Raw genomic sequence first — 113,828 nt, forward strand, 5'->3', positions numbered from 1 at the left:
TTCCAATGCCGACAAGGCATCACGCTGGCAATGCGGCGTGCGATTGGATTGAAATAAAGTCTAACTATCAGAAAACGGGAGAGATCATATGAGCGAGCAAGATGCGGTTGAACGGCGTGCGCTACTTCTTCATTTCGGGGATGTCGTCGAGTCAATCGGATGTGTAATGAAATGCGCGGCGCGATACAACACAATCGGCGAGGCGGCCGCGCAGGAAGAGGCGTTGGCGGGTTTCCCGCTTCTATCACTCGTGGACGGGGAGTTGACTCCATACGAATACGCAGCGCGGGCAGCGAGTGCGTTCTTTCTGTGGTCGAAGGAGCTGCTTGAGCCGGAACTGAACCGAAGGCTTCTGGCGTACACGATCCAGCACGACCTATTTGCCGGCCACCAGCCCGGCTGGGACAAGTACGTCGTTATGGTTCGCGCTCAGGTGCCGTGGTTCGGAGCGGACCTAGGGCCGGTTTCAGATCCGGACGCGGAGGAGGGCGGTATGTGGCCGCCGGCTGACGGGGCAGAGCCGGCGACCGTCCAGTGAGAACGTCGCCGACCCTGTGACGGGGCCCCTTAGACGGCGCTTCCGAGTTCGGCAGGACGAGGAAGCGCGAGGATCGAGGGCCGAGCACCTTGTTATTTCTGACGTTGGAAGTCCAGGCAGCACGTTCATTCGCCGCGAGGCACGTTTGCCTTGTTGCCTGCGAGCGGCGAGCCGTAGCCGCCGCTATTGGCATTGTTCGGCAGACCGTTGACGAGTTGTGCGCGCGGGTCGCTCGGATTGAGATTGAGCTCGCCAGCTTGCGCGTTGCCGTGCGTCGGATATTGACTGCCGAGAGGGGCGTTCGGCATGAGCGTCGTGCTGTTCTGCGGCGCGTACATGTCGGTTTCGACGCTCGGATGAAGCTGTGCAAAAGCCGATGTGGCGGCCAGGGCCGATGCGAGAACAAGTGCGGTGCGTGTGATGTTCATGGGGGACTCCCTGCAAGGCATGATTCAGTGTAGTCCGCGCGCGGGGGATCCGGTCATTTCCCCACCGCTGACCCGTCCAGCATTTGTCCCGGAGCGTGGCGCGCTCGCTCCCGCATTTTTCACCATTGAACCGATGGTTTGGAAAGAGCGTGAGTCGGCCCGGCGAGTCTCGACCGCGATTGCAGCCGGCTCAGTAGCTCAGTTCGGCCACACGCCGTCGTTCAAAGATATCGTCGAACGGGCATTCAGGCGTCGCCTCCTGCCCGTGACCGGACGGCGAACCGAACTCATGTTCATAGGGACAGCCACGACGCGTAATTGCCAGTTTCATAGTGCAGACATGGATTCTCTCCGAGACTGCATTTCATGTCCGAAACTGATTTGTCTATTTCAGATATTTCTGACCTTTGCTTCCCTGTCCACACGGACCGCTTGTTCGCAATACAAGCCCATACAACTCCATAGAGATTCGCGGGCGCTGAGCTAAAACACACCGTTGAAATTTTTCTTGAAATACAGGGGTCGCCGATACCGGATCCTCGGCTATTATCAGCGGGCCGATTTCGTCGCGGGTGCTTTCAGCACAAAAGCGAAGTAAATCAGGCTGTGTGTTGTCGAGATTTGATTCGACTAGCAGCTTAAGGCTAGTAGGAGAGTTACCCCAGCTTCTCATTGGGATGGTGTCTTGATCTCTATTTTCAAATTGCAGCTTGCTACAGCCCACGCTGGGTGCAGTGCCGAGATCAATTTCCAGACTCAGACAACGTTGACTTTCTAAAAAAATTACAAGAAATAGTAAAAATTTCATTTTTTCAGTACCTCATTTTCGCAGACACCAGGCTTAAGATTTTCAATTGCTTTGCTCTGAGACGCACGCTCGTCATTCAGGTCGGAGGTCGCATTTTTAAGATCAAAATTTAGTGCAGCGATTGCATCGACCGCTGATTTAGCCGCCTGCCCCGTTAGCTTTTTCTTCTTTTCAACGAGGTCGTCAATATCATGCTGAAGAGATAAAATATTTTTCTTTAGTGCTTCAGACTGAACTCGACTTTCGACGAGAGCAAGGCCGTTTTGTGCCTGACATTGGAGAACGCGTACCTCTTGCTTTGTGGCAAAATAGTCCCTAACGAAAAACACTGCACTTACTAGCGCCACTATCAATAAAATGAACTCCTTGTATTGATTAGCGACTTTAAGGAAGCCTTGGGTTGAATCTTCACTATTCTGACCTGTGTCCGCCATCTTTTTCACCCCATCAAAAGGGGAAGGTTGGTCGCTGCTATGGAAGTCAATCACAGCCCCTGATGCAAATTCCGCCAAAACACAGGTTATTGAAGTCTCCTAAGCTTGGTCTTCAACTAATTAGGTACTGACAGAAACCAAATTTTCGGCAAAAAGAAGCCGTTTCGCGAAGCGTGGCTGTGGCGTGGCACGTTTCCCTAGAGACCGTCGGCATGACGGCTATTCTCGACCAGTCTGTCGGCATTACAGTACGATCCGCTCCGCCCATTCGGCGGCTTCCTCGGCTGAGCCGCCATTCCAACGTCTGTACTCGAGCAACTTGCGTATATTCCAAGCAAATTCCGTGCGTTGCAGTCTAACTAACTGCACGCTCGTCCGGCGAAATCTGTGTTCGGAGAAAATCGGGGCCGGCGAGAGGGAAGCATGAAAAATAAGAATTTTTAGGAGTGGACAGTAATGTGAGGCGCCCGCATTGCACTTGTAAGGGACCGAACCGCCCACTAACTCTTTCGATTGGGACGTAAGTTCATTCGTGTCGGTAAGCGAGAGTACCAAAATATGACCATAGAAAAGCGCTTCTACGTCTACTTTCTTCCGAGCATTCTGTGGGCCGTCCAGATCCTTATCTCCGGGGCGTTCTTCGATTCGGTTGATTTTTCGGGTTTTATTGCCACCGCCGCGTCTTCGGCCGCTTTGACCCCGCTACTCCGGACGTCTCTCCACAAAATACAAAACTTCAACTTGCCGCGCGTCGAGAAGGAGAAAGCATCGAAAAAAATGCGAAGTTCGGCAATATTTTTGTTTGCGGTAACGGTAATTTGCTGGCTCGGTTCGCTCGTCGCAAGAATGGATCTCCACCGCAAGTACGACTACACTCAATTGTATTACTACGTTGCAGCCTTTCACGTCGACGTTGGGTCTCACAGATCTGCGGAGTTTCCTGTGTACACTATTTTGACGCTTTTCCTGTACGGCATGTCTGTCGTGGTGAGCGAGATGCGAGAGGACTGTGGATCATGATCTGGGAAACGAAGCTCATTTACTTTGCGTGTCTGATCGTGGTGCCTTTGATCAGCATGGCAATTGGCCGATGGCTGCGCCATCGCTGGCACATAACAGACGCGGGGTCCGCGGACACGGGCGGAAACGCCGAGAAGGAGCGAGTGCGCGGACATGGCCACTGACCACTGACGTCCGGTGTACGAGCGATTGGAATCGTTAATAAGTCGCGCTTCGCAACACTCGACCCCGTAGTCGATTTCCGTGCCCATTTTTTGATGTTCGCGTTCAGCAGTCCCGACCGATGCAGCCGCGACCTCTCTCTTCGGTGAATTTGGTTCCACGTTGCAAGTGCGTATGCCAACGCTGAGTAAATCGAGAAAGCCGCACCGGGGATTTCCAGATAATCCAGCAAAGTTCGCCGCAGAATTTCTGCGCTCCCGACTCTTGGGCTTTGAGAAGGATATGGTAATTTGCCTAACCGGCGTGCCATCGAAAACCAAAAAGGGTATCACCCACGCCTACTTCCCGACTCTCATGGCCTGCTTTGGCATGCTGGAATATCTCGCGGCCTTTTTGGACGGTCGTACTGATGGGGTTGGAAAACTTGAGGTCTCCGCGTACGCAGAACGTTACCTGCCACAGGAGGTCTACCATAAAGAAATGATGCGTGTTTTGTTCGACGGTTTCCGTAACCGGGTAAATCACCGTGGGATCGCTACGGGCATTTGGTGCGACCAACACCATGAGCATATCGGACGCAGGCTGGTTTGGAAGCTAACCGCAAGCACTAGGCATCCAGCTTTGGCAATCGTTCCCGATGTGGACGAAGTGAAGTTTGATTCTATGTGGCCTTGCCGCTACACCCATCGAATGGACATCCATTTAGGGCGTCTATGGCGGGACATTCGTGATTCTGTCGATGGCTATCTGTGTGACCTCGAAACGGATGCGGAATTGCAGAGAAAATTCGTTGCATGCCTGGATAAGCTCTACCGTAACCGTCCGGCCACGACCGTTCTTGACAGCGTGTTGATAGCGAATTGTTGGACGGCAGCGCGTTGAGTTCAGGCGACGTCGTGGTGAAGCCGATCGGCAACGACCCATGGCAACAGCTCGTCGACGCGATTGACGGGATGCTCGGCGATGCGAGCGATGACGTGGCGCAGGTAGGCCTCGGGATCAAGGCCATTCAGTTTGGCGGTACCGACCAGGGTGTAGATTGCGGCCCCGCGTTCGCCGCCGCTGTCGGAACCGAAGTGCAGAAAGTTTTTCCTGCCGAGAGCGACGGCACGTAAAGCGCGTTCGGCTGCGTTGTTGTCGATTTCCACGGCGCCATCCTCGACGTACAGCGTGAGCGCCGCCCATTGATTCAGCGCGTAGTTGATGGCTTTGGCGGTATCGCCTTTCTGCGACACCGAACCCAATGTCGAGCGCAGCCAGATCTCGAACGCATCGAGTAGCGGACGCGCCTGCTCCTGCCTGACACGTCTTCGTTCGTCTGGTGGCTTGCCGCGAATCGTGGCTTCGATTGCGTACAGTTCGCCGATCCGGCGCAACGCTTCAGTGTTGACCTCGTTCCTGCGCGCGACGAACAGATCGTGGAATTTACGGCGCGCGTGCGCCATGCATGCAGCCTCGCGCACATCACCACCTTCATAGACCGCGTTGTACCCCGCGAACGCGTCGGCCTGCAACGTTCCCCTGAAGTCCTTCAGATGGCCCTGTGGATATTCACCAGCCCTTGTGGGACTGTATGCGAACCAGACCGCCGGCGCCTCCTTCGAGCCGGCTGGCCGGTCATCCCGAACGTATGTCCAGAGACGTGCGGTACGGGTCTTGCCGTTCCCGGGCTCAAGCACAGGTACGGGCGTGTCATCCGCGTGGATCTTCGAGGCGGCCATTACGTACCGGCGAACGACCTCTACCAGTGGCCGGAGCAACGCACTGCACTGGCCGACCCAGTCCGCGAGTGTCGAACGGCTGAGCTGCACGCCGTCGCGCGCGTAAATCACTGACTGTCGATACAGGGGGAGATGGTCACAGAATTTGGCGACCAGAACATGCGCGAGCAACCCCGGACCCGGCATGCCGCGATCGATTGGCCGGCTGGGCGCAGCCCCCTGCACGATGCAGTCGCAACAGGTACAGGCCTTCTTGAGTCGGCGGTGACGAATCACTCGCCAATGCCCCGGCACGTAGTCGAGTTGCTCGGAGACGTCCTCGCCGAGCTCGCCAAGCGCACTGCCGCATTGCGGACAGCACGCGTCGTCGGGCTGATGAACAACGTCTTCGCGCGGCAGATGTTCCGGAAGTGGCTTGCGTCCCGTCGGCTTGCCGGTTTCTGGGCGAGGCCTTGTCGGTGCGTCGACCGTCGCCGCACCATCGTCGGCCTGCAGATCTTCGAGACGCAATTCCAGTTGTTCGATCTGGCGATCAATCTTCTCCGACTTGCGCCCGAACTGCATGCGCTGGAGTTTCGCGATCCACAGCTTCAGGTGCTCGATCTCGATCGCCCGGTCGGAGAGTGTCTTCCGGAGCGCCGTTACAGTGTCGCGCAGATCCGTGAGTTCGCCTTCGTGCTCACGTAACGCCGCCTCACGCGCGATCAAGAGAGCCTTCAAGGCCTCGATATCGTCCGGAAGCGTAGCGTCGCTGGATGCCATGCAGGCAGTTTACGCGCGTGCATGGCGCTATGGCCGCGTTGTAACATACGTTTACAAAGCGCTGCAGGGGCGCGCTGCATCAACTGGCTGTCGCCAGTCGAATCCTTCGAGCAGAAGGCCGAGTTGAGCGCTGGTCAGCGAAACAACACCGCCGTCAGCACGAGGCCACGCAAAGCGCCCACGCTCCAGGCGTTTGGCGAACAGACATAGGCCACCGTCGCGCCAGTACAGGCACTTGATGAGGTCGCCGCGTTTGCCCCTGAACACGAAGATGTGGCCAGAGAATGGATCCTTCGCCAGCACGGTCTGCACCTTCGCGGCCAAGCCGTCAAAGCCGCAGCGCATATCCGTAAATCCGCCGGCAACCCAGATTCGCGTGTTTGCGAGCGGACCAATCATCGGATCAGGCACTGGATCACCACGCGAAGCGTGTTGGGATCGACGCTCCCTTCAACATGTACCTCGCCTCGTGGCAACTGGATTCGGAGCGTGCCAGGCGCCTGGGCCGAACGCGTCGCTGCATCCGGTTTGGCCGCGCCGCTGTCGCTGGCCGCATTCACGGTGACCGGCAGCAAGGCGCATTCGCGACCGTTCACGCCAAGGCGTCCATCCAGATACTGCTTGCGCCAGTCGAACAGCTGATTCGCGTTCACTTCGTGACTGCGTGCAATCTCAGCCACCGAACGTCCACTGGATAACGTCTCTTCGACGATCTGCCGTTTCTCGTCCACGGTACGCCGGCGATACTTCCGGGCGACTTTGACTTCGGTGAATTTAGTCACTGTGTCCATGATTCCTTTGTGGACACAGTCACATTTGTGCCCCCGGAAAGCATGGCGTCGCCTTCATCAAGCGTCTACACGGTCAGGGTCGGACGGTTACGCTCTACCCACGATAGACTAATTAAAAAAGTGACGTTCAGCTAATCCGCACGGTGCCGGTGCGACCGATCTGTTCGGCAATACTTCGAAGCCGAAAGCTCTCTGGCGGTTCGGAAAGGGCTCTGTGCGGCCAGTTTCGGTCGTTCGCCGACGCAGTCACGAGGTCATTCAAGTGGCCGCCAGATCCCGGAAGCAGTCGTTGACCATGCGGAGATAAGAACACCTTTTAAAGGTGAACTCTCGCGCTCTGTATTAGTGCAGCAGAAATGCGAGAATACACCTCTACGCATCAACTGACTTCCTCGGTGAATCATGGAAAAAAGACGAACGATCAAATTATCCTTGAACAGATCATCAAGGAACGCAGCGAAGAAAGTCAAAATGGCCTGTCGATTTCGGAGTATTTTGAAATCTATGCTGCGACCGAGATACTGAAAAATCAAGATTTGTCATATGACGACATTGAGTATGGGATCGTAGGGAATGGCGGTGATGGCGGTATTGATTCAATATACATTTTTGTGAATGGTGAGCTTCTCAAAGAAGATACTCCGATCAATTCGACACAAAAGAAAAACAGCATTGATCTGGTAGTGATCCAGTCCAAGACATCGCCGTCTTTTAAAGAAGACGCGATTGTAAAATTTCGAGAATCAGCTGAAGATCTATTTAATCTCGCTAACGAAATAAATGATTTTTCAGATCGATATAATCAAGACATCAGGGATCAAGTCGGCTTGTTCCGCAAAGCTTATGGGCAGCTAGCAAAAACCTTTCCAAGGCTCCAAATCAGATATTTCTATGTGACTCAAGGCGTAGAAATTCATCCAAACGTGCAAGGTAAAGTCGATAAACTTCGTGACTCGATCGCATCGCTTTTTAGCAACGCGGAGTTTCAGTTTGAGTTTGTAGGCGCCAGTCGGTTGCTAGAGCTAACCCGTGATATTCCGACCACATCACGGCTGATTGAAGTCGCCGAATCACCGATCGGAACAGCCGACGGAAGCTATATATGTCTTGTGAAATTAAAGAGCTATTTTAAATTTATTTCAGACGCTGGTGCGTTGGCGCGGAGTTTGTTCGAATCTAATGTCCGTGATTATCAAGGCAGCGTTACTGTCAATACAGGCATTCGCCAGACTTTGCAAAATGCGAACTCTGAGGATTTTTGGTATTTGAATAACGGCGTTACGATAATTACACCGAATGCTGTGTTAGCCGGTAAGCAACTTACCATCGAAGACCCTCAAATTGTCAATGGCCTTCAGACCTCACATGAGATATACCAACATTTTTCTGACGTCCACGAATCGATAGAAGATAACAGAACAGTGCTTGTTCGCGTCATATGCGAGAAAGATGAGCCAGCGCGAGATCGAATTATCCGCGCGACGAACAGCCAAACAGCCATACCTCCTGCCTCCCTAAGGAGTTCGGACGAAATCCACCGAAATATCGAAGATTTCTTGAAAGCCAATGGCTTTTACTACGATCGGAAAAAGAATTTCTATAAAAATAAAGGTATGCCGATTTCGCAAATTATTAGCATATCTTACATGGCGCAAGCTATGATGGCGATCATTTTGCTGAAGCCGGATCAAGCGCGCGCGCGCCCGTCGACGCTGATCAATTCCGATATCGAATACAAGCGAATTTTCAGTTTGGATATGCCGATTGACATCTATTTGAAAATCATCCAAATTATAAGAGCAGTGGAGCGGCATTTGAAGGATTCAGGCTTTGATCGAAAAACCGCTACCAACATAAAGTATTACGTTGCGATGATGTATGCCATAGCAGTCACGGGGGCTAAGGTGGACGTCGCTAAACATCTTAGTTTAATGACACACATGTTAATCAATGATGAAGTGCTGAGCGCTGTTGTAGCAAAGGTGAATACTTCTTTCGAGAACGCAGGGGGAACAGATCAAGTTGCAAAGGGATCGGCATTTGCGGAAACGCTTCTCGGCGAATCGTAGTCGGTGGTAGAGCGTCATTAGGATGAATCTGGGATTTAAGCCGGCGCTGATTTCTTGGGTGCCTCCGCACTTCCAACGACGACATGCAGGCGAAGTTCGGGCGTCTCAGTGCTACAACAGCGGGTACATACAGGCCGCGTTCTCTCGCGACGAACGGCCGTTATACCGCCCAAGGCTGCCAGTGACGCGAGCAAGTATCAAATAGATGGGTCGACTACAGCCTACCGCATCGGGCAGTAGTCGGCCAGCTACGGACGTTGGCTCACGCTTTCCCACCGACGTTCGAACGTCGGCTCCGCCCAGACAACGGACCTTCGTACGCGGAAGATGTCAGTCGGGTCGTCGGCCATGGCGGTCATCCGCACCCCATCGGTTCCTGCGCTCAACGTATGGCCGCTTACGAGCAAAGCCTGGGATGAGAGTCGGCCCACTTGGGCCGTTCAGGCAGGCGCAACGAACTTCCCCTTCCGAGCCAATACGAGCCGGTCTTCGGTAAGCGCGCGATTTCCCACACCTAGCTTGCGTTGTTGAGAAGGCTCACGATTGCGTCCGCAACCTCACTTTGCGGACGCAATCCATGACAGAAGATGACCTCAGCTTTTTGCCCCTACGCGTGACGCGTGTTGGTGTCGGCGGCAAGCGAAGCTTCGATCCGACGGACAAACGACGACTCGTCGAAGCCTGTCTGCGGCCAGGCGCTTCGCTATCGGGCCTCGCCCTGAAGGCAGGCGTTAATGCCAACCAGTTGCATAAATGGGTTCAGGCGAGTAATCGCGCCCGGCCCCCGATCGGGCACAACGAGCCGGTCGCACCGTCAGCGTTTGTTCCGGTCGTAGCGATCGACGAGCCGACAGCGGTCATGGCGTCCGCGCCCGCGTCGCACCACGCCACCAGAGCAGAATCATCCCGCGTTTCGCCACGCTCAACACGACTGGCACGGCTGTCTGCCCATCTGCCCAATGGCGTGAAGCTTGAGCTCGAATGTTCAGCAGAGGACGTGGCAATCGTTAATGCGATGGTCGTCGCATTGGGAGCGCGCTGATGTTTCGGTTCGAAGCCGACCTGGCGGTCTTCCTGCATCGCGAACCGATCGACTTCAGGGCCGGCATCAATAGCCTCGTGACGCTCGTCGAGCAGTCCATGCAGCTCGATCCGTTTGCACGCGCCGTGTTCGCCTTCCACAACCGCAAACGCGACCGGGTCAAACTGCTGTTCTACGATCGCAACGGTTTCTGGATGATGTTGAGGCGCCTCGAAGAAGACCACTTCGTCTGGCCAAGCCGGCAGCAAACCGTAGTCAAGCTGACGAGCGAGCAGTTGCACTGGCTCCTGGAGGGCATCGACATTGATGCTGTGCGCCGCCACCCGGTACGGTCGTATCATCACGCCAGTTGAGCATTGCGCGTCACCTGTCAGCGTCAGCCGGCCTGTTACAAATTCCCGTAAACCCATCGCGCGCGACACTTCGTTATCGTGGAAGCATGAACGAGGACGACTTCTCCCGATTGCCGCCAGCCGCCCAGGCCTATATCCGTGAACTCGAGACACGCAATCGGCAGCTGGGCGAACGGATCACGCAGCTCGAAGAGCAGTTCCGCCTCGCGCAAAGCAAGCGATTCGCCCCAAGCAGCGAGAAGCTCAAGGATCGCGTCTTCGACGAGGCCGAACAGGTCGTCGGCTCCGAACCCGACGACATGGACGCCGGCGCCACTGACGACGCGTTTGTGCTCCCCGACACGGGCCTGCCGGATCCGCCGGCACCCACGAGAAGCAAACCGGGACGTAAGCCTTTACCGGCGCACCTGCCACGCCAACGCATCGAATACGATCTGCCCGAGAGCGCGAAGGTATGCCCGTGCTGCGCGCACGCGCTGCACCGCATGGGCGAAGAGCTCAGCGAACAGTTGCACATCGAAGTCAAGGCGTCGGTGCTTCAGCACGTGCGCTTCAAGTATGCATGCCGCCACTGCGAGCGCCACGCCGAGCGCACGCCGGTCATCACCGCACCGATGCCGGCCCAGCCGTTGCCGGGCAGCAATGCCAGTGCGGCGATGATCGCCACGGTCACCGCGGGCAAATACGTTGACGGAACACCGTTGTACCGGATGGCCCATGCGCTGGCGCGCGCGGACATCGAAGTCGGACGCGCTACGCTGGCGAACTGGATCATCCGGCCTGCTGAGTTGCATTACAGCCGTCTGTACGAGGCGCTGCGCAAGACACTGCTGTCGCAACAGCTGATTCACGGCGACGAGACCACGGTACAGGTGCTCAAGGAGCCGGGCAAAGCCGCTCAGAGCACCTCGTATATGTGGGTGTACCGTAGCGCTGAAGACTGCTCTGAACCCGTCGTGCTGTTCGACTACCAGCCAGGGCGCGCTCAGCAATATCCCCAGGCGTTCCTCGCGGGCTACAAGGGCCTGCTGATGACCGATGGATACGCCGCCTGGCGCACGCTCGAAGGTCCGATGCACTTTGGTTGCCTGGCCCACGCCCGGCGTGCCTTCGTGGATGCCCTCAAGGGCATGAAGAAACCAGGCGGGCGGGCCGCACATGCACTGGAATACTTCAAGGCGCTCTACCAGGTCGAAACACTCGCAAAGGGGGATCTGCCCGAAAGCGAGACGCGCGTCGATTACACCTTCCGGCTGCGCCAGCTACACAGCGTGCCGCTGCTCGAATCCTTCAAGAAATGGCTTGACGAACTGGCACCGCAGATCCTTCCTGAGAGCCTGCTGGGCAAGGCGATCTCCTATACACGCAATCAGTGGACGTACCTGAGCCGCTACGTGAACGATGGGCGCGCCCCAATCGATAACAACGTGATCGAGCGTGACATCAGGCCATTCTGCACCGGCAGATCCTCATGGATGTTCAGTGACACGGTTGCTGGCGCGAAGGCCAGCGCCATGATCTACAGCTTGATTCTCACGTGCCGAGCGTGCAACGTCGAACCTTATGCGTATCTCGTACGGGTACTCAGCGAATTGCCGCAACGAGCATTAGACGCCGATGTTACCGACCTGCTGCCGTTTAACTTCTCGAAGCATACGCCTTGACCGCTTAACAACGCTTGATCCAACCACCGTATTGACGCGACTGTTGCCACGCGGTCACGTTGGTCCCGTGTGCCAGATCGAGCGCTTACGGTCTTCGTCGGGCCGCTCTGCCGCTCATCGGTCGACAAGGTGTAAGCGTTATTGAAACCAGGCAGAGTTGCGATGCGTTGGCAGTGCAAAACTCAATGGCATCGATCCTGAGGCATGTCTACGCTTCGTGCTCGCACGCATCGCCGACCATGCAATTAACCGCATCGACGAACTCGCACCCTGATTCGTTGCAGCTCAGCTGCGCGTCGCAGTCTGAACATCACGATATCCAGTCAAGACGTTGCCGGTGCCACGCTTACCTTCAGGTGCCGGTTGTTGGGGTTAATTGGCGACGCCTCTTACTCGATCTATTTAGTGCAGTTCGTCTCGTTCGAAATAACGAGAGCGCTGCGGATGCTATTTGGAATTACATCGTCCGGCCCGGTGTACGCGGTTCTTTACGTGGCTTTATCTTTTGCGGGCTGTATGGTCACAGGAATGCTGACGTATTGGTTCATAGAGCGTTCGATGACCGCGTATCTAGGTGGACTAGTTCGGAAAAACGTGGTAACTGGACGAGTATCCGCTACTGCTGCCCAACATTGATCGATGATCGGATCAGGTGGCGTGCGACTATCCCGTCCATACGGGCGCCAAGCAGGTTTTGACCGGCACAATGCGGCCGTTGTCACTTTAAAAAGTTAAGAACACGAACTCAACCAACGATGAAAACTCACTGGTAGGGTTTCACAAATCTCCTCCCATCAAAACGCATCCACCTGTCGCTGGCGTCGTATCCGGGGCCAAACGATTTGCTTCATCACGGAGTTTCGTCGCTTGACTAGCGTCTCCGCTTCGACTGTATGCCTCTGCGGCGTTCAGGTACATCCCTGCGATGAGATCTCTGCACTCAGGGCACGCAGAAAGGAACTCGGTAGTTTGCTTTGAGTTTTCAATCGTGCCGCGGTAGATATGAAGCGCGCCCGTCATATCGCCCGATTCGATTTTCATGACTCCAAGTTTTTCCGCGGCGCAGTAACGGCTTATCCCGGTTAGGGAATCAATATTAACGTGTTTTTCGACCATTTCAATGGCCGCAGCTTTCCGTCCGCTCGCGTAAATAACATCAGAAAGACCGAGCCATATCGAGGCTAAATTACTGGGAGTAGTCATTTGACCACCGGATTTACTATCGTAGTCTTCAATGATTGACTGTATGTACGATGCTTCCGCATTTGTAGCTCCGTCGCTCCAGATGGGCACAGTGCTACCTAGGAAGATGAAGACGCTGGTAAACGAACGCATTGACGGAGCTAGTTTGATGAGATCGCTGGCGTTCTGAAGACTTCGACGCCAGAGGTGCAACGATTTTGGCTTCTTGCCCCAATCATAATAGACAAGAGCGCATTGACCTCCGTAGGTCATTGAATCGCCTGAGGCTCCGACATCTTTCGTGGTAGCCGCTGTATCAAACACGTTTACGACTGCGGCGCAGAGGTCAGCGGCGGTCTTGTAGTCTCCCCGCCTACTACTAACCGACACTTGCATCATTGTTATGGTCAATAACGCGTCGATCGCGTGGGGCATCTTTTGGCGGGTCGAAATGAAGTCATAGGACGCCCCTAACAGAGTCTGTGCGTCTGATAATCTACCGTCTTGAACGTACAAGATAGCGATGTTCTTTGTAATCCACGAGATGCGCTCCATGCATTTTTCAGTCGCGGAATCACATGTCCGTTTATCGATCTCAAGCGCCTCCAAACGGGGTTGGATGGAAAGCATCCGCGTTTTCCCGCCCTGGTTGTGCATGCTGAGGCCGAGGTAAGTAAGGGCCACCGCGAGATTGTCTTGGTTCTTTAGAGTTTTGCCGTCAGCGGCCAATCGCCATGTTGCTATTGTCTCGGAGAGTAATGTTTCTGCCTCTCGATTAGCATCTTTGCTGTTGGTATTTTCCGTTAAAATTTTTGCTAGCCCCAGAACAATATCGGGTTGTGCAGGAAATCGTTTGTTTGCTGCCCGAAATAGATTTATAGCGTCGTTTACCTGCCATTGCAGCATATATATTCCGGCTCGTTCCGAAATTCGACGGGCGATTCTATTTTCGTTCTCTGTGAGTTCGTGTTCGTCGTCGGCTATCGCCTGATCATAAAGCGCACCCGCCTCGTCCAACTTCCCTGCGTCAAGTAATGCCAACCCGCGCTTCGCGATTTGGTCAGACGGGGGCGCAAGCGTCAGCTGTTTTTTGAGCTCTTCGTATCGCGCTAGCTGAAGGCGCAGCGCTTCTTGCAGATCCTTAATTGAAGTCTTTTGACGTGAGATTCGCTTCGAAAGTTCTGCGACAGCCGCGACGGGGATTCCCTTATTAACTATCAGGTTACCCCGAACCACTCCAACCTGCAGAGAACTTGGCCCACCTTCCTTCTCGTAAAATGTTACATCCCCGGAGACGACCCCGATCACGACACCGAAATTTGTCTCGACATTGATTCCGGGATCGGGCGCGGCGGCCCAGCATATTGAAAGGTTAAAGATTAGAACAAGGACCGCGAAGTCGCCGCGGACGAACGTCCACGCATTCATTCTGGCTTTTCAGGGGACGAGCCGAAGGACGCATTGCCTTTAACTGTTCCGATCACCTGCCCCAAGTTTTTTTCGATCTTAATAGCGGGAGCGTCTCCCGGCGCGCTGCTGCTCGCGGCAGCCGGCGGGCTGTGACCGGCGCCAGCAGCAACGTCTTGGCTCCCAGTATCTGGTTTCAGATATGCGATCGCAAAGCCACCTATAACAACGATAAGTATGAGAGCGGAGAACAGCGGTCGGAGCCAGGTAGCATCTCCACGCTTTGACTTTGCAAAAAGGCCGACAACAACCACGAGCGCGAATGCCACGAGGCCGAGCGGACTTGTTACCAAATCCGGAATCGACATGAGGCCTCCTTCATTCGTTGAGCATGCTTACTCGTATTCAGACTAGTGCTAGTCACTGCCTATTACAAGCTGAGTCGTATGGGGCGCCAGCGTGCATCTGACGCGGTTTCGAAGCGGCGCCCCTTCCTCTACCCGCCACGTCCGCAGCATGTTTTCGCGCGCAAGCGCACCATCAACAGCAGCCTTGCGCAAGCCCAATAGCCGCGACCCATTGGCAGTGCAGACGTGCGCACCAACTCGCCGCCGCTTCGGGTGGCGTCTCAGTGGCGAGCCACTCACGGGCGACGTCAAGTGTGTACGACCGGGCGACGATCACGCACGTCAACGACATCTATGCCAGCGGCTGGCGAAAGCATCATCAGCTGGCTTGACTAGAATAGGGTGGGCCCTCTTTTTGGGTGCCGCTCGCTCGCGATTTCGCTTGGCTTCCAGCAAGTGAAAGTCAGTAAGCTATTGGACCGCGCCAAAAGCAACGGTTTTCATATCCGCGATCCAAGAGATGAAAGCGAAGTCTGACGATGCCGGACTGAAAAAGGAAAGTCAGGAAACGGACGAATTGATCAAGGCGGCCCGGAAGGAGCTTCATTTGCGTGAAGACTCCTCCCGCCGCTCTAAGAAGCCGAAGTAAGGTGAGCCCCTCGCCAGGGCTGAAATCACTTCGTCTTCTAGCTTCGTAACGAACGACCCGCCAGTGCAGAAATTGGTATGACGCCGGCGAGCGGGCGACAATCCGAGCGCGTCAGCAAGCATCGGTCGCAAACAGGCGTCGATCCAAAGAAAAGGCCGGTTGGCGTTACTGCGCAATCGAGCCCGTTATGGCCAAATCGCTCTTGCGGAAGCCCGGAGGCCAAAAACCCTCTTCGCAAAACGAAACGCGCTCTGTAAAAGAGTTCGGATCTTCAGCGTATAGTTCCTTTCGAGCCTGTGCGACGCGTGAAATAATCGGAGCCTTCAGTTCGGCGACTGAGGGTCTCGGTAATGGCTGTATAGACGACAATCTTTGCGGTCGCTTCGTTATTGCAGAAACTTGGCTGTTCACGTTCAAACAAAGAAATAACATCGTCTCCATGCTTACTTCAACAGCGGCCAGTAAATCGCTAAATTCGTCCAGTTGAGACCGACCGGAGTTTAGCGTTACCTCGATCTTTTTCAACGCGCTGCGCATTTCAAAAAGTATGGTAACCACACCAATTCCAGATAAACGTCCAGCGCTTTCAATTATCGTTAGCGACAGCCCAATTAACTGCTGGAGACTGTTCGCATCGAGTGCTGCTGCGGTTGTCTCTATATATCCAAGCGCCAACGACATAAGTGCGTCTTTAAACCTTGGCTCGAACGCACTCTCGGCATACCAACGAATTAGATCCGTTTGTGCATCTACTATAGTTTGCCACGTCACCGTGTAATGGATCGCCCACTCGGAGTAGAACGCGTTTGCCATTAAGCTTTTGTCATTTTTTTCAGGTTTCCAAATCGGACCTTTTCGGGCAATTTTCAAAAGCTTACTGTTGAGTCTTTCGAGTTTTTCACGCCCGTCCATGTTAACTCCATCTCAAGTAGAGTAAGGGCCGCCAAATGCAAAGCAGAAGCCCGCTCAATCGCTGTGCGGGGTCGCTTACGCGAGTTCAAAGTAAGTGACGGATTTGGGGCCGCAGTCAACTGTAGGTTGCCTTCTTCAATGATGCAAAAGCTTAGCGAGCGGTTTGCGCTACTTTCCGATGTAGACAAATGTGACGCAATGGCCGCCGAGTAAAAGGCAGCCGACATCAGTACGGATGGCTGGTGTGCGTTTAAAGTAGCCGTTGTGTCGGACCGGCGCGGATGACCGGAAAGGGTCGATAAGGAGCGTTCAAGTAAGCGGACCGTCATTCGGGAGCGCAGATTCGCTCAGGTCGGTCCCGTGAAAGTAGGGCTATACGCAACTAACGATCGTGTTCTCGAAAATCCTCCAGGTTGGTGTGGACGAGCGGTGGGAAACGAATCAAAATCGTCAGCAGAAGCCAGTCCGTCCAATGGGGGCAGATCTTAACGACTTACGATCAGCTCGCCTTAAACGCATCACGAAACTGGCGCGCGCGTTCGACTTCATCGCTATGCAAATAGACAGAAGTGGTCGAAATCGACGCGTGACGCAGGTTGTCTCGAACGGATGTGAGCTGCGCGCCGCGCTCCAACGCGTGTGTTGCGTGGGTGTGCCGCATCCAATGCGGCCCTGCTTGGCGTAACTTGGCGGCGAACGCCGGGTTGTCAGACTCGATGAGGTCGGCAGTGGTCTTAAAAAAGCGTTTCAGTATGGCCCATAGGCGCACGGTGCTGAGTGCATGGGCGTCATCCGCGCTCAGGCTGGGCACGAGAGGTATCGCCGGCTGCCAGCGCTCCGGCGAGACCGGCAGTTCGCGTTCGATTAAGTATCGGTCCAGCGCGGACCGTGCAAGCGGTGGCAGCACCACCTTGCCCGCCTTTTTTCCTTTGCCGACAAGGTGCACCCAGTGGTCGCCTTGCGTATCGGTGCGGACGGCGCCTAGCGTAACGCCAACTAGTTCGCTCGCGCGCAAACCCGTCGCATACCCAAAATCCAGCAGAAACCGCAGTCGCTGAGCGGCTTCGACCCTCCACCCATACGACCACTCCAGTCCATTTGCGATGGTACGAAGGAGTTGCCATTCTCCTTCCGTGAACGCGTGGGAGTTGTCGAGCGCCGCCATGCGTTCGGTCCCGCGCATTTTCACACCCGAGAAGGGATTTCCCAATACGTAGCGTTGCTCGATCAGCCATCGATAGAGGGCTCCGAGGACCATCAACGAGTAAGCGACCGAGCGAGGCGCGAGGTTGCCAGAAAACGGCCGCCACTGCGCCGACGAGCGCGGCCGCGTCGGGCCGACCCATCGCTCTCGCGGCGTTGGACGTTTTAAGAATGCGCGATAGGCAATCGCATCCTCGGTCGTCAGCGATGAGAGGGCACGTCCCCGCTCGACGATGGCCCACAGAATCAAGCGCTCGGCCTCCTTTCGGTAGGCGCGAAGGGTGGAGGGCGACTCGTACAGCGACAACCAGGTCTGCACGGCGTCGTAGTCGTTGTTCGCATCGAGAGCGCAGGTTTCGCGTGGTGCACGAAATACGCCACACGAGCCGTCGATCTCATGCGGCAGACGGACGTTTTCCCAAGGGACAACGATGGGCGTGGCGCTTGACTTGATCAGCGCACGGGCACGCTCGGTCAGCGTCGGGTACATCGCAAAAAAAGCTTCAATCTGTCGGGCGCTCTCTTGGCCGAGTTTGGGCACCGCTTTCCACCATTGCCGGCGACGCGGAATGCGCAGCGTCAGTTCGGCAAGCGTCGTGATGCCATGTGCCAACAGCGCGCAGGTGGCGCGCGGCGGTAACCAGCGCTGAATGTCGTCGGTGATCGAGGGTGTCGCGACCGTGGCGATGCGGAGCGTTTCGATGGCTTGGGTGACCGCTCGCGCGTGTTTCAACCGTCCGGCCGCAGGGTGGCTGAAGAGCGCGGCGAGTTCATCGCGGTGACGGGCGAGCGCACAGCGGGTGAGTTGGCGGCGTATCTCGCCGATCACACGCCGCGCGGAGACCTCTCGCGCGGTGGCGTCCGGGAGATAGCGCACCACGGCCTCGCGCGTCGGCACGCCCGCGTACCAGGCGCGCAGCGCCGCGAGCGCGGCATGATCGGGCAGGTCGACGGGCAGGTCAGCGGGCAGGTCTGCAACCGCGGACTGATCCATTCGATCGGTGTCGGCAGTCGAAGAGTGGGGGAGGGCGATCTCACGCGTTTTCATCAACGTGAGTTGAGCGCAAAGAAACGGCTATTAAGATAAGGATAGTTATCTTAATAGCAGAACGATTGAATGGTTCGGCGAGCCATTGAAGCTCGAGTTCGTGCGCTTGCATAAGGGCGCCAAAGAACGCGACCAACGCGATTAAATATGGCTCGCTCTCGGTCGACAGAGGCAAAGTCGTTGTGCGGTGAACTGTAGAAGAAGGTCTCGTCCGTCTGACTTGGCGGGAAGTCGGTGGTCCTCCCGCGGAGTACCCGTCGCGAAAGGGCGGCGCGACAAAACCACGCCCGCTTCGGCGCCGGTTCGCTTGCCTATGGCGTCGCCGCCTCTTCGCGACTTGGCGATCAGCCGACGAAGGTCGCGTCGTGCGACGACAAGTCGTTTGCGCCACACGCTTCCGTCGACCACGATGACCGATCTGACGGGTCTGGATGGAATTTCCCCGATCGCAGAGGCGTTGCTCAAGACCCTGGCTGGAAAAGCGCGGATGGAACGGCAGAACGAGTCGCAAGCACTGCTGCTTCTGCAGCAAGTGCTTCTGCTGTAGTCCTTGAGAGCATGGGTTACGGACCACTGAACGGGAGCGGGCGTTGCCGTTATCGCAATTCGGCTTTCCTACTTCGATTCGTTGTTGGCGGCAATCGATCCAGGGCCGAACGTCTCCGCGTTTGTGGTCGAGCAGGACGGCACGCTTTTGCCTCGAAAACTGTTCCCCTACCCCATCCGAGGAGCGCCGCGCGCTCGAGGTTGCCGAGAAAATACGCAAGGCGGTGCTTGCAGCGGGGTGCCCCATGCCGCAAACGAACTCGGCGTTGTGAGCGTCAGCATCGGACAGTACTGCAGGGCGCGCGGCGGATAGCGATGGACTCGCCTGCTGAACGGAGCGGACAGCGCGCCCTATGCTGTAAAACGCAGCGGACGGAACATCGTCTCTAACGGCTCGAGTTGCGAACATCGAGCACATAACGGGTTCGACGCCCGGCCGGCATTCCTGCTGTCGGCGTCGGCGTGTGAAGTTGAGACCGCGCCGCGCCGCGCTGCGCCGTTCCGGCCATCGCTGCACGGCGAGCGTCCCACTTCTGCTCTCGCAGGCCGGTGTTAACGCCTAGTGGCGCTGATTCACAAAACAATGGCATCCAATCCGTAAACGCCTCTTCCGAGTTGCCGTATCTTCGCGGGACTGATTCCTCTCCGGTCGCGTCTCTCTACTTGTCAGACGTGAGAGCAAATCCGCCTCTAGTCGCGGAGAGAGTGAAACAACGCGCCTCGCGAGGCGCAGCCCAGTTTTCTATTCCGCAACCGACCCGGTGACCCTGCCATGAACTTTCTCGACGGTTCCCTTTACACGGAAAACCAGCAACCTCTGATCATCACGGCCGCGCCCTATGCGCCGTCGTGGATTCCTTCGGACTTCCCGGAAGACATCCCCGTCACGATGGAGCAGCAGATTCAAAAGGCAGTGGATTGCTACAACGCTGGCGCAACCGTGCTGCATCTGCACGTGCGCGAACTCGACGGCAAGGGCAGCAAGCGCCTGTCGAAGTTCAACGAGCTGATCGCGGGCGTGCGCAACGCGGTGCCGGCGATGATCATCCAGGTGGGCGGCTCGATCAGCTTCGCGCCCGAGTCCGATGGCGCCGCAGCCAAGTGGCTGAGCGACGACACGCGTCACATGCTGGCAGAACTCGACCCGAAGCCCGATCAGGTGACGGTGACGATCAACACGTCGCAGATGAATGTCGTCGAGCACTGGGAAGATGCCGACGTCAAAGGCACCTCCATGGCCGACCCCGAGGTCTACAACGCGTACAAGGAGATGACGGTCCCGGCGCAGCCGGGCTGGGCCGAGGAGCATATTCGCCGCCTGAACGCAGCGGGCATCCAGAGCGCGTTCCAGTGCTACAACATCAATAGCTTCGAGTCGGTCGAGCGTCTGATCCGGCGTGGTGTCTACAAGGGGCCGCTCGTCATGAACTGGGTGGCTATCGGTGGCGGCATGGACGCGCCGAACATCTACAACCTGTCGAACTTCGTGCGCGCCACGCCGGACGGTGCGGTGCTGACGGTGGAAAGCTCGATGCGCAACGTGTTGCCCGTCAACATGATGGGTATCGCTATGGGCCTGCACGTGCGCTGCGGTATCGAGGACAACCTGTGGAACCAGTCGCGCACAAAACGGATGAGCACGGTCGAGCAGATCGAGCAACTAGTGCGAATTTCACGTGAGTTCGGCCGGAAGGTCGCGACGGCTCAAGAGGCGCGCGAGATCAGCAAGATCGGCGTGTTCTACAATACGGTCGAAGAGACCCTGCTCGCTAATGGCTTCGCGCCGAACCGCAACGGCGCCACTCAGGGCTTTCTGCGCAAGGCTGTCTGACGACGCGATGCGAAGGGCGCGCGCTGCGCCCAGCAAAGCTCGCCGACTAAAGGCGACGCCGCAAGCCGCCACCAACGTGCTGCGGTTTGCCTGGCCCGTTACGCAAAGCAAAACAAGCCACGTCTCAATGACGCCTTTGCGCCCCAGCGAACGCCGCTCGGCCCATTTGAGAAGGAAGCGTTCGCTTACTTAGCCTGGCGATTGCGCCAGTCGCGCGGTGTCATGCCGAACCGCAAGTTGAACCAGTTAGTGAACGAACCCTGCTGGTTATAGCCGAGCAATGCGGCGACGCGTCCGATCGGATAGCGCGGGTTGCTCATGTAGCGCACGGCCAGTTCGCGCCGGACTTCATCGACCAAAGCCGAGAAGCTGGTATCCGCCGATTCAAGCTGCCGCTGCATGGTACGCACGCTCAGACGCAAATGCCGGGCAACCATCTCCACCGACGCATGCTCGACGGGCAGCAGCAAATAGATCGCCTTGCGCACTTCCAGCGCGATCGAATGCGCGCCGGTTACGTTGAGCGGCGTGGCGAGGCTTTCGGCGTATCGGACCAGTTCCGGATCGGCGGCCGGATTCGGATAGTCGAGTTCGGCGGCGGCGCACACGAAGCCGTTGAAATCGCTGTCGAACTCTAGCGGACAGGCGAAGAAGCGCCGGTGAAACGTCAGATCGTCGGGGCCGCTGTGCGTGAAATGCACGGAGCGCGGTTTCCAGTGAGTGCCGAGCAGCGCGCTCGAGTGGCGCGCGAGGATACCCACCGCAAGCTCGATGGCCTGTTTGGTCGGCGTACCGGGATCGACGACGAGTTCTTCTCGAATCGTGACCGTTTCCCCCACATCCTCGATGTAGACGGCCAGTGCCTCGTTGAGCAAATGCCGGAACTCGGCGGCGGCCAGCAAGACGTCGCGCAGCGTGCGTTTGTGCGCGAGAAGGACATTGACCACGCCCGTTCCGAACTTTTGCCGCGTTTCGGCCATCCGCAGCGCTAGAGTCGGGCAGGACGCCTTGTCGGCGGTGAGTTCCAGCAAGCGGCAACATGCGGCGGCGGGGACGCGATCTTCCGGATTCGCCAGCGCGGCAGGGTCGATCCCGACTCGCTGCACGAGTTCGACCGGATTCAGGCCGAGCCGCCGCGCCACGTCGAAATATCCGCTCATCGCCACCGAGCGCAGCATCGTTTCCATCGCATATCCTCCGCGGTTTTCGTGTGGGCTGGCGTAGCGCGCTGGTCCACGGTTATGAAGTGTCTGCTGTCACGCGCACCGGTGTTTACACGCACTGGCATCCACCACTAAAAGGATGGCGCGCAATCATAAAAGTGTAATGCTCAATGGCCGTATTGTGCGAGCACGATACGTGTTTCGATCCAAAAGTTTTCATGTGGTATGCGATGTCCGAGCCTCGATAGCGCCATCGGCAAGAATGCTTGAGCAAAGGCGGCCCACGCCGCCGCGCCTTAGAAAACAACGAGTATCGATAACAGGCCGTCATTTGCTCCAGGCAAAAAGGCGGCCGCCGACGAGACAAAAAGCGAAGGAGACGAATCATGCTCATGCAACACGCGGACCCCGCCACGGATGTTTCAGCAACACAAGCCGATGTACGCGGCTACGCCTGGGTGGTCTTCGCCTTGACGGTCGGCCTGCTGCTCTCCGACTACATGTCGCGGCAAGTGCTAAACGCCGTGTTTCCGTTGCTCAAGGCCGCGTGGGGTCTGTCCGACACCCGGCTCGGTTCGCTTAGCAGCGTGGTCGCATTGATGGTCGGCTTGCTGACGTTCCCGCTCTCGGTGCTCGCCGACCGCTGGGGCCGCGTGAAAAGCATCGTTCTGATGGCGGCAATGTGGAGTCTCGCGACGCTCGGATGCGCGATCTCCACGACCTACGGCGAAATGCTGATCGCGCGCGCCTTCGTCGGGATTGGCGAGGCGGCGTATGGCAGCGTCGGCATCGCGGTGGTGCTCAGCATCTTTCCGGCGCGGCTGCGTTCCACGCTGACCGGCACGTTCATGGCGGGCGGTGCGTTCGGCTCGGTACTCGGGATGGCGCTCGGCGGCGCGGTCGCGGCTCACGCCGGCTGGCGTCCGGCGTTCGGCGCGATGGCGGCGATGGGACTCGTACTGGTCGTCGTGTACCGGTTTGTCGTTACCGAGAAGCGTCTCGCGCCGTTCCAGCCGGCCAGCTTGAACAATCACGGACTCGGCGTGCGCTTGAGTTTCCGCGCGTTGATGAAGGGCCTCTTTTCGACGAAGTCGGTCGTGTGCGCTTATTTCGGAAGCGGTATCCACCTGCTGGTTCCCGCCGCCGTCTGGGCCTGGATGCCGAGCTTCCTGTCCCGCTACTACGGCATGGCGACCGGCCGGGCCGCGTTGTGCGCGGCGGTGTTCGTACTCGTAACCGGCGTCGGCATGGTGGTGTGCGGAATGCTCGCCGACCGGCTCGGCAGGCATGCACGCGAAAGGAAGTGGAGCGCCGCGATCGCCTGTTGCCTGACGTGCTTCGTGCTGCTCGCCATGGGCTTGCACATGCCGGCCGGTCCGTTGCAACTCGTGTTGATCGGCGTCGGCATGTTGTTCAGCGCGGGCGCGAGCGGCCCGTCCGGCGCGATGGTGGCGAATCTCACGCCATCGTCAATTCACTCGTCCGCGTTCGCCACGCTGACGCTGTCGAACAACCTGCTCGGCCTGGCGCCCGCTGCGATCTTGACGGGTATCGTCGCCGATCGGATCGGGTTGCTCGGCGCGTTGCAACTCGTTCCGTTTGCGTCTCTCGTCGCGGCGATCGCGTTCTTTATCGGCAGGCGCAATTACTCCGGCGATCTGAATCGCCTCGACGCTCTGCGCCAACAAGCCGCGCACTGAGCGGCCCGTCCACGTTCCGGCGACGCAACCGCGTGGGATTGCCGGCGCTTGCGCGCGCAACACAACAGCGACCTGGAATTTACGCCAGCGCGAACAAACAGTTTCGCCACAGGCGAAATCGAATTTGCAGTTTGAATTAAGGAGATTGAAATGGCAAAAGCCGTGCGCTTCCATGAAACCGGCGGTCCCGAAGTCCTGCGCTACGAGTACGTCGAAGTGGGCGAACCCGGCCCCGGACAAGTGCGCCTGCGCCACGAGGCGGTGGGCCTGAACTTCGCCGATACCTACTTCCGCAGCGGTCTATATCCGGTGCCGCTGCCCGCCGGAATGGGCGTCGAGGCCGCCGGTGTGGTCGAGGCCGTGGGCGAGGGCGTCACGAACGTCGCGCCAGGCGATCGCGTTACCTACACCGGTTTCCTCAACACGCTCGGCGCGTACAGCACCGAACGTCTGATCCCGGCCGCGCCGCTCATCAAGCTGCCAGATGCGATTTCCTGCGAAACCGCTGCGGGCATGACCATGCGCGGCCTCACCTCGTCCTATCTGATGCGCCGCATTTACGATTTCAAAGCGGGCGACACCATCCTGCTTCATGCGGCGGCCGGCGGTGTCGGCCTGATCGTGTCGCAATGGGCGAAACTGCTCGGGCTCACGGTGATCGGCACGGTTTCATCGGAAGCGAAGGGCGAGGTGGCGCGCGCCCACGGCTGCGATCACGTCATCTACTACGGCCACGAAGACGTCGCGAAACGCGTGCGCGAACTGACTGATGGAGTCGGCGTTCAAGTGGTGTTCGACAGCGTCGGCAAAACGACTTTCGAGGGCTCGCTCGATTCGCTGAAACGCCGTGGTCTGATGGTCTGCGTGGGCACGGCGTCCGGTCCGATCCCGCCGTTCAATCCGCAGCTTCTCGCGATGAAAGGCTCGCTCTACATGACGCGCCCGGCGCTCGCGGACTACATCTCCGATCCCGCCGAGAAGAACGAACTCGCGAGCGAGATCTTCGGACACATCGCGGCAGGCCGCATCAAGATCGAACTCAATCAGCGCTATGCGCTCGAAGACGCGGCGCAGGCGCACCGCGATCTCGAATCCCGCAAGACGACGGGCTCGTCGGTCTTCGTCATCTGAGGAGCAGGGCATGCAAGTCGAACAACTCACCTGCGCGATCGGCGCGGAACTCACAGGCGTGAATCTCGCCGACGCAATCCACGACGACGGCTTGTTCGCCGAGATCCACGCGGCGCTGCTGAAATACCGCGTGCTGTTCCTGCGCGATCAGAACATCACGCGCTCCGAGCACGTCACCTTTGCGCGCCGCTTTGGCGAACTGGAAGGACATCCGGTCGCGGGCAGCGATCCCGAGCATCCGGGCCTCGTGCGCATCTACAAGTCGCCAGAGCAGCCTAACGACCGCTACGAGAACGCGTGGCACTCGGATGCCACCTGGCGTGAAGCGCCGCCTTTCGGCGCGGTTCTGCGCTGCGTGGAATGTCCGCCGGTCGGCGGCGACACGATGTGGGCAAACATGGTGCTGGCATACGAAAACCTGCCTGCGCATGTCAAGGAGCAGATCGCGGATCTGCGCGCACGTCACAGCATCGAGGCGAGCTTCGGTGCGGCCATGCCGATCGAGAAGCGTCTCGCGCTGAAGGCGCAGTTTCCCGACGCGGAGCATCCGGTCGTGCGAACGCATCCCGAGACCGGCGAGAAGGTGCTGTTCGTGAACGCGTTCGCAACGCATTTCAGCAACTATCACACGCCAGCGCGGGTGCGTTTCGGGCAGGACGCGAACCCCGGCGCGGGCGACCTGCTGCGCTATCTCGTCAGCCAGGCGTACATCCCGGAGCATCAGGTGCGCTGGCGCTGGAAGCCGAACAGCATCGCGATCTGGGATAACCGCAGCACGCAGCATTACGCGGTGATGGATTACACACCGTGCCATCGCAAGATGGAGCGCGCCGGGATTGTCGGCGACAAGCCGTACTGACCGAACTTCGGCGCGCCGTCGAAAAAATATTCAAGGAGAAGAAGGATGCAGGGTCTGATGATGCAGCAACCGCTACTCGTGGCTTCGCTGCTCATGCACGCCGAACGCCATCACGGCGAACAGGAAATCGTGTCGCGGCGCGTCGAAGGGGACATTCATCGGTATCGATACCGGGATCTCGCGCAACGCGCGCGCCGGATGGCGAACGGTCTGTCCGCGCTCGGCATCGAGCCGGGCGAGCGGGTTGGGACGCTGGCGTGGAACGGCTACCGGCACATGGAACTGTACTTCGCCGTGTCGGGCGCAGGTTCGGTATTGCATACGCTCAACCCGCGTCTGCACGTCGATCAACTCGCGTACATCATCGAGCATGCGGAAGACCGCGTGGTGTTCTTCGATCTGACGTTTCTGCCGTTGATCGAAAGCGTCGCGCCGCGCGTCAAAAGTCCCAAGGTTTTCGTGGCGATGACGGATCGCGCGCACATGCCGCAGGCGCTCGGGCAGTCGGTCGCGCTGATGTGCTACGAGGATTTAATCGATCTTCACAGCGACGCGTTCGAGTGGCCGCTGCTGGATGAGAACAGCGCGTCGTCGCTTTGCTATACCTCGGGCACGACCGGCAATCCGAAGGGCGTGCTATACAGCCATCGATCGACCGTTTTGCATACCTATGCAGCGGCGCTGCCCGATTCGCTGAACTGCTCCGCGCGCGACGTGATCCTTCCCGTGGTCCCGATGTTCCATGTGAACGCGTGGGGCTTGCCGTACGTCGCCAGCATGGTCGGCGCGAAGCTGGTGTTCCCGGGTCCGGCGCTCGACGGTAAATCGCTCTACGAACTCATCGAGACAGAGAAGGTCACGCTCTCGGCCGGCGTGCCGACTGTCTGGCAAGGGCTGCTGTCGCATGTCGCGGGGCGGGACGGCGCTTTTACGTCGATGCGGCGAACCGTGATCGGCGGCGCGGCGTGTCCGACCGCGATGACCGCGCAGTTTCAGGAACGATATCAAGTCGACGTGATGCACGCATGGGGCATGACGGAGTTGAGCCCGGTCGGAACGGTCTGCAGCTTCAAGGGACATCAAGGCGCGCTCTCCGGGCAAGACCGTTATGCGCTGCAGGCGAAGCAGGGCCGCTCGGTGTTCGGCATCGATATGAAGATCGTCGGTCCAGACGGCGACGAACTCCCGTGGGACGGCAATGCGGCGGGCGACCTGCTCGTGCGCGGCCAGTGGGTCGCGCGGCAGTACTTCGGCAGCGGCGATACATCGCCGCTTAGCGATGGCTGGTTCCCGACCGGCGACATCGCGAAGATCGATCCCGACGGCTTCATGCAAATTACAGATCGCAGCAAGGACGTCATCAAGTCCGGCGGCGAATGGATCAGCTCGGCCGACATCGAAAACGTCGCCTGCCTGCATCCGGAAGTGGCGATGGCGGTCTGTATTGCCGCGCGGCATCCGAAGTGGGACGAACGGCCGCTGCTTTTAATCGCGACCAAACCCGGCAGCACGCTCACCGGCGACGAACTGCTCGCATTCCTCGACGGCAAGATCGCCAAATGGTGGAAGCCGGACGCGGTGATTTTCGTCGAATCGGTCCCGCTCGGCGCGACCGGCAAGGTACTCAAGCATCAGTTGCGGGAGCAGTACGGCAACTACTACGTGTCGCTCTAACGGGCCGCTTTTATCAACACAACTCATAAACCGATAAACCCACACGGCAGGAGACAGAATGAAATTGAAGGTGAAGTTGAAATTGAGCAGCGCGGCGGCGCTGGCGATGTTCGCGAGCGCCGCCCATGCCGAATCGTCCGTCACGCTCTACGGTGTGCTCGACAGTGGATTTCTGTATCAAAGCACCTCGGCATCGACGTTCCAGCCGACAGCCCGCAACCTGGGACACGTCTATCAGCTCAAGGACGGCGGCATCTATTCGAGCTTCTGGGGTTTGAAGGGAAGCGAAGATATCGGCGGCGGCTACAAGATCAATTTCAAGCTGCAGGGCGCATTCAACACGACGAACGGCCGCTTCGGCCTTTCCGACACCCCGGGTACGGTCGCGATCTTCAACCAGTTCGCGACGATCGGCGCGTCCACCCCGTTCGGTACATTCGACGCCGGCCGTCAGATCATCCCGATGATCTACGCGATGTCGGAAACCGATGTCCGCGGCGCGCAGTATTTCGGCAGTATTTTGACCGCGTGGCTGGGCACGAATCAGGCGGCCGGGTGGCCGGGCACGAGCACGAACGCGCCGATCGGCGCGCTCTATGACAGCAACGCGCTCGTCTACAATTCGCCGAAATTCTATGGCACGTCGCTCGCGCTCGAGTTCGCGCCGGGCGGTGTCGCCGGACAGGCTCAGGGCGGCACGCGCGAATCGGCGGTGCTGAAGTATTCGAACTACGGTCTGAATCTCGCCGCCGTGTACTACAACGGGCACGATACCAATCCGTATCCGCTGACCTACCCGGCAGCGCCCGCCGTACCTGCGACAGGTCTCGCCAATAACCGCTTCTACTATTTCGGCGCGATGTACACAATCGCCGGATTCTCGATCTCGGGCTCGTATGGCGTAGGCAAGAACCCGGCGAACACCAATACGGCAGACTTCGAAATGGTGTCGGGCGGCCTTGGTTATCAGTTCAATCCGAGCTTCAAGATCACGTCCGGCTACTACTACCTGAAAGATAAGAACCATTCGGCGAATCATTCGAGCGAAGTGTCGCTGGGTGCCGAATACAACCTGTCGAAGCGGACGAAGGCGTACGCGCAGGTCGGGTATGTCGACAACAAGGGCACGATGAACCAGACGATTATCTACGGGGCTCCGGTTGCGCCGGGCGTGTCAACCACGGCGGCGATGGTAGGCATCCGCCATACCTTCTGATTCCGCGATCCAGGACTGGAGTATTCAATGAAGAACATTCACGCATTCAGGCTCGCTGCGGGAGCGGTTGTCGTCGCGACGTCGTTCGCCGCATGGTCGCAGACGAGCGAGCCGGCCAGCGCATCCGCATTTGCCGCGTCGAATCCGGCGGCGCCCGCCGCGGGACGAAAGGCAAATCGTGCGCTGCGCCGGCAGATTTACGCCGCCATCGCGAAGAGTAAGGAGATCGATGCCGGAAATATCAGCGTCCTCGCTAAAGACGGCGCGGTCAAACTGAGCGGCACGGTTTCGGACGCGTCGCAAGTTGACAAGGTTGGAGAAATTGCGAGAGGTGTTCCAGGCGTGATTTCAGTCACCAATGGCTTGACCGTGGAAAAACCGCTGGGCGGTATGTAAGCGCGAAGGGGCCGATTTTGGATCGGCCCCTTCGCGAGATTCAGTGCGTTCGAATGGGGTCATTGCCAGCGATCGGGATCGCTGCCGCCAGCAGTCCGGACCGGCTAGCTCGATCATTGAAGATTCTCGAAAATAGCCGCGATCCCCTGACCGCCGCCGATGCACATGGTCACCAGCGCGAAGCGGCCGCTGATGCGCTTCAGTTCGTGGAGCGCCTTGACGGTAATCAACGCGCCCGTTGCGCCGATCGGATGACCCAGTGAAATTCCGGAGCCGTTGGGATTCACCTTGTTCGCGTCGAATTCAAGTTCCTGGGCGACGGCGCAGGCTTGCGCCGCGAACGCTTCGTTCGCTTCGATCACGTCGATGTCGCGCATCGCGAGACCGGCGCGTTCGAGCGCAATGCGCGTAGCCGGCACGGGACCGATGCCCATGTACAACGGATCCACGCCCGCATGCGCGTAGGAGACGAGGCGGGCGAGCGGCTTGATCCCGCGTTGTTCCGCAGCGCCACGTTCCATCATCAGGACCGCAGCGGCAGCGTCGTTGATGCCCGATGCGTTCGCCGCCGTCACGGTGCCGCCGGTCGGCTGGAAAGCGGGCCGCAGGCCCGAGAGGTCGTCCAGAGAGATGCCGGGGCGCACGTGTTCATCGGTGTCGAACGAGACGTCTTTTCTTTTGACTCGACGCATCACCGGAACGATCTGCTCCTTGAAGCGCCCTTCGGCGATCGCGAGCGCCGCGCGGCGATGCGATTCCACGGCGAGTGCGTCTTGCTGCTCGCGTGTGATGCCATATTTCGCGGCGACATTCTCGGCCGTCACGCCCATCGGGATGGTGTGAAACGGATCGTTCAGCGCGCCGAGCATCATGTCGATCAGGCGCGTGTCGCCCATCCTCGCGCCGAAACGCGCGGCGGGCGTGATGTATGGCGCACGGCTCATGTTTTCCGCGCCGCCGCCAATTGCAATGTCGGCATCGCCGAGCAGGATGGTTTGTGCGGCGGAGATGACCGCCTGCAACCCGGATCCGCAGAGCCGGTTCACGGTAAAAGCCGGCGTGGCTTCGGAGACGCCGCCGTCGAGCGCCGCGACGCGCGCCAGATACAGGTCCTTCGGCTCCGTCGCAATCACATTGCCGAATACGACATGACCAACTTGATTCCCTTCGACACCCGCGCGCGCCAGTACCTCGCGCACGACGAGCGCCCCTAGCTCAGTCGGCGGCACGTCTTTCAGGCTTCCACCGAACTTACCGATGGCAGTCCGCACGCCGCTTACGATCACGACTTCTCTTTGCACGTTTCACTCCCTGGTTTTGGATGGCTTTGGCGGGGCGTCGCTTGTCGACGCCCCGCCTGTCGTTTCACATGTTCGGATAATTCGGACCGCCGCCGCCTTCGGGCGTGACCCACACGATGTTCTGCGTCGGGTCCTTGATGTCGCAAGTCTTGCAGTGCACGCAGTTCTGCGCGTTGATCACGAGCCGCTCACCGCCGTCGTCGTTCTTCACGAACTCGTACACGGCGGCGGGGCAATAGCGCGATTCTGGCCCGGCATAAGTGCGCAGATTCACGTCGACCGGCACGTTCGGATCTTTCAGCGTCAAATGGGCCGGCTGATTCTCCTCGTGATTCGTATTTGAAATGAATACCGACGAAAGCCGGTCGAAGGTCAGCTTGCCGTCCGGCTTCGGATACGCAATCGGCTTGCATAGCGAAGCCGGTTTCAGCATCTCGTGATCCGAATGCTGATGATGCAGCGTCCATGGCACGTTGCCGCCGAGCAGCTTCTGTTCGATGCCGACCATCAGCGTGCCGAAGTACAGGCCCTTGCTCATCCACTGCTTGAAATTGCGCGCGCGATTCAACTCGGTATGCAGCCACGATGTCTTGAAGTTCTGCGGATACGCGGTGAGTTCGTCGGCTTGACGGCCGACTTGCACTGCGTCGAACGCGGCTTCGGCGGCCAGCATGCCCGTCTTGATCGCCGCGTGTGAGCCCTTGATTCGCGATGCGTTCAGAAAGCCCGCGTCGTCGCCGACTAGCGCGCCGCCGGGGAACACCAGCTTCGGCAGCGACATCAAACCGCCTGCGGTAATCGCGCGCGCGCCATACGAAATTCGCTTGCCGCCTTCCAGAATCGCGCGAATCGCGGGATGGGTCTTGTAGCGCTGAAACTCTTCGAACGGCGACAGATACGGATTGGAATAACCAAGGCCCACCACGAAGCCCACCATCACCTGGTTGTTGTCCATGTGATAGAGGAAAGAGCCGCCGTAGGTGTCGTTTTCAAGCGGCCAGCCGGCGGTGTGCATCACCACCCCCGGCTTGTGCTTCGAAGGATCGATTTCCCATAGTTCCTTGATGCCGAGCCCGTGTACCTGCGGATCGACGCCTTCGCGCAGCTTGAACTTGCTGTTCAACTGACGGCCGAGATGCCCGCGCGCGCCTTCGCAGAACAGCGTGTACTTTCCGTGCAGCTCCATGCCGAGCTGAAAGTTTCCGGTCGGCGCGCCGTCCTTGCCGATACCGAGATTGCCCGTCGCAACGCCTTTGACCGAGCCATAGCCGTTATAGAGAATTTCCGCCGCCGCAAAGCCGGGGAATATTTCGACGCCCAGTGCTTCCGCCTGCTGGCCCAGCCAGCGCGTCACGTTCGCGAGGCTGACCACGTAGTTGCCGTGGTTCTTGAAGTTGTCCGGCAGCGCCCAGGCCGGCACACTTTTCGATCCGGTTTCGGTCAGGAAAAGGAATTTGTCTTCGGTCACGTCCACGGTGAGCGGCGCGCCTTTTTCCTTCCAGTCCGGAATCAATTCGGTGATCGCGCGCGGATCCATCACCGCGCCCGAGAGAATATGCGCGCCGATCTCCGAGCCTTTTTCCAGCACGCACACGCCGATCTCGACACCTTTTGCCGCGGCAAGCTGCTTCAGGCGAATCGCGGCGGACAATCCAGCCGGACCGCCGCCGACGATCACGACGTCGTACTCCATCGACTCGCGCGGGCCGTACTGCTCAATGAGACTTGCGTCTGTCACGATGCGATACCTTTTTAGAACTGGTCTTCCGTCAGCGCCAACATGCCTTCGTTGTTCCGTGCGCTGACGATGGATGCTTCGAGCGCGGCGGCCTGAGGCAGGATGTGATCGGCGAAGAAGTGCGCGGTTGCGATCTTCGTGTCGTAGAACGATTTGTCCTCGTCGTGCTTTTCGGCGGCGACCAGCACGGCGCACGCAAATTGCCAGCCGGCCAGCACGATGCCCGCGAGCTTCAGATAAGGCACGCCGCCGGCAAACACCGCGTTCGGATCGCTTTTAGCATTTGCGAGCATGAATTCGACGACGTTCGCCATGGCCTCGCGGCCCGCCGCGAGCCGTGCGTGCAGCGACTGGAATGCGCGGCTTGTCGCGAACTGCGCCGCGTCCTGCATTTCGGCGAGCGTTCGATCGATCTCGCCGAGAATGGCGTTCGCCACCGTGCCGCCGTCGCGCAAGGTTTTGCGCCCGATCAAATCGTTTGCCTGGATCGCCGTGGTGCCTTCGTAGATCGTCAGGATGCGGGCGTCGCGATAGTACTGCGCCGCGCCCGTCTCTTCGATGAAGCCCATGCCGCCGTGAACCTGCACGCCCATGGATGCCACGTCGATGGAGATTTCCGTGCTCCAGCCCTTCACGATCGGTACGAGATATTCGTAGATGGCCTGATGTTCGGCCTGCACGGCGGCGTCCGCGTGGCGATGCGCGATGTCGCTATGCGCGGCGGCGACATAGGCAAGTGCGCGCGCGCCTTCGGTCAGCGCGCGCATGGTCGTCAAGGTGCGACGCACGTCGGGATGCTGGATGATCGACACGGATTGCTTCGCCGAGCCGTCGACCGGCCGGCTTTGCACGCGGTCCTTCGCATATGCGACCGCCTTCTGATACGCGCGCTCGGCAACGCCGATACCCTGCACGCCCACGCCAAAGCGCGCCGCATTCATCATGATGAACATGTATTCGAGGCCGCGATTTTCATCGCCAATCAGTTGACCTATCGCGCCGCCGTGATCGCCGAACTGCAGCACGGCGGTCGGGCTCGCCTTGATGCCGAGCTTGTGTTCGATCGAAATGCATTGCACGTCGTTGCGCGCGCCGAGCGACCCATCTTCCCCGATCAGGAACTTCGGCACCGCGAAGAGCGAAATGCCCTTGACGCCTTCGGGCGCATTCGGTGTGCGCGCCAGCACGAGATGGACGATGTTGTCCGCCATGTCGTGTTCGCCCCACGTGATGAAGATCTTCGTGCCGAATACGCGATACGTGCCATCGCTTTGCGGCTCGGCGCGCGTGCGCACCAATGCCAGATCCGACCCGGCTTGCGGCTCGGTCAGGTTCATGGTGCCGGTCCATTCGCCCGAGATCAGCTTCGGCACGTAGGCCTGTTTCTGCGCTTCGGTGCCGGCGGTCAGGAGCGCCTCGATCGCGCCATCGGTCAGCAACGGGCACAGCGCGAGCGACAGGTTGGCCGCGTTCAGCATTTCGATGCAGGGTGTGGCGAGCAGCTTGGGCAAGCCCTGGCCGCCGTATTCGACCGGATGCACGACACCTTGCCAGCCGCCTTCGGCGAACTGGCGAAAGGCTTCCTTGAAACCCGGCGTGGCGAAAACCTCGCCGTCGCGCCAGGCGCTCGGGTTCTTGTCGCCTTCGAAATTCAATGGCGCAATCACGTCCGCGCTGAACTTCGCGGCTTCGTCGAGGACCGCTTGCGCCGTCTCGGCGGTCGCATCCTCGAAGCCTGCAAGCGCCGACACGCGGTCGAGATGGCCAAGTTCATTGATGACAAACAGCATGTCCTTGACGGGCGCCGTATAGCTCATGGTGGATTTCCGAAAAAATGCAATCGATGGGAGACACGCTCGGGTGGACAGGGGGACCCGGCGCGTTATCAGTGAGCCGATCGTAGTCCGGTCTGGACGAAAATCGGCTACCTAATCCTGCCCATCTATTGACAAAATCGGCCACGACTTGCGTGTCGCGCGGACTCGCCGGTGCGCGAGTTCCCCGTTCAGCGCTGGCGGCGATATTCGCCGGGCGTGCTGCCGGTCCAGTGCCGGAAGGCCCGGTGAAACGCGGTTGGATCGTCGAAGCCGACATCGCTCGCAATGGCGGCGATCGCGTCGCGCGTACCGGTAAGCCGCTGGATCGCGATATCGCGGCGTAATTCGTCTTTCAGCGTCTGGAAGGCGGTGTCCTCCGCGGCGAGCCGCCGGCACAGCGTGCGGACCGAGCAGTGAAGACTGCGCGCGGCCTCGTCGACAGTCGGCACGTCCGGCAATCGGGACGCAAGGTATTGTCTGACGCGGTGGCTCGTGAGCTGCTCGCTAAAGGAAACGAAGATCCAGTCCTCGGGCGCTCGCGCGAGAAACTTGCGCAAATTGGTCTTGCGCTGGCGGATGGGCATGTCGAGATACGCGGCGCTGAAACGCATCAGCGTTTGCTGGCAGTCGAAACGGACAGGGCCGGGGAAGAGATAGAGATGATCGACTGTGTGGGGCGGACAGGAAAACGCGAATTCGACTTGCAGCAGAGGAATCTTTTGTCCGATCAGCCACGACGCCACGCCATGTGCGAGCTTCAGCATGAGTTGCTGACCAAGCATGCTGACATTCGACGATGGGTCGGTGTGAAGCGACGCGCACGCGACCAGACCATCCCTGCGCGACTCGAACTGGAAGTCGTCGAGGACGATGTGGAAGAACTGCCCGAACCGATGCATCGCGATTTCCAGATTGGGCGCGTCCAGCAGGCTCAAGCAGAGAAACTTCAAGGTGCCGCTGCGCATCGGGCGGGCGAAGACGCCCGGCATCTCGTCGTCGAATTCAATCGCGAGCGCCCGGTACAAGGTCGAGAACTGCTCCTCCGTGACGCGCGCGCTTGCTTCGCTGAGAAGCGCGGGCGAGATGCTCGCCTCGTCCAGATATTTACGGACCAGACCCGGCCGCGCGCCCGCAGCAGCAAGAAAGCCGTTGAGTAGCGAGATCGGGACGGTGGCGCTGGGCGATTGCATGTACGTTGACGAGGCTCACGGGTGTCGATTCACCACGCTCGCCATTGTACGGCACCGTTTTGGCCCGATATCGCGCCCGCATCGATCTACAGCCCGGAATCCGTGACAGGCGAGAGGGCAGGATGGGTATGCCAATCCATCCAGTCAAAGTGTCCGGAACTTTCGGCCCAGGCCCAATTTGTTTCCGGTCCGCGTGCGCTTCGTTCCTGCTCGTGCTTTTCAACGGGATCGAGACAGGGCGTGCTCGAGTTGGCCTTCACTTCGTCCGACTCGACGCTGGATGCGGTTAAGTTGAGAGTCATCGTGGTTGGCTCGGTGGTTGAAGAATGAGGTTGATTGGACGCATGAGGGCGGGGCGCGACTAGGTCGTGCGCGTTTTCACGTAACGCCCGGGCGCGGGTTCGATCGGCGTATGAACGGCGCTGCCCGGTTTTGACCGCGCCTTGACCAGATCGCCGCTATGAGGCTTCAGCCACTCGATCCAGTGAGTCCACCAGCTTCCCGGCCGCGCTTCGGCCGATGCCAGCCACGCATCCGCATCGGCGGCAGAATTTGCACCGACTCGAAAACTCCGCTTGTTCTTCGACGCAGGATTGACGACGCCCGCGATATGGCCGCTCGCGCCAAGAACGAACTGGATCTGGCCGCCGAGCAGTCGCGTGGACCGATACGCCGATCGCCACGGCACGATGTGATCTTCTTCCGTCGCCAACACATAGGCCGGCGCGTCGATGCGTCCGAGATCGACCGGCGTGCCGCACATGGTCAACCGGCCCGGCTTGCACAGTTTGTTTTCCAGATACATGTTGCGCAAATACCAGGTGAACATCGGCCCCGGCAGGTTCGTGCTGTCGGCGTTCCAGTAAAGCAGATCGAATTGTATCGGCGACTTGCCCTTGAGATAATTGTCGATGACGTAAGGCCAGATCAGATCGTTTGCGCGCAGGGTCTGAAATGTGAATCCCAATTCCTTGCCCGAGAAAATACCGCCTTGGCCGATTGCGTTCTCGCGCTGAACGGTGCCCGCTTCGTCGATGAGCACGCCCAGTTCGCCGGGTTCCTCGAAATCCAGCATCGTGGTGAGAAGCGTGACGCTCGCGACCGGGTCGTCGCCTCGTGCGCGGGAGACCGCCATCGCCGACGACAAAAGGGTCCCGCCGACGCACCAGCCCACCGCGTTGACCTGATCGGCGCGAGTGATCGCCCGCGCGACGTCGATGGCCGCAAGCGCGCCATGTTCGACATAGTCGTCCCAGGTCATGTGCGCCATGGCGGCATCCGGGTTGCGCCACGACACCATGAACACGGTCATTCCCTGCTCGCAAGCAAAGCGCACGAAGGAGTTTTCAGGCTGCAGATCGAGGATGTAGTACTTGTTGATGCAGGGCGGCACGATCAGCAGCGGGCGTCTGGCTACCGTCTCGGTGAGCGGCGCGTACTGGATCAACTGGAACACGTCGTTCTCGAACACGACCGCGCCCCGCGACGCCGCCACGTTGCGGCCGACCTCGAAAGCGGTTTCATCGGTGATCGAAATGTGGCCGCGCTGAAGATCGCCGAGCAAGTTCAAAAACCCGCCGCGCAGGCTTTCGCCGCCGGATTCAAAAGCGAGCTTGAGCGCTTCGGGATTGGTCGCGATGAAGTTGGCCGGACTCAGCGAATCGACAAACTGCCGCGTATAGAATTCGAGCTTTCGCTTGTCCTTGTCGTCCAGGACCACCGCCTCGACTACGTTCTCGACCCACTGCGCGTTGAGCAGATAGTGCTGCGAGAGGAGGCTGTACCAGACGTTCTCGCGCCAGTCTTCACGGAGAAACCGGCGGTCGTTGCGCTTCGGAACGATCACGGGCTCGGACTGCGCACCCATCGCGGTGGCGAGCGAGCGAGTCCATACCGAAGCAAGTTGCGGCCAGTAGGCCGAGTGCACCGCGAGCAGCGCCATCGGCGCGACGGTTGCCTGGCGGGAGGCCGCGCTAGCGTGCGTGTCCGAGCCGGGATCGTTGCTCGTCGCCGCACCTGCCATGGTGCGCCAGACCTGCTGCCCGGAGTCGAGAAAGCCCTGTAGGTATTGCGTGCGCGCGTTCATCGACATGGTTACGACGCCTCGCTCGATTGAATCGCGTCGGCGGCGCGTTCGGTCAACCGCCGCGCCCGGGATGTCGCCATGACGGTGGCTTCCCCGGTGATCACGACCTTTCCGCCAACGGTACAAATGGTCGAGAGCACGACCTGACTTCTCTCGGGCTGGACTTCCTTCACCGAGACCGTTGCGCGCACCGTTTCGCCAGGCCGGACTGGAGCCTTGAACCGCAGGTTTTGTCCGAGGTACACGGTGCCCGGACCCGGCAATTGCCCGGCAAGCGCTGCGGAGATCACGCTCGCGGTCAGCATTCCGTGCGCAATTCGCCCTCGGAACGGCGTGGTTCGCGCGAATTCCTCATCTAGGTGAACCGCGTTGTTGTCGCCCGATGCGGCCGCGAAGAACAGGATATCCGCTTCCGTGATGGTCTTCGCGCAGGTCGCGCTCATACCGGCTTCCAGATCTTCAATGTCGTAACCGCCGATATCGTTCATCTACTTCTCAACTGGTTAGTGCTGGATGAGTGGGCTGATTCTGTGTGGCGTGGAAACGAGGGGCTAATCCGGAAAGCAGCAGTGAGCAAGAGAGGCTTGAGGATGCTGTCTCGATAACCGTTGTGCCGATCGTAGTCGAGATGTCACGAAATTCGGCTACCCAAATCAGTCCATCTATTGACAAAGTCGGCCACGATTTTCGTTTAAACCGCCGATAAAACGCCCTGTCGTCAAAAGATAAAACAATGTCGCCAAAGCCAAAATCCGAGATCCCGATTTGCCGTATCGTCGCCCGTTGGATCCATCTCGATCCCGGAATGCAACGGCAGGATGAACGACGACCCGCTCGCACTTAACTGAAGGAATCAGCGCCGTGACGCTTGAAACAGCACCTACTGTCCTTATCGTGCCTGGACTGCGAGGCCACGTGGACGATCACTGGCAGACCCTGTTGCAGGCTCGTCTGCCCAAAGTCGCATCAATGCCACCGTTGAAGCAGGACACGCTCAATTGCGCGGCGCGCGTCGCGGCGCTAGACGAGGCCATAGAGAAAATAGAGGGTCCGGTCGTGCTCGTCGCACACAGTGCGGGCGCGATGATTACGGTTTTTTGGGCGCAGCATCACGATCGCGCCATTCAGGGCGCGCTCCTTGCCACGCCAGCGGACCTGGAAACGCCCATGCCGGCCGGATACCCTACGCTGCCGCTGCTCGAAGAACATGGCTGGCTACCGCTTCCGCGTACGACGTTGCCGTTCCCGAGCATCGTCGGAGCGAGCCGCAACGATCCGCTCGCGGCGTTCGATCGACTCGCCGGAATGGCGCAGGATTGGGGAAGCCGCCTGGTCGATCTCGGCCAAGTCGGACATCTGAACCCCGCGTCGGGCTATGGCGAGTGGCTGCAGGCGGAGGCGCTCATCCGTGAGTTTTGTTGACGTGAACAGCTCGTCGATGCAAAACGCGGCGGACAGCAAGAAAGTCGCGGTGACGGTGGATGTCCGCTTCGACTTTGTTAGTCCGTGGTGCCTGATCGGCAAGCGAAATCTCGCTTTCGCGCGCGCGTACTCGTTCGCCGCCTCCAGCAGCGAAGCGCGCGCGAGCCCGCTCACGCGTTCGATTTCACTCCAATCGGTCGAGCGCGCGTAGGCGGCGAAGTCATCGAAGCCCGTCGTGTGTTCTTCTATGAACGCGGCGCCGAGCACGCGGGGCAGACCTTGTGCACGTGCATCGTCGTCGGCCTCGATGATGGCCTTACAGATGCCAAGCAGTGCAGCGCTATCGCCGCCAATCTTTACCAGATGGTATTGCGTGCTGATCTGCGTTTCAGCGGGCGTGAGCATCTGCTCCAGCGACTGCGGATTCGCGAACGACACTAGCCCAGGTTCACGTAAGAGATTGAACGTGATGATCGGCAGCCCCGTTTGCGCGCGTTCTATAACTGATGGAGCATGCGCGGACTGTTAGTGCCGACGTTCTGCCCTAAGAAAAACATCGATCGGTTTTTTCGAAGTCTTCGAGTGATCGTCCCGACGCTGACGCCAATTGCTTCCTTCAGGCCGACACTGGTGCTCTCATGGCACATATTTGAGCTGTCGGGCAGGTTGTTGCAGCCGTACATGCGTGCAAATAGCTGATACATAGATGACGTTTCGAGCGAAGCGCGACCTGACGTATAAACCACGACGCTTTTTGGGTCAAGCCGCTTCAATTCCGTGGCGATCTCATTGAATGCTCCTTCCCAACTGACTTCCACATACCGGTCCGTGGCGGCATCGTACCGCAGCGGCGCAGAGAGACGTCCGGCCTCCCCTAGGTCGTGATCGTGCCGGTTTAGCAGCGACGGAACAGTGTTCATCTCGAAAAACGCCGGCATCATGCGTTTGGCGTATCCCAGGCCGTAGCTTTCGGGCCGCTTTCACAGAACTCGAACGTATGCGGATCTGCGGGCTTTGTCCACGAGCAACTAACACACATGAAGCCATCAAGCTTATTTTTGCTTGAGGAGAATGGCACTGTCCGTCAGCGGCACCTTTTCCTGCAGCAGGATCGTGGCGACCGACTTAAGTGAGCCCCAACCGCCGGAGGCGAAGGGGTAAGACGGGCTTTTCGTATCACGAGCCATGGGAAACCTAAATGGACGATTTTCATGTCGTCAAGTTAGCAAGCGCTGTCCCGGCCACCGTTTCAACGCGGGCGAAATCGCCGGTCATCCCGTGACGGCCGGTCGCGTTGGTCCGAAATACGCACCGGATCCGGCTGCGGCCGAATCCCACACCGTCTCCAGACGTTTGACGATGCGTGCCTCGATGAGATCTTCCTGGTGGTTGGAACGAAGATGACCGCGGCGAGCGACGTCGAGGCTATCGACGACCGCCTAAAAACCTACCTGGCTTTTTGTTCGGCGGCTGCGTTTCTAACTCTGACCGGAAATTTGAATGGCTCCGCCAAACTCCACGCTTTTCCTGCGGCTTCGCTCGTTGGTTCGACTCCGGCTTTACCGGACCGTTGGTCACTCTCATGCGTCGGCATGCGATGCCGAAATGTTCTCTATCGCGTGCGCTTTTCGAGTGTAGCCACGCGCGCCGCGCGCAACGCCGATCCTGCCTTTCAGTCCGCTCGGTCACTTCGGTACGTCCACGGAAACGGGACAGGCCGGAATCGTGCCGGCACGGGCCGGCGGGTTCGTAGGTAATGCATACGCCGTTGAGGAGGCGTTTACTAGTGCAGCGTGCCATCCGCGAAGCGTGGTCATGGGTTGTAACCCGACGGGCATCGTTCCCCAAGAGGCCCGAACGTAAGTGAGCGCTAGTGCGATCTGCGTCGGTGAGCCGTCCTGCAAAGGACGGCATCGATTGGCGAAGCGCCCCGTAATCGGTCGCAGGGGTGTTGCCGCCTTCTACGACCAAACGGATACGGGAGGTCGTGTAAGGGGCGAGCTGATAGACCTACACAAAAGCAAGTTCCCAGAAGGCGCAAGCATCAAAGCAACAAGCGCCAGCCAAACCAAACCCGGCCATATAGGACCAAAGGCTAATTGCGACAGCCCGCCCCCCGTCCAATAATAAAACCCGGAGACCCCGGCAAATCGAACAAACCAAGCGTCACGGGCAAAACCGCCGAAGCGGCGCAACCCCGCCCTCGACGGCACGGCACACCACACAACATTGTCAGCTTCCGACGATGCAAACGATTGACGGTTTCCCGTCCCAGCGAGCAAGCAATCGACGCGCACTCGTGCATCGCATTCAAGTCGGGAGAAGGAACCATGAATCGGTGGAGTGAAGGACTGTTGCAGGCGGTCTGCATGGGATGCCTGATCGTGCTGATGATTGTCTCGCGCAATGCGATCGCCCAGAATCCTCCCGAACAGCCAACCTTTAAGCCTGAGGAAATCGAGGCCCTCGTCGCGCCGATCGCTCTCTATCCCGACTCCGTGCTGTCTCAAGTGCTGATGGCCTCGACGTATCCGCTGGAGATCGTCTATGCCGCGCGTTGGGTCAAGGCCAATCCGAACGTCAAGGGCGATGCCGCCGTGAAGGCAGTCGAGGGACAGTCGTGGGATGTCAGCGTGAAATCGTTGGTCGCGTTTCCCCAGATCCTCGCGCCGATGAACGATAAGCTTGACTGGACTCAGAAGCTCGGCGACGCCTTTCTCGCTCAGGAAAAGGGCGTGCTCGCCGCCGTGCAGCGCCTGCGTTCGCGTGCGCAGCAATCGGGCAATCTGAAGTCCAACGACCAGCAGAACGTGACCGTGGAACCCGCGCCCGCCGGCGCTCAGACCACGCAGACCATCGTGCGGATAGAGCCGGCAAACCCGGCAGTCATCTATGTCCCGGCCTACAATCCCGCCGTAGTGTACGGCGCGTGGAGTTATCCCGCTTATCCGCCCTACTACTGGCCGCCGTCGCCGGCTTACTATCCGGGCGCGGCGCTCGCCACGGGCCTTGCCTGGGGCGTCGGCCTCGCTGCTGCGGGCGCGATCTTCGGCAACTGCAACTGGGGCGGCGGGGATGTCAATATTAACGTCAACAAGGCCGCGAATATCGACCGCAATTTCGATCGCAGCAAGGCTCAAAACGGCAAGTGGCAGCACGACGCGGGCCATCGACAGGGCGTCGCGTACCGCGATAACGCGTCGCGCGAGAAGTTCGCGAATAACGTTTCCGGCGCCGATCGCCGCGGCGATTACCGTGGCCGCAACAACCAAGCGGGCGACCGCGGCGGCAGGGGCGACAACGGTAGAGGCAACAATGGCGGCATCGGCGACAACGGTAGGGGCAACAATGGCGGAATCAGCGACAACGGCAGAGGGAATAACAAAGACGTCGGCGGCCGCAACAACGGCGTCAACAACGGCGGAGTGGCGGACCGCAGCGGCAGGGGCAACTCCAGCGGCGTAGCAGACCGCAGCACGGGCGGGAACGCTGCCGGCGCCGGCGGCCGCGACAACGCCTTCCAGGGCGTCGGCAACGGAGCCCGCTCGCAGCAGGACTTCAACCGGGGACGATCCAGCGCGCAGTCGTCGAACTTCCACAGATCCGGCGGCGGCATGCGCTCGGGCGGTGCCGGCGGGGCACGCGGCCGGCGCTAAGGGGACACGAGCATGAAATCACCACTGCGATTTCCGCTGGCCCGGCTGTTGGCAATCGGCACATCGGTCGTGCTTGCGCTAGCGCTGTGTCTGGGCGTGCCGCTCGCCGCGTATGCACAGAAGACCTTCATATCGCCAAAAGAGGCCATGAACGCGTTCGGCGATGCGGTCGCCAATAGCGACGAAGCCAGCCTGCGGGCCTTGCTCGGCGCGAACTTTCGAACCCTCATCCCGCCCGCGAAGTCCGAAATCCGGAGCCGGTTCCTGCAAGCGTGGAACGAGTCTCACGCGATTCAGGCAAGCGACGAAGAACACGCCGACATCGCGGTCGGCAACGATGGCTGGACGCTCCCGGTCCCGCTCGTGAAATCGGCTAAAGGCTGGCATTTCGACACGCCCGCGGGCGTCGAAGAAATGCGCTTGCGCCGGATCGGACGCAACGAGCTTGCCGTCATCCAGACGATGCTGGCGATCTACGATGCGCAGCGCGAATATGCCGCAACCGATCACGATGGCAGCGGCATCCTCTCTTATGCGAGGAAGCTGTCGAGTTCGCCCGGCAAGCAGGACGGTCTCTACTGGCCGACCCGTCCCGACGATAAGCCAAGTCCTCTCGGGGCCGCGTTCGCCACCGCTGGCGGACAACGCACGAAGCAGGCGGGATACTACGGTTACCACTACAGGCTCCTCACCTCGCAAGGCCGCCACGCGCCCGGCGGGGCGTACGATTACGTTGCAGACGGCAAGCTCTTCGGCGGCTTTGCAGTCATCGCATGGCCCGTCCGATACGGCGACACCGGCATCAAGAGCTTCATGGTGAGTCACGAGGGACAGGTCTACGAGCGCGATCTCGGGCCTGACGGCGCGGCAGACGCAGAGACGATGCGCTCGTTCGATCCCGGCCGCGGCTGGACGAAGGTATCGCCTTGACGCGCCGCCTGCTCGCCGCTGCGTGCGGCATCCTCGTCGCGCTGTCGGGCTGCGCCTACTATCCCGTCCCGGCCACGGTGACGATGACGCCCGCCAGCTTCGACCGCTCGTTCTCCGCGGCGGTAGGCGCCATGCAAGACGAAGGACTGGCGATCACCGTCCGCGATCCCGCGAGCGGCACGGTCGTCGGAAATTTGAATGGCGGCGTCGTGACGGCCAGCGTCCGCCAGCAAGCCGATGGCAGCGTGCGCGTGCAGTTCGGCGCCCACGACGCACCCGATCCGGCGCTGCTATCACGCATCTCGCGCGGCTATGACCGCCGCATGGGTCGATGAGCGCAATCCCGTCTACGTGGCTCTGACTCATCGAATTGCGGATCCAGCCACGCCGCAAATGACCCATATCCTTGATCACCATGGCGGTAAGTGCTGCGATCGACTTAGCCATACGAAGTTGGTCCAATTGCGCCGGATCCCCGGCCGCGCGCCGACTCGAGATACTTGTCGGCCCTTTCTGCGCGGACTGCGGTAACCCCGTGGGGGACGTCGAGCACCGATCGTCTTGTACGAGCGTTTTGAGGTGTGAAGTCTAACTGGAGGGTAAATAATGAAACTCTTACTGCTTCTCGCGGCGACAACTGCAGCTTTGTCAGGCTGCGCAAGCCAACCCGTGCCGCCGAGTGCCAAATCGATCGGAGAAAGCCAACAGGCGGTCGCTACGGTCGCACCGTGTATCGCTCAGAAATGGGCGGACAAATCCCAACAGCAAGTCGTATCGCAGGTCGTCTTGGCAAATAACCAGGCTATGGATGTTTACGTTCCCGGTCAGCAGCCTCCGAATGGCGCAGCCGCGCTGGTGCGGCCGTCGTGGACGGGTAATAGTAAAACGTGGGTGGGCTTTCGCGGAGGCGAGGGCGCTAACACCGATATCGGCGGTTGTCTCTAGACGGCGCATCGGTCTACGCTATTTTGATGGTTGCTGAAGACGCGAGTGGCGATCTTCGATGCAAAGAGCCCAAATCCACCCGAATTTAAATTGAGGGGAATGTCATGGATCGTCGTAATTTCATTTCGCTGACCGCCGTCGCACTTGCGAGTTCGCTGGCTGCTTGCAGCACCACGTCAGATCCGACGGAAGCGTCCAATAAGCGCCACGAAATCGACGCGGGCGTCGATGGCGCGTTGAAAAAACTGTATGGTTCGACACCAGGCTCGCAGGCGCAAGGCAGCAAGGCCAAAGCAATTCTCGTCTTTCCGTCAGTGATCGCAGCGGGTCTGGTGGTCGGCGGCGAATACGGCGAGGGCGCACTGCGCGCAAGCGGCGCGACGATTGGTTATTACAAGACTAGCACCGCTTCATTCGGATTGCAGATCGGCGCGCAATCTAAAGCGGTCATCCTGATGTTTATGACTGACGATGCGCTCAGTAAATTCCGTACCAGCGACAACGGCTGGACCGCCGGAGTGGACGGCTCGGTCGCGGTGGCAAAGACGGGCGCGAACGGCACCCTCGACACGGCAACGACCGGCGCGCCGATCGTTGGTTTTGTTTTGACGAACTCTGGGTTGATGGCCAACCTTAGCTTCAAGGGGACCAAGGTCAGCAAGCTGGTCCTTTGATACTGGCCCGGCCGCGCGAGATCTGAGAGGCGGCGTTCCAGTCGGGCGCGGGCGCGAGAATGGCTTTCAAGGAAGGAAACTTCTATTAAAGCCATTACTTCGCCGCGAGCACCGGGGCAAACTCCTAGGCAAACTGAAGGCTGGAAAAGCGAATCCGCAGTGCGAGGTGCCTTTGCCCGGACGATGCAGTGTCGCACGCGCTTCGCCAACTGACGCGCACTGAGAGATGCGTTGACGATACCGCGTTTCGCGCGATGCCTTAGCCTGGAGTGCTTGTCTTTGCATGACTTGTTGCACCGCGTTCCCGACGGCGCTTTCTTAGTCTCGAGCATGCGGACGCTCACGATGGACGCGCAAGATAGGACGTCCGTCGTTCACGTAACGGCGTGGGTGTCGCTCAAAAAATGAGGACGTCATGACTCGACGGGAAAAATGCCTCGCTGCAATGACACTAGCCGTAATGAGTAGCTGCGCGTTCGCGGCTGACTCGTCTCCGGGCGATGCAGACACACCGTGGCAGTTCAGTGCCGGCCCCTATCTCTGGCTGCCATCGGTGAGTGGAACGCTTCGCTTTACCGTGCCCGGCGGCGGCGCCGATGCATCGAGCGGCCCGTACAATTATCTGCAAAACCTTAAATTTGCCTTGATGCTGCAAGGGGAAGCACATAAGGGCGAGTGGCGCATTTTTGCCGACGCCATCTATCTCAACTTCGGTCGTCACGGAAGCGCCGTCAATGCGACAGACGGCTTTTTTGGCGCGCGTGAATCGCAGCAAGATGCACAGACGACGTTTGCCGGAACGCTAGTCCAACTGGGTGGCAGTCGCACGCTGGTATCGCAGACATGGGGCAACGTCGATGCGGTCGCCGGAATGCGGTATCTCGGCGTGAGTGGGACACTCGACGCTGCGATCAGCGCGACGGTCGGATCAGGGCAAGGGGTAACCTCGGACTTCCATGTTGCGCAAAGGCAAAACATTTTTGATGGTTTTGCAGGATTGCGAGGACGTGCGGCGCTTACTCAAAATGGCGCCTGGTACATTCCGTTCTATCTCGACGTCGGCACGGGGACCTCTAAGTTCACGTGGCAGGCACTGACAGGGCTTGGGTATTCAACGAAGCACGTCGACTTCGGCCTCCTCTATCGCTATCTCGCATTTTTTGGATCCGGTGATCAACTCATACAAACGCTGCGCTTTAGCGGCCCAAGCGTGAATGTGAGTTTCAAGTTCTAGTCGCGACGGGCTGCAATTTCAACCACGCGAATCGGACCCCGGACCGTCCATTTTGATGCGAGCCCGTGCAACTAGCGCGTCGACGAGTGGATGCCCCATAGGTTCAGTGCGGTCTCGCGCCTCTTTTGCGGTCCAATATGGTGTCGGGTTCCCGACGAACTATGGTTCCATTTTTCGAAATCTCGACCGTTCCGCAGTACTGGTCTGACCCAGTCTCGGACACCGAGACGACTATTTCGAACCCGGCATAGCGTTGAGACATGTCGTCTTCTTCCCGCTTTGGCGCGTGCGGCACGGCGTCATATCAATGTCCCGTGGCCCGGAGAGAAACGTGCGCCACACCTGAACGGAGTATGGGAAGTTCTAACCTCGTGTGTCTGGACGGGGTAGAGCGCAATCGCCGTGCTTTCGCTGGATGGCGAACGAAAGCCGAACTCGCGAGGTCTCACGACTAGAATCCGCATGCGAGATCAAAGGTCGATGCTGCAAGGACGGAAAAAGACCCCCGGCGGAGCGCCCACCGGGGTAAGTCGCTTCGCATCTGCATGTCCCCAAAGACATGCAATAGCAATATAGGCTTTGATTCGAGGGTGTCAATATTTGTTCTAGCGCTCTGTGGCCTTCTTCCGCCTAATGCCCGGAAACAGACTTTCACTGCACACACAAATAAGCCCCCGTTGGAGGGACTTGAAAGAGGAGCTGCGCGCTCAATTTGGATTTGCCGACACCAACGAAAATGCACCTAACCTGGCGGTCTGCGCGTTAAATTCGACGGTGAGGCGGGGTGGGCGAGGGCGTCATCGCGCGGGCGTTCGTAAATGCGCAGCAGCCACGAATCGCTTTAAAAAAATTGAATGCAAAAGATTGAAAGATTGCGCGCGGCACCGCGCAGCATAGCCCGCAGCCCTTACCGCAGGGAAGCGCGTATGCGATGGTGCGCCGGCGTGCGCTCGCGGCCGGCATTGGCACGGCGATCAGCAACCACACGTTCCGCGCGACCGGCATTACTGCGTATCTAAAGAATGGAGGCACGCTCGAGAACTCCGCGGCGATGGCGGATCACGCTTCGACGCGCACGACTCAGCTTTACGACAGGCGTCATGACGACATCAGTCTGGATGAGGTCCACGGATCCGTATGTAACGAGGCACTACGCCCCGAAGAGATTTGCGGGTCCTTCAAATGGCCAGATATCCTCCTCTCATGGACTTTAGCACGCTCGCATTGCGTGCCGCAGCAGCAGCCAAATCAAATCACATCTCGTTCCTCATCCGCAAACTGTCTCATCGGGTCTGCATATTGAAACTGACACAGGTTCCATTTAACGTATTCGCGGCAGAAATCGGTTTTATGCAGCGCAGCGAGGTGAACGAGCAATAGCTGATGGAAGCCATAATCCGTGTGCGCAAAGATGAGGCCGCTCCTTTTATGATAAAGAAAGTTGCCGGCTAGTCCCAACCGCACGTCGTCTATTGCATCCACAAGTTGCTCCGCGTAACCGAAGCGCGCATGCCGCCAAAGGTAGCGGTTCAAACCCTCCTCTACGGCGGGCTGGGGTAATTCGGTGAAACCAGACAGGAGCAACTGCGTAAGCTTGAGGGCATCGCCAATCTGATATCGCATACGCCGCCTCACGATGGCTCGGTGAACACAGCTGTCTACCTTGACAATATGAATGCCTTTCGAAGGCCCATCGACGTCGGTCTCGAGCAGCCCGTACCGCACTATTGAGGGATGTCAGCCCTCCCCGGTCACCGCCGATGTTCACAAACTTCACGTCCTCGGTCGTTTCTGCTTTTCTACGCAAACTGCGATTGACGCGCGAACGGTAGCGAATCGGTTGTTGCGTACGTTGCCCATATGGGCCGATGTTAAAAAAAAGGCGAAGGCCCCGACTGATGGACTCAGGCCTGGGCTTGCGTGGGCACCGCGTAATGCTGACTACGATTCAACTACAGCGACTTCCATACAGCGACTTCGATATTGCAGACTCTCCGGTACGGCGAGGCTACTTCGAAACACACTGCAATCGGTGCAGATCTGTCCTTAAGCCGGTGGGTTCAGGGTGTTGCGTTTTGCTCCTTCCATCCGGTGCGATGCACTCACCATGAACCAGTGTAGCGGAGCGGGCTGAGAAGCAAATGCCCGATAAAGCCGAAAAATGATCGTTTTTCCGGAAATTTGCATGTGCAGTACTCCCCACAATGCTGGCTGTCTCCCGGTTTGCGTGGTCACCCGGCGCAAAAACTTGCTCAACCCGCTCATCGGGCCGGTTTTTTTCATCTATTCGACGGGTCTTGTCGTCTATCGAGTTAGTCGGTCGCGACATTGAATTGAAGCCTTCGTCGCCTCTCTCTTCTAATGGTTATCCCGGCGCTTAAGCACTTCCCCAGGCTCCAATCGGATCCTATCGTGGAAGTGCACACCTCTCGCGCAACCCATCCCCAACCCCATAGGGATGGGCTTCTAAGGCCCCGCCCCACGGGTCCGCCCTTCGGGGTTCTTTTTAGGTGCCCCGGTGCTATGACGGGCGCTTCGCGGAGCCCTGGAAAACGGGGATGCAGTCGCGGTCGTCCGCCGAAACGACGCCCGCGGTGAAGTGTTAGGTGACTGTAGAGGTTCTTGAAGTCTCAGGAGGCACAGGGCGTAACCATTCGCCCAACCCCTCGCGGCCCGTCTCATCGCCAGTTCTCGACGCGCCGGCGCGCGCGTGCAACGCGGCATCCCCATATGCGGGCGTTAGGCGACTTCACTGAACCTACTTTGTGACCGAGCAACCAAATAACTTGATATAACTAAAGGTGTCCATATTGTTTGTAAGTTTTGGTGTACCGTTGTTCGGCACCGCAGAGTAGGATTAAATCCTATCCAAAAGGAGGCCGGCGATGCGTACTACGCAGCAGATGAGCATTACGCTACCTAATGAAATGGCGGAGTTCGTCCGCGAGAAAGTGGCGCGCGGCGACTACGCATCCGACAGCGAAGTGCTTCGGGACGCACTGCGAGCGCTTCGTGAAGGAGCCGGGCCGTTAAAGCGTGGCTGCGCGAAAAAGTCGTTCCGGCCGCGCGGGCGCTCCGCGACGAGCCTGGGCGAGCGTTGTCTGCCGACCAACTACGCGCTGAACTCAAGAAGTCGCGGGCGCAGCGCAGATGAATTGGCAGGTTTGATTTGCGCCCGAGGCACTGACTCGGTTGCAGTCACTTGAAGAACGATTGCGGAAGCGGGTGCGCCCAGCACGGCCGCGCGCTTTATCCATCGATAAGTTACGGTGGAGACGGGAATGCCGGCGGTCACGTAAAGCGGGTAGGAGCCGACCTTGCGATAGGCCAGAAGCTTTTCCTCGTCGTCTAGCGTTGAGTTAATCTTTATGCGGCCGTCTCGATTGTTTGCTCGGGTCGCGTCGAGCAGGGGCAAGTTGGTCGTTGGGGCTCGACGGGCCATTGGAGATGGCGAGCGGGCCAGAACCGAGGCGTCTTCCCTGAATAACCCAAGCGTCAGCGTTCGGTCGTGCGATGTGAGTCTATGGTAAAACGACAGGAAAGTGTCGCGGCGCAAAGAGATATATAGGATGCCAAGGAAGCGCCCGTTTGAGTCATAGCGCGGTGTACTCGTGCTGAACACGTCGAGGCCTGTTTCAGGGTTGCGTCCGGCAGTGACACTGTAATGGCGTTTCCATCGCCCACTCGCGCAGAGCGAAACTCGGGATGGGCGCGTAAGGACAAAACCCCGGTGGGATAGGTACTGCTGCTGACCAGCAGATTACCCTTCTTACCGAATAGCGCGATGGCCGCAATCGTAGGCAGGCAATGTACCGTTTCGGGGAAAAAGGCGATGGAGTTCCTCTTGCCGCGCGCGAATCTGGTGATCCCCGTCGTTGCCGAGGACGGACATCAAATGCAGTGCCAATTCGTGATTAATGTCTAGGACTTTGACCGATTGCTCTTCCGCAACGCGCGCAAGTCGGTCGATTGTTTCAGAGGAGTCGGAAAGGCGATTTTGGTACCCGAAGTAGCCGTAGGCGATTAGAAAGAGCAGGGGGGTCACAATTGACGTAACCAACGCAACCCTAAGCATTTGACGTGTCGCGCCGAAATCTCGCGGAGGTAGCGGAACTTCGGCTGCCGAAATGTCAAGTGCGGACGGTTCCGGTCGTATTCTCATAGGAAGGCACACTGAGGAAATGCGAATCCGACGCACCAAACGAGGACACGTCTGCGGCATAGAGCGTAGCGTCGTTCCCGCGATGCACGTAGAGCCCATCGAGTGCTGACCCTGCGATCGCGCGATAGGTGGCAGTTGTCCAACGGCGGACCACAGAGCGGTGCGCGAGAAGCGCGTCAATCGAACGCGATGACAACAATCTTATTAGTCGACGACGATCTTTCCGCGCGCGCCTATCTACGCGCCGCGCCACGCCGGTGCGCTTATCGGGTCATCCTCGCTGGTAACGGAATCGTCGGCGCGGCGATCATTGGTCCAACGGAAATTGACCTGGTCGTCTGAGATTGAAAGTGCCACCGATGGATAAGATTGGCCTCTTCAACTACGTTCGCAAGAACCGATTTTCGTCGCGAGTATCATTGTCTTGATGGCGGACGAAAGCGGCCCGCCAGAGTCCCGTTTGCGCGGTCGTGTGCAAGCTAGACCGAGCGAAAAGAAATCCAACATCTGGCACGACGACTTGCATCTTGTTGCCCGAAATAGCAATTCCGCTGCCCAATCTAAGCGCCTGATCGACAAGACAGAAAAAGTGACGGACAGCGAAGCGCTTCACTTCGGCGGATGGAAAGATGGTAGATGAACGGAGACATGCGTTAATTGCTCATGCAAAAATTGACGCACGTCGAAAATACGTGATGCGGCCGTCATCTCCCCTGTAAGCTTGCCCTGTGGAACACGAGGCGTTCCAATGTCAGAATGCGCAACGGTCGCTTCGACGCGATCTGTGGTTATCCATTGTTATCGCTCTGCTATGGAGCAACCCATTTTGGGACTTGGTTCGAAAATTCCTCTGACGCCGCCCGCGTCGAAGCTCATACAGTTCCTCGGCGCGGGCGCACCCGGTCTCTCGTCGACTCAACGCTTAGCGCGCGTCAACCAGCGTCTTGTTTAAAGTTTGTCCGGCGATGATCGTATTCTTGAGCACGATGTCGTGGACGTTGTACGCGTAGGTCGGGCCCGGCGTTGTGGATGTTGCCGGTCCCACGGCGGCGGGCGCACCGAAGTCGCAGTCCGTGATGGTCACGCCGGTGATGGCCGGAATGGTCGGTGTGGGCGCGGGGCCGTTGTAGTCAAATGCGACCGGGCCCTGCGCGACGATCGCCTGAAAGCACGATGCGGTTATGCCGTTCAGGGTGACGTTGCTCGCCTTTACGTTGGAAATGTTGACGTTCTGGACCAGCGCGGGGCGCGTGCGGATGGCGTCCTTCGCGGGCTGATAGTCGCAGTCGAACGTGACGATACCGCCTTGCGAGGCGGACGGATTTGCGGCGGTCGCCGTCGCCACGCCCACCGGCACCGTACCGTTGATCGGGCTGCCTGCCAGAAAGCTGCTCCCGTATCCCGCGCCGGTGAGGCTCACGCCGTTGGGCAGCGTGACGTTGTCGATATAAAAATCCTTTACGAAGCCGCCCCGGTTCATGTTTGTCTTGATTCGAATCGCAATGTTCAGCGAATTGGTCGCCCAGAACGTGTTGAGCATCGACAGATTGCGCGCATAGATACCCTGCACGCCACCGCCCATTTCGCTGCCGAGCGTGATGCCGCCATGCCCGCTGTTCATCGTGCAGTCCTGGATCACGTGGTTTTGCGCCGGTCCGTATTGCGTGTCGAGATCCTTGCCCGATTTGATGGCGATGCAGTCGTCGCCGGTGTTGAACACCATCTTTTCGCACAGCACGATGTCGCAGGCGTCCGGGTCGAAGCCGTCGTTGTTCGGTCCGATGCTGTCTACCGTGACGCTACGGATAACGACGTTCTTGCAGTCGGTCGGATGATGCTGCCAGAACGGCGTGTTGTTGGTCCGGTAGCTTTCCATCAGGACATTCGTGCAGCCGATGAATTCCACCATGCACGGGCGCAGGTAGTGGCCGTTGCCGAAGATTCGCTTCTCGATCGCCACGCCTGCTTCCGAGAGCGCGGGCAGATAGTTCTGGTCCTGTTGCCAGGGCGTGGCGGGCGCGGTGAGCTGTGCGTAAAGCGCGTCCGAGATGCCGGGCGCGACGATGCGCAGATCGACGTTGCTCGGGTTGAGGTAGGCTTGCGACGGCGTCGACGACCCAGCGAATCCATAGGCGCCGCTGTTGCCCTTGAACGTCCACCAGCAGGTGCTCGTGTTGCCGCTGCCGGCGAACGGTGTCATCGCCTGGCCGTTCAGGACCGAGGTGTCGCCTTCGCCGGTGAGCGCGATGTTGGTCTGGTTGCGCGCATAGACGGGCGTGCCGTAGTTCAGGCAGTCGTTCGATTGCCAGCGGCTGTAGTAAAGCTTGCCGTTGGCGCCGCAGTCGATCGGGCCGTCTTTCGAGTAGTCCGCCGGGTTCGGGCTGAAATAGATCGTGCAGTTCGCCGCGAGATGAAAGTTCACCTGGCTCAACAGCACGATGGGTCCGGCGCAATACCAGTTGCCCGCCGGCACGACAACTCGGCCGCCGCCCGCCGCGTTGCACGCAGCGATGGCCGCGAGGAAGGCGGGGCGCGAGTCGAATGCGTTCGCCGCGTTGGTTTGATCGGCACCGGTGGACAGCGGCGATTTGGTGGCGTCGGTGTACGGGCTGGTGGCGGCGATCACGGCGCACTGCTGCGCGCCGAAATCCGTCACTGTGAAGTCTCGCGCCGGGAACATGGTCTGCGCGACGCCCTTGAGCGACGCGATGATCTGCGTCGCGATACCGGACGTGCCCCAGATCGGGTCCTGGACGGCGACGGGTGTTGACGAGGGGCTGTCGGAACTGCTGCCGCATCCAGCCAACAAGCCGATTCCGCCGAACGCGCTCGCTCCCGCCGCAGTGCCGGCGACCGCCATGAACGCACGACGTGCGGGAGAGACGATATCGGTACGAATATTTCCATGTTTCGTCATGCTGCCTGTCTCCATGCGCCCTTTCGGCGCTCTTGTAGTTTGATCAGACGATATACAGAGCGACCAGTATGTTCGCTCTACTTAAACGACGTCGTACAACATGATTCGTAAGGAATTCTGAGCACGTGTTCTGCCATTGTCAATCAGTATGGTACCTAGGGTGACCAGGGCCGATCACGGGACTGTTCGGTAATCGCGTATCGGGGAAAGCTTGCGATGTAAGATTTATCGTACGTCGTATGTCTTGTTCTTAGTTCGCGGTGTTTGGCGAGCTATAGCGCGCGGAGCGCATTTCCGCCGGAAGCCGGCACCCTGACTTCGAGTTAAACGGTCAGATCGGCGCGATCGACGTGTGACAAAAGCGCGGGAAGGGCGGACTTCCTCACGCCCACTGGCCAACGAGATCATGTCCGGACACGGGACCCATGCATCGCGTCCGATAACCCTAACCTAAGCGATGACCTCCATCTCTCGAACTGTCTGGACGATCCTCGTCTTCATACGGAAAAACATTTCGCTATCTCTGAGCGCAAGCGTGCGGGTAGCACCGAGATGAGACGTGACATCGATGTCCTCGATGATCCTCGCCGGGCGTCGTGAAAATATGATGATCCTGTCGGCAAGGAACACGGCCTCCTCGACATCGTGCGTGACGAAGATAACCGTGCGCGACTCTTCGCTCTGAATGCGCCGCAATTCGACCTGAAGCTGCTCGCGCCGCTGCGCGTCGAGTGCGCCAAAAGGTTCGTCCATCAGCAAAACTTCCGAGCCCGCAGCTAGCGTGCGCGCAATGGCGACGCGTTGGCGCATTCCACCCGACAAACGGTTCGGGTAAGTGCCCGAAAATTCCTGCAGACCGACGAGGCGAAGGTAATGATCCGTGCGGCGGCGCTTTTCCTCCTTCGCGAGATCAGGCCGGTAACGCATGCCGAATGCGACGTTTTCTCCGACTGTCAGCCACGGAAACGAAGAGTAGGACTGAAACACCATTGCGCGCCGCTGATCCGGTTCGCCGACCGGTTCGCCTTCAAGCCGGATCTCGCCCGTGCTAGGTGTGTCGAGACCGCCGGACATGCGCATCAGCGTGGTTTTTCCACAGCCGGAAGGGCCGAGAAATACGACAAACTGGTTGCGCGGGACAGTCAGATGAAACGGCGTGTCGACGACCGGCAATCCGCCGAAACGCTTCGTGACGCCGTCGAAGACAAGATAATGGGTAGTTCGGACGTTCATCAGTTAGCGCTCTTCAGGTAGGCAAACACACGCCGGTGTAGCGCGCGGATCAGTTGGTCGCTTGCGAGCCCGATCAGGCCAATGACGAAAACGCCGGCCATGACGCGGTCTGTCTGCATGTAACGGCGCGCATTCCAGATCACGAAACCGAGGCCGCTGTCGGACGCGACGATCTCCGCGATGATCAGATAAGTCCAGCACCATCCGAGCGTAATGCGAAGATTGTCGACGAGATTGGGAAGCATGGATCGCCACGCGATATCGACGAGAATCTGAAATGGACGCGCGCCGAGCGTGCGCGCAATCTCCACATACTCGTTTGGCACACGGTTAGCGTCTTCCACCACCAGCAAGACGAGTTGAAAGAAGGTGCCCAGCCACAGCAGAAAAATCTTCGTCTCCTCGCCGACCCCAAACCATATGATGCTGACCGGCACGAGGGCGGGCGTCGGCAGATAGCGGATAAAGTCAACGATGGGTTCGAGCGCTGCGTTCACTGGACGGTAACTGCTCATCATCAGCCCGATCGGAATCGCCATCGCAGCAGATAGGGCAAACGCCGCGAGAATCCGTCCGATCGAGACCAGCGCGTTACCGACAATCTGGCCTTCGAGCGTCATGATCCAAAGGCTTTGCCCGATCTCGACGGGGGATGGCAGGAACGCCGGATCGAGCCATCCGCTCCATGACGCCATTTGCCACGCCAGCAGAACAGCGAAGCTGGCGCCAAGGCCAATTGCGACATTGGCCCGGCGGCTGATGCTGCCGCGAAAGACGAAGGCTGCGAGAAGCGGACGGGTCACTTGAGATCGGCTGCCGAAATGGATTGGAGGGCCGAGCTATCGAACGAATTCGCCGCCGTCAGCGTGTGATCCGATGCGCCATTAGCCAGGTTCAACTGCATCAGCGTGTCGAAGGTCTTGTAGATGGAGCCAGGCTGTTGCGTCGCGCCGAGATAGTGCTTCGCGGTGTCGAGCGATGTGTAGCTGAGGCTGCCGTCAATGCTCGCTTGAAATTCCTTGTCGCTCAAGTTGAAATGAGGCGCGGCGAGATGAACGAAATCGGCCGGCTTTGCCTTGTAATAGTCGATCGCCTTGTACACACCGATCAGGAAGTTCTTGTACGCGGCGGGGTCCGCTTTCAGCTTCGACTGGTTGACGATGATCGCGTCCACGATCGTGCCGGGATAGTTCGCGGACGAAACCAGAATATGAGCGCCGCGCTTCGCGTCGAGCGTGACCGCCTTGTTCATGAACGGCTGGAACGTCCCGATCGCCGCTACGCTGGTATCTGAAAATACGGACAATGCATCGGAGCCGGCCGTCTGCTTGATCGTCATGTCCTTGTAGCTCATCCCCGATTTGCTCAGTTCGAGTTGCAGCAGCAGATAGGCAGGAATGTCCGTCTCCATCGCGACGACCTTGCCCTTGAGGTCGCTCACCGATTTGATCGAGCCATCCGCGACGACGCCGTCGCCGCCATTGGACTCGTCGATGGTTCCGATCATCACGCCGGGCGTCGACGGACTGCGCGGACGCCGTTGATAATCGTCGACCGTGCGCATGTCTACTTCGATATCGCCGTGAGCGATGCCCGCGAGCGCATCGGCCTGCTCATCGTCGAACTTGACGGAAACCTTGAGTCCCAACTTCTTGAAATAGCCCAATTCGTTTGCCACGAATACCGGCGCGAAACCGGACCAGTTGTTGCAAATCACTCGAATCGTTTTGTCGTCGGCGTGAGCGCTTTGAGCAGCGGCGAGGATAGCGAATGCGGAAAGGGCGACGCGAGCGGCGCGCTTTTGATTGAGTCGATTCGACATGCGGTGTACCCCTGGCAATAGAGCGTGGTGGAAACTGCGAAGCTGCGGAAACGAAGTGTTAGCGGCGCGTCGGATCGGCGTCGCCGACCCAGCGGTTCATGCGGACGTCGATAGCGAGCGACTTCTCGTACATGGCGCGATAGTGCGGCAGCCATTCGGCGGCATCGCGCATGAGGGTGTCTCGCTGACCGGCGGCGGCGTCCATGATGGCGCGCGCTTCCTGTCGCAGGGCGGGCTCGTCGATGGTCAGCAGTTTGCCGTCACGCATCACCACATGACCGGCGACCATCGTCATGACAATTGCGCGGCTTGCATCCGCGTACACGAGTTGGCGCGCGATATCGTTGAGCGGGGTAAATGGCAGGGTATCCAGATCGAGCATGATGAGATCAGCCTGGAACCCTGGAGCGATGCGCCCAAGCTGGTGCTCCTGACGCATCGCCGTCGCGCCGCCCTCGAACATGCAGCGAAGGATTTCATTCGCGACCGGCCAACGGTCGGGATCGGGATCGCCGATGGTATGGACCAGCGCAGCGGTCTTCATCACCGACCACAGGTTGACGGCGTCGTCCGCGATGATTTCGTCGGAGCCGAGCGCGATCGGAACGCCCGCCTGCGCGAGCCGCCTGAAAGGCATGATGCCGCTACCGAGCCGCAGATTGCTGATCGGGTTATGAATCACTTGTGCCCCGGCGCGAGCCAGTCGAGCGATGTCGTCGTCGTCGATCCACACGGCGTGAATCACGTTCATACGCTCGGACAGGAGAGCGAGGTCGTCCACGTAGCGGATCAACGAGCGGCCGTTCAGACACACTTCGCCGAACACGCGTTGAAGGCGGGTCTCCAGCATGTGGATGTAGAACGGCAGATCGTAGGCAAGGCTGATCGCGTTCAGCGCCTGCAAATAGTCGACGCTTACCCGCTGCGGCGCCGAACACGACACGGCGGCGCGCAAGCGCCCATGGCTCGACTTGTGCCACGTATCGATCAGATAGCGATAGTGACTCAGCAGATCGTCGGTCTGCATGGGCGCCGGTGCTGCGAGCCGCGCCCGGAGTTCGTCGGGGACGAGATCGCCCAGAAACGGCAGCTTCGCGATTTCGGGGAGGTTGGGCTGATCGAGCGCCACAGTCGCCCGCATGCCGATATCGCGGTAAGCGCACATCACCGCATCGATTTCAGCGTGGCTCGGCGACGGCAGGAAGAACGCATCGTCCTGGACCGACGTGACGCCGAGCTTGAGCATTTCCGCAGCGCCGACTTGCGTACGCACATAGGCCACGCGCGAGGAAACTGCCGCGTCAGGCGTCGACGGCACTTCGTAAAGCATGAAGAGTTCCAAAGGCAGGCTGTCCAGCGCGCCCTTAAGAAAGTTGGTCGGCGAGTGAAAATGCGCGTTGATCAAACCCGGCATGACGAGCTGTCCAGCACCGTCGATCACGACGTGCGGATCGTCGATGCTCAATGACGCGTCTGGCGCGATCTCGCGAATCCGGCCTTGATGGATGACGATATCCGCGCGCGGGTAGTGCGGACACGCGGGATCCATCGTCAGAACACGGGCGTTCCTGATGACGGTCAGGGGTGCCACACCGTCGCTTGTCTGGGCCGAAGACGTGTTCGCCGGCCCAACAGGGTTGTCGCTCATCGCGATCACCTTTTGCTGGACGGGCACGCCAACCCGATATCCTCTGGGAGAGAGGAGCGCTACCTTCAACGGTTTCGACAGTAAGGGAAATTTTTTTTGTCGTCAACGCGTCAAAAACCCCCTCTCCGCAAACTCGCCACCGCGACGCGCGAACCCTCAAACCCGCGCTGGCGCCACTGCCTTGCGCGGCCGCAGCGTCGCCATGATCAGATACATGCCGCCGCCGATCACAACGCCGAAGAACCACCCATAGGTATTCCACCAGACGGGAAGCAGGTTCGTAAAGTTAGGCAGGAACGTCGAGAACACGCTGCCCACCACGACGGCCGTCAGCGCGTTGACGTTCCAGCCGCCTTCGTAGCGGTACTCGCCGTACTCCTGGTAAAGCGCCGCGACGTTGATGTTGCCCTTCGCGACGAGGTAGTAATCCACGAGGATGATCCCGAGGAGCGGCCCCATCGTCGCGCCGATCGCGTTGACGAAGTGCGCGGCATTGCCTTCCCACGGCGCGAACGGATACAGCACGAGCGCGATGGCCGCCGCGATGTAGCCGCCCTTCTTGAAGCTGATCGCTTTCGGGAACGTGTTGGAAATGTCGAACGCCGCCGATACGAAATTCGCGACCACGTTGATGCCGAGCGTCGCGACCGCGAACGCCAGTGCCGCAATCAGCGCGAGAAGCCAACTGTCGAACTTGGCGGAAATCTGCTCGGGATGCAGCAGCACCTCCCCGTACACTTTGAAGGCCGCAATGGTCGTGATGCCCGCGACCAGTGAGAACGCAATCAGATTGACCGGAAGGCCCCACAGATTGCCTTTTTTCACGGCATCGCGGTTTTTCGCGTAGCGCGAGAAGTCGCAGAAGTTGAGATACAGCGCCGCGAAGTAAGTGATCCACGTCGCGCCGACGGCCATCAGCGCCCAGAACGAACCGGGCGTGCCACTGATGCCGGCGTCTTTCGTCTTCTCCAGAAGCACGGGCATCGGAATGCCGTGGTAGAACGAAAAACCGCCGGCCTTGATGCAAAGGCCGATCGCGAGAATCAGCATCGCGATCCAAACCGCGGGTCCCGCCCAGTCCTGGAATTTGCGTACCGTCTCCATGCCCTTCTGGATGATAAGCAACTGCAGCGCCCAGATGATCACGTAGCAGATGACCTCCAGCCCCGAGTGGCCGGCGAAGTGCGTACCCTTGTGGAACGCCATCATGCTGTCGTTGCGGATCAGCAGCGCGACCAGCGCGCCCGATGCCGTCGCCGTCTGCGCGCCGTACCAGAAGCACGCGACGATCGCGCGCACGAGCGCCGCGAGATTCGCGCCCCACACGCCGAACGACGCACGCGCGAGCACCGGATACGGGACGCCGGTTTTTTCCCCCGCGAAGCCGATCAGGTTCATCAGCGCGAAGATGACGAGCGAACTCAGGCCGATCGCCAGGAGGAAGTTAGTGAAGCTGCCGCACAGCAGGAACAGGCTCGCGGCGAGGTAGTAGCCCCAGAGACTGTGCACGTCCGACGTCCAGACGTTGAAGATGCTGAAGGCGCCCCAGTTGCGGACCCTGGCGGGCGCAAGGTCTTCGTTGTAGAGGCCGGGGGAAGGGTCGCGGATTTCCATCTTTTTATCTCCGTTTGTCGAGCATGGCTGGCACTTGTTGTAGTTCCGCGCAAGGTCGTTGCGCGATTCGTGGCACTCGGGAAACACCGCGCTGAACGTCGAAAAGCTTCGGCGTCTAAAGCGGACTAGCATGCAACCACTGTATGTATTTTGGCACCGGGTTTCGAATCGGTTAACCCTAGGCCCGGCATTCACGCCGCTTGCGCGACCGACTGACCGAAAGCTGCGGTTGCGATCCGCCAGCGCCTCCAGCGTCGGCGCCGATGGCACGAAGACTAAGCCGCCCTTCGCCGCGCGGCTGTAATCGAGAAGACGGTCGTCGCTGCGCGGCGGCGGATGGCGCCTACGAGGCGATCTTCAGATCGTTCAGGAGGCCGGAGGCGTGTCTGAGAACCCGCGAGCAGGTCACTGCGTTCGGTGATCGTTCCAGTTGAACGTCGTCTCAACCGCATGGCCGGCCTGGTTCGGCCAGCGCCGGTCGCTCTACCGGGACCGCAGGATCGTCGACGATGCGGCCCGCATAGACGTTGAGGGCGCAGGTATGAGCACGTGTCGAGAATTTTTCTGCCGTTCGGAATCGACCTGAAGGTTGCGCGTGGAATCGAAAGACCTTCAATCAGGCGGATCAGCGAACTACCGTGCTGCAATGTCGTGGCGCTTTTTTCAGAAGAAAACCGCTAAGCCAATCGGGGCGTAGTCGATGCGCTGAAGAATATCGCGGCCGGGTTGATTGCGACGCCGGCGCAAGTCGCGCTTGCATGGCTGCTCGCGCAGAAGCCATGGATCGCGCCGATCCCCGGCACGACCAAGCTTCATCGTCTGGAAGAAAACGTCCGTGCGGGCAACCTCGAATCGACAGCCGATAACCTGCGGGCGATTGAATTAGCGCTCTCGACCATCGCTGTGCGGGGCGACCGATACCCGGCGCGTCGGCAAGTAAGCCTCATCCCTGTCCATCAATCCCGCCATTTGCAAAGGCGGGCGCTATGCCGGAAAACATTGCAGGAAAAGTCATCGTCATTGCGGGCGCGAGCAGCCGGCTTGGCGAAGCGGCGGGCCGCCGCCTGGCAGCAGATAGCGAAAAGCTGGTGCTCGATGCTCGCCGTGTCGATCGCCTGAAGGCAATGGCAGCACAGCCGGTCTTCCCGAAGATGCGGCCGTTGAAACGGACGTTACGGATGCTCGGCAGGTCAAGGCGCCCGTCGACGGCGCAGTGAAGGGACTTGTGCCTGCTCGCCGACGTCCCGCGAGGTGCGCCTAGAAAATCACATACACCTTGCGCATGGCCTCGTCGACTTCCCACAGGCCCTCGGTATTCGCTTCGAAGAACAGCGTGTCGCCGGTCGAAAAGTGGACCGTGTCCTCGTTATCAGGCGTGAAGCGCCCGCGGCCGGCCAGGAAGTGCATGACCTCCGCCTGCTTGATCGCGCGGCGATACGTCCCGGCCGTGCATTCGAAAATACCTGTGTCGACCGCTTCGCTGCCGCCAATCACGCGCTGCACGCCGGATACCCGGATCGGCGTCGTGCCGGGCAGACCCACCTGTCCCCAGTCTTCGAGATTCTGCAGGTTGACGCTTTGTTTGATCTGTTGAACCTTCATGGATCTTCGACCTTTTTTTGAATTAAAGAGCGCGTTGTTTTCAACGCGCGCGGCTGATGGTCTGCTCGACCCGGCCGAGCCGCACGACAGTGACCCCCGGACGCAGTTGCCGCAGCGACGGCATGACCAGCATGCAGTTGTCGTAGGGCGTCACGACCGGTTCGCCATCTGACCAGCCGATCACCGTGCCGGCTTTCTCGAAGATTTCGAGGCCCGTGTATGGGCCCGCGAAGCGGAAGTCCATGCTCGTCGCGACCACCGGCTGCGTGACGCGCACGACGTGCATCGTATCGGGCAGCGGCGCAATCCAACCCGCCGGCACGTCCACTTCGTCGATCACGCCCGCAAGCAGCAGGAAGCGCGCGCTGACATCGCGGGCGACGCTCACGGCGCTCGCTTCCCAGTGCTGCCCACATTCGATCAACAAAGCATTCCTGGCGCTCGACGGGTCGCCGAAGTCTTCGTAGTCGCGCATTCGACGACCTTCGGGATGACCTTCGTCGCAGATCACCGTGGCCGGCGTGCCGAGCCTGACAGCCAGATCGATGCCCTTGTCGAGCGGTCCGGCGACGATCAGCGGCGCGCTCTTCTCGTGCATCGAGTGCAGGTCGAGCAGGAGGTCGACCGTGTCGATCACCGGCCGCAAGGCCCGCGCACGATCGAGTTCGCTGGAACGGCGCGAGGTGTCGTCGAGGACGGCGCGGGTCCAGACGCGGTTCATGTCCTGATCGACGAAGCGGGCCGCGTCGGGCTTCGCGCGCTGGAAGCTGAAGTAGGCCGCGACATTTGCAAATGCAAGCGTCAGGCGTCCGCGCCGCGGTCGAAGCCCGAGCGTGAGCCACGCATCCACGACGATCGCGCCGCACACTTCGTTGCCATGCGTGAGCGCCTGAATCATCACGTGCGGGCCGGGCACGCCCGAGTCGAAGGTATGGAGGTAGGGAATGCCGGAGTCCGACGCCTCATGCGCCGTAATGTCGGGAAACGCGACGTCGATCGGATACGCTTCGAGTGTCATTCGAGATTGCCCTGGCAGAGGTACTTGATTGAAAGGTAGTCGTCGAGACCGTACTTCGAGCCTTCCCGGCCGTAACCCGATTCCTTCACGCCGCCGAACGGCGCGGCCTCGCTCGCTAGCGCGCCTTCATTGATGCCGACGATGCCCGCTTCCAGCGCGCGCGACACCCGGTCGATGCGCTTCAGGTTTTCGCTGTAGAAATACGCGGCGAGACCGAACGGCGTGTCGTTGGCGGCCTGCACGGCTTCGGCTTCCGTGTCGAAGTGAAACAGCGGCACGACGGGGCCGAAGGTTTCCTCGCAGCTCAGTTGCATGTCAGGCGTCGCGTCGGCGAGAACGGTGGGCGCGTAGTAGTGCGGTCCGAGTTCGGGCATGCGCCTGCCGCCCGCCAGAACGCGCGCGCCGCGGGCAACGGCGTCGTCCACGTGACGGGCAATCTTGTCGAGCGCGCGCACGTTGATCATCGGACCGATCTGCGCGGCCGGGTCGGTGGCGGGCGCGACTTTGAGCGCGGCGACGCGCGTAGCGAGCAGGTCGGCGAAGCGTTCGTACACGCCCGCTTGCACATAGACGCGGTTCGGGCAGACGCAGGTCTGGCCGCCGTTGCGGAATTTTGCGGCGAGGAGGCCGGTCACGGCGGCGTCGAGGTCGGCATCGTCGAATACGATGAACGGCGCGTTCCCGCCCAGTTCCAGCGAGAGTTTCTTGAGCGTCTCCGCCGATTCGCGCGCGAGATACTTGCCTACCGGCGTGGAGCCGGTGAAGGTGATCTTGCGCACGCGCGCATCGTGCAGCCAGTCGGCGACCGTACTCACGGCACGGTCGCGCGAGGCGGTGATCAGGTTGAGCACGCCCGGCGGCACGCCCGCTTCGTGCGCGAGCAGCACGAGCGCCGACGCGGTCAGCGGCGTGTCTTCAGCGGGCTTGGCGATCACGGTGCAACCGGCCGCGAGCGCGGGCGCGATCTTGCGGGCGATCATCGCAAGCGGGAAGTTCCACGGCGTGATCGCCGCGACGATGCCGACCGGCTCCTTCACCGCCGTCATGCGTTTGCCGCGCTGCTGCTGCGGAATGATATCGCCGTAGATGCGCGTCGCCTCGTCCGCGAACCACGCGACATACGACGCGCCGTAGGCGACTTCGCCGCGCCCTTCCGCGAGCGGCTTGCCCTGTTCGAGCGAGATCAGCGCGCCGAGCGCGTCCTGGTTAGCGACGATCAGCGCGTGCCAGCGATGCAGGATCGCGGCGCGCTCCTTCGCCAGCATGTCGCGCCAAGCGGGAAAGGCGCGGGCTGCGGCGTGGGTGGCGGCGCGGGCATCGGCGGGGCCGCTGTCGGCGACCTGCGCGATTGCCTCGCCATTGGCCGGATTCGTCACGGCGAAGCGCGCGCCATCCTGAGCCGGCGTCCAGCGGCCGTCGATGAAGTTGTCCTCACGGATCAGCTCCGTCAGTTCGAATTTGCGTGTCATGAGTTTCTCCGTGGCTTCTGCAAGCCGATCACGAAGCCAGCTTGGCGGCGATTGCCTGTCCGACTTCGGTAGTGTTGGCGCGCCCGCCCAGATCGCCGGTGAGCGGCCCTTCGACCAGCGTGGCTTCGATTGCCGCGAGGATCGCGTCGTGCGCGGCGCGTTCGTTGCCTTCGTGATTGCCGAGGAAGTCGAGCATCATCGCCGCCGACCAGATCATCGCAATCGGGTTGGCGACGTTCTTGCCCGCGATGTCGGGCGCGGAGCCATGCACCGGTTCGAACAGCGACGGGAACTTGCGGTCCGGGTTCAGGTTGGCCGAGGGCGCGAGGCCGATCGTGCCGGTGCAGGCCGGACCCAGATCGGAAAGGATGTCGCCGAACAGGTTGGTCGCGACCACCACGTCGAAGCGATCGGGGTTCAGCACGAAGCGCGCGCACAGGATGTCGATATGCTGCTTGTCCCAGGCCACGTCGGGATAGTGCGCCGCGACCGAGGCGGCGACCTTGTCCCACCACGGCATGCTGATGGCGATGCCGTTGCTCTTGGTTGCCACCGTGATCTTCTTGCGCTTGCGCCGTTGCGCGAGGTCGAAGGCGAACTTGAGCACGCGTTCGCTGCCGTGGCGCGTGAATACCGATTCCTGCAGCACGAACTCGCGCTCGGTGCCTTCGAACATCACGCCGCCCACCGACGAATATTCGCCTTCTGTGTTCTCGCGCACGATCCAGAAGTCGATGTCGCCCGCCTTGCGGCCCGCGAGAGGCGAGGGTACGCCCGCGAAGAGCCGCGCCGGGCGCAGGTTGATGTACTGGTCGAATTCGCGGCGGAACTTGAGGAGCGAACCCCACAGCGAGACGTGGTCGGGCACCGTGTCGGGCCAGCCGACCGCGCCGAAGAGGATTGCGTCGCACGACTGGAGTTGCGTCTTCCAGTCGTCGGGCATCATCTGGCCGTGCTTCGCGTAGTAATCGCAACTCGCCCATTCGATGTGACGGTACTCGAGTTCGAGATCGAAGCGCTTACTCACGATATCCAGCGTTCGCAACGCTTCCGGCATCACTTCGACGCCGATCCCGTCGCCCGGGATCACGGCGATCCGATATGTCTTCGACATGGTGTCTCCTCCAGAAAGTTTTCGGTACGGCCTATTTTATTGCTTCCATCGCGGACTAAAATATGGACTTTAGTTAAGTCACTATGCACGAATCGTGTACAACGTGAGCCGCCCATGAATCCAATTCCTTCTCCCGACCTCGACGACTTGCGGGTGTTCTGCGAGGTCGCGCGCCGGGCGAGTTTCAGCGCGGCGGCGGAAGCCTTGTCGGTGTCGGCGGCGTATGTCAGCAAGCGTATCAACGTGCTCGAAAGCACGCTCGGCACGCGGCTCCTGCACCGTTCGACGCGCCGCGTCGCCATTACGGAAGCGGGGGAACGGGTTTATGCGTGGGCTGAAAAGATCCTCGACGACGTCGAACATCTGATCGAGGACGTTTCCACTACGCGCCGCGTTCCGAGCGGCAAGCTGCGCATCTCCAGCAGCTTCGGTTTTGGCCGGCGTCACGTCGCGCCGTCGCTCGCGCGCTTTTCCGAGCGTTTTCCGCAGCTTGCCGTGCGGCTCGACCTGTTCGACCGCATCGTGGATGTCGCGGGCGAGGGCTTCGATCTCGACATCCGCATCGGCGACGACATCGCGCCGCACCTGATCGCGCGGCGTCTCGCGTCGAACCACCGGGTGCTCTGCGCGTCGCCCGCGTACCTCGCGCAGCACGGCGCGCCGCGCCAGCTCGCCGATCTCGCGTCGCACGCGTGCCTCGCCATCAAAGAGCGCGATCATCCGTTCGGCGTGTGGCGTTTGATGGTGCGCGGCGAAGCGATGTCGATCAAGGTGACCGGGCCGCTCTCGACCAATCACGGCGAAGTGGCGGTGGAATGGGCGCTGGCCGGGCGCGGGATCGTGTTGCGCTCCCTGTGGGACGTGGAGCCGTTGCTCGCGAGCGGCCAGTTGCAGCACGTCCTGCCCGAGGCCACTCAGCCCGCGAACCTGTGGGCGGTGTATCCGGCGCGGCTCGCGCAATCGGCGAAGGTGCGCGTGTGCGTCGATTTTTTGAGCGCGGAATTCGCGCGCTGGAGTCCGCCCGCCGACCGCCCGGAGGATGCTTCCGCTGCCGTGGACTAGTTGTGATTCTGCGAGAAGAGCGTTTCGAGCGGGTAATGGCTCTTCACGAACGGCGACTTGATGATCACGTAGCTGAAGTATTTCTCGATGCCGATATCCCGCTCGAGCAGTCCTTCGACAATGCTCTGGTAGTGACTCACGCTGCGTGTCACGAACTTCAGCAGGTAGTCGTAGCCGCCGCTTGCAAGATGGCATTCGACGATCTCGTCGATGTCGCGGATCGCCGCGACGAACTTGATGAAGTCTTCCCGCCGATGGTCGGCGAGCGTGACTTCGGTGAAGACGATCTGCACGTCACCGAGCTTTTCGAGCTGGATCTGCGCGCCGTAGCCGATGATATAGCCGGCCTTTTCCAGACGTCTGACGCGGATCAGACAGGGGCTCGGAGAAAGGCCGACTGCATCGGCAAGCTCGACATTCGTTATCCGCCCCTTCTTTTGCAGCTGGGAGAGAATACGCAGGTCAATCCGGTCTAGCTTGCAATCGCTGCTCATCGTGAATCTATCGCTCCGGCGATGGTGAATGGGTCTCAGGGAGACCTCTCACTCTAGCACGCAGCGGCACGGCTCTTGGTTCTCAGCGCGGCGCGGACGTCGGCTTGCGCGAGAACGTCGTCGAGGGTTTTGTGCAGCCGCTCGAACAGGAGGTCGAACTCGGCATCCGTGTACGAAAGCGCCGGCGCGAAGCCGAGGATGTTGTCGCCGAAAGCGCGGAAGATCAGACGATTCGCGTAAGCCGCCGTCGAGATCCGTTCGGACAGTTTCAGCGCCGGGTCGAAACCGGCGCGGCTGTCCTTGTCGGCGACGAGTTCGAGCGCGCCGAGCAAGCCTCGATGCCGCGAATCGCCCACCAGCGGATGCGCGAGCAGTGCGTCGAGCCCTTGCGCAAAACGCGGGCCGTGCGCGACGCCGTTCGCGAGCAGCCCGCCTTCCTGATAGAGCCGCATCACTTCCAGCCCGATCGCCGCGCTCACCGGATGCGCCGAATACGTATGGCCGTGCCCGACGATCGCGTCGCCGCCCGCATCCGCGATGCCGCGATACACCTCGTCGGACATCAGCACCGCGCCCATCGGCGCGTAGCCCGCGGTCAGCCCCTTCGCGACCGTCATCAAGTCCGGCTCCACGTTCTCGCCCTGGCATGCGAAGAGCGGTCCCGTGCGCCCGAAGCCGGTGATGACTTCGTCGGCGACGAACAGGATGCCGAGCTTGCGGCACGTCTCGCGCATGGCGCTCAGCCAGCCGACCGGCGGCACGATCACGCCGCCCGACCCCTGGATCGGCTCGCAAAAGAACGCCGCGACGTTGTCCGCGCCGAGCGCTGCGACCTTTGCTTCGAGCGCCGCGACGGAGGCAGCGATCAGCGCGGCGTCGTCGGCGAAATCGTTGCGGTAGGCGTAGGGCGAAGGCAGGTGATGTTGCGTCGCGAGCGGCAGGTCGAAGTTGCGGTGGAACGCGGGCAAGGCGGTGAGGCCCGCGCCCATCGTCGACGAACCGTGATAGCCGCGTTGCAGCGCGATGATGTGCTTCTTCGCGGGGCGGCCGGTGGCGTTGAAGTAATGCGTGATGAAGCGCAGCGCGGAATCCACCGCATCCGATCCGCCGAGCGTGAAGTACACGTGCTGCAGCGAAGCCGGCGCGGATGCCGCGAGTTTCTCCGCCAGTTCGATGGCGGGCGCCGAGCCGAAGTGGAAGTAGCTCGTGGCGTAGGGGAGCTTCTTCATCTGTTCGGTCGCCACGTCGACGATGCTCTGCTGCCCGTAGCCGACGTTCACGCACCAGAGGCCGGAAAACGCGTCGAGCAACTGGTTTCCGGCCGCGTCGCGCAGGAACGCGCCGTTGGCGGATTCGAGCACCGTGACGCCACGCGCTTCGTGTGCGCGATAGTTGACGACCGGGTGAATCAGGTGCTTGCGGTCGGCTTCAATGAGGGACTGGATCGACATGGTAGGTTATCTCTTCGTGCAAGGGCGGAAGGGCTATTGACCCTCCCCATACTACTGATCCTCGACGATCGTCCCGCCGTTAAAAAATTGTCCAAAGAGCGCGGCCGGAGCGTTTTGCCGCACCCGCCCAGCATATTCTGCTGCACGCGCCGTCGCGCGAATCCGCTCGCGGGGCGATCAATAGCCCTGTGCGCGGTCGATCTGACCGAGCATCGGCAGACCTTCGCGATGGCGGCGCAAGTTGTCGAGCACCACGTCCACGGCGGTTTCCGGCCGCGTCGCGCTCGCGATGTGCGGCGTGATGCGCACACGCGGATGCGTCCACAACGGATCGCCTGCGGGCAGCGGCTCGGGGTCGGTGACGTCGAGAATGGCATTCGCCAGCTGGCCGTCATCGAGCGCCTCAAGCAGATCGCGCTGATTCAGATGCGGGCCACGGCCGGTCTGGATCAACGAAGCGCCGCGCGGCAGCTTGCCGAACAGCGCCGCGTTCAGCAGACCGCGCGTGGCGTCCGTAAGCGGCACGAGACAGATCAGGATGTCGGTGCGCGCGAGGAACGTATCCAGCGCGGCTTCGCCCGCATGACATTCGATGCCTTCGATCGAGCGCGGCGAGCGGCTCCAGCCCGCGCAGTCGAAGCCGAAAAGACGCAGCCGTTCGAGCACGGCCGTGCCGAGCACGCCCAGCCCCAGCACCCCGACACGGCGCTCCGCCGCCGCCACGACCGGCTGCGCGCGCCAGACTTGCCGTTGCTGCTGCAGGGCGTAGTCGAACAGGTCCCGGTGAATGGTCAGCACGGCCTGGGTGACATATTCGACCATCCCCTCGACGATTCCCGGCTCGATCATTCGCACCACCGGGACATGCGTTGGGACTTTCGAGAGATCGAACTGGTCGATACCCGCGCCGACGGAAAACACCACTTCGAGGTTCGGCAACATGCGGGCAAGGTCGTCGGGCGGCTGCCAGGCCGCTAGATACTGTACGGCGGCAAGGTCGCCGCTGTCCGGCCAGACATAAAAGGGCACGTCCGGCGCTTTCTGCGCGAAAAGTCTCGCCCACTGTGCGCCGCGCGCGGGATCGGCCTTGTAGAGGAATGTCATGGCCGCCTAGCCGATCGCCTGATTGATGATGCCGAACTGCCGGTATTCACTTGCCTCGGCATGCGGCGTTGCTTGCGGCGCGTTGCGGACCATCCTTACGACCGTATCGACGCGCGGCAGGCCCATCTGGTCGAGCCAGCCGGCGAGGCCGCTATCGCCCGGCGTGTCGATGCGCACGAACACGCCCGCATTGAGCGCGAGCCAGTGGCTGATCAGCGCCTTGGCGCGGTTGGTATCGAGCGCATTCGTGCCGTCGTCGGCGGGCGCGACCACCGGGCCGATCGCGAAGCCACGGCCGAAGCGCCGGAAAAGCGCAAAGCCGACCAGCTTGCCGTCGCGATCGAGCGCGATACCGTCGGCAGTGGCGAGGAGCGCCGGGAGCACGGCGCTGCGATTGACGCCGCTCGCCTCTGACGCCAGCTCGACGAGGCGCGGCGTGTCGTTTGCGCCGAGCGGACGCAGCCGTTCGCCCGGCGGCAGCGACACGAGCGGCGGCTGGAAGGCCGCGCCCTGATGCTGGTCGAGCGTGCCGACAGCGCGAAAGCCGAGCTTTTCGTAGAGCGGCTGCCCGGCGACCGTGGCATGCAGCCAGGTGACGCGGCTGCCCAGTTCTTCCAGTACGAGCTCCATCAACCGGCGACCGATGCCGCGCCCTTGCTGCGCCGGCGACACGATGACCATGCCGAGCGACGCCTGATCGGCGCCATATTTCCAGCAGAGCGCCGTGCCGATCACGCCGCTCGCATCTTCCGCGACAAAGCCTGCGCCGAGCTGCGCGACGAAGCGCCAGTCGTCCGCGCGATGCGGCCATTTGAGTTCGACCGTCAGCGCGTGGGCGGCGGCGATGTCGTCGTCGGTGAAGGGTCTGTAGGTGATGGGATCGGACACGCCGGTCTCCTCTGTGACTGGACGACCTTACTTTGGCATTGGGTGTGCGTCGTTGACTAGGACGATCCTTCTGGCGGCGCGCGGCTGAGTCATTTCTTTTGCTGGCTCTTTTTTAGAGTCGCCAAAAAAACGTCAAGGTTTCAGAAACCTTTGGCCGCCCAGGTCTCGAAACTGCCCCCCAAAAGCCCGGCCCCTATAAACGAGCCGTTCGCTGGCCCATTACCACTGCAATCTGCTGCGCCGCCAATTTTGTCGGTGCGAAATGCGGCGGCATAAGTTCTACGATTCTTCATGGGCACGACGCCCCAAAAGCGGCGCGATCGCACGCCCCCTGTTGCCAGCTCATGAGGAACCTCGAAATATGGACAGCTTCAATCCGGACGACGTCGCGATTCGCAGCGGCCATTTCATCGGCGGTGAATATGTCGACCAGGGCGCGCGCCGTATCGATGTCGCGCGGCCGTCGGACGGTGTGGTCTACGCTTCGGTGCCGGTCGCCGATGCGGAAATGATCGACCGTGCCGTCGAGAACGCCTGGCAAGCCTTTCGTCACAGCGGCTGGGCACGCATGGCGCCGCGCGAACGCGCACGCATCCTGCGGCGCTTCGCCGACCTCGTCGCCGCCGACGTCGATTTCCTCGGCACGCTCGAAGCCGTCGGCTCGACGCGTCCGGTACGCGATGCCGTCGCCTGGGACGTGCCGTTCACCGCCGAAGGCATCCGCTTCTATGCGGAGTTCGCGGACAAACTCGGCGGCGACGTCGCGTCGACCGATCACGATCACCTCGGCATGACGATTGCGGAACCTTACGGCGTGATCGGGGCGATCGCGCCGTGGAATTTTCCGCTGGTAATGGCGTCCTGGAAAATCGCGCCCGCGCTCGCGGCGGGCAACGCCGTCGTGCTCAAGCCCTCGGAGATGACGCCTTTTTCGGTGCTCCGTCTCGCGGAACTGGCGGTGCAGGCGGGCGTGCCTGCCGGCATCTTCAACGTCGTGCAGGGCGACGGCCGCGTCACCGGCGACGCGCTCGTGCGTCATCCGAAAATCAGCAAGGTCACCTTCACCGGATCGACGCGCTCCGGCGCGGCGATCATGGCGGCCTGCGCGGAAACCGGCACCAAGCCGGTCACGCTGGAACTCGGCGGCAAGAGTCCGCAGATCGTCTTCGCCGACGCACCGCGTCTCGACGACGTCGCGCGCCGTATCGCCGGCGCCATCGCGGGCAACGCCGGGCAGGTCTGCGTGGCGGGCTCCCGGCTGCTGGTGGAGCGCAGTCTCGCGGAACCGCTCGCCGACAAGATCGGACAGGTTTTCGCGCAACTCAAGGCCGGCGCCACGTGGGCGGCGGGCACGACGCTCTCGCCGATCATCTCCGAGCCGCAGGCGGCGCGCATCGAGTCCATCGTGGCGCGCACCGTGACGGCGGGCGCGACTTTGCGCTATGGCGGCGCGCGGGCCGACGGCGGCGCGCCCGGCGCATTCTACGCACCGACACTCCTGACCGACGTCGGCGCGCATCACGAAGCGGTGCGCGAGGAAGTGTTCGGCCCGGTGCTGACGCTGCAGACTTTCGACACGGAAGAAGAAGCGCTCGCGCTCGCGCAGCATCCCGATTACGGGCTGGCGGCAGGCGTTCATACCGCCGACCTGGGCCGCGCGCTGCGGCTCGTTCGCGGACTGGAAGCCGGCACCGTATGGGTCAACCGCTACGGCCGCACATCGGATTTCATGATCCCGACCGGCGGCTACAAGCGTTCGGGGATCGGCAAGGACCTCGGGCGACAAGCCTACGAGGCCAATCTGCGCTTCAAGAGCGTGCTGATCGACATTCGTTCCTGAGGGCGCGTCTAGAGCCGCTTTTGAGGGCGCTTTCGAGGCGGCTTCTGAAGCGCTTGCTGAGGCCGTTTTCCGTGCGCCGAAGCCCCGCGCCGGGATGCCGAAAGCCTCGCCGCAGACTCTGCTGTGTGACCGCATCAAAACGCATGGTTTGTGTCGGCGGACACGCGCGAATCAGGGACATCTATGTTTTTGCGCTGATTAAATCTTCTCCACGCACTGCAGTTTTCAGTTTTCGCCACGGAGCTCACGTTGAGCTCACACCACCGATAGGACGGACAAAATGATCGAATTCGAGCCGAAGTACATTACCTTCGATTGCTACGGCACGCTCACGCGTTTCCATCTCGCCGACATGACGCGCGACATGTATCGCGACAAACTCAGCCCCGAAGATCTCGAGAAGCTGGTCAATTTCTTCTCGGGTTATCGCCGCGACGAAGTGCTCGGCGCATGGAAGCCGTACCGCGACGTGATCGTCAACGCGTTTCGCCGCGCCTGCAAACGCGTGAACGCCGAATTCGATGAAGCGCAAGCCGAGACCTTCTATACCGCCGTCCCGACCTGGGGTCCGCACGCGGACGTGCCGGAAGGCTTGTCGCGGCTCGCGAAGAAGTACAAGCTGGTGATTCTGTCGAATGCGTCGAACAATCAGATCCAGAGCAACGTCGACAAGCTCGGCGCGCCGTTCCACGCGGTCTTCACCGCCGAACAGGCACAGTCGTACAAGCCGCGCATGCCGGGTTTCGAATATATGTTCGACCAACTGAACTGCAATCCGGAAGACGTGCTGCACGTGTCGTCGAGCCTGCGCTACGACCTGATGACCGCGCACGACCTCGGCATTAAGCACAAGGCCTTCGTGAACCGCGGCCACGAACCGTCGACGCCTTACTACGACTACTACGAAGTCAACGACATCCCCGACCTCGCGACGCAACTCGGTTTGTAAGCGCAGCCGGCCGCGCTTTTTTTGCGACCCGCTTTTAGACCCGCACCGCGACTCAACCGCAAGGACTCTCCCGCATGAAGCTCGACTCCTACTGGCTCGATACCGCGCCGCCGCTCACATCGGCGAGCGAAGGCCCGGTCGACGCTCAGGCCGACGTGGTCGTGATCGGCGGCGGTTTCACCGGCTTGTCGGCGGCGGAAGCCCTGGGGCGGCGCGGCGCGTCGGTCGTGGTGCTCGATGCAGGGCGGATCGGCGGCGGCGCATCGGGCCGCAACGGCGGTCAGGTGAACACGGGCGTCGCGCAGGATTTCGCGGCACTGGTTACGCAGTACGGCGCCGAGCGCGCGCGCACGATCTATCGCGCGTTCGCGGATGCGGTCGATACCGTCGAGCGGCTGATCCGCGAAAACGGTATCGATTGCGACTATCAGGCGACGGGCAAGCTCAAGCTCGCGTCGAAGCCGCATCACCTTGCGCACCTGGAGAAGACGGCGGAGGTAATCCGTCGCGAAGTCGATACCAACATCGAATTGCTCGGACCCGAGCAGATTCGCGGCGAGGTGCAGTCGGACAGCTTCTACGGTGGACTGCTGCAACGGCACGGCGGCCAGATGCACATGGGCCGGTTCGTGGTCGGTCTCGCCGATGCGGCGGCGGCGCGCGGCGCGAAGCTGTACGAACACGCGGGCGTTTCGGGAATCGGCCAGGAAGCGGGCGGCTACCGCGTGATCTCAGCGCGTGGCGAAGTCCGCGCGAAGCAGGTGCTGGTGGCGACCGGACCCTCGCGGCACGGTCCGTTCGGCTGGTACCGCCGCCGTATCGCGCCGATCGGTTCATTCATCGTCGTGACCGAGCCGCTGCCGCCCGAACTGCTCGCGCAGGTCCTGCCGAACCGTCGCGCCTATACCACGACGCGGCTGATGCACAGCTACTTCCGCGTGACGCCCGACTCGCGGCTTCTGTTCGGCGGACGCGCGCGCTTCACCGCGTCCGAGCGGCCGTCGGATGAGAAAAGCGGACGCATCCTGCAGCACGCGATGGCCGCCATGTTCCCGATGCTCGCGCATGCGCGTATCGACTATTGCTGGGGCGGTCTGGTCGACATGACCGCCGACCGCCTGCCGCACGCAGGCCAGCACGAAGGCATCTATTACTCGCTCGGCTACAGCGGCCACGGTACGCAAATGTCGACCCACATGGGTCAGGTTATGGCCGACGTGATGGACGGCCGCGACGAACGCAATCCATGGCGCGATACGGAGTGGCACGCCATTCCCGGCCATACCGGCAAACCCTGGTTCCTGCCGCTCGTAGGCACGTATTACCGCATAAAAGACATTTTTTATTGATCGCCTAGCATCGATCACACAGCTACCCCTGTCACCCTCGCGGAGAAGTTATGCATAAGGAAAACTCGCAATACGGCGCCGATCCGATCGGCACAAGCCTTGAGCGGCTGACAGCCAAGGGCGCGTCGCGGCGCGACGTGCTGAGAAAGCTCGCGGCCGCCGGCATGGTGTCGCTCACGGGCACGAGCCTCCTCGCCGCCAGCGGCGAGGCGCTCGCCCAGGCAAAGCCCAAGCAGGGTGGCAAGATCCGGGTGGCTACGCCTTCTTCGTCCGCGGCCGACACGCTCGATCCGGCGAAGGGCGCGCTCGCGACCGACTACGTGCGCTGCAACATGTTCTACAACGGCCTGACCGAACTGGACGAACATCTCGGCGCGAAGATGGCGCTCGCGCAATCGCTTGAAACCACCGATGCGACGGTGTGGGTCGCGAAGTTGCGCACGGGCGTGCAGTTCCACGACGGCAAGTCGCTCACGCCGGCCGACGTCGTCTACTCGATCCTGCGTCACAAGGACCCGGCGACCGCTTCGAAGGCGAAGACGCTCGCGGACCAGATCAAGGACGTGAAGGCCACCGGCCCGAACGAAGTGACGATCACGCTGGAAGGCCCGAACGCCGACCTGCCGGTGATTCTCGCGACCTCGCACTTCCTGATCGTCAAGGATGGTACGAAGGAATTCAAGACGGCCGTCGGCACGGGTGCGTTCAAGGTCAAGGACTTCTCGCCGGGCGTGCGCACGGTGGGCGTGAAGAACGAGAAGTACTGGAAGCCGGGCATGCCGCATCTCGACGAAATCGAACTGATCGGTATCGCCGACGAATCGGCGCGCGTGAACGCGCTGCTCTCGGGCGACGTGCAACTGATCGCCCAGGTGAGCCCGCGCTCGACCACGCAGATCAAGGGGGCGGGCGGCTTCAGCGTGCTCGAGACGAAGACTGGCGAGTACACCGATCTGATCGTTCGCGACGAAGGCGGCATCACCGGCAATGCGGATTTCCGGCGCGGCATGATGTATCTGCAGGATCGCGAGCAGACGCGCCGCGCGGTGTTTCAGGGTTACGGCGCGATCGGCAACGACCAGCCGATCGATCCGACCAACAAGTACTACCTCGCGGGCCTCCCGCAGCGTACCTTCGATCCTGAGAAAGCGAAGTTCTACTTCCAGAAGGCCAAGCTCGGCAGCGCGCCGATCCAGATCTTCGCGTCGCCGGCGGCGGAAGGCTCGGTGGAAATGGCGATGCTGCTGCAGCAGGCCGCGCCGCAAGCGGGCCTGAACCTGCAGGTGTCGCGCGTGCCGTCGGACGGTTACTGGTCGAATCACTGGATGAAGCATCCGCTCGGCTACGGCAATGTCAACGCGCGCCCGAGCGCCGACGTGATTTTCACGCAGTTCTTCAAGTCCGACGCACCGTGGAACGAAGCCAACTGGAAGAGCCCGAAGTTCGACCAGTTACTGCTCGCCGCGCGCGGCGAACCCGACGACGCCAAGCGCAAGAAGATCTACGGCGACATGCAGGTGCTGGTGCATGAAACCGGCGGTCTCGGCATTCCGATGTTCCTGAGCTCGCTCGACGCGCATACGTCGAAGCTGAAGGGTCTCGGATCGATTCCGCTGGCGGGACTGATGGGCTTCATGTTCGCGGAACACGTCTGGCTCGACGCCTGACGCGGTATCGAGGCGGCCCGCCGGCGAGGTTCGCCGCCGGGCCTGTATCCGGTGACACGCACGGCAACACGCACAGCAACACGCATCCCCGCCGCAACGGGCGTGCAGCATCAACCAGAGGGCGGTCTTCGATGAAAGCACACTTGCAACGTCTTATCGCCGCGCGGCTCGGCGTCGCGCTGCTCACGCTGCTGCTGGTGTCGGCTGTGGTGTTCGCGATCACCGGACTCCTGCCGGGCGACGCCGCGCAACAGGCGCTCGGCCAGGCGGCCACGCCCGAGGCGGTCACCGCGCTGCGTCACCAGATGGGTCTCGACCAGCCGGCGCTGCAACGCTACGTGGAATGGCTCGTCGACATCGCGACCGGGAACTTCGGCATCTCGCTCTCGAACAGCCTTCCGGTGCGGCAGCTCATCGCCACGCGCATGCCGAACTCGCTCGTGCTGGCCGGACTCACCGCGCTGGTTTCCGTGCCGCTCGCGCTGCTGATCGGCATCTCGTCGGCGATGTTTCGCGGCTCGCTCCTCGACCGCGCACTCAACGTGCTGACGCTTTCCACCATCGCCGTGCCGGAATTCCTGGTCGCGACCATCGCCGTGCTGGTGTTCGCGGTCAAGCTGCGCTGGCTGCCCGCGCTGTCGTATCTGTCGGAGGTGTCGTCGTTCGGCGGGCTGCTGCGGATCTACGCGATGCCGGTGATGACGCTTTGCTGCGTGATCGTCGCGCAGATGTCGCGCATGACGCGCGCGGCCGTGCTCGATCAGCTCAATTCGTCGTATGTCGAAATGGCCGTGCTCAAGGGCGCTTCGCCGATGCGCGTCGTGCTGCGTCACGTGCTGCCCAACACCATCGGCCCGATCGCCAACGCGGTCGCGCTGAGTCTGTCGTATCTGTTCGGCGGCGTGGTGATCGTCGAGTCGATCTTCAACTATCCGGGTCTCGCGAGTCTGATGGTGGATGCCGTCACCAACCGCGACATGCCGCTCGTGCAGGGCTGCGTGATGGTGTTCTGCGCGGCGTATCTCGCACTCGTGCTGATTGCCGACCTGTGCCAAATCGTCTCCAACCCGAGGCTGCGTCAACGATGAACAGACCCGCCGTGCCTTCCACACCTCCGATCCCTCACGCCGGCACCGAGCTCTATGGCGTGTCGCGCGACGAACTCGTCGACGAGCCGCCCGTGGCCCCTGCCGCTGTTGCCGCTGACGTTGCCGCTTCGCCGGCCGCGAAAGCGGGCTTGTTGCGCCGCCTCGTGCGCCGCTTCTCGGTGCTCGGCCTGATCGGGGCCGTGCTGGTCCTCTTCTGGCTCGCGATCGCCTTCCTGGGTCCGCTGATCGCGCCTTACAAGGGCGGCGCGCTCACGTCCACCGAGATCTTCGGGCGTTACAGCGCAGCCTATCCGCTCGGCACCGATTACCTGGGCCGCGACATGCTGAGCCGGATTCTCTACGGCGCGCGCTACACGGTCGGGCTGGCGCTCGCGGCGGCGTTGCTGGCGAGCATCATCGGCACGTTTTTCGGGCTGCTCGCCGCCGTCTCGCCACGCTGGATCGACGAGGTTCTGAGCCGTCTCTTCGACGCGCTGATCTCGATTCCGAGCAAGGTGTTCGCGCTGGTGGTCATCGCCGCGTTCGGTTCGTCGATCACCATGCTCACCACGGTCGCCGCCATTGCCTACATTCCCGGCGCGTTTCGCATCTCGCGTTCGCTCGCGGTCAACCTGATGACGCTCGAATACGTGCAGGTGGCGAGAGCGCGCGGCGAAGGGCTTTTCTACATCGCGCGGGTCGAAGTGCTGCCCAACATGATCCATCCGATGCTCGCCGACTTCGGCCTGCGCTTCGTCTTCATCGTGCTGCTGCTGAGCGGATTGAGCTTTCTCGGCCTGGGCGTGCAGCCGCCGAACGCGGACTGGGGCTCGCTCGTGCGCGAGAACATCGGCGGCCTGTCGGAAGGCGCGCCCGCCGTATTGATGCCGGCTGTCGCGATTGCGACGCTGACGATCGGCATGAACCTGGTGATCGACAACCTGCGACGCCGCCGTCGCGACAAGGGAGGGGCATGATGACCGCGCGATGCATGATCGAAGTGAAGGGCTTGCGCGTGACCGCGGGCGTCGCGCCGGATGCGGTGGTCGAGATCGTCAAGGGCGTCGATTTCTCGGTGAACCAGGGCGAAGTGCTTGCGCTGATCGGCGAGTCCGGCTCGGGCAAGACGACCATTGCATTGTCGCTGCTCGGCTATGCGCGCGCCGGCTGCACGATTAGCGGCGGTTCGGTGCGGGTGGGCGACGTGCAAGTGCTGCAACTCGACGAAAAGGGCCGCCGAGCGATGCGCGCGCGCACCGTGGCGTATGTGGCGCAGAGTGCGGCGGCGGGCTTCAACCCGGCGCGCACCATCATGGATCAGGTGACGGAACCCGCGCTCCTGCATCGCCTGATGACGCGGGAAGCCGCCGAGGCGAAGGCAGTCGAGTTGTTTCGTGCGCTCGCGTTGCCGGCGCCGGACACCATCGGCACGCGTTATCCGCATCAGGTTTCCGGCGGCCAGTTGCAACGCGTGATGGCGGCGATGGCGCTCATCACGGACCCGGCGGTCGTCGTATTCGACGAACCGACCACCGCGCTCGACGTGACCACCCAGATCGAAGTGCTGGCCGCATTCAAGAAAGTCGTGCGCGAACTCGGCACGACGGCGGTGTACGTGTCGCACGATCTTGCCGTCGTCGCGCAGATGGCGGACCGCATTGTCGTGCTGAACGGCGGCGCGGTGAAGGAGAACGGCGCGGTGGCGCAAGTGCTCGACGCGCCTTCCGACGTCTATACGAAGCAGTTGCTCGCGGCGACGCGGCGTCCCGAAGTGGAACTCGTCACGCCGCCGCCGTCCGGCGTTCGCGTGCCGCCGCTCCTCGAGATTCGTGGGCTCGCCGCCGGTTACGGCAAGCTCGACCGCCACGGCGTACCGGCCGTGCGTGTGCTCGACGACATCAGCCTGTCGATCGCGCGTGGCAGCACGCTCGGCGTGATCGGCGAGTCGGGCTCGGGCAAAACGACGCTCGCGCGCGTGGTGGCGGGCCTCGTGGATCGCGCGCGCGGCGAGGTGCTGTTCGACGGCAAGCCGCTGCCGGCGCAGCTTTCTCGGCGTACGCCCGAGCAGTACCGGCAGATCCAGATCGTCTTCCAGAACGCCGATACCGCACTCAATCCGAGCCACAGCATTGCCGAGATTCTCGGCCGGCCGCTTGCGTTCTATCACCAGCAGCGCGGCTCCGATGCGAAAAAACGCATGCTGGAACTGCTGGATCTGGTGAAGCTGCCGGCGTCGATCGCCACGCGCTCGGCCGCCGGGCTGTCCGGCGGGCAGAAGCAGCGTATCAACCTCGCGCGCGCGCTGGCGGCCAGGCCCGCGCTGATTCTCTGCGACGAAGTGACCTCCGCGCTCGATACCGTGGTGGGCGCGGCGATCCTCGATCTGCTCGCGGAATTGCGGCGCGAGCTTGGCGTGTCGTACATGTTCATCAGCCACGACATTTCCACGGTCCGCGCGATCTGCGACGACGTGATCGTGCTGTACGCGGGGCATCGCGTGGAAGCGGGGCAGCGCGACGTGCTCGCCGCGCCCCCTTATCACCCGTACACGGGCCTGCTGGTCGATTCCGTGCCCGCGCTCAAGCCCGGCTGGCTCGATGCGCGCCGCGCGATCGGCACTGCCGCGTTGCCGCCGCTCGGGCCGAGCGCCGATATCGCCGAGCTGTGCGCGTTTCGCGCGCGTTGCCCGGTGCGCATCGACGGCAAATGCAATGTCACGCCGCCGTCGAGCAAGAAAGTGGCGTCCGGCGCCGAGATCCTGTGTCACCACTCGGTTGCGGAATTGAGCCGCCTGCAGACGCTGGAGGCGAGCGCGGCATGAGCGGACGATTCGTGCGAGTGGCGGAGAAGGGCCGCAAGACGTTCCCGATCGTGGTGGACGGCGTGGCGCGCGAGGCAGCGGAAGGCGACACGCTGATGGTCGCGTTGCTCACGAGCGTGGCGAGCCTGCGCGACTCGGAATTCGGCGACGGCCGGCGCGCGGGCTTCTGCCTGATGGGTGCTTGCCAGGACTGCTGGGTCTGGACCGCCGACGGCGAGCGCGTGCGCGCCTGCAGCACGCCGGCTGTGCCCGGCATGTCGATCGTCACCCGGCTCACCGAAAACGGAGGTGGCGTATGGCCGCGCGGGTGATCGTGATCGGCGCGGGGCCGGCGGGCGTGCGCGCCGCCGAAGCGCTAGTGGAAGCGGGGCTGCGCCCGCTCATCGTCGACGAAGGACGGTGCGACGGCGGCCAGATCTACCGACGCCAGCCGGAAGGGTTCACGCGCAGCTACGCCACGCTGTACGGCACGGAAGCCGCGCGCGCGGCCGCGCTGCACGAGCGTTTCGACGCGCTCAAGGGCAGCATCGACTACCTGCCGAACACGCTCGTCTGGAACATCTCGCCCAACGCCGTGCATCTGGTGGTGGAAGGCGCGCGTTATCGCTCACTTGCCTTCGACGCGCTGATCGTCTGCAGCGGCGCGACCGACCGGCTGATGCCGGTGAAGGGCTGGCAATACTCGGGCACCTACAGCCTCGGCGGCGCGCAGGTGGCGCTCAAGTCGCAGGGTTGCGCGATCGGCGCGCGCACGGTGCTGATGGGCAGCGGCCCCTTGCTGTACCTCGTGGCCGCGCAGTACGTGAAGGCCGGGGCGCAGGTGACGGCCGTACTCGATACGTCGACGTTCGCGCACCGGCTGGCCGCCTTGCCGAAGCTGCTCGCGATTCCCGCCGCCCTCGGCAAGGGCATCGCGCTGATGCGCGTGCTCAAGCGCGCTCGCGTGCCGGTCCATCGCGGCGTGCGGCCGCTCGAGATCAAGGGCTCGGCGCAACAAGGCGTGAGCGGCGTCGAGGTGGCGTTGCCCGGTGGCGCGCGTGCCGAGTTCGCCTGCGACGCGGTCGCGCTCGGCTATCACCTGCGCCCCGAAACACAACTCGCGGACCTCGCGGGCTGCGCCTTCGTCTTCGACGACAGCACGCAACAATGGCTCCCGCAAATCGATCGGGACGGCCGCAGCAGTGTGCCCGGCGTGTATCTCGCCGGCGACGGCGCGCGCGTGCGCGGCGCGGACGCCGCCGAGCGCGCGGGACGGCTTGCGGCACTTGTGGCTTTGCAGGACAACGGCGTCGCGGTGCAGGATATGGACGGCTTGCGGGCCGATCTCGCGCGCTTCACGCGCTTCGCGGCCGGGCTGCGCACGGCATTCCCGTGGCCGGCGGAACAGGCGGCGGCACTTCCCGACGACGCCATCGTCTGCCGTTGCGAAGCGATCACGGCGGGCGAACTGCGTCGCGTGGTGCGCGAGACGGGCGCGCAGGAAGCCAATCGCGCGAAGGCGTTTTCGCGGGTGGGCATGGGGCGCTGTCAGGGCCGCTATTGCGGGCACGCGGGCGCGGAAGTGATCGCGGCGGCGGCTTCGGTGCCGTTGTCGTCGGTGGGACGGTTGCGCGGTCAGGCGCCCGTCAAGCCCTTGCCGGTCGCGATGGTGGATGAAGCCGCGGAGCGCGCCGAGATCACAGAAGCACCGACCCGGGAGCTGAGCGAATGACGACACAGGAAGCCGATGTCATCGTGATCGGCGGCGGCATCATGGGCACGAGCACGGCGTTTTTTCTGCGCCGCCGCAAACGCTCGGTGATCCTGCTCGAACGCGGTCTGACGGGGCAGCAGGCGAGCGGGGTGAACTTCGGCGGCATCCGGCGGCAGGGCCGCGCGTTGCCGCAACTGGCGATGGCGAACCGCGCGCTGCGCACCTGGCAGCAATCGGCAGAATTGCTGGGCGAGGATATCGAGTTCCTGCCGTCCGGCCACACTCGCGTGTGCTATCACGGACACGACGTGGAGAACTTCGTGCGTTACGCCGCCGAGGCGCGCGACTACGGCCTCGAACTGGATGTGCTGCAGGGCGAGGCGATGTTCCGCCGCCTGCCGTTCCTCGGTCGCGAGGTGCTGGCGGCGTCGGTATCTCCGCTCGACGGCCACGCCAATCCGCGCCTCGCTGCGCCCGCGTTCGGCCGCGCGGCGGCGCGCAACGGGGCGCTGATCGTCGAGAACACCGAGATCGTGCGGGTGGAGAAGACGGGCGGGCGCTTTCGCGTGGAGAGCGCGCGCGGCGACGTCTATTGGGCGGATCAACTCGTGGTCTGCGCAGGCGCGTGGGCGAGCGAGCTGAGCGCGCAATTCGGCGAGCCTGCGCCGATCAAGGCGAGCGGCCCGCAAATGGCCGTCACCGAGCCGGTTCCGTATGTGTTCAAGTCGTCGATGGGCGTGTTCACGTCGGTCAAGGCCGAGAGCATCTACTTCCGGCAGATCCCGCGCGGGAACGTCATCGTGGGCGGCGGACCGGCGGGACCGGCCGACGCCGTCACGCGCCGCGCGTCGGTACTGCCCGCCAACACGGTGAACCAGCTCGCGCAGTTGCGCCGGCTCGCGCCGGGCATGGCGCCGCTGCACGTGATTCGCGTGTGGAGCGGCGTGGAAGGGTACTTGCCCGACGGCGAACCCGTCATCGGCCGCAGCGGCACGACCGACGGCCTCTTGTATGCGTTTGGCTTTTGCGGCTCGGGCTTCCAGATCGGCCCGGGCGTCGGCGAGACGCTCGCCGAGATCGCCGATACCGGCAGCACCGGCATCCCGCTGGACGCCTTTTCGATCACCCGCTTCGCCACGCAAGCGGCAAACCGTTCCGAGCCCGCGACCCAATGAAAGATACGAGCGCACTCAATGCCGCGCGCGCGTTCATCGACGCGCATTTCAACGAACCCGTGACGCTCGCGCAACTTGCCGCGCTGTCGGCGCTCAGCGTCTCGCGCTTCGCGACCGTCTTTCGCCAGCAATACGGACTGTCGCCGTACCGCTATCTGTGCGGGCTGCGCATCCAGCATGCGCAGACTTTGCTGCTCGCCGGCCTGCCGGGATCGGTGGTCGCGGCCGAGGTCGGTTTCTTCGACCAGAGCCATTTCGGCCGCCACTTCAAGCGTTGCTGCGGCATGACGCCGAGCATGTTCGTCGAGCGCGCGGCGGCCAAGCGCGCGAGCTACGGCACGCTTCCGGCCGCCGGGGCGAAGCAGGATCGCTTGCAAACGGCACGCTTGTGCTGAACCAACCTTTGACCCTCACGGACACCTGCCTTGAATAACACGCTGAAGTTCTATATCGACGGCCAGTGGGTCGAGCCGGCCGGACACGGCCGCCTGGCAGTGATCGATCCGTCCACGGAAGCGCAGATTGCCGAGATCGCGATGGGCGACGCGGTCGATGTCGACCGTGCGGTGGCGGCGGCGAAGGCGGCTTTTCCGTCCTTCGCCGCAACCACACTCGACGAACGGACCGCATTGATTCGCCGCATCCTCGAGGTCTACATGAGTCACCACGACGACATGGCCGAGACCATCTCGCGCGAGATGGGCGCGCCGCGCGAATTGGCGCGCACCTGGCAGGCGGGGATCGGCCGGCGGCACCTCGAACAGTTGCTGCGCACGCTGCCCGAGTTCGAGATGACGAAAAAGCGCGGTACGACACGGGTCACGCACGAGCCGGTCGGCGTCGTCGCGCTGATCACGCCGTGGAACTGGCCGATCAACCAGATCGTCTGCAAGGTCGCGCCGGCGCTTGCGGCGGGCTGCACGATCGTGCTCAAGCCGAGTGAAGTGTCGCCGCTCAACGCGCTGCTGTTCGCGCGCATTCTCGACGAGGCGGGTGTGCCGCCGGGCGTCTTCAACCTGATCAACGGCGACGGCCCGACGGTGGGCGCCGCACTTGCGAGCCACCCGGACGTGGACATGGTGTCCTTCACCGGTTCGACGCGTGCGGGCGTGGAAGTGGCGAAGCTTGCCGCGCCGACGGTCAAGCGCGTGCATCAGGAACTGGGCGGCAAGTCGGCCAATATCCTGCTGCCCGACGTCGATCTGGAACGCGCGGTGACGTCGGGCGTGAATGCGTGTTTCGGCAACAGCGGCCAGTCATGCAACGCGCCCACGCGCATGTTCGTGCCTGCCGCGCGTCACGCGGAAGCGGTCGAGATTGCGCGCCGGGCGGCCGAAGCGCACTGCGTCGGCCCGGCCGATGCAAACGGCACGACCATGGGGCCGGTGGTCAGCCAGTTGCAGTTCGACCGCATTCAGCGGCTGATCGGCATGGGTATCGAGGAAGGCGCGGTGCTCGTGACGGGCGGCCTCGGTCGTCCCGAAGGACTGGAACAAGGTTACTTCGTTCGGCCCACGATTTTTGCCGATGTGCGCCCCGACATGACGATCGCGCGAGACGAAATCTTCGGCCCGGTCCTCGCGATGCTCGCCTACGAGACGGTGGACGACGCCGTCTCGATGGCGAACGACAGCGTGTTCGGTCTTGCCGCCTACGTGCAGTCGGCGGATGTCGACGCGGGGCGCAAAGTGGCGTCGCGGTTGCGCGCGGGCAGCGTCTACCTGAACTATCCGGCGTGGGACCCGGGCGCGCCGTTTGGCGGCTATAAGCAGTCGGGCAATGGTCGCGAGTACGGTGAGTGGGGACTCGAGGCGTTTCTCGAAGTGAAGGCCGTCGTGGGGTACGGCGAGTGAGCCAGGGGCGTTGTAGCTTGAGGACGGACGCATCGTTCGCGAATGCGAAGGCACTCATCGACGAACTGCCGCCGGCGGCGCTTGCCTTCGGCTATCTCTTGTGCGGTTTTCGGACATCTCAAGGCAGGCGGTTATCAGGGTCCGCTTAGTGGAGAATGCGCTTTGCAGGGAGAGCCGCTCGCTGCCGTGCGTGCGAGCGCGGCGTGTTTGCGGCGCGCCTGGAGCGAGGCGTGACGTCCGAAAGCGACGCAGCTTTTAATGGCCGACAAGTCCGTTGGCTCGTCCGGCGAGTGCTCCCTCCCGCGAAATAGCCATGATGCGCGGAGGTCTAGTTTTCCGACCAGAAGTGCATCGCGCGGATGAGCGCGACGGTGCCACTATTCTGCTTCGCTGTCGTCGTTGTCGGCATTGGCCGCGTCGGTTTCATGGTCCATGGCAGTGGCGGCCAGTTGCTCCGCAAGTTCAGGATGCGCTTCCTTGCGTTCGCTGTAGCGATCAGTGAGATATTCGGAGCGGTCCCTGACGATCAGCGTGAACTTGAACAGTTCTTCCATTACGTCGACCACGCGGTCGTAGTATGCGGAGGGCTTCATTCGTCCGTCTGAGTCGAATTCCTGCCATGCCTTAGCAACCGATGATTGATTGGGGATCGTCACCATGCGCATCCATCGTCCGAGCACGCGCAACGCGTTCACCGCATTGAACGACTGCGACCCGCCAGACACCTGCATTACCGCGAGCGTGCGCCCTTGCGTCGGACGCACACCGGCACTCTCAAGTGGCAGCCAGTCGATCTGGTTCTTGAAAACGGCCGTCAGGGTGCCGTGACGTTCGGGGCTGCACCAGACCTGACCCTCCGACCACTCCGACAGCTTGCGGAGTTCTTCGACCTTTGGGTGATCCGCAGAAACGCTATCCACAATCGGAAGGCCATGCGGGTCGAATACTCGGGTTTCCGCGCCGAAGTGACGAAGGATCCGTTCAGCTTCGAGTATGAGTTGCCGGCTGTATGACGTGGGACGCAGCGACCCGTAGAGCAGCAGGATGCGCGGGGCATGCTGCGAAGCGGCGTGTGGCGTGAGCTTTTGCAGGTCGGGTGCATCGAGATGCGGACCACTGATGTTAGGCAGACCTTCGATCAATTTCTAACCCTCCGGCCTTCACTAGCCCGTTGCTTCAGGCTGTTGCTCGCCTCGTACCAGTGTTGTGACCGGTTTACAACGCCGACGACCAGCAGCATCACAGGCACTTCGATCAGCACGCCAACGACTGTCGCGAGCGCCGCACCCGACTGGAAGCCGAACAAACTAATGGCGGTGGCTACCGCGAGTTCGAAGAAGTTGCTCGCGCCGATCAGACTCGACGGTCCCGCCACGCAATGCGCGACGCCGAGCCGTCGATTGAGGAGATAAGCGAGGCCGGAATTGAAAAACACCTGAATGAGGATCGGGATCGCGAGCATCGCGATAACGAGCGGTTCCCGGACGATCGCCTGCCCCTGAAACGCGAACAGCAGCACAAGCGTTGCCAGAAGTGCGCAGATCGAATACGGACCGAGTTGCGCGATAGTCCGCTGGAAATGGGCGTCGCCTTTGGCAAGCAGGCGCTTGCGCAGCACTTGGGCCAAGATCACGGGGATGACGATGTACAGGCCGACGGAGATAATCAGGGTGTCCCATGGCACTGTGATTGCGGACAGTCCGAGCAGCAGTGCGACGAGCGGTGCAAACGCGACGATCATGATCGAATCGTTGAGTGCCACCTGTGACAGCGTGAAGTACGGATCGCCCCTGCACAGTTGCGACCAGACAAACACCATCGCTGTACATGGCGCTGCAGCGAGCAGGATCAGGCCGGCAATGTAACTGTCAAGCTGATCCGTAGGCAGCCACGGCGCGAACACGTGACGGATGAAGATCCAGCCCAGCAATGCCATCGAGAATGGCTTCACGAACCAGTTCACGAAGAGCGTCACGCCGATCCCGCGCCACTGGCTTTTGACCTGCGTCATGGCGGCGAAATCGATCTTGACCAGCATTGGGATGATCATCACCCAGATGAGTACACCGACCGGCACGTTGACGTGCGCCACCTCCATGCGACCGGCCGCCTGGAAGAGTTGCGGAAGAAGTTGTCCGAGCAGAATGCCGCTAACAATGCAGAGCGCGACCCAGATCGTCAGGTAACGCTCGAAAAATCCGATCGCCGCGCGCGCTGCGCGGACCGAGGTATCAGTGCTGCTCATTTCGGTCCTGCGAGAGTGTCCACGGACTTAGCCGGTGTGCAGCAGGCGGCAAGGTCGCTTGCCGAGCATGCGGCGCCGGCGCAGCAGTTCTCGGTGAGGAAACCGATCAAACCCGTCATGGCATCGAAGTGGGCGGTGTAGATGACAAAACGTCCCTCCTGTCGCGGCGTCACAAGGTCCGCGTGCGACAGGTCCTTCAGGTGAAAAGAAAGACTGGACGGGGATAGCCCTAACTGCTGCGCAATTTCGCCCGCGGCCATGCCTTCAGGCCCGGCGACGACCAGCAATCGAAAGATTGCGAGCCGCGATTCATGGGCTAAAGCGCTCAACGCGCACACAGCGAGGTTCGAGTTCATGCCCGAAATATAGGCCACGTATTTTGATATTTCAAGGATTATCGAAATGAAGAAGATATTGATGAGGTGCCAAAAATTAGATGTCGAAAGGCTTCCGCGACGGATGACATAAAGACTTTCGGTGCACCCAGGGAATCTGTTTTTTGGCCGCGTGCGAGTGTCGCCGTTCAGGCTTTAGCGGCCAGCAAGCAGCAACCCGAAAGGCGACTTAGCTATTCAGCGCTTTGTGCACTACGATTGCCTCTGCACGTCGGGTACGTTAATTACGCCAGTACCTGAGAGTAGGTGACATACCACACAGGAGACATCGGATACATCAGCGACGGCTATATCAACTCGCGCGTCGCAAAAGTGGATCGCGACGGCAACTGGATCAAGTCCTGGGGCGACCGCGGTACTGGCCCGGGGCAGTTTCATACGCCCCATAGCATCGCGCTCGACAGGAACGACAACGTCTATGTCGCAGACCGCAGCAACCGGCGCATTCAGGTGTTCGACACCGAAGGCAATTTCCAGCGGCAATTCACGATCGACGTTCCGGTGCCGCCTGATGCACGTCCGGCGATCGGCAACATGCCGGACGAAGCGGCAATCGCGGCCGGCACGTTTGCGCCAGGCTCGCCGTGGGCCATCTGCATCTAGCCCGGACCGAATCAGGTGCTCTATAGCGCCGACGCATTTCCAGGCCGTATCTACAAGATGACGCTCGACGGCAAGGTGCTCGGCGTGCTCGGAAAAGCAGGCAAGCAGCCGAAGCAATTCGGCTGGATTCATCAGATGGCGTGCCCATCGGAGAACGTACTGTTCGTCGCCGAACTGCTGAACTGGCGCGTGCAGAAGCTGGTTCTGCACGCTTGATTCGTGCTTGCATCGAGCTTGTCCGTCGCCGGCTCGGAGTTGGCGCTTGCTGGCATCCCCGCATTGCAGGTGCAAACGACCGCACCAGTGGAGCAGGTGCTATTGAGCCAACCGACGCACGTGAGAGAATGCAATCCCCGGCTCCGGTAGTGATGAGCCCGGGTATTTCGCGTGACCACCTTGCTGCAGAGAACATCAATGAAGAAAGGAAAGGCAAAACTTACCCGCCATGATGCCGAGCGGCTTTTCGAGGGCCTGCCTGCCGGAAACGCGAAAGCATCGAGCCGGCCCGAAAACCCGTTCGGAGACGCGGTGTTTGACGTGACCGCGCGCACGGACGACAAAGCCAAGCTCTGGAAAGACAGTCTCATCACGCTTCCTGTCGGGATCGAGTTGCCCGATGGCTACGAGTCGGTGCCTCGCCTCCGCGAGGAGATGGCGCGGGCGTGGCGCGTGAAGTGGGTGAGGGAGACCGCTAGCGGGGTTGTCGCTGAGTTTCCTGAAGGATGGACAGCCGTCCGCCCGGAAAGCGGCCCCATCGAGTTACGAGATCCGTCCGGCGTGGTCCGCGCCGTTTATGGATGGGCCGAGGATGCTGAGATGCGGATTCTGCCCCGGTATCTGGTCGAGTCACAGGCGAACAGTTCGAGCGGACTGGGCAGTTTGCTTGTCCGTGATCGCGGGAATGGGCAAGTCCTTGAGAGATCGTCGATCTGGTCTGCGGAAACGGGGACCAACCACCCAGATTGGAGCCGGCTGTCGACGTGGCTCAACGTGCGCTACCCGCAACATCGAAATCCGCTGCGTTACTGGGAAGATTGCGAAGCGAACATCCAGAACTGAGCTACTTTTTGGCGAGCTGCGCTCACATAGAACTGTTGCACCAGCTTGACGTAGGCGAGAAGCGGTCCCGGTCGGAATTCGCTTCACCGCTCCGAGCGCTTTCGGCGTGCTCGGTCATTACGTCTCGATTCCCTGACGAAGCGGTAGATGAACGATGGATTCGTTTAGACCGGGACAGAATCGGTCGCGCCCGGAATCACGTCAATCGCATTGACCGGTTGGAAGCAGCAGGAGGACGTGGATAGAACGCTCGCCCGCGCAACGCTTACAGCACCACAAGCGAGTGCAAATCGTAACCGGCGGCCTTGAGTTGCTTTTCAATGCCAACCGCTTCGGCGCGAAGCGATGCGGCTGTTTCCGCATCGCGCCGGGACATTTCCGCTGCCGCCGCTCGCGCCTGCAGGTCTCTGCATTGTGCAGCCATCTGACTTACATCCATGATTTCCTCTGACCGGTTAAGCGCTTTTGGCGCTGTCGATCGCGACTGGGATAACCGCGATATAACTGGTCATCGGACGAAATCGGGCGGAATTTAGCCCCAAGGCAAACTATTTTGTATCGGCTGCACCGCGCGCCGGGCGATTGGTATCCAATAACAACCCATTCCGATGCTCAATCGCAGCAGAAGCATTTCACGCGATGCCGCGCAAGATAGGCGACGTCGTCCGCAGGTTCGGCGTGCTCGCGTTGCGTCAACAGCGTCGGCATACCGTTTTTGACGCGCGGCGCAGGAGCGCCGCAGCGAGGGCACATCGACGGCTCGTCGCGCAAGGCGACGCTTCGCATCTGTTCGAACGCGCCGCAACTCGCGAATTGGAAGTCGTAGATCGACACGATCGGGCTACCCGTGCGCGCCCAACTCGCCGCGCGCGACGAACTGGCCTGGCCGGTGCCACCAACCCATTCACCATCGTCGATCAGCAGTTCGTTACGCAGCAGCACTTTCTTCACGCGACCCGTTACCTGATGGCCTTCGAACAGCGTGACATCGCAATCGCTGTGCTGCGTCTCGGCGGTGATGGTGTGCGACTCGTCGGGATCGAACGGGACGATGTCCGCGTCGCTGCCGATACCGAGCGTGCCCTTCTTCGGGAACAAGCCGCGCGATCGCGTCAACCAGTGGGAAGCGGCGCACACGCTCAACTTCAGCTACCTGGAAACGCTGCACTACGTGATCGTTCCGCCGACCTTCGGCTTCTTCGTGATGTTCATCAAAGACACTGCGCTCGCGTCGCAGATCGGCGTGATGGAACTGACGTCCGCCGGGAAAGTGCTCAGTAACGAGGGCTTTTCCGCATGGCTCGTGTACGGGGCGGTCCTGTTGCTGTATTTTTCGATGTCGTATCCGCTGTCGCGCTTCGGTAAGCGCATGGAGAAGAAACTTGCCGCAACTCGAAATCGTTGACCTGAAGGCGTCGTATGGGCCGCATACCTTGCTGGAGCGCATCAATCTCACGGTGGAGAAGGGCGAGATCGTGAGTCTCATCGGTCCGTCGGGTTCGGGCAAGAGCACAGTGAAGTCACCGCCGCGCTCGATCCGGAACTCGTGAACGAAGTGCTCGATACGATTCGCGAACTGGCGTCCGATGGCATTACGATGTTCATCGTGTCGCACGAGATGAGTTTCGTGCGGGAGGTGTCGTCGAAGGTCGTATTCATGGCGGGCGGCCACGTCGTCGAGACGGGCACGCCGCAGCAGGTTTCCGACGCGCCGCAGGAAGCGCGCACCCGCGAATTTGCCGGCAAGATCCTGCGACATTGAATGCTTCCGCACGCGGTCCCAGCGCGCTGAAATAGCGATTTCACATTTATAACAATTGCAGGCTTTCTGACATGACCCAGAACATTTCACCCACGACGCTCTTCGATGCAGTCGATCGGCGCTTCGATGCCGAAGTCGAGTTTCTCGCGGCCCTCGTGCGGAAACCGTCGGACAATCCGCCCGGCGATTGCAGCGATCACGCGGAAATGACGGCGCGCGCGCTCGAAGCGCTCGGCTTTACGGTCGAGCGGCATGTCGTACCCGCGCACGACGTGGCCGCCGCAGGCATGATCAGCGCGACCAATCTGGTGATCCGGCATCGCTTCGGCGATGGACCGGTCATCGCGCTCAACGCGCATGGCGATGTCGTGCCGCCGGGCGACGGCTGGTCGGCGGATCCGTATGGCGCGGAAATCCGCGATGGCTGGATGTTCGGACGCGGCGCGGCGGTGTCGAAATCCGATTTCGCGACCTATGCGTTTGCGCTGAAAGCGCTGATCGACAGCCAGGCGCCGCTCGCCGGCACGGTCGAATTGCACCTGACCTACGACGAGGAAAGCGGTGGTCTGATCGGACCGGCGTGGTTGCTCAAGCAAGGCATCGTGAAGCCGGATTACGCGATTTGCGCGGGCTTTTCGTATTCGATCACCACGGCTCACAACGGTGCGATTCATCTTGAAGTGACCGTGCGCGGTAAGTCCGCGCACGCGGCGCGGCCGGACACGGGTCACGATGCGCTCGAAGCGGCGACCGACGTGCTCAATGCGTTGTACGGCCATCGCGAGGCGCTGCGCCAGATTCGCTCGGCGACGCCCGGCATCGATCACCCGACGCTCGTCGTGGGGCTGATCGAAGGCGGGATCAATACGAATGTCGTGCCCGACAAGGTGGCGCTGCGGCTCGACCGTCGCGTGGTGCCGGAGGAAGATCCGCAGACTGTGTTGGCGCAACTGAAGGCGCTGATCGTGGCGTCGGTCAAGGACTTGCCGGGGATCAACGTCGATGTGCGCGAGGTGCTGGTGACGTCGCCGTTGCGCGCGATAGAAGGTGCGGAGCGTTTGTCGTCGGCGTTGCAGCGCGCGGCCAAGGTGACTTTGCAGCAGGACATTCCGACCGAAGGCGTGCCGCTCTATACCGATGCCCGGCTCTATTGCGAGGCGGGCGTGCCGACCGTGATCTACGGCGCCGGGCCGCGCACGCTGCTCGAGGCCAACGGACATCGCGCGGACGAACGCGTTGCGCTGGAGGATCTGCGCATCGCGACCAAGACCGTCGCGCTGGCGCTGAGCGATCTGCTCGGCTAGCTGTAGGTACCTTCGCTTAGCCGGTCCAGCACGTACCGGCGGAGGTTTTGCAGATGCGCGCGGACGGTGGCGCGAGACGCTTCGGCGTCGTCCGCCAGATACGCTTCGAGGATCGCGAGAGGTTCCGCGCTCCGCCCCACCAACATTGAAATTGTCCGCAACCGTTTTCGGGTTTGAAGCCGACAGATGGACGGACGGCTACTGACAGCTATCGAGCGTAAATGCCGTCGCCGATACAAGAAGTTTGTCATCGAACAGACAAAGGCCGCGCATTTCGCGCGGCCTTTTCGTCATTGAACGCGATGCGGCGCCAGATCAACGCCCGTCGTTGTCCCTGTCCCACGAGCGCAAGATCGGCAGGTCGATTGCATTGGCCATCGCAACATACCCTGCGTCGTTCGGATGGAGATGATCGCCGCTATCGTACTGGGTCTGCAGCGACGTCGGATGCGCGGGATCGCGAACCACGGCATCGAAATCGACGATGGCATCGAATTCGCGGCTACTGCGAATCCAGTTATTGACCGCCTGCCGCACGGATTCCTTTTGAGCCGTGTAGTACCCTTCGTTCGGTGTGCCCTGCAGCGCATTGCGGAACGGCGTGAGGGTGCCGCCCATGATACGAATACCGCGCAGATGCGTTCGCGCAATGATCTGCTTGTAGCCATCGATGATGTCCTCCGCGGTGGCCGCCGGCGCCGATGGATCGAGCGCCGTGCCCGGCCAGCCGATATCGTTGATGCCTTCCAGCATGATCACCCACTTCACCCCTTGCTGGCTCAGCACGTCGCGGTCATAGCGTGCGAGCGCGCTGACGCCCGCACCATCGCTCAGCACGCGATTTCCGCTGATTGCTTCGTTGAGTATGGCCGTGCCGTGGCGCGACCGCCCGGTGTTGAGCCGCTGTGAGAGATTGTCCGGCCAGCGGTGATTGGCATCGACGGTCGATGCGTAGCCGTCCGTGATGGAATCGCCGAACGCGACGATGGCGTCCGTATGCCCCCGCGTATCCACGAGCACGCCCGACAGATAGAAGCGGTTCGTGTAAGCCTTGGGCGAGGGCTGGTCGGGCGCGGCGGTGTTGTCGCCGCTCGATACGTAGGCGTTCTGCACCGCAAGCTGGTGTACGGTTTCGAGCTTGGTCGCCTGTGGGAGGAATAGGCTGATTGCGAGATTGGCGAACGGCCCCACGGTGATATCCAGAGGGTCACTGAGTATTGGCGCCCCCGCGTATAGCGTGACCGAAGTCTTGCCCCCGAAGGTCAGCGTCCTGTCTGTGTTCGGATAAATTTTCGTCCCACCGGCCGATACCGCGATGTGCACGGGACCCACTGTCACCGGTGACTGACCGAATTCATTCGTGAGCCGCACGCGCACCTGGTTTCCGCCGACGCTTGTATGCACGATCTGCCGGATGGTCGTCGCGGCGCTGAAGCTCTGTGGCGTCGTGATGTTGTTGTTGCGGTCGGCGCTTGCGGTCCATGTCGACAGCCAGCCGCCGCTGGGATCGCGATCTCCTCGGTCGTACGCGAACGAAGTGGACGCAGCCAGCATCGTCACTATCGCGAATAGCGGCGCGACGGCGCAAGCAAGCAGCTTCGGAAGTGAACGGTCTCGCATTCTTGCTCTCCAGACTCGTCGTTGGTCGCGCCGGGAATCGGTCGGACACCGAATGAAAATATGGTGGATGCGGTTATATACGCAAAGATCGTATACCCTATGATTACTCAACAAACATGGGGCGGTAAGTCTGTCCGCGCAGACCTATCCGATCCATTCGTGCGAGCAAATCCACGCCCACGCGCCGGAGAAACCGCGCACTGAATTTCGCTTTCGTCTAACATTCGCGGGAGTGGTGCGCATGGGTTCGCGCTGTTCGGGGGCAACGTCGAACTAGGGCCTTCAACAGTCGCTTGCCACTTAACGTACCTCGGCCATGATGCATCAATTGGTCAGTTGCTGTTGGCGGGCTGTCAAGAGGCTAATTGGCTTACCTAAACGCGTTGATTCGGAGGGGCGGATACCGACTTCCAAGGCTAACGAGTGATTCCTGAGCCGAGGGCGCACTCGTCGCGACCGATCCAAGAAAGGGTTAGTGTTCGATCACCCGCAGGTCTCCGCCTGAGCATGTTGCCTTAGCGCTTGGGTGAACGAGAGCGGCGAAAAACGGTCGCTCCGTCACGAAAAGCGAATGTGGGTATGACCGCACGATGCTGCTAGCCGCCCTTAAAGCTCGACCGTGCGACGCTCGGGAGTGATCGGCATGAGTCGATCGACATTGGGCGATACCCAGTTACGAAGTGTCATTCATCCGAGGCCGAACTAGGACATTCCGACGGCCTCTCCGTTCAGCAAGCGGCCGTTCAAAGTTATGACCCACCTTCTCATGCCGGTTCTGCGTTCGATTCGCTCGCATAAACCTTCCAGGCAATCGGCTCTCTCACGGGGCAGCGGCTTTTAAATATCGAACACGTAGAGTTTGGTTACCGGTCGAGAAAAGGCCAGCAAGACATCGGGCAGGAAATCGATGTCTGTCGCTGTTACGGCGAGGTGAATAACGTCCGCAATTGCAGCGATTGGCTGGGAAACGCCGCATCTTCGTGGCGCTCGTCCCAATCCGATGACTACGGCAAGCGGCTGGTTCCGCGAGCGTGGCTACGTGCGTGGTGCGCGCCTGAAGCGAACTATTTTTGCGCTGGGCCCATCGCAGCAATCCTTCTCGACGCCTCGGTGCCCGGGCCGTGACGTTTAATCCCGTACAGGCACATCACGCTGCCGCATAGCAGGAGCGTCGTGGCGGTCATGATGGAAAGATGCATACCCTGCATAAATGCATCAGGACGGGTATCGCGTACAAAAAACCCGAATACCGCCACCCCGAGCATGCCGCCGACCTGTCTCGCAGAGTTGAGAATTCCCGACGCGATGCCAGAGCGGGAGGCATCTACGGATGACAGTGTGACGTTTGTCATGGTTGGCACCATGACGGCAATGCCGCTTGCGGCAATCAGCATTGGCACGACCAGCATCCAGTACGAGCCGTTTATGCTGACCGGCAGGAGAAGCAGATAACCCGACGCGGCAATCACCATGCCGGCAATCATGAGTTTCTTCGCGCCTATCCGGTTGAGCAGACGGCCTGCCAGGATGTTCACGCCCATTAGAACAACGGTCATGGGCAAAAACGCGAGGCCGGTCCGTTGAGCTGATAGGTTCTGTTCTATTTGAAAGTAGAGACTGAAGACAAAAATCAAACCGTAGTAAGCAAAGTTCACGATCACGCCAGCGACTGACGCCACAGAGAACGTAGCCGTTCGAAACAGCGACAAGGGAAGCATCGGCTCCGTGCTTCGTGATTCTATCCAGAGAAAAACCAGGGTGGCAACGACCGCAAGCAGCAGCGCACCATAGACCAAAGGGTGACGCCATCCGAGCCGGGCGGCTTCTGCAAGGCACGCGGTCAATGCTACCAACGCGACAATAGCGGCCAGTTGGCCCGGAAGGTCGATGCTGCGACTATGCCTGGATACGGCGACTGCAGCGTGGCGGAGAGTCAGGGCCACGCCCGCGACGCCGATCGGCAAGTTAATCAGGAAAATGCTGCGCCAACCCACGTGTGTTACCAGGAGGCCGCCCACAACCGGTCCAGCGGCAAGCGCAATTCCTCCTGCCGCGCCCCACCAGCCCACCGCGCGGCTTCTTTGCTGCGTATCCGGAAACGCCTGCCGCAACATGGCGAGTGAATTGGGCACCAGCAGCGCCGCGCCAATGCCTTGCACGACGCGAGCGGCGAGAAGAAAGGGTAATGAGTCGGCAATTCCGCACCCAATCGATGCCAGCGTAAAGACTACAAATCCAATAGTAAAGATTCGCTTTGCGCCGAAGCGGTCGCCTGCAGCGCCCGTCGTGAGGAGCAACGACGCGAACGCGAGCGTGTACGCATTGACAACCCATTGCAGGCCGGTCATGTCGGTGGCGAAGCGGACTCGCAAGGCATCGAGCGCAACGTTGACAACGCTGACATCGAGCAAAACGACGACGAAGCCTAGTCCTGCGGCGGCGAGAGTTCCGCGTTGATCGCGGCTCATGAGCATGTTCATGTGGAATAAACCGTATCGGCTGAGTAGCTCCGATGTTAGGGATATTGGCTTTGTGCGAATATTCCGCATAAGCGCACACCATCCTTGAGGAAATGCACAGATGTTGGATTGGGAAAACGTTCGCCATTTTCTGGCCGTCGCACGCATCGGCACGTTGTCCGGCGCCGCCCGCAGTCTGAAAGTCGATCACGCGACGGTGAGCCGACGCTTAAGCGCGCTGGAGGACGAAATCAAGACGCAGTTGATCGAACGTCTTCCCAGGGCTTGCAAGCTCACGCCGATTGGCCTGCGTGTGTTCGAACTAGCGCAGGGAATGGAAGAAGACGCGTACGCGATTGAACGTTTTCTGGATGCCAGCCGGTCTTCGCTGAGCGGTAAGGTCTCGCTGAGCGCGCCGCCGGTGCTAGTGGCCAATTTTCTGGCGAAGCATCTCGCGGACTTCAGGCGCGAACATCCCGGCGTGCAGCTGTCCGTTTCGGCCGAAGCGCGGCAGATTTCCCTCAGTCGAAGGGAGGCGGATGTCGCTCTCAGACTCGTTCGGCCTGAGGAAGGGACCAGCGTCGCGCGCAAGCTAGGGCGTATGTCGTTCGACCTATACGCCAGCCGCGACTATCCGCACCTGCACAATCCCTCCGCTTGGGAGTTCATCGCGTACGATGCCGGGTTCGCGGACATGCCACAGCAAAAGTGGTTGCTGAGCGTTGCAAGGGGTAGACCGATCGCTTGCGAAATCAACGATATCAACGGTCATCTGGCAGCGACTCGGGCAGGTGCTGGCGTGGCTGGCCTGCCAGACTTTCTGGCAGATATCGATGCGAAGCTGCAACGGGTCGCATACGACGGCGAGCCGTTTTCGCGAGATATTTGGCTGGCCGTCCATCGGGACCTCCGCCGGTCGCCACACGTACGGGCGGTCATGGATTTCTTGCTGAGGATCGTGAGAGAGAATCCCGCTTTCACGATAAGTGGTTAGGAAGCAAAGGCACGCGTCCCCGCTTGCGCTCGATGAAACAGGCAGCCGGCCATGGCAAATAGTTTCGGCCGAAGCGATCTGGTGCATGCCGCTGAAAGGCTGATCTCGCGCGAAAAGTGGCTCGTCAGCGTCATTGGCCGAGGATCCGGACGATGCTGCAGATGTCGTCCGACGTTCGAGGATCGTTGACCGCCAGGTCCCTTCGATAGGACTTGACGACGCGCTTGAAATGGCGGAGCAAACCGAAGTTGCGCGCCTGGCCGGCGAGCGGTCACTTGCCTTAGCAACAGGCGACAGTCCATTGCGTGATCGAATGGCGGAATGTCCGACCGAAGCAGCCGTTAACAGCATCAGATCTGCAAAGAGAACCGCTCTCTAGTGTAAAAATCGACGTAATTTTCCTCACGTCGCGCCCATACGTTTTCCGACGGTAGAAAGCACGCGTCTCTATAGCGACGAACGCTCGCCGAGGTTTTCAATCAACGTTGCAACGAACGTTTCGGTGACCGGAGGCAATGTCCGTCCGCGCAACTTGATCAAACCGATTGGGCGGAGAAACGCATGATCGTCGACAGAGCGCACAAGCAGTTCCGGCTCCGCGCGTACCTCCCGTGCCGATGCGGGCAAGATCGTCACGCCGAGTCCTGCACGCACCATCGCGACCGCCGTCATCATGTAGGTCGGTTCGCATGCAATCTCTGGCGTGCAACCGGCGTTGGCGAACGCATTATCGACAACCGCCCGCACGCTCGTGCCCGGAGCCGTCAAGACGAGCGGCACGTTTCCGAGGTCAGCGAGCGTGATGCGCTTGCGTTCCGCAAGCGCATGCCATTCCGGTAAAACAGCGACAAGACGATCAACACCGGCGTACAAAATCTCGAACGCCGTGTCGGTGATTTCACCACCCGTAAGGCCGATGTCCACTTCCCCGTTACGCACCAGTGTGTTCACCATGCTCGCGACGACGTCGCGCACATAAAACCCGGCGCGCGGCACGACGCTCCGTACCTGTTGTACGAGCTCCGGTAGCACGCTGGCGGCGAAAGTCGGCAGACATGCGATCCGCACCACGCCGCTCGACCCGTCGCCGAGCGCACGCGCGTCGATCAGCACATGCTCCATGTCATGCAGTGACTTCTGCAGCAATGGCAGCAGTTCGCGGCCGGCGGGCGTCAGCGCAACGTTACGGCTGTTGCGATCGAAAAGCCGTACGACGACCGTCTCTTCTAATCGGCGGATCTGCACGGTCAGCGCCGGTTGCGACAGGTGCAGCCGGGCAGCGGCTCGCGTGAAGCTGCCTGTCTGCGCAACGGCGATGAAAGCGCGAATATCCCGGAGATTCAGATCCATGACGTTTCGTAATTGCTGCGATCAAATCATTTCAATTGTTTTATTACAGCATCGAACTTACGCTGGGCCTCACTAAAACACAACATTGGAGACCAGGACATGCTGCCACTACTGGGGCTGGCGACCATCGCCGTGTTGCTAGGCGCGATCCTGTCGAAACGGATGTCGCCGCTCGTGGCGCTCATCATTGTGCCGATTGCGGCGTCGCTGATCGGTGGATTCGGATTTCAGACGAGCAAGTTCGTGATCGACGGGCTCAAAAGCCTGGCGCCGGTTGTCGGGATGTTTGTGTTCGCGATTCTCTACTTCGGCACGATCACGGATGCGGGCACGCTCGACCCCATCATCGACCGTATCCTCCGTGCGGTCGGCGTACGGCCCACGCGGATCGTATTGGGCACGACACTGCTCGCCTTGCTGATTCATCTCGACGGCTCCGGCGCCGTCTGCTTTCTGGTCACTATTCCGGCCATGCTTCCGCTCTACGACCGGCTGAAGATGGACCGGCGGGTCCTCGCAGCGGCCGTTTCGATGGCCGCCGGCATCAACTTTCTTCCGTGGACGGGGCCAATGATCCGCGCGTCGGCGTCGCTGCATCTGCCGATTTCGGCGCTGTTCAATCCGCTTATCCCGGTGCAGATCATTGGCTTTGTGTTCGTGTTCGGCGTGGCGTTCTGGCTCGGACGGCGTGAGGAAAAGCGGCTCGGTTTGACTGCCGCGCGTGGGTCAGTACCCATGCCCAAACGCGAGTTGACGCCCGAGGAGCAAGCATTGCGACGCCCGCAAAATTTTTGGTTCAATATCTTGCTGACGCTAGTAGTGCTCGGCACGATGGTCGTAATGGGCGAGAAAATTCCGCCAGCCATCATGTTCATGGTCGGGCTGAGCGTCGCTTTGATGGTGAACTACCCGAGCGTCGACATGCAGCGCAAGCGAATCGACGCTCACGCACGCGCTGCGTTGATGATGGCCGGTATCCTGCTCGCGGCCGGCGTGTTCACTGGCGTGATGCAAGGCAGTGGGATGCTGAAAGCGATGGCGGAGGTGGCGGTCGGCTTCGTGCCGCCTGCGATGGCGAGCCACATCCCTTTCGCGCTCGGGCTGGTGTCTATGCCGCTCAGCATGGTGTTCGATCCTGACTCGTTCTATTTCGGCGTGCTGCCGGTGATCGCCGAAGTGGCGGGCCGGCTAGGTGTGCCAGCGGTGCAGGTCGGGCAGGCCGCACTGCTCGGGCAGATGACCACCGGCTTTCCGGTCAGCCCACTCACGCCGGCGACTTTCCTCGTGGTCGGCCTGTGCGGCATCGATCTGGCCGATCACCAGAAATTCACGTTCCCCTTGCTATTCGGCGCTTCGATCGTCATGACGATCGCGTGCGTTGCACTTGGCATTTTCTCTCTTTGAGCTTTACTGAACGGGTGCGATCAACATGACTGCCACGCAAGATTGCCGCCGGGTTCGGATCGGCGCGGGCGCCGGTTATTCCGGCGACCGTATCGAACCGGCTGTTCAACTCGCTGAAGAGGGCGCGCTCGATTATCTCGTCTTCGAATGTCTTGCTGAACGAACGATTGCTATCGCGCAGCAGGCGCGGCGCAAGGATCCGAAACTGGGCTACGACCCGTTGCTTGAAGCGCGGATGAACGCAGTACTGCCGGCGGCGATGCGTAACGGTGTGCGGATCGTCTCGAACATGGGCGCGGCCAATCCGCTCGCAGCTGCGCAAAAGACCGCGCAGATTGCACGGGAGCTCGGCCTGGGGGACGTAAAGATCGCGGCCGTCACGGGCGATGACGTTCTCGACGTCGTGCTGCAGGGCGACTTCCGCTTCGAAGAATCGGGCGACAGCGTGGCATCGTACAAGGACCGCATCGTGTCGGCGAACGCTTATCTGGGGGCGTCTGCCATTGCCGATGCGCTCGCGATGGGTGCGCAGATCGTGTTGACCGGTCGCGTCGCCGATCCATCGCTCTTCACTGCGCCGTTGATCCATGCTTTCGGCTGGAGCATGGACGACTGGAATACGCTAGGACAGGCGACCGTCGTCGGGCATCTGCTGGAATGCGCGGGGCAAGTCACGGGCGGTTACTTCGCCGATCCGGGTTTCAAGGACGTTCCGAATCTCGCGCGTCTGGGCTTTCCGATTGGAGAGGTCGCCGCCGACGGTTCCGTTGTCATCACCAAGGTGCCGCAAGCAGGCGGGCGCGTGACTGAAGGGACATGCAAGGAACAGTTGCTGTACGAGATCCACGATCCGCAGCGTTATCTGCAACCAGATGTCGTCGCAGACTTCTCGCAGGTATGCGTGACAGAAGACTCGCCCGATCGGGTGCGCGTCACAGGTGGATGCGGTACGCCCCGCACCGCCACACTCAAGGTATCGGTTGCCTACGTCGACGGATTCATCGGCGAAGGGCAGATTTCGTACGGCGGCCCGGGCGCGGTCGCGCGGGCTCGGCTCGCACTCGATATCGTTCGTGAACGACTGGCGTTGACCGGCGTGCAGACGAGCGAATTGCGCTTCGACCTGATCGGCGTGAACGCGTTGCACGGCGAAACAGCGGGGGCGCGCGGTGCAGAGCCATACGAAGTGCGCGCCCGCGTCACGGGGCGCACGGCGTCGGCGGCGCAGGCCGTGCTGATCGGCAACGAGGTCGAGACTCTTTACACGAACGGGCCGGCGGGCGGCGGCGGGGTTACGAAGTCGACGCGCGAGGTACTCGCGGTGCAGTCGATGCTGTTGCCGCGCGAGCACGCGAATCCGGCATTCTCATTTGTAGGCGCCTGACATGAAACTTCGTGAAATTGCACATTCGCGCACCGGCGATAAAGGCAATACGTTGAACATATCCGTTATCTGCCATGACGCACGGCACTACGATCATCTGCGTATCGTGTTGACTGCCGAGCGCGTCAAATCGTTTTTGGGAGATGTCGTGCTCGGGGATGTGGTCCGCTATGAGTTGCCACGTCTCGCCGCGTTCAATTTCGTGCTCGGCAACGCACTCGGTGGCGGAGTAACACGCTCACTGGCGCTCGACGCGCATGGCAAATCCTTGAGTTCCGCGTTGATGGATTTGGAGATTGCGGAGCTGACGTCGGTTGATCACGCGCCCCAACCGTAGGCTTCGTTGAAACGACCGTGCGGTTTTGCCTGGACAGCGGACGTTCATCCGCTGAGGCAGGGTGGCGGCAACGAGTCGAGCACGGAAGTTCGGGTCGGGGTCGCATCCGTTAGGCGCGCCTGTATCGACGCCTTGGGCATGCGCCATCATCGGTCAGTCGATGTTACGAGTGACATCGTGGACATTTGCGCGAGGTCGCGAATGCGCTTCCGCCATCGGCCAACCCTTCCTCGGAAGTTGCCACGCCACTACAACCGCTCGTCGCTCGTCGCTCGTCGATGGGCCAAAGCGCCGGGGGTGAGAATCGGCCTTATTACGACCAGCCACCCGTCACCATGACATCCTCCGACGTGATCATGCGGCTGTCGTCGGCCGCGAGGAAGAGCGCCATGCGCGCGAGATCGCCGGGCTCCATTTCCTCGTCGATGCACTGGCCGCGTCGTATCTCTTCGCGGCCTTCTTCGGTGAGCCACAGGTTGCGCTGCTTCTCAGTCAGCACCCAGCCCGGCACGAGCGTGTTCACGCGGACCCCGTACGCGCCGAGGTCCTTGGCGAACCCGCGCGTCAGGCCCTGTACTGCCGCCTTGCTCATTGCGTAAACCGGGAACTGGCTGCTCTTGAGCATCCAGCAATGCGAGCCCAGATTAATGATCGAGCCGGCGCGTGCGGCCTTCATATCGTCGACCACGGCCTGCGCTGCGAACAAGTGATGCCGAATGTTCACGGCAACTCCTGCATCGAACGACTCGGGCGTAACGTCGGCGAGCGCGTGGCGGCGATCGTTCGCCGCGTTGTTCACGAGCACCTCGATCGGTCCGAATGCTGCCCGCACTTCGGCGATGGCCGCATGCAACGCGGGAATGTCGGTGACGTCGCAGGCGACGAAGATCGGTTTATGGCGCGCGTTATCGAGCGATTCGGCAAGAGCTGTTCCCGCGTTCTTGTCGATGTCGAGAAAGCCCACACGTGCGCCTTGCGCGGCGAAGTGCTCGACGAACGAAGCGCCAATGCCACTCGCGCCGCCCGTAATGAGCACGACCCGGTCTACGAGGCTGGGATAGCTCGCGTAGCGTGCTTGTCCCGAAGATTTTTCGTTGGAAGTTGCCATTCCTATCCCGTGTTGATTAGTCGCTGCGACGGCGAGACCGACTATGCGCCATGGAGTTTCTCTTGTGAGCTAAACCGGTCTGGCTTCGTGACGCCCTCCCAGCTGACGCCCAATGGCGCATTGTCTACGAGAAGGTGGCGATCCGCAAAGACGTGCTCGCCGTCATGCGTTTCCTATACAACGCATTGTCCTTCCGAAAGTAGCGCTCCATGCAACTAACGATCTTGCTTCTGGCTTCCTCAATTCTGTGAAGCGAGTTGGAGGAGCCGCATCAAAAATAGTCAGCAGGGGCTTCTTCGTTCGATTAGAGCGGGCAGTCCCCATCGCCTCACGGCTCAGCTTGCCTTAGACGCATCACGAAACTAGCGCACGCGTTCGACTTCATCGCTATGCAAATAGACAAAGTGGTCGAAATCGACGCATGGCGCAAGTTGTCGCGCACGGATGTAAGCTGCGCGTCGCGCTTCAACGCGTGGGTTGCGTGCGTGTGCCGCATCCAATGCGGCCCGGCCAGACGAAGTTTAGCGGCGAACGCAGGGTTGCCGGACTCAATGAGATCGACGGTGGTCTTGAAAAAAGCGTTTCAAGATCGCCCAAAGTCGCACAGTGCCGAGGGCCTAGGCGTCATCCGCGCTCAGGCTGGACACGAGCGGTATCGCCGGCTGCCAGCGTCAGGCGAAATAGGCTGTTCTCGTTCGATCAAATACCGGTCGAGCGCGGATCGCGCAAGCGGAGGCAGGCACCACCTTGCCCGCCTGTTTTCTCTTGCCGACCAGGTGTACCCAGCGATCGCCTTGCGCATCCGTGTGGACGTCACTTAGCGTAACGCCGACCGACTCGCTCGCCCGCAGACCCGTCGCATACCCAAAATCCTGCAAGAACCGCGACCGCTGATCGGCCTCGACCGTCCGCCGCGCTGTTCATCACGTCGATCCGTCCTGGTGCGCGCATGACCGAGCACGGCGGTCGTCTGGTCGCGGTTCGTCCCGACATGACCGGTTTGCTGGAACCGAATACGCCGCCGAACTCAGCCGATTAGCACGGTTGAAAGGCGCCGGATTGTCAGGCCCCAGCGCCCTTATTTCGCCGATAAATTCATCGCTCGTCGTACAACATGATCGCAAAAAAGCTACGTTTGTTCATTCTGCTGGCAAACGGTCATGATCGTGCCGGCGGACGTTCAGTTCGGCATCGCGACTTGGCTGGTGGCTGGACAGAGAACGCCTGCTTTATATAAGCGATCGTGAAAAGCGGGGTCGATACGGGTAAGTACCGGCTATACAACGATAAGTCTGTTGCATAAAGTTTCGTACGTCATCGTACAACGTACGAGTTTGAAGGAAATGTTTTCTGCATAGTCAGTTCGCTCTGGCGGCTGGACGGGCAGAGCAGCGGGTTCGCGCGAACCGCATCGCGCGGGTATGCAGAGGCAGTCGAAGTAACGGAAGTCGTTTTTCTGACTGGCGTGCTGAGCATCTGTGCCGGGGATTAAAACAGGCCAGCACGGTCAAGTGCGGGTGATCTGCGAGGACCGCCAAGCTTGAAGCCGGAGACGCAGGAAAACCGTGTCGCATCCGCAATCGATTGGATGATCTAATTTCAAGGAATGTCACGATGAAAAAGAAGTTTGCCTCCTCCCGCGTTTCTCTGATTGTTGCAGCTTCCGTGCTGGCATTCAGCACCGTGTCCGCGAACGCGCGCACCTTCCGTTCGACGGACGTGCACGGCGACACCTTCCCGACCAATATGGCCGTGAAGCACATGGGTGAAGAGATCAGCAAGGCAACGGGTGGCAAGGATACGATAAAGGTATTCGGTAACAGCGCGCTGGGTTCCGAAAACGACACGATCGACCAGGTCCGCATCGGCGCGCTCGACATGGCGCGTGCCAACGGCGCTGCGTTCAACGAAATCGTGCCGGAATCGATGATTCCGTCGTTGCCGTTCCTGTTCCGCGACGTCGATCATTTCCGCAAGGTGATGTACGGCCCGGAAGGCCAGAAGATTCTTGACGCCTTCACGGCGAAGGGCATGATTGCGCTGACGTTCTACGAGAGCGGCGCGCGCTCCATGTACGCGAAGAAGGCAATCCACACGCCGGCAGACATGAAGGGCCTCAAGGTTCGTGTGCAGCCGTCCGAACTGATGGTCGACGAAATCAAGGCAATGGGTGGCACGCCGACGCCGATGCCGTTCGCCGAAGTCTATACGGGTCTGAAGACGGGTCTGGTGGATGGTGCTGAAAACAATCTGCCGTCGTACGACGAAACCAAGCACTACGAAGTCGCGCCGGTTTATTCTGAAACGCAACACTCGATGACGCCGGAAGTCCTGGTGTTCTCGAAGAAGGTCTGGGACACGCTGACGCCGCAAGAGCAATCCATCATCAAGAAGGCGGCAGCCAACTCGGTGCCTTATTACCAGCAGTTGTGGACCGCGCGTGAAGACGAAGCGGCCAAGCTGGTCACCAAGGGCGGTGCGACGATCGTCCCCGCTTCGAAGGTCGATCGTGCGGCGTTCGTCAAGGCCATGCAACCTGTTTGGGCGAAGTATGAAAAGACGCCGCAAATGAAGCAGATCGTCGACGAAATTCAGGCAGTCAAATAGCCGTAGCAATGCCGCACAGCCAGTGAAAACCGTGCAGATCCCATCTGCCGGTTTTTACTGGCTGCCCGGCTTCATGATCGGTGAGGTGCATGAGAATTCCTGACTAATAAGATATTAGTTTGTCGTGTGCAAGGATGGGTCAATGAGCTTCTTGAAGCGCCAGAATGATTTTATTTTCCGCGTGCTGGCGGTGCTGGCGTCGGTGAGCCTTGCCGTGCTGTGCCTGCTGGTCATCTTTAGCGTCGTGAAGCGCTATGTGTTCAACGATGCACCGGATTACGTCGAGCCTATCGCCCTGTTGCTAGTCATCCTCATCGCCATGTTCGGCGCCGCGCTCAAAGTGCGTGAGGGCGGCCACATCGGCCTCGATTCGCTCACCAAAAATTTGCCGCCGAAAGCCAAACGAGTTGCGGAGGCGTTCCAGCATCTCTGCCTGATCGCACTGGCTGTCGCCATGTTCTTCGGCTGTCTGCAGATGGCGGAAACCACGATGGGAGACAGAATTCCGATTCTGGGTCTGCCGGAGGCGCTGCGTTATTGCATTCCGATTGTCGCCAGTGTTTGCATTGCTCTGTTTTCTATCGAGCATCTGCTGACGCCTTTCGCACAGAAACATAAATAGAACAATCATGGAACTTGCCATCCTCTCTGTTAGTTTTCTGGTCTTTCTCGTTCTCGGGGTTCCAGTTTCGTTCGGTTTGGGACTCGCGTGCGTCCTGACGTATCTGTATGAAGGTCTGCCGGCGGCGACCGCCATGCAGTCAATGATTTCCGGGATCAACGGGTTTTCTTTCCTCGCGGTGCCGTTCTTCATTTTTTCCGGCGAACTGATGCTGCACGGTGGTGTCGCCGACCGCATCCTGCGTTTCGCTCAAGCGGCAGTCGGGCATTTCCGGGGCGGCCTCGGTATGGCCAACGTGGTGGCCTGCACGCTGTTCGGCGGCGTGTCAGGTTCACCGTCGGCTGATACGTCGGCAATGGGCGGCGTCGTCATTCCGCTGATGAAGCGTGAAGGCTATAGCGCCGCCTATGCGGTCAACGTGACGACGCACTCGTCGCTGGCCGGTGCGCTGATGCCGACGTCGACGAACATGATCATCTACGCGTTCGCGGCGCAGGGCATCACGGGCACGCTGAATGGTCACACGATGAGCGGCGTGTCGATCGGCGACCTTTTATTTTCTGGGCTGCTGCCGGTTCTGTGGGTGATGGGTTTCGTGCTTCTCGCAGCCTACTGGCAAGCGGTTCGCCATGGCTATCCGCGCCGTCCCGACGGCTCGACCGAACTGCCGCGTTTCCCCGGCTGGTTCGCGGTGGCGCGTACGTTCATCGGCGCGGTGCCCGGGCTAATGGTGATCGCAATCATTCTCGTCTGCGTGGCCAGGGGTATCGCAACGGCGACGGAGGCGGCGGCCATTGCGGTGGCGTATTCGCTGGTGCTGACCATCGTCGTGTATCGCACGTTGACGATGAAGAAGCTCTTCTTCGCGTTGTCGAAGGCGTCTAAGACCACCGGTGTGGTGCTGTTGCTGATCGGCGTCTCGAACATGTTGCGCTACCAGATGGCGTACCTGGAGATTCCCGACGCAATCGAGCGTTTGCTGGACGGCGCGACATCGATGCCATGGCTCATGCTGTTGTACATCAACTTGCTGCAGATTTTCCTCGGCACGTTCGTGGACATGGCGGCGCACATTCTGATCACCACGCCACTGTTCCTGCCGATGGCGATGCATGCGGGTGTCGGTCCTGTGCAATTCGGCATCATGATCCTGCTGAACTGCGCTTTGGGTCTGGTTCACCCGCCGATTGGTTCGGTGCAGTTTATCGGTTGTGCCATTGGCAATGTGTCGATCGGTGAAACAACCAAGATGGCATGGCCTTATTACCTGGCTATCTTCAGCGCGATCAACATCGTCACGTATTTTCCGGCATTCTCGACCTGGTTGCCGAGCATCATCAACGGCCACCCGGTGTTTTGAAGAAACGCACAATCTATATTCACCGGCGCACGCGGGTGCCGGATACGAAGAAAATGTTTTGACGGGGCCGTGGACATGAAAGGCGCCGATTGGTTCGGCTCCGGGGCTGGGCGCTCGGGGCGCGCAGGTGCAAAGCGCTCACGCGTCCGGGTCGGACCACAAGCGCCCTCCGGTTGCCCAATTTTCGCGTTTGACGTCGGTGAGGATGATGTCCACTGAGTTCGGCTCGACGCCGAGCGAGTCGCAGGTCGCCTTGGTGATGGCTTCGACGAACTGGCGTTTCTGTTCCAGCGAGCGGCCTTCGAAGAGTTCAATATGAAACGTGGGCATCGCGTGACTCCATGCTGAGTAAGTTGAAAAGCGATAATCGCGGCAGGTTACCGGTCAAGCTTCCGTAGCAGGCCGTCAACGCCTTTTTTTGACGATAACGTCATTGATCGAGTACGCCTTCAGCGAGTTGTTTTAGATTACCCCAGTGCGTCCTAGAGGCTCACGGACCAGAAGGCGTCCACGGGAATTTTCTTGACCACCAGTCGATACGCCGTCTCTCCGACGTTTCGATCAGGCATTCCGATTGTAACTGGCTCTGCATTGCTGACTCACGACGGTGTTCCAGCATTCCACGACACCCTTGCTTCAACAGTGCAAGACAGGCTTGACGCAGAAGCCATGCAGCTTGATCGCGTCGTCGGTAGCACCTACCGGAAGCCCGCGCAGAATCCTTCTGAGCAGAGCTGAAAAATGGTCCTTCAAATCGCACCCGAAAAGTCCCGGCGAATCGGACTTTGGTGCAGGGACACTCAGCCGTGGATCGACTACGCTTGACCGATCCCGCTCGCTTAAGTGGCCTCCTGAGAGCAGGGTCGCGACCGACCAGCCATTCGAAGGCAAGCAGCATGGGACGCAATGATTGCGCTCGGCGCTGCAGCCCGTTCAACCGGTGGGAGCAGTTGGCGGACACTTCAAACAATATCATTTGGCTTTTAGCCTACCGGCCCATGACCCAGCTCGTGAAAAAATGCGGTCTCAAGCGTTTCAGCATGGCTGCCATGCTAATCGCGCAGACTTTGTTGGCGGGAACTTACAGCCCGACCCTACTTGCCGCGACGCCACCCGAGAAAGCACAAACCGATCTCGTCTATGTCGGTACACAGGCGCGCCAGATCCACGCGTTTCGTTTCGATCCGTCCACAGGAAAGCCAACATTGATTGGCCCGGTGGTTGAAGGCCTCAAATCTACTTGGATTGCTGCGCATCCAACGCTGCCGGTCCTGTATTCCGTCGACGACGACAACAACCGAGAAGGCACCGTCACTGCCTTCTCGGTGGACCGGACCAGCGGCGCGCTTGCCAAATTGGGCGAAGTCGGTACGGGGGGGAATGGCACCACGAACCTTTATCTCGACCGCCCCTCGATGACGCTGCTTGCCGCCAATTACGGCAGCGGGTCAATATCGAGCATTGGCGTTGAGGATAACGGGAACGTCGCTTCGCTTGTATCGACCGTCAAGGAAACGGGATCCGGACCTAACCGCCGACAGGCGAGCGCGCATGCGCACAGCGCAGTCGTCGATCCGTCGGGACACTATGCGCTCGTTCCGGATCTTGGCGCGGACCGCGTTTTTATTTATGGCTTCAATCGATCGACACACGCGCTGTTACCAGGCGATTCGAGCGAGCCGCGGTGCTTCATTGCGCCGTCTGGCAGCGGACCTCGCCATGTTGTCTTCGGCCCGGATGGTCACTTCGTCTACCTTCTTACTGAACTCAGCGCGCAGGTCCTGGTACTTCGATGGGATGCAGCGCAAGGAACCTTGACGCTGGTTCAGTCGATCTCGATCACAAGCGAAGCGTTCTCGGGCGCGAAAAGCGGCGCCGCGATTGCGGTGAGCCAGGACGGACGGTTTATTTACGCCGAGAATCGCGGAGAAAATTCGCTCGTCGTCTATCGTGTAAATGCCAAAACGGGCGAGCTTTCGCTAGTCCAGCGCACGGCTTCGGGCGGTGAAAGACCGTGGGGATTCGCGATCCACCCGTCGGGAAAATGGCTGCTGGTGGCTAACCAGCGAAGCGGCAGCGTGAACGTCTTCAGTATCGATCCCGACTCTGGAACACTGTCGGACACCGGGCAGTCGCTCGACATTCCCACGCCCGTCAGTGTTTCCTTCATGCCGTGAGCGAGAGTCGGCTTATTGACCGGCCGCCTTTTTTTCTGCGTTTTGAATATTGGTGGGATAGTTAGAATCGTCGTTCGCGGGGTTGTAGCCGTTCTTTTCCAGCTTGCTCAATTCGGCGTTCTTTTTCTGACGGTTCGCTTTGCGGGCCGCCTTTTTTTGAGCCGAGGTCGGTGTGGATGCTTCCGCTTGCGTGCTCGTGGGTGACGCCTGTGCGGAGGGTCCGGTCGGCGGATTAGCTGTCGACTGGCTGATCGCCGGCGTTGCAACGATCAGGCAAACGGTGGCGGCAAATGTTGACGTAACGGCACGCAGGTTTAAGCAGGACATTTTTTTTCTCCAATTGCACTGTGGCCATTTTCACCCATGCAAACGTCGTACCCGAACGACTAGCAGCGGGACACCCGCGCACTCGTTCAGATAGTACAGCTTGTAAAAGCCGTCTACTGCGACGCAGCTTCAACGGATGTCTGGCGTCGCGCTGCGATGCGAAACTGGCCCGGCGTCTGATTCATTTCTCTTCGAAAGAAACGCGTAAAGTAAGACGCATCCGTAAAGCCAAGGCCAAATGCAATTTGCTCGACCGACATATTGCCGAAAATAAGATCACGCTTTGCTTCAGTGATGATGCGCATATGGATCATCTTCGTCGGGCTCTGATCGGAAGCCGAGGCGCAGGCGCTGCGCAGTTGCACTAACGATATCCCCATCATCGACGCGTATTCGTGCAGCGGCAGATTGTCCCTGAAATGCTCGTCAATCAGCTTTCTGAACTTTTCGACTTTGTGAATATCGTTGCGGGTGACGTCGTCGGTGACGGCTTGCTGCGAACACGTCTCGCGTACCAGCATTAAGAGCAGACTAGTCAGCCGTGCTTCGGCGCCGACCACATGTCCCAGGGCGTCGGACTCGATCTCCCACTTCAGACCTTTGATCAAATCGAAGCATTGAGGTCCCGCTTCTGTAGAGGCCGCCAGCGGTATTGCCCTGGGCGACGCCCAGAGCGCAATGAACTCATGAAGCTTGGCGTTGATCTGGGTCAGATACGAAATTTCGATCGTCACCACCCATCTTTCGACGTCGATCTCATAGTCGAGCCCATGCACGCACTCCGGCGGCAACAATAACGCGCACGGTCCTTCGAACGGGACGCTCTTGCCCTCGAGATTCATTCTGCCGCGCCCGGCCTGGACGAAAATCACCTGACCGTACGCCGGATGGGCGTGCGGCTCCGTCCGCCAGCGGCCCCGATCGGTAACATGTCCGACATGCACGAACCAGTTCTTTTGTTCGGGGCGGTCAACATAGAGCCGGACCTTCGGAACCGTGGTCGGCTTCGTCTGTAGCCTGGGTCTGAACGCCAATGCGGCAAGGGATTCTTGTTTCACGTTTTTTCCTCTCCGGCCAAACAGCCCATTCTTCGTTGGAGTGCAAACATATTCCAAAGTAGTTTTAGTCGTAACCATGGGTAAACCAGCAGGTTTGCATACGATCCATTACAAGCACCGGTTGTAAATCCGAGCAAACGCCGGAGACACGCGGGAAAGCGGCGGTCGCGCCTACCGAGACGGAATCGCCCGGGACGGCAGCGTCTAACCCTTTGGCAGCGACGCCATAAGTAAATCGAATGCGAAAAACGATAAGTCGGCAAGGCGTGCGCTGATACGACGCGTCCATCGCGATAGGACATGGCGCACGTGCGCGCAGTTCGACGAGGCGTGACGCCGTCACGCGCAAGGCCGCCAGTTCCCGCACGGCCGCCGAAAAAAGTGCCGTTGAATGTCACTTTTGTCTAGGGACCTGCAGGCCCCGCTCAAATATTCTGACTGTGCCGAGACAGTCCGTAAGCGTCGATGATTCATCCATCGATTGCCCGCGACGTCTTATCCACAGGAGAGGATGTTGACCAAGAAAGTTCCGCTCAAGATTGCGATCGCCGAGCACCCGCACACGTCTGCCATTCGAAGCGGCGCCATTCCCATCGAGGGCGTGGACGCCGAGTTCGTCACGGTCCAGCCGCAAATCGGCGCGTTCCGCCGGATGGTCCGCGACGTCGAATTCGACGTGTGCGAACTGGCGCCGACGACTTATATGATCGCTCGCGCATACGGCGCGCCCTTTGTCGGTCTGCCGATATTTGTCGTCCGCCGTTTCCATCATGGCGGCCTGCTGATCCGTCCGGACGCCGGCATCAATAGCCCGAAGGACCTGGAAGGCAAGAAGGTCGGCGTGCGCGCTTACTCGGTGACCACCGGTGTTTGGACCCGCCAGGTGCTCATCGACGAGTTCGGCCTGGATTCGTCGAAAGTGACCTGGGTGGTCGACGACGAAGAGCACGTCACTCAGCTCAAGCTGCCGTCCAACGTGATCCACGCTCCGGAAGGCCGCTCGCTCGCGGACATGATGGCGTCGGGCGAGTTGTCGGCGGGTTTTGCCGCCGCTGCGGGCATCGGCCGCACGGGCGCGCCGACAGGCGGCTGGAAGGAAGTCGAAGCGAACTATCCGGATCTGCTGCCGAATGCGACCGAACTGGAAACCGAGTACTACGCGCGAACGGGCGTCTATCCGATGCACGGCACCATCGTCGTCAAGGATTCGGTCCTGGCTGAGCACCCGTGGATCGCAAAGTCGATCTACGACGCTTTCGCGCAGGCGAAGAAGGAGTGGTTGGCACGCCTGGACGCTGGCGAAGCGACGGCCGTGAGCGACAAGAAGTACATCGAATTGCGCAAGATCGTTGGTCACGACCCGCTGCCGTACGGTCTCCAAGAAAACCTGAAGACGATCGAGACGCTGGAGGCCACGGCGTTCAAGCAAAGTTTGACGCCGCGCCGCATGTCTATCGGCGAGCTGTTCGTGGACCCGCTGGCAAGCTGACTCGACAGGAGACAACATGATTATCGATTGCCACGGGCATTTCACGACCGTTCCCGCTTCGTTCCGCGCCTGGCGCGCGAAACAGGTTGAATTTGCCAACGATCCAGCCAACGCTCCGCCGGTTGCAGGCGCTTTCGTCAGCGACGACGAAATCCGCGAAGCCATCGGCAACGGTCAGTTGAAATTGCAACGCGAGCGCGGCAGCGACCTGACGCTCTTTTCGCCGATCGCCGGCCTGATGAGCCACCACCTGGGCAACGAACGCACGAGCCTGCAATGGGCCACGGTATCGAATGACCTCGTGTATCGCGTGACGGAACTGTATCCGGATAACTTCGCGCCGGTTTGCCAGTTGCCGCAATCGCCGGGTGTGGCGCCTGCAAACAGCATCGCCGAGTTGCGCCGGTGCGTCGAGGAACTGGGCTTCGTTGGCTGCAACCTGAATCCCGATCCGAGCGGCGGCTATTGGACCGGCACGCCGGTGACCGATCGCGAGTGGTATCCGCTCTACGAAGCGCTGGTCGATCTCGACGTTCCCGCGATGATCCACGTCGCCGCGTCGTGCAACCCGTGTTTCCACGGAACAGGCGCACATTATCTGAATGCAGATACATCGGTTTTCATGCAGATCCTGCAATCGGATCTGTTCAAGGACTTCCCGACGCTGCGTCTGGTTATTCCGCATGGCGGCGGTGCGGTGCCGTACCACTGGGGACGTTACCGCGGCATGTCGCTGGAGATGCGCGAGCGGCCGCTAGAAGGGCTCTTGAACAACATCTTTTTCGATTCCTGCGTGTACCACAAGCCGGGAGTTGAACTGCTAACCAAAGTCATTCCCGCGGATAACGTGCTGTTCGGCTCGGAAATGATCGGCGCCGTGCGTGGCAAGGACCCGGCCACGGGTCAGTACTTCGACGACACGAAGCGCTATATCGACGCTTGCGAAGCGCTGTCCGACGAAGATCGCTACAAGATTTTCGAAGGCAATGCACGCCGCGTTTATCCGCGTCTCGACGCGCGTCTCAAAGCACGCGGTAAATGATGGCGGCGTTGGCCGCATGCAATTTGACAGGCACAAAGACATCATGACAATCGTTGATATTCACCCGCATATCATTTCCGGCGACGAGACGCGCTATCCGCCAGCGCCGTTGTTCGGCAAGCGCTCGGAGTGGTCGAAAGAGCGTCCCACGACCGTCGAAACGCTGATCGAATCGATGGACGCGTCCGGCGTCGCCAAGGCGGCAGTTGTCCACTCGTCGACCACCTACGGTTTCGACAACAGCTATGTTGTCGACGGTTGCGCGCAATACAGCGATCGCCTGGTCGCGGTCGGTTCCGTCGACGTGCTGGAGCCGGATGCACCGGCCAAGATCCGTGCATGGTTCGAGCGTGGTCTGGCCGGGCTGCGGCTCTTTACTGGCGGTAGCACGAAGGAGTTCGACCCGAGCGAACTCGATGATCCACGCGCGTTTCCCGCATGGGAACTGTGTGGCGAACTCGGCTTGCCGATGTGTATCCAGACCGGTCCGATCGGTCTGCCGCAAGTGGCTGCGCTGGCGAGACGCTTCCCGAACGTGAACATCATTCTGGATCACCTCGGTCGTCCGGAAGTCGCTGACGGCGCGCCCTATGCAAAGGCGCAAAGCCTGTTCGATCTGGCGCCGCTATCGAACATCTACATGAAGCTGACGCCCCGCATCTTCGGTGATGTGAAAAAGGAAAAGGCGAACGCCGATACGTTTTTTCCGCGCGTCGTCGAAGCGTTTGGCGCACAAAGGATGGCGTGGGGCTCGAACTACCCGACGTCGCCGGGCACGCTGGCGGAAATTCTCGCCACTGCGCAAGCAGGGCTCGCATGCTTGAGCGCAGACGACCGCGACTGGGTATTCGGCAAGACAGCGCTTAAGCTGTATCCGGCACTGGCCTGAATTTCCGTTGCATCCAAACCGGTCACCCGGCCGTCAGGCGTTCGGGTGACCGGCAGCAGGATTGAATCAACTACAGAGAAATCGGCATATGGAGACAAAAAAACCTGGACGACCGGGGATTGCGAGCCGCTGGGCGGTCCTCGCGCTCCTT

106 protein-coding genes and 6 pseudogenes (2 of these 112 cut by a window edge) are annotated in these 113,828 nt (G+C 60.7%); 65 read left to right on the forward strand and 47 right to left on the reverse strand.

Going from position 1 to position 113,828, the window contains the following annotated elements; translation table 11 throughout:
• Both ligD and AC3D25_RS17695 read left to right on the forward strand, forming a co-directional pair.
• Positions 1–57, forward strand: partial view of a DNA ligase D gene (gene ligD / locus AC3D25_RS17690; RefSeq protein ID WP_488889775.1) — the end only. 1,896 nt of this gene lie to the left of the window's left edge; only the last 57 of its 1,953 coding nucleotides appear in the window; its start codon lies off the left edge, out of view; its stop codon occupies positions 55–57.
• Positions 58–88: 31 nt separating this feature from the next.
• Positions 89–538 (forward strand): hypothetical protein, encoded by a 450-nt coding sequence (locus AC3D25_RS17695; RefSeq protein ID WP_488889776.1) that lies wholly within the window; start codon positions 89–91, stop codon positions 536–538.
• 125 nt (positions 539–663) lie between these two features.
• Here AC3D25_RS17695 and AC3D25_RS17700 read toward each other — a convergent pair whose 3' ends face one another.
• The 3 genes from AC3D25_RS17700 to AC3D25_RS17710 all read right to left on the reverse strand — a co-directional run bounded on the left by AC3D25_RS17700 (position 664) and on the right by AC3D25_RS17710 (position 2,262).
• On the reverse strand, positions 664–966 hold the full coding sequence (locus tag AC3D25_RS17700; protein ID WP_488889777.1) for a hypothetical protein: 303 nt from the start codon (positions 964–966) through the stop codon (positions 664–666).
• A gap of 385 nt (positions 967–1,351) precedes the next feature.
• Entirely contained in the window at positions 1,352–1,774 is a 423-nt protein-coding gene (locus AC3D25_RS17705) for a hypothetical protein (protein WP_488889778.1), read from the reverse strand.
• Complete coding sequence (locus AC3D25_RS17710) at positions 1,771–2,262, reverse strand: hypothetical protein (protein ID WP_488889779.1); 492 nt, start codon at positions 2,260–2,262, stop codon at positions 1,771–1,773. The genes AC3D25_RS17705 and AC3D25_RS17710 overlap by 4 nt, the downstream gene beginning before the upstream one ends.
• A 504-nt stretch (positions 2,263–2,766) precedes the next feature.
• Here AC3D25_RS17710 and AC3D25_RS17715 point away from each other — a divergent pair.
• Together AC3D25_RS17715 and AC3D25_RS17720 are read left to right on the forward strand one after the other, a co-directional pair.
• Positions 2,767–3,228 (forward strand): hypothetical protein, encoded by a 462-nt coding sequence (locus AC3D25_RS17715; protein WP_488889780.1) that lies wholly within the window; start codon positions 2,767–2,769, stop codon positions 3,226–3,228.
• Between the two features lie 336 nt (positions 3,229–3,564).
• Complete coding sequence (locus tag AC3D25_RS17720; RefSeq protein WP_488889781.1) at positions 3,565–4,272, forward strand: hypothetical protein; 708 nt, start codon at positions 3,565–3,567, stop codon at positions 4,270–4,272.
• A 2-nt stretch (positions 4,273–4,274) separates the two neighbouring features.
• On the opposite strand, the gene tnpC (AC3D25_RS17725) is transcribed toward AC3D25_RS17720, so the two are convergent.
• From tnpC (AC3D25_RS17725) to tnpA (AC3D25_RS17735), 3 genes are read right to left on the reverse strand one after another with little or no spacing between them, the layout of a single operon-like run.
• Positions 4,275–5,873, reverse strand: coding sequence for an IS66 family transposase (gene tnpC / locus AC3D25_RS17725; protein WP_488889782.1), 1,599 nt, complete (start codon positions 5,871–5,873; stop codon positions 4,275–4,277).
• 51 nt (positions 5,874–5,924) lie between these two features.
• Complete coding sequence (tnpB, locus tag AC3D25_RS17730; protein WP_488889783.1) at positions 5,925–6,272, reverse strand: IS66 family insertion sequence element accessory protein TnpB; 348 nt, start codon at positions 6,270–6,272, stop codon at positions 5,925–5,927.
• The gene (gene tnpA / locus AC3D25_RS17735) at positions 6,269–6,664 is read right to left on the reverse strand and encodes an IS66-like element accessory protein TnpA (protein ID WP_488889784.1); all 396 of its coding nucleotides are present in this window, start codon (positions 6,662–6,664) and stop codon (positions 6,269–6,271) included. The genes tnpB (AC3D25_RS17730) and tnpA (AC3D25_RS17735) overlap by 4 nt, the downstream gene beginning before the upstream one ends.
• A 356-nt stretch (positions 6,665–7,020) precedes the next feature.
• Between tnpA (AC3D25_RS17735) and AC3D25_RS17740 the strand changes: the two genes are divergently transcribed.
• From AC3D25_RS17740 to AC3D25_RS17760, 5 genes and pseudogenes are all read left to right on the forward strand, one after another.
• Positions 7,021–8,733, forward strand: coding sequence for an AIPR family protein (locus AC3D25_RS17740; protein WP_488889785.1), 1,713 nt, complete (start codon positions 7,021–7,023; stop codon positions 8,731–8,733).
• A 577-nt stretch (positions 8,734–9,310) separates the two neighbouring features.
• Positions 9,311–9,775, forward strand: a complete 465-nt coding sequence (gene tnpA, locus AC3D25_RS17745; protein ID WP_309787805.1) for an IS66-like element accessory protein TnpA — start codon at positions 9,311–9,313, stop codon at positions 9,773–9,775.
• Complete coding sequence (gene tnpB / locus AC3D25_RS17750) at positions 9,775–10,128, forward strand: IS66 family insertion sequence element accessory protein TnpB (protein WP_309787806.1); 354 nt, start codon at positions 9,775–9,777, stop codon at positions 10,126–10,128. Before tnpA (AC3D25_RS17745) ends, tnpB (AC3D25_RS17750) begins: the two co-directional genes overlap by 1 nt.
• Positions 10,129–10,214: 86 nt before the next feature.
• A complete protein-coding gene (gene tnpC / locus AC3D25_RS17755; protein ID WP_488888343.1) occupies positions 10,215–11,792 on the forward strand; it encodes an IS66 family transposase in 1,578 nt (525 codons plus the stop codon).
• Between the two features lie 166 nt (positions 11,793–11,958).
• Positions 11,959–12,066, forward strand: a pseudogene (locus AC3D25_RS17760) (transposase domain-containing protein); the annotation flags it as partial.
• A 503-nt stretch (positions 12,067–12,569) separates the two neighbouring features.
• On the opposite strand, the gene AC3D25_RS17765 reads toward AC3D25_RS17760, so the two are convergent.
• The gene (locus AC3D25_RS17765; RefSeq protein WP_488889786.1) at positions 12,570–14,402 is read right to left on the reverse strand and encodes a tetratricopeptide repeat protein; all 1,833 of its coding nucleotides are present in this window, start codon (positions 14,400–14,402) and stop codon (positions 12,570–12,572) included.
• Positions 14,399–14,749, reverse strand: a complete 351-nt coding sequence (locus AC3D25_RS17770; RefSeq protein WP_488889787.1) for a hypothetical protein — start codon at positions 14,747–14,749, stop codon at positions 14,399–14,401. The genes AC3D25_RS17765 and AC3D25_RS17770 overlap by 4 nt, the downstream gene beginning before the upstream one ends.
• A 499-nt stretch (positions 14,750–15,248) precedes the next feature.
• On the opposite strand from AC3D25_RS17770, the gene AC3D25_RS17775 reads away from it, so the two are divergent.
• A complete protein-coding gene (locus AC3D25_RS17775) occupies positions 15,249–15,377 on the forward strand; it encodes a hypothetical protein (protein WP_488889788.1) in 129 nt (42 codons plus the stop codon).
• Positions 15,378–15,542: 165 nt separating this feature from the next.
• On the opposite strand, the gene AC3D25_RS17780 is transcribed toward AC3D25_RS17775, so the two are convergent.
• Both AC3D25_RS17780 and AC3D25_RS17785 read right to left on the reverse strand, forming a co-directional pair.
• Positions 15,543–16,289 (reverse strand): hypothetical protein, encoded by a 747-nt coding sequence (locus tag AC3D25_RS17780; RefSeq protein ID WP_488889789.1) that lies wholly within the window; start codon positions 16,287–16,289, stop codon positions 15,543–15,545.
• Between the two features lie 499 nt (positions 16,290–16,788).
• On the reverse strand, positions 16,789–18,486 hold the full coding sequence (locus tag AC3D25_RS17785) for a site-specific integrase (RefSeq protein ID WP_488889790.1): 1,698 nt from the start codon (positions 18,484–18,486) through the stop codon (positions 16,789–16,791).
• Positions 18,487–18,949: 463 nt separating this feature from the next.
• Here AC3D25_RS17785 and AC3D25_RS17790 point away from each other — a divergent pair, with 463 nt between their 5' ends.
• The gene (locus AC3D25_RS17790; protein ID WP_488889791.1) at positions 18,950–19,087 is read left to right on the forward strand and encodes a hypothetical protein; all 138 of its coding nucleotides are present in this window, start codon (positions 18,950–18,952) and stop codon (positions 19,085–19,087) included.
• 771 nt (positions 19,088–19,858) lie between these two features.
• Complete coding sequence (locus tag AC3D25_RS17795) at positions 19,859–20,917, forward strand: beta-keto acid cleavage family enzyme (RefSeq protein WP_488889792.1); 1,059 nt, start codon at positions 19,859–19,861, stop codon at positions 20,915–20,917.
• A 185-nt stretch (positions 20,918–21,102) separates the two neighbouring features.
• Here AC3D25_RS17795 and AC3D25_RS17800 read toward each other — a convergent pair whose 3' ends face one another.
• Entirely contained in the window at positions 21,103–22,104 is a 1,002-nt protein-coding gene (locus AC3D25_RS17800) for an AraC family transcriptional regulator (RefSeq protein WP_488889793.1), read from the reverse strand.
• 362 nt (positions 22,105–22,466) lie between these two features.
• On the opposite strand from AC3D25_RS17800, the gene AC3D25_RS17805 reads away from it, so the two are divergent.
• The 6 genes from AC3D25_RS17805 (at position 22,467) to AC3D25_RS17830 (ending at position 29,056) form a co-directional block, all read left to right on the forward strand.
• A complete protein-coding gene (locus tag AC3D25_RS17805; RefSeq protein WP_488889794.1) occupies positions 22,467–23,780 on the forward strand; it encodes an MFS transporter in 1,314 nt (437 codons plus the stop codon).
• Between the two features lie 150 nt (positions 23,781–23,930).
• Positions 23,931–24,911, forward strand: a complete 981-nt coding sequence (locus AC3D25_RS17810) for a quinone oxidoreductase family protein (protein ID WP_488889795.1) — start codon at positions 23,931–23,933, stop codon at positions 24,909–24,911.
• A 10-nt stretch (positions 24,912–24,921) separates the two neighbouring features.
• The gene (locus tag AC3D25_RS17815; RefSeq protein WP_488889796.1) at positions 24,922–25,770 is read left to right on the forward strand and encodes a TauD/TfdA dioxygenase family protein; all 849 of its coding nucleotides are present in this window, start codon (positions 24,922–24,924) and stop codon (positions 25,768–25,770) included.
• Between the two features lie 45 nt (positions 25,771–25,815).
• The gene (locus tag AC3D25_RS17820) at positions 25,816–27,444 is read left to right on the forward strand and encodes a 3-(methylthio)propionyl-CoA ligase (protein WP_488889797.1); all 1,629 of its coding nucleotides are present in this window, start codon (positions 25,816–25,818) and stop codon (positions 27,442–27,444) included.
• Between the two features lie 70 nt (positions 27,445–27,514).
• Positions 27,515–28,660, forward strand: coding sequence for a porin (locus tag AC3D25_RS17825; RefSeq protein WP_488890453.1), 1,146 nt, complete (start codon positions 27,515–27,517; stop codon positions 28,658–28,660).
• A gap of 27 nt (positions 28,661–28,687) precedes the next feature.
• A complete protein-coding gene (locus AC3D25_RS17830; protein WP_488889798.1) occupies positions 28,688–29,056 on the forward strand; it encodes a BON domain-containing protein in 369 nt (122 codons plus the stop codon).
• A gap of 113 nt (positions 29,057–29,169) precedes the next feature.
• Here AC3D25_RS17830 and bktB read toward each other — a convergent pair whose 3' ends face one another.
• The 6 genes from bktB to AC3D25_RS17860 form a co-directional block, all read right to left on the reverse strand.
• Positions 29,170–30,357, reverse strand: coding sequence for a beta-ketothiolase BktB (gene bktB / locus AC3D25_RS17835; RefSeq protein ID WP_488889799.1), 1,188 nt, complete (start codon positions 30,355–30,357; stop codon positions 29,170–29,172).
• Between the two features lie 64 nt (positions 30,358–30,421).
• A complete protein-coding gene (locus AC3D25_RS17840) occupies positions 30,422–32,095 on the reverse strand; it encodes an electron transfer flavoprotein-ubiquinone oxidoreductase (protein ID WP_488889800.1) in 1,674 nt (557 codons plus the stop codon).
• A 14-nt stretch (positions 32,096–32,109) separates the two neighbouring features.
• Positions 32,110–33,912, reverse strand: a complete 1,803-nt coding sequence (locus tag AC3D25_RS17845; RefSeq protein ID WP_488889801.1) for an acyl-CoA dehydrogenase — start codon at positions 33,910–33,912, stop codon at positions 32,110–32,112.
• Between the two features lie 188 nt (positions 33,913–34,100).
• Positions 34,101–35,102 (reverse strand): AraC family transcriptional regulator, encoded by a 1,002-nt coding sequence (locus tag AC3D25_RS17850; RefSeq protein WP_488889802.1) that lies wholly within the window; start codon positions 35,100–35,102, stop codon positions 34,101–34,103.
• Between the two features lie 361 nt (positions 35,103–35,463).
• Positions 35,464–37,194, reverse strand: coding sequence for a PHA/PHB synthase family protein (locus AC3D25_RS17855; RefSeq protein WP_488889803.1), 1,731 nt, complete (start codon positions 37,192–37,194; stop codon positions 35,464–35,466).
• 2 nt (positions 37,195–37,196) lie between these two features.
• Positions 37,197–37,676 (reverse strand): MaoC family dehydratase, encoded by a 480-nt coding sequence (locus tag AC3D25_RS17860; RefSeq protein ID WP_488889804.1) that lies wholly within the window; start codon positions 37,674–37,676, stop codon positions 37,197–37,199.
• A 373-nt stretch (positions 37,677–38,049) separates the two neighbouring features.
• On the opposite strand from AC3D25_RS17860, the gene AC3D25_RS17865 reads away from it, so the two are divergent.
• Genes AC3D25_RS17865 through AC3D25_RS17875 form a run of 3 tightly spaced genes read left to right on the forward strand, consistent with a single transcriptional unit; the run spans position 38,050 to position 39,051 of the window.
• The gene (locus AC3D25_RS17865) at positions 38,050–38,610 is read left to right on the forward strand and encodes an RBBP9/YdeN family alpha/beta hydrolase (protein ID WP_488889805.1); all 561 of its coding nucleotides are present in this window, start codon (positions 38,050–38,052) and stop codon (positions 38,608–38,610) included.
• The gene (locus AC3D25_RS17870; RefSeq protein ID WP_488889806.1) at positions 38,597–38,821 is read left to right on the forward strand and encodes a hypothetical protein; all 225 of its coding nucleotides are present in this window, start codon (positions 38,597–38,599) and stop codon (positions 38,819–38,821) included. The genes AC3D25_RS17865 and AC3D25_RS17870 overlap by 14 nt, the downstream gene beginning before the upstream one ends.
• Positions 38,822–38,847: 26 nt before the next feature.
• A complete protein-coding gene (locus tag AC3D25_RS17875; RefSeq protein WP_488889807.1) occupies positions 38,848–39,051 on the forward strand; it encodes a hypothetical protein in 204 nt (67 codons plus the stop codon).
• 56 nt (positions 39,052–39,107) lie between these two features.
• Here AC3D25_RS17875 and AC3D25_RS17880 read toward each other — a convergent pair whose 3' ends face one another.
• A complete protein-coding gene (locus tag AC3D25_RS17880) occupies positions 39,108–39,530 on the reverse strand; it encodes a molybdopterin-dependent oxidoreductase (RefSeq protein WP_488889808.1) in 423 nt (140 codons plus the stop codon).
• Between the two features lie 132 nt (positions 39,531–39,662).
• Positions 39,663–39,797 (reverse strand): hypothetical protein, encoded by a 135-nt coding sequence (locus AC3D25_RS17885; protein WP_488889809.1) that lies wholly within the window; start codon positions 39,795–39,797, stop codon positions 39,663–39,665.
• Between the two features lie 1,143 nt (positions 39,798–40,940).
• On the opposite strand from AC3D25_RS17885, the gene AC3D25_RS17890 reads away from it, so the two are divergent.
• From AC3D25_RS17890 to AC3D25_RS17920, 7 genes and pseudogenes are all read left to right on the forward strand, one after another.
• Positions 40,941–42,266, forward strand: coding sequence for a DUF3300 domain-containing protein (locus tag AC3D25_RS17890; protein ID WP_488889810.1), 1,326 nt, complete (start codon positions 40,941–40,943; stop codon positions 42,264–42,266).
• A 12-nt stretch (positions 42,267–42,278) separates the two neighbouring features.
• The gene (locus AC3D25_RS17895; RefSeq protein WP_488889811.1) at positions 42,279–43,196 is read left to right on the forward strand and encodes a DUF2950 domain-containing protein; all 918 of its coding nucleotides are present in this window, start codon (positions 42,279–42,281) and stop codon (positions 43,194–43,196) included.
• On the forward strand, positions 43,193–43,531 hold the full coding sequence (locus AC3D25_RS17900) for a YajG family lipoprotein (protein WP_488889812.1): 339 nt from the start codon (positions 43,193–43,195) through the stop codon (positions 43,529–43,531). Before AC3D25_RS17895 ends, AC3D25_RS17900 begins: the two co-directional genes overlap by 4 nt.
• 271 nt (positions 43,532–43,802) lie before the next feature.
• Positions 43,803–44,141: a hypothetical protein gene (locus tag AC3D25_RS17905; RefSeq protein WP_488889813.1), complete on the forward strand. Its 339-nt coding sequence runs from the start codon at positions 43,803–43,805 to the stop codon at positions 44,139–44,141.
• A 104-nt stretch (positions 44,142–44,245) separates the two neighbouring features.
• Entirely contained in the window at positions 44,246–44,815 is a 570-nt protein-coding gene (locus AC3D25_RS17910; protein ID WP_488889814.1) for a BPSL1445 family SYLF domain-containing lipoprotein, read from the forward strand.
• A gap of 415 nt (positions 44,816–45,230) precedes the next feature.
• On the forward strand, positions 45,231–46,049 hold the full coding sequence (locus AC3D25_RS17915) for a hypothetical protein (RefSeq protein ID WP_488889815.1): 819 nt from the start codon (positions 45,231–45,233) through the stop codon (positions 46,047–46,049).
• Positions 46,050–46,920: 871 nt separating this feature from the next.
• A pseudogene (locus AC3D25_RS17920) lies at positions 46,921–47,175 on the forward strand (tyrosine-type recombinase/integrase); the annotation flags it as partial.
• 122 nt (positions 47,176–47,297) lie between these two features.
• Here AC3D25_RS17920 and AC3D25_RS17925 read toward each other — a convergent pair.
• On the reverse strand, positions 47,298–47,672 hold the full coding sequence (locus AC3D25_RS17925; protein WP_488889816.1) for a hypothetical protein: 375 nt from the start codon (positions 47,670–47,672) through the stop codon (positions 47,298–47,300).
• 1,262 nt (positions 47,673–48,934) lie between these two features.
• On the opposite strand from AC3D25_RS17925, the pseudogene AC3D25_RS17930 reads away from it, so the two are divergent.
• Positions 48,935–49,203 (forward strand): annotated as a pseudogene (locus tag AC3D25_RS17930) (type II toxin-antitoxin system ParD family antitoxin).
• On the opposite strand, the gene AC3D25_RS17935 reads toward AC3D25_RS17930, so the two are convergent.
• The gene (locus AC3D25_RS17935) at positions 49,162–49,671 is read right to left on the reverse strand and encodes a hypothetical protein (protein WP_488889817.1); all 510 of its coding nucleotides are present in this window, start codon (positions 49,669–49,671) and stop codon (positions 49,162–49,164) included. The pseudogene AC3D25_RS17930 and the gene AC3D25_RS17935 overlap by 42 nt on opposite strands.
• A 729-nt stretch (positions 49,672–50,400) precedes the next feature.
• Between AC3D25_RS17935 and AC3D25_RS17940 the strand changes: the two genes are divergently transcribed.
• Complete coding sequence (locus AC3D25_RS17940; protein ID WP_488889818.1) at positions 50,401–50,553, forward strand: hypothetical protein; 153 nt, start codon at positions 50,401–50,403, stop codon at positions 50,551–50,553.
• A gap of 82 nt (positions 50,554–50,635) precedes the next feature.
• The gene (locus AC3D25_RS17945) at positions 50,636–50,851 is read left to right on the forward strand and encodes a hypothetical protein (RefSeq protein ID WP_488889819.1); all 216 of its coding nucleotides are present in this window, start codon (positions 50,636–50,638) and stop codon (positions 50,849–50,851) included.
• Positions 50,852–51,133: 282 nt separating this feature from the next.
• Here AC3D25_RS17945 and AC3D25_RS17950 read toward each other — a convergent pair whose 3' ends face one another.
• The 6 genes from AC3D25_RS17950 to AC3D25_RS17975 all read right to left on the reverse strand — a co-directional run bounded on the left by AC3D25_RS17950 (position 51,134) and on the right by AC3D25_RS17975 (position 59,445).
• Positions 51,134–53,128 carry a glycoside hydrolase family 28 protein gene (locus tag AC3D25_RS17950; RefSeq protein ID WP_488889820.1) on the reverse strand — a complete coding sequence of 665 codons (1,995 nt, stop codon included), beginning with the start codon at positions 53,126–53,128 and terminating at the stop codon, positions 51,134–51,136.
• Between the two features lie 450 nt (positions 53,129–53,578).
• Positions 53,579–54,361: an ABC transporter ATP-binding protein gene (locus AC3D25_RS17955; RefSeq protein ID WP_488889821.1), complete on the reverse strand. Its 783-nt coding sequence runs from the start codon at positions 54,359–54,361 to the stop codon at positions 53,579–53,581.
• Positions 54,361–55,164, reverse strand: a complete 804-nt coding sequence (locus AC3D25_RS17960; protein ID WP_488889822.1) for an ABC transporter permease — start codon at positions 55,162–55,164, stop codon at positions 54,361–54,363. Before AC3D25_RS17960 ends, AC3D25_RS17955 begins: the two co-directional genes overlap by 1 nt.
• Entirely contained in the window at positions 55,161–56,183 is a 1,023-nt protein-coding gene (locus AC3D25_RS17965; RefSeq protein WP_488889823.1) for an ABC transporter substrate-binding protein, read from the reverse strand. The genes AC3D25_RS17960 and AC3D25_RS17965 overlap by 4 nt, the downstream gene beginning before the upstream one ends.
• Positions 56,184–56,241: 58 nt before the next feature.
• A complete protein-coding gene (locus AC3D25_RS17970) occupies positions 56,242–57,831 on the reverse strand; it encodes an amidohydrolase family protein (protein WP_488889824.1) in 1,590 nt (529 codons plus the stop codon).
• 156 nt (positions 57,832–57,987) lie between these two features.
• Positions 57,988–59,445 (reverse strand): NCS1 family nucleobase:cation symporter-1, encoded by a 1,458-nt coding sequence (locus AC3D25_RS17975; RefSeq protein WP_488889825.1) that lies wholly within the window; start codon positions 59,443–59,445, stop codon positions 57,988–57,990.
• Between the two features lie 645 nt (positions 59,446–60,090).
• On the opposite strand from AC3D25_RS17975, the pseudogene AC3D25_RS17980 reads away from it, so the two are divergent.
• Positions 60,091–60,381, forward strand: a pseudogene (locus tag AC3D25_RS17980) (aldo/keto reductase); the annotation flags it as partial.
• A gap of 50 nt (positions 60,382–60,431) precedes the next feature.
• Complete coding sequence (locus tag AC3D25_RS17985; RefSeq protein ID WP_488890507.1) at positions 60,432–60,662, forward strand: hypothetical protein; 231 nt, start codon at positions 60,432–60,434, stop codon at positions 60,660–60,662.
• Between the two features lie 40 nt (positions 60,663–60,702).
• Here AC3D25_RS17985 and AC3D25_RS17990 read toward each other — a convergent pair whose 3' ends face one another.
• Genes AC3D25_RS17990 through AC3D25_RS18005 form a run of 4 tightly spaced genes read right to left on the reverse strand, consistent with a single transcriptional unit; the run spans position 60,703 to position 64,648 of the window.
• Entirely contained in the window at positions 60,703–61,047 is a 345-nt protein-coding gene (locus AC3D25_RS17990) for a cupin domain-containing protein (RefSeq protein WP_488889826.1), read from the reverse strand.
• Between the two features lie 40 nt (positions 61,048–61,087).
• The gene (locus AC3D25_RS17995; protein WP_488889827.1) at positions 61,088–62,065 is read right to left on the reverse strand and encodes a M14 family metallopeptidase; all 978 of its coding nucleotides are present in this window, start codon (positions 62,063–62,065) and stop codon (positions 61,088–61,090) included.
• Positions 62,062–63,534 carry an NAD-dependent succinate-semialdehyde dehydrogenase gene (locus AC3D25_RS18000; RefSeq protein ID WP_488889828.1) on the reverse strand — a complete coding sequence of 491 codons (1,473 nt, stop codon included), beginning with the start codon at positions 63,532–63,534 and terminating at the stop codon, positions 62,062–62,064. The genes AC3D25_RS17995 and AC3D25_RS18000 overlap by 4 nt, the downstream gene beginning before the upstream one ends.
• Before the next feature lie 28 nt (positions 63,535–63,562).
• Positions 63,563–64,648 carry a tartrate dehydrogenase gene (locus AC3D25_RS18005; protein ID WP_488889829.1) on the reverse strand — a complete coding sequence of 362 codons (1,086 nt, stop codon included), beginning with the start codon at positions 64,646–64,648 and terminating at the stop codon, positions 63,563–63,565.
• A gap of 114 nt (positions 64,649–64,762) precedes the next feature.
• On the opposite strand from AC3D25_RS18005, the gene AC3D25_RS18010 reads away from it, so the two are divergent.
• Positions 64,763–65,710, forward strand: a complete 948-nt coding sequence (locus AC3D25_RS18010) for a LysR family transcriptional regulator (protein WP_488889830.1) — start codon at positions 64,763–64,765, stop codon at positions 65,708–65,710.
• On the opposite strand, the gene AC3D25_RS18015 is transcribed toward AC3D25_RS18010, so the two are convergent.
• From AC3D25_RS18015 to AC3D25_RS18030, 4 genes are all read right to left on the reverse strand, one after another.
• Positions 65,707–66,204, reverse strand: coding sequence for an Lrp/AsnC family transcriptional regulator (locus tag AC3D25_RS18015; protein WP_488889831.1), 498 nt, complete (start codon positions 66,202–66,204; stop codon positions 65,707–65,709). The genes AC3D25_RS18010 and AC3D25_RS18015 overlap by 4 nt on opposite strands.
• 53 nt (positions 66,205–66,257) lie before the next feature.
• Positions 66,258–67,655 (reverse strand): aspartate aminotransferase family protein, encoded by a 1,398-nt coding sequence (locus AC3D25_RS18020; protein WP_488889832.1) that lies wholly within the window; start codon positions 67,653–67,655, stop codon positions 66,258–66,260.
• A 177-nt stretch (positions 67,656–67,832) separates the two neighbouring features.
• Positions 67,833–68,759, reverse strand: coding sequence for a 2-hydroxyacid dehydrogenase (locus AC3D25_RS18025; protein WP_488889833.1), 927 nt, complete (start codon positions 68,757–68,759; stop codon positions 67,833–67,835).
• A 6-nt stretch (positions 68,760–68,765) separates the two neighbouring features.
• Positions 68,766–69,647: a GNAT family N-acetyltransferase gene (locus AC3D25_RS18030; RefSeq protein ID WP_488889834.1), complete on the reverse strand. Its 882-nt coding sequence runs from the start codon at positions 69,645–69,647 to the stop codon at positions 68,766–68,768.
• A gap of 361 nt (positions 69,648–70,008) precedes the next feature.
• Here AC3D25_RS18030 and AC3D25_RS18035 point away from each other — a divergent pair, with 361 nt between their 5' ends.
• The 12 genes from AC3D25_RS18035 to AC3D25_RS18090 all read left to right on the forward strand — a co-directional run bounded on the left by AC3D25_RS18035 (position 70,009) and on the right by AC3D25_RS18090 (position 84,082).
• A complete protein-coding gene (locus AC3D25_RS18035) occupies positions 70,009–71,487 on the forward strand; it encodes an aldehyde dehydrogenase family protein (RefSeq protein WP_488889835.1) in 1,479 nt (492 codons plus the stop codon).
• 280 nt (positions 71,488–71,767) lie between these two features.
• On the forward strand, positions 71,768–72,436 hold the full coding sequence (locus AC3D25_RS18040) for a haloacid dehalogenase type II (protein WP_488889836.1): 669 nt from the start codon (positions 71,768–71,770) through the stop codon (positions 72,434–72,436).
• Between the two features lie 74 nt (positions 72,437–72,510).
• Positions 72,511–73,785 carry an NAD(P)/FAD-dependent oxidoreductase gene (locus tag AC3D25_RS18045; RefSeq protein WP_488889837.1) on the forward strand — a complete coding sequence of 425 codons (1,275 nt, stop codon included), beginning with the start codon at positions 72,511–72,513 and terminating at the stop codon, positions 73,783–73,785.
• A gap of 50 nt (positions 73,786–73,835) precedes the next feature.
• Positions 73,836–75,452, forward strand: coding sequence for an ABC transporter substrate-binding protein (locus tag AC3D25_RS18050; RefSeq protein WP_488889838.1), 1,617 nt, complete (start codon positions 73,836–73,838; stop codon positions 75,450–75,452).
• A 131-nt stretch (positions 75,453–75,583) separates the two neighbouring features.
• Positions 75,584–76,540, forward strand: coding sequence for an ABC transporter permease (locus tag AC3D25_RS18055; protein WP_488889839.1), 957 nt, complete (start codon positions 75,584–75,586; stop codon positions 76,538–76,540).
• Entirely contained in the window at positions 76,537–77,517 is a 981-nt protein-coding gene (locus tag AC3D25_RS18060) for an ABC transporter permease (protein ID WP_488889840.1), read from the forward strand. Before AC3D25_RS18055 ends, AC3D25_RS18060 begins: the two co-directional genes overlap by 4 nt.
• The gene (locus AC3D25_RS18065; protein WP_488890454.1) at positions 77,517–79,361 is read left to right on the forward strand and encodes an ABC transporter ATP-binding protein; all 1,845 of its coding nucleotides are present in this window, start codon (positions 77,517–77,519) and stop codon (positions 79,359–79,361) included. Before AC3D25_RS18060 ends, AC3D25_RS18065 begins: the two co-directional genes overlap by 1 nt.
• Positions 79,358–79,672 (forward strand): (2Fe-2S)-binding protein, encoded by a 315-nt coding sequence (locus tag AC3D25_RS18070; RefSeq protein ID WP_488889841.1) that lies wholly within the window; start codon positions 79,358–79,360, stop codon positions 79,670–79,672. Before AC3D25_RS18065 ends, AC3D25_RS18070 begins: the two co-directional genes overlap by 4 nt.
• Entirely contained in the window at positions 79,657–81,072 is a 1,416-nt protein-coding gene (locus tag AC3D25_RS18075; RefSeq protein WP_488889842.1) for an FAD/NAD(P)-dependent oxidoreductase, read from the forward strand. The genes AC3D25_RS18070 and AC3D25_RS18075 overlap by 16 nt, the downstream gene beginning before the upstream one ends.
• A complete protein-coding gene (locus AC3D25_RS18080) occupies positions 81,069–82,229 on the forward strand; it encodes an NAD(P)/FAD-dependent oxidoreductase (RefSeq protein WP_488889843.1) in 1,161 nt (386 codons plus the stop codon). The genes AC3D25_RS18075 and AC3D25_RS18080 overlap by 4 nt, the downstream gene beginning before the upstream one ends.
• Positions 82,226–82,624 carry a helix-turn-helix domain-containing protein gene (locus tag AC3D25_RS18085; RefSeq protein WP_488889844.1) on the forward strand — a complete coding sequence of 133 codons (399 nt, stop codon included), beginning with the start codon at positions 82,226–82,228 and terminating at the stop codon, positions 82,622–82,624. Before AC3D25_RS18080 ends, AC3D25_RS18085 begins: the two co-directional genes overlap by 4 nt.
• A 30-nt stretch (positions 82,625–82,654) precedes the next feature.
• The gene (locus AC3D25_RS18090) at positions 82,655–84,082 is read left to right on the forward strand and encodes an aldehyde dehydrogenase family protein (RefSeq protein WP_488889845.1); all 1,428 of its coding nucleotides are present in this window, start codon (positions 82,655–82,657) and stop codon (positions 84,080–84,082) included.
• Between the two features lie 377 nt (positions 84,083–84,459).
• On the opposite strand, the gene arsH is transcribed toward AC3D25_RS18090, so the two are convergent.
• Genes arsH through AC3D25_RS18105 form a run of 3 tightly spaced genes read right to left on the reverse strand, consistent with a single transcriptional unit; the run spans position 84,460 to position 86,683 of the window.
• On the reverse strand, positions 84,460–85,224 hold the full coding sequence (arsH, locus tag AC3D25_RS18095) for an arsenical resistance protein ArsH (RefSeq protein ID WP_488889846.1): 765 nt from the start codon (positions 85,222–85,224) through the stop codon (positions 84,460–84,462).
• The gene (arsB, locus tag AC3D25_RS18100) at positions 85,221–86,327 is read right to left on the reverse strand and encodes an ACR3 family arsenite efflux transporter (protein WP_488889847.1); all 1,107 of its coding nucleotides are present in this window, start codon (positions 86,325–86,327) and stop codon (positions 85,221–85,223) included. Before arsB ends, arsH begins: the two co-directional genes overlap by 4 nt.
• Positions 86,324–86,683, reverse strand: a complete 360-nt coding sequence (locus AC3D25_RS18105; RefSeq protein ID WP_488889848.1) for an ArsR/SmtB family transcription factor — start codon at positions 86,681–86,683, stop codon at positions 86,324–86,326. Before AC3D25_RS18105 ends, arsB begins: the two co-directional genes overlap by 4 nt.
• 285 nt (positions 86,684–86,968) lie before the next feature.
• Here AC3D25_RS18105 and AC3D25_RS18110 point away from each other — a divergent pair, with 285 nt between their 5' ends.
• From AC3D25_RS18110 to AC3D25_RS18125, 4 genes are all read left to right on the forward strand, one after another.
• Complete coding sequence (locus AC3D25_RS18110) at positions 86,969–87,325, forward strand: 6-bladed beta-propeller (RefSeq protein ID WP_488889849.1); 357 nt, start codon at positions 86,969–86,971, stop codon at positions 87,323–87,325.
• Positions 87,326–87,340: 15 nt separating this feature from the next.
• Positions 87,341–87,541, forward strand: a complete 201-nt coding sequence (locus AC3D25_RS18115; RefSeq protein ID WP_488889850.1) for a hypothetical protein — start codon at positions 87,341–87,343, stop codon at positions 87,539–87,541.
• 198 nt (positions 87,542–87,739) lie between these two features.
• Positions 87,740–88,384, forward strand: a complete 645-nt coding sequence (locus AC3D25_RS18120) for a hypothetical protein (protein ID WP_488889851.1) — start codon at positions 87,740–87,742, stop codon at positions 88,382–88,384.
• A gap of 283 nt (positions 88,385–88,667) precedes the next feature.
• Complete coding sequence (locus AC3D25_RS18125) at positions 88,668–88,835, forward strand: hypothetical protein (RefSeq protein ID WP_488889852.1); 168 nt, start codon at positions 88,668–88,670, stop codon at positions 88,833–88,835.
• A 161-nt stretch (positions 88,836–88,996) separates the two neighbouring features.
• On the opposite strand, the gene AC3D25_RS18130 is transcribed toward AC3D25_RS18125, so the two are convergent.
• Positions 88,997–89,482 carry a zinc ribbon domain-containing protein gene (locus tag AC3D25_RS18130; RefSeq protein WP_488889853.1) on the reverse strand — a complete coding sequence of 162 codons (486 nt, stop codon included), beginning with the start codon at positions 89,480–89,482 and terminating at the stop codon, positions 88,997–88,999.
• Here AC3D25_RS18130 and AC3D25_RS18135 point away from each other — a divergent pair.
• The 3 genes and pseudogenes from AC3D25_RS18135 to AC3D25_RS18145 all read left to right on the forward strand — a co-directional run bounded on the left by AC3D25_RS18135 (position 89,463) and on the right by AC3D25_RS18145 (position 91,450).
• Positions 89,463–89,789, forward strand: coding sequence for a hypothetical protein (locus AC3D25_RS18135; protein WP_488889854.1), 327 nt, complete (start codon positions 89,463–89,465; stop codon positions 89,787–89,789). The genes AC3D25_RS18130 and AC3D25_RS18135 overlap by 20 nt on opposite strands.
• Positions 89,767–90,146 (forward strand): annotated as a pseudogene (locus tag AC3D25_RS18140) (ATP-binding cassette domain-containing protein). Before AC3D25_RS18135 ends, AC3D25_RS18140 begins: the two are co-directional and overlap by 23 nt.
• Before the next feature lie 71 nt (positions 90,147–90,217).
• The gene (locus AC3D25_RS18145) at positions 90,218–91,450 is read left to right on the forward strand and encodes an ArgE/DapE family deacylase (RefSeq protein ID WP_488889855.1); all 1,233 of its coding nucleotides are present in this window, start codon (positions 90,218–90,220) and stop codon (positions 91,448–91,450) included.
• 315 nt (positions 91,451–91,765) lie between these two features.
• On the opposite strand, the gene AC3D25_RS18150 is transcribed toward AC3D25_RS18145, so the two are convergent.
• Together AC3D25_RS18150 and AC3D25_RS18155 are read right to left on the reverse strand one after the other, a co-directional pair.
• Positions 91,766–93,070 carry an SGNH/GDSL hydrolase family protein gene (locus AC3D25_RS18150; protein WP_488889856.1) on the reverse strand — a complete coding sequence of 435 codons (1,305 nt, stop codon included), beginning with the start codon at positions 93,068–93,070 and terminating at the stop codon, positions 91,766–91,768.
• Between the two features lie 1,064 nt (positions 93,071–94,134).
• Positions 94,135–95,550, reverse strand: a complete 1,416-nt coding sequence (locus AC3D25_RS18155) for an MFS transporter (RefSeq protein WP_488889857.1) — start codon at positions 95,548–95,550, stop codon at positions 94,135–94,137.
• 100 nt (positions 95,551–95,650) lie between these two features.
• Between AC3D25_RS18155 and AC3D25_RS18160 the strand changes: the two genes are divergently transcribed.
• A complete protein-coding gene (locus AC3D25_RS18160) occupies positions 95,651–96,523 on the forward strand; it encodes a LysR family transcriptional regulator (protein ID WP_488889858.1) in 873 nt (290 codons plus the stop codon).
• Positions 96,524–96,970: 447 nt separating this feature from the next.
• Here the strand turns inward: AC3D25_RS18160 and AC3D25_RS18165 are convergent, their stop codons facing one another.
• Complete coding sequence (locus AC3D25_RS18165; RefSeq protein WP_488889859.1) at positions 96,971–97,873, reverse strand: LysR family transcriptional regulator; 903 nt, start codon at positions 97,871–97,873, stop codon at positions 96,971–96,973.
• Positions 97,874–97,972: 99 nt separating this feature from the next.
• On the opposite strand from AC3D25_RS18165, the gene AC3D25_RS18170 reads away from it, so the two are divergent.
• Genes AC3D25_RS18170 through AC3D25_RS18180 form a run of 3 tightly spaced genes read left to right on the forward strand, consistent with a single transcriptional unit; the run spans position 97,973 to position 100,998 of the window.
• The gene (locus tag AC3D25_RS18170; protein WP_488889860.1) at positions 97,973–99,277 is read left to right on the forward strand and encodes a CitMHS family transporter; all 1,305 of its coding nucleotides are present in this window, start codon (positions 97,973–97,975) and stop codon (positions 99,275–99,277) included.
• A 25-nt stretch (positions 99,278–99,302) separates the two neighbouring features.
• Positions 99,303–100,661, forward strand: a complete 1,359-nt coding sequence (locus tag AC3D25_RS18175) for an acyclic terpene utilization AtuA family protein (RefSeq protein WP_488889861.1) — start codon at positions 99,303–99,305, stop codon at positions 100,659–100,661.
• Position 100,662: 1 nt separating this feature from the next.
• Positions 100,663–100,998 carry an AtuA-related protein gene (locus AC3D25_RS18180; RefSeq protein WP_488889862.1) on the forward strand — a complete coding sequence of 112 codons (336 nt, stop codon included), beginning with the start codon at positions 100,663–100,665 and terminating at the stop codon, positions 100,996–100,998.
• Between the two features lie 313 nt (positions 100,999–101,311).
• Here the strand turns inward: AC3D25_RS18180 and AC3D25_RS18185 are convergent, their stop codons facing one another.
• Both AC3D25_RS18185 and AC3D25_RS18190 read right to left on the reverse strand, forming a co-directional pair.
• Positions 101,312–102,106 carry an SDR family NAD(P)-dependent oxidoreductase gene (locus AC3D25_RS18185; RefSeq protein ID WP_488889863.1) on the reverse strand — a complete coding sequence of 265 codons (795 nt, stop codon included), beginning with the start codon at positions 102,104–102,106 and terminating at the stop codon, positions 101,312–101,314.
• A gap of 362 nt (positions 102,107–102,468) precedes the next feature.
• Positions 102,469–103,014, reverse strand: a pseudogene (locus AC3D25_RS18190) (tyrosine-type recombinase/integrase); the annotation flags it as partial.
• A 706-nt stretch (positions 103,015–103,720) separates the two neighbouring features.
• On the opposite strand from AC3D25_RS18190, the gene AC3D25_RS18195 reads away from it, so the two are divergent.
• The 3 genes from AC3D25_RS18195 to AC3D25_RS18205 all read left to right on the forward strand — a co-directional run bounded on the left by AC3D25_RS18195 (position 103,721) and on the right by AC3D25_RS18205 (position 106,695).
• Positions 103,721–104,713, forward strand: coding sequence for a TRAP transporter substrate-binding protein (locus AC3D25_RS18195; RefSeq protein ID WP_488889864.1), 993 nt, complete (start codon positions 103,721–103,723; stop codon positions 104,711–104,713).
• A gap of 142 nt (positions 104,714–104,855) precedes the next feature.
• On the forward strand, positions 104,856–105,335 hold the full coding sequence (locus AC3D25_RS18200; protein ID WP_488889865.1) for a TRAP transporter small permease: 480 nt from the start codon (positions 104,856–104,858) through the stop codon (positions 105,333–105,335).
• A gap of 7 nt (positions 105,336–105,342) precedes the next feature.
• Positions 105,343–106,695, forward strand: coding sequence for a TRAP transporter large permease (locus AC3D25_RS18205; RefSeq protein WP_488889866.1), 1,353 nt, complete (start codon positions 105,343–105,345; stop codon positions 106,693–106,695).
• Positions 106,696–106,833: 138 nt separating this feature from the next.
• Here the strand turns inward: AC3D25_RS18205 and AC3D25_RS18210 are convergent, their stop codons facing one another.
• The gene (locus tag AC3D25_RS18210) at positions 106,834–107,025 is read right to left on the reverse strand and encodes a 4-oxalocrotonate tautomerase (protein ID WP_488889867.1); all 192 of its coding nucleotides are present in this window, start codon (positions 107,023–107,025) and stop codon (positions 106,834–106,836) included.
• Between the two features lie 566 nt (positions 107,026–107,591).
• On the opposite strand from AC3D25_RS18210, the gene AC3D25_RS18215 reads away from it, so the two are divergent.
• On the forward strand, positions 107,592–108,872 hold the full coding sequence (locus AC3D25_RS18215; RefSeq protein WP_488889868.1) for a lactonase family protein: 1,281 nt from the start codon (positions 107,592–107,594) through the stop codon (positions 108,870–108,872).
• Positions 108,873–108,884: 12 nt separating this feature from the next.
• Here the strand turns inward: AC3D25_RS18215 and AC3D25_RS18220 are convergent, their stop codons facing one another.
• Both AC3D25_RS18220 and AC3D25_RS18225 read right to left on the reverse strand, forming a co-directional pair.
• A complete protein-coding gene (locus AC3D25_RS18220) occupies positions 108,885–109,199 on the reverse strand; it encodes a DUF4148 domain-containing protein (RefSeq protein ID WP_488889869.1) in 315 nt (104 codons plus the stop codon).
• Positions 109,200–109,312: 113 nt separating this feature from the next.
• Positions 109,313–110,257: an AraC family transcriptional regulator gene (locus AC3D25_RS18225; RefSeq protein ID WP_488889870.1), complete on the reverse strand. Its 945-nt coding sequence runs from the start codon at positions 110,255–110,257 to the stop codon at positions 109,313–109,315.
• A 511-nt stretch (positions 110,258–110,768) separates the two neighbouring features.
• Between AC3D25_RS18225 and AC3D25_RS18230 the strand changes: the two genes are divergently transcribed.
• The 4 genes from AC3D25_RS18230 to AC3D25_RS18245 all read left to right on the forward strand — a co-directional run.
• A complete protein-coding gene (locus AC3D25_RS18230) occupies positions 110,769–111,746 on the forward strand; it encodes an ABC transporter substrate-binding protein (protein WP_488889871.1) in 978 nt (325 codons plus the stop codon).
• A gap of 16 nt (positions 111,747–111,762) precedes the next feature.
• Entirely contained in the window at positions 111,763–112,788 is a 1,026-nt protein-coding gene (locus tag AC3D25_RS18235) for an amidohydrolase family protein (RefSeq protein ID WP_488889872.1), read from the forward strand.
• 43 nt (positions 112,789–112,831) lie between these two features.
• A complete protein-coding gene (locus tag AC3D25_RS18240; protein WP_488889873.1) occupies positions 112,832–113,677 on the forward strand; it encodes an amidohydrolase family protein in 846 nt (281 codons plus the stop codon).
• A gap of 88 nt (positions 113,678–113,765) precedes the next feature.
• On the forward strand, positions 113,766–113,828 hold the beginning of the coding sequence (locus AC3D25_RS18245; protein WP_488889874.1) for an MFS transporter. The gene runs 1,218 nt beyond the window's last position; 63 of the gene's 1,281 nt are visible here — the first part of the coding sequence; the start codon lies at positions 113,766–113,768; its stop codon lies off the right edge, out of view.

The organism is Caballeronia sp. SL1002 (assembly GCF_057814995.1).

Excerpts from the sequence above, each read along its gene's own strand:
- AC3D25_RS17695 (WP_488889776.1), top strand. The coding sequence starts at position 89 with ATGAGCGAGCAAGATGCGGTTGAACGGCGTGCGCTACTTCTTCATTTC.
- AC3D25_RS17700 (WP_488889777.1), bottom strand. The coding sequence starts at position 966 with ATGAACATCACACGCACCGCACTTGTTCTCGCATCGGCCCTGGCCGCC.
- AC3D25_RS17705 (WP_488889778.1), bottom strand. The coding sequence starts at position 1,774 with ATGAAATTTTTACTATTTCTTGTAATTTTTTTAGAAAGTCAACGTTGT.
- AC3D25_RS17715 (WP_488889780.1), top strand. The coding sequence starts at position 2,767 with ATGACCATAGAAAAGCGCTTCTACGTCTACTTTCTTCCGAGCATTCTG.
- AC3D25_RS17720 (WP_488889781.1), top strand. The coding sequence starts at position 3,565 with ATGCCAACGCTGAGTAAATCGAGAAAGCCGCACCGGGGATTTCCAGAT.
- tnpC (WP_488889782.1), bottom strand. The coding sequence starts at position 5,873 with ATGGCATCCAGCGACGCTACGCTTCCGGACGATATCGAGGCCTTGAAG.
- tnpB (WP_488889783.1), bottom strand. The coding sequence starts at position 6,272 with ATGATTGGTCCGCTCGCAAACACGCGAATCTGGGTTGCCGGCGGATTT.
- tnpA (WP_488889784.1), bottom strand. The coding sequence starts at position 6,664 with ATGGACACAGTGACTAAATTCACCGAAGTCAAAGTCGCCCGGAAGTAT.
- AC3D25_RS17740 (WP_488889785.1), top strand. The coding sequence starts at position 7,021 with ATGCGAGAATACACCTCTACGCATCAACTGACTTCCTCGGTGAATCAT.
- tnpA (WP_309787805.1), top strand. The coding sequence starts at position 9,311 with ATGACAGAAGATGACCTCAGCTTTTTGCCCCTACGCGTGACGCGTGTT.
- tnpB (WP_309787806.1), top strand. The coding sequence starts at position 9,775 with ATGTTTCGGTTCGAAGCCGACCTGGCGGTCTTCCTGCATCGCGAACCG.
- tnpC (WP_488888343.1), top strand. The coding sequence starts at position 10,215 with ATGAACGAGGACGACTTCTCCCGATTGCCGCCAGCCGCCCAGGCCTAT.
- AC3D25_RS17765 (WP_488889786.1), bottom strand. The coding sequence starts at position 14,402 with ATGAATGCGTGGACGTTCGTCCGCGGCGACTTCGCGGTCCTTGTTCTA.
- AC3D25_RS17770 (WP_488889787.1), bottom strand. The coding sequence starts at position 14,749 with ATGTCGATTCCGGATTTGGTAACAAGTCCGCTCGGCCTCGTGGCATTC.
- AC3D25_RS17775 (WP_488889788.1), top strand. The coding sequence starts at position 15,249 with ATGAAAGCGAAGTCTGACGATGCCGGACTGAAAAAGGAAAGTCAGGAA.
- AC3D25_RS17780 (WP_488889789.1), bottom strand. The coding sequence starts at position 16,289 with ATGGACGGGCGTGAAAAACTCGAAAGACTCAACAGTAAGCTTTTGAAA.
- AC3D25_RS17785 (WP_488889790.1), bottom strand. The coding sequence starts at position 18,486 with ATGGATCAGTCCGCGGTTGCAGACCTGCCCGCTGACCTGCCCGTCGAC.
- AC3D25_RS17790 (WP_488889791.1), top strand. The coding sequence starts at position 18,950 with ATGACCGATCTGACGGGTCTGGATGGAATTTCCCCGATCGCAGAGGCG.
- AC3D25_RS17795 (WP_488889792.1), top strand. The coding sequence starts at position 19,859 with ATGAACTTTCTCGACGGTTCCCTTTACACGGAAAACCAGCAACCTCTG.
- AC3D25_RS17800 (WP_488889793.1), bottom strand. The coding sequence starts at position 22,104 with ATGGAAACGATGCTGCGCTCGGTGGCGATGAGCGGATATTTCGACGTG.
- AC3D25_RS17805 (WP_488889794.1), top strand. The coding sequence starts at position 22,467 with ATGCTCATGCAACACGCGGACCCCGCCACGGATGTTTCAGCAACACAA.
- AC3D25_RS17810 (WP_488889795.1), top strand. The coding sequence starts at position 23,931 with ATGGCAAAAGCCGTGCGCTTCCATGAAACCGGCGGTCCCGAAGTCCTG.
- AC3D25_RS17815 (WP_488889796.1), top strand. The coding sequence starts at position 24,922 with ATGCAAGTCGAACAACTCACCTGCGCGATCGGCGCGGAACTCACAGGC.
- AC3D25_RS17820 (WP_488889797.1), top strand. The coding sequence starts at position 25,816 with ATGCAGGGTCTGATGATGCAGCAACCGCTACTCGTGGCTTCGCTGCTC.
- AC3D25_RS17830 (WP_488889798.1), top strand. The coding sequence starts at position 28,688 with ATGAAGAACATTCACGCATTCAGGCTCGCTGCGGGAGCGGTTGTCGTC.
- AC3D25_RS17845 (WP_488889801.1), bottom strand. The coding sequence starts at position 33,912 with ATGAGCTATACGGCGCCCGTCAAGGACATGCTGTTTGTCATCAATGAA.
- AC3D25_RS17850 (WP_488889802.1), bottom strand. The coding sequence starts at position 35,102 with ATGCAATCGCCCAGCGCCACCGTCCCGATCTCGCTACTCAACGGCTTT.
- AC3D25_RS17855 (WP_488889803.1), bottom strand. The coding sequence starts at position 37,194 with ATGTCGATGAACGCGCGCACGCAATACCTACAGGGCTTTCTCGACTCC.
- AC3D25_RS17860 (WP_488889804.1), bottom strand. The coding sequence starts at position 37,676 with ATGAACGATATCGGCGGTTACGACATTGAAGATCTGGAAGCCGGTATG.
- AC3D25_RS17880 (WP_488889808.1), bottom strand. The coding sequence starts at position 39,530 with ATGAACACTGTTCCGTCGCTGCTAAACCGGCACGATCACGACCTAGGG.
- AC3D25_RS17885 (WP_488889809.1), bottom strand. The coding sequence starts at position 39,797 with ATGGCTCGTGATACGAAAAGCCCGTCTTACCCCTTCGCCTCCGGCGGT.
- AC3D25_RS17890 (WP_488889810.1), top strand. The coding sequence starts at position 40,941 with ATGAATCGGTGGAGTGAAGGACTGTTGCAGGCGGTCTGCATGGGATGC.
- AC3D25_RS17895 (WP_488889811.1), top strand. The coding sequence starts at position 42,279 with ATGAAATCACCACTGCGATTTCCGCTGGCCCGGCTGTTGGCAATCGGC.
- AC3D25_RS17905 (WP_488889813.1), top strand. The coding sequence starts at position 43,803 with ATGAAACTCTTACTGCTTCTCGCGGCGACAACTGCAGCTTTGTCAGGC.
- AC3D25_RS17910 (WP_488889814.1), top strand. The coding sequence starts at position 44,246 with ATGGATCGTCGTAATTTCATTTCGCTGACCGCCGTCGCACTTGCGAGT.
- AC3D25_RS17915 (WP_488889815.1), top strand. The coding sequence starts at position 45,231 with ATGACTCGACGGGAAAAATGCCTCGCTGCAATGACACTAGCCGTAATG.
- AC3D25_RS17925 (WP_488889816.1), bottom strand. The coding sequence starts at position 47,672 with ATGCGATATCAGATTGGCGATGCCCTCAAGCTTACGCAGTTGCTCCTG.
- AC3D25_RS17940 (WP_488889818.1), top strand. The coding sequence starts at position 50,401 with ATGACAACAATCTTATTAGTCGACGACGATCTTTCCGCGCGCGCCTAT.
- AC3D25_RS17950 (WP_488889820.1), bottom strand. The coding sequence starts at position 53,128 with ATGACGAAACATGGAAATATTCGTACCGATATCGTCTCTCCCGCACGT.
- AC3D25_RS17955 (WP_488889821.1), bottom strand. The coding sequence starts at position 54,361 with ATGAACGTCCGAACTACCCATTATCTTGTCTTCGACGGCGTCACGAAG.
- AC3D25_RS17965 (WP_488889823.1), bottom strand. The coding sequence starts at position 56,183 with ATGTCGAATCGACTCAATCAAAAGCGCGCCGCTCGCGTCGCCCTTTCC.
- AC3D25_RS17970 (WP_488889824.1), bottom strand. The coding sequence starts at position 57,831 with ATGAGCGACAACCCTGTTGGGCCGGCGAACACGTCTTCGGCCCAGACA.
- AC3D25_RS17975 (WP_488889825.1), bottom strand. The coding sequence starts at position 59,445 with ATGGAAATCCGCGACCCTTCCCCCGGCCTCTACAACGAAGACCTTGCG.
- AC3D25_RS17985 (WP_488890507.1), top strand. The coding sequence starts at position 60,432 with ATGCCGGAAAACATTGCAGGAAAAGTCATCGTCATTGCGGGCGCGAGC.
- AC3D25_RS17990 (WP_488889826.1), bottom strand. The coding sequence starts at position 61,047 with ATGAAGGTTCAACAGATCAAACAAAGCGTCAACCTGCAGAATCTCGAA.
- AC3D25_RS17995 (WP_488889827.1), bottom strand. The coding sequence starts at position 62,065 with ATGACACTCGAAGCGTATCCGATCGACGTCGCGTTTCCCGACATTACG.
- AC3D25_RS18000 (WP_488889828.1), bottom strand. The coding sequence starts at position 63,534 with ATGACACGCAAATTCGAACTGACGGAGCTGATCCGTGAGGACAACTTC.
- AC3D25_RS18005 (WP_488889829.1), bottom strand. The coding sequence starts at position 64,648 with ATGTCGAAGACATATCGGATCGCCGTGATCCCGGGCGACGGGATCGGC.
- AC3D25_RS18010 (WP_488889830.1), top strand. The coding sequence starts at position 64,763 with ATGAATCCAATTCCTTCTCCCGACCTCGACGACTTGCGGGTGTTCTGC.
- AC3D25_RS18015 (WP_488889831.1), bottom strand. The coding sequence starts at position 66,204 with ATGAGCAGCGATTGCAAGCTAGACCGGATTGACCTGCGTATTCTCTCC.
- AC3D25_RS18020 (WP_488889832.1), bottom strand. The coding sequence starts at position 67,655 with ATGTCGATCCAGTCCCTCATTGAAGCCGACCGCAAGCACCTGATTCAC.
- AC3D25_RS18025 (WP_488889833.1), bottom strand. The coding sequence starts at position 68,759 with ATGACATTCCTCTACAAGGCCGATCCCGCGCGCGGCGCACAGTGGGCG.
- AC3D25_RS18035 (WP_488889835.1), top strand. The coding sequence starts at position 70,009 with ATGGACAGCTTCAATCCGGACGACGTCGCGATTCGCAGCGGCCATTTC.
- AC3D25_RS18040 (WP_488889836.1), top strand. The coding sequence starts at position 71,768 with ATGATCGAATTCGAGCCGAAGTACATTACCTTCGATTGCTACGGCACG.
- AC3D25_RS18045 (WP_488889837.1), top strand. The coding sequence starts at position 72,511 with ATGAAGCTCGACTCCTACTGGCTCGATACCGCGCCGCCGCTCACATCG.
- AC3D25_RS18050 (WP_488889838.1), top strand. The coding sequence starts at position 73,836 with ATGCATAAGGAAAACTCGCAATACGGCGCCGATCCGATCGGCACAAGC.
- AC3D25_RS18055 (WP_488889839.1), top strand. The coding sequence starts at position 75,584 with ATGAAAGCACACTTGCAACGTCTTATCGCCGCGCGGCTCGGCGTCGCG.
- AC3D25_RS18060 (WP_488889840.1), top strand. The coding sequence starts at position 76,537 with ATGAACAGACCCGCCGTGCCTTCCACACCTCCGATCCCTCACGCCGGC.
- AC3D25_RS18065 (WP_488890454.1), top strand. The coding sequence starts at position 77,517 with ATGACCGCGCGATGCATGATCGAAGTGAAGGGCTTGCGCGTGACCGCG.
- AC3D25_RS18070 (WP_488889841.1), top strand. The coding sequence starts at position 79,358 with ATGAGCGGACGATTCGTGCGAGTGGCGGAGAAGGGCCGCAAGACGTTC.
- AC3D25_RS18075 (WP_488889842.1), top strand. The coding sequence starts at position 79,657 with ATGGCCGCGCGGGTGATCGTGATCGGCGCGGGGCCGGCGGGCGTGCGC.
- AC3D25_RS18080 (WP_488889843.1), top strand. The coding sequence starts at position 81,069 with ATGACGACACAGGAAGCCGATGTCATCGTGATCGGCGGCGGCATCATG.
- AC3D25_RS18085 (WP_488889844.1), top strand. The coding sequence starts at position 82,226 with ATGAAAGATACGAGCGCACTCAATGCCGCGCGCGCGTTCATCGACGCG.
- arsB (WP_488889847.1), bottom strand. The coding sequence starts at position 86,327 with ATGAGCAGCACTGATACCTCGGTCCGCGCAGCGCGCGCGGCGATCGGA.
- AC3D25_RS18105 (WP_488889848.1), bottom strand. The coding sequence starts at position 86,683 with ATGAACTCGAACCTCGCTGTGTGCGCGTTGAGCGCTTTAGCCCATGAA.
- AC3D25_RS18120 (WP_488889851.1), top strand. The coding sequence starts at position 87,740 with ATGAAGAAAGGAAAGGCAAAACTTACCCGCCATGATGCCGAGCGGCTT.
- AC3D25_RS18145 (WP_488889855.1), top strand. The coding sequence starts at position 90,218 with ATGACCCAGAACATTTCACCCACGACGCTCTTCGATGCAGTCGATCGG.
- AC3D25_RS18150 (WP_488889856.1), bottom strand. The coding sequence starts at position 93,070 with ATGCGAGACCGTTCACTTCCGAAGCTGCTTGCTTGCGCCGTCGCGCCG.
- AC3D25_RS18155 (WP_488889857.1), bottom strand. The coding sequence starts at position 95,550 with ATGAACATGCTCATGAGCCGCGATCAACGCGGAACTCTCGCCGCCGCA.
- AC3D25_RS18160 (WP_488889858.1), top strand. The coding sequence starts at position 95,651 with ATGTTGGATTGGGAAAACGTTCGCCATTTTCTGGCCGTCGCACGCATC.
- AC3D25_RS18165 (WP_488889859.1), bottom strand. The coding sequence starts at position 97,873 with ATGGATCTGAATCTCCGGGATATTCGCGCTTTCATCGCCGTTGCGCAG.
- AC3D25_RS18170 (WP_488889860.1), top strand. The coding sequence starts at position 97,973 with ATGCTGCCACTACTGGGGCTGGCGACCATCGCCGTGTTGCTAGGCGCG.
- AC3D25_RS18175 (WP_488889861.1), top strand. The coding sequence starts at position 99,303 with ATGACTGCCACGCAAGATTGCCGCCGGGTTCGGATCGGCGCGGGCGCC.
- AC3D25_RS18180 (WP_488889862.1), top strand. The coding sequence starts at position 100,663 with ATGAAACTTCGTGAAATTGCACATTCGCGCACCGGCGATAAAGGCAAT.
- AC3D25_RS18185 (WP_488889863.1), bottom strand. The coding sequence starts at position 102,106 with ATGGCAACTTCCAACGAAAAATCTTCGGGACAAGCACGCTACGCGAGC.
- AC3D25_RS18195 (WP_488889864.1), top strand. The coding sequence starts at position 103,721 with ATGAAAAAGAAGTTTGCCTCCTCCCGCGTTTCTCTGATTGTTGCAGCT.
- AC3D25_RS18200 (WP_488889865.1), top strand. The coding sequence starts at position 104,856 with ATGAGCTTCTTGAAGCGCCAGAATGATTTTATTTTCCGCGTGCTGGCG.
- AC3D25_RS18205 (WP_488889866.1), top strand. The coding sequence starts at position 105,343 with ATGGAACTTGCCATCCTCTCTGTTAGTTTTCTGGTCTTTCTCGTTCTC.
- AC3D25_RS18210 (WP_488889867.1), bottom strand. The coding sequence starts at position 107,025 with ATGCCCACGTTTCATATTGAACTCTTCGAAGGCCGCTCGCTGGAACAG.
- AC3D25_RS18215 (WP_488889868.1), top strand. The coding sequence starts at position 107,592 with ATGGGACGCAATGATTGCGCTCGGCGCTGCAGCCCGTTCAACCGGTGG.
- AC3D25_RS18220 (WP_488889869.1), bottom strand. The coding sequence starts at position 109,199 with ATGTCCTGCTTAAACCTGCGTGCCGTTACGTCAACATTTGCCGCCACC.
- AC3D25_RS18230 (WP_488889871.1), top strand. The coding sequence starts at position 110,769 with ATGTTGACCAAGAAAGTTCCGCTCAAGATTGCGATCGCCGAGCACCCG.
- AC3D25_RS18235 (WP_488889872.1), top strand. The coding sequence starts at position 111,763 with ATGATTATCGATTGCCACGGGCATTTCACGACCGTTCCCGCTTCGTTC.
- AC3D25_RS18240 (WP_488889873.1), top strand. The coding sequence starts at position 112,832 with ATGACAATCGTTGATATTCACCCGCATATCATTTCCGGCGACGAGACG.